The organism is Morganella sp. Je.2.23 (assembly GCF_051129855.1).
In the GTDB taxonomy this organism is placed as follows: Bacteria; Pseudomonadota; Gammaproteobacteria; order Enterobacterales; family Enterobacteriaceae; genus Morganella; species Morganella sibonii.
In genome coordinates this window covers 692,060-805,375 of the sequence record NZ_JBCPSQ010000001.1, presented here as the reverse complement: position 1 = coordinate 805,375, position 113,316 = coordinate 692,060, and the positions used below count along the sequence as shown (strand labels likewise).

The 113,316-nt window shown below is 46.8% G+C and carries 129 protein-coding genes and 4 tRNA genes (1 of these 133 running past the window's edge); 50 read left to right on the top strand and 83 right to left on the bottom strand.

Annotated elements, in window-relative coordinates; translation table 11 throughout:
- Nucleotides 1-128, bottom strand: the 5' end (the start) of a protein-coding gene (locus tag AAZR23_RS03870; RefSeq protein WP_434690625.1) for a DUF924 family protein. It extends 409 nt beyond the left edge of the window; the window shows 128 of its 537 coding nt (coding positions 1-128); the start codon lies at nt 126-128; its stop codon lies off the left edge, out of view.
- Nucleotides 129-255: 127 nt separating this feature from the next.
- Between AAZR23_RS03870 and yddG the strand changes: the two genes are divergently transcribed.
- The 3 genes from yddG (at nt 256) to AAZR23_RS03855 (ending at nt 2,640) form a co-directional block, all read left to right on the top strand.
- Nucleotides 256-1,149, top strand: a complete 894-nt coding sequence (yddG, locus tag AAZR23_RS03865; protein WP_273745853.1) for an aromatic amino acid DMT transporter YddG — start codon at nt 256-258, stop codon at nt 1,147-1,149.
- An 82-nt stretch (nt 1,150-1,231) separates the two neighbouring features.
- On the top strand, nt 1,232-2,359 hold the full coding sequence (locus tag AAZR23_RS03860; protein ID WP_349416416.1) for a glycosyltransferase family 9 protein: 1,128 nt from the start codon (nt 1,232-1,234) through the stop codon (nt 2,357-2,359).
- 80 nt (nt 2,360-2,439) lie between these two features.
- The gene (locus AAZR23_RS03855; RefSeq protein WP_046892349.1) at nt 2,440-2,640 is read left to right on the top strand and encodes a hypothetical protein; all 201 of its coding nucleotides are present in this window, start codon (nt 2,440-2,442) and stop codon (nt 2,638-2,640) included.
- 51 nt (nt 2,641-2,691) lie between these two features.
- Here AAZR23_RS03855 and AAZR23_RS03850 read toward each other — a convergent pair whose 3' ends face one another.
- Nucleotides 2,692-2,970, bottom strand: a complete 279-nt coding sequence (locus tag AAZR23_RS03850) for a DUF6694 family lipoprotein (protein ID WP_046892350.1) — start codon at nt 2,968-2,970, stop codon at nt 2,692-2,694.
- A 211-nt stretch (nt 2,971-3,181) separates the two neighbouring features.
- On the opposite strand from AAZR23_RS03850, the gene AAZR23_RS03845 reads away from it, so the two are divergent.
- Nucleotides 3,182-4,081: a helix-turn-helix domain-containing protein gene (locus AAZR23_RS03845; protein ID WP_218428136.1), complete on the top strand. Its 900-nt coding sequence runs from the start codon at nt 3,182-3,184 to the stop codon at nt 4,079-4,081.
- Here the strand turns inward: AAZR23_RS03845 and AAZR23_RS03840 are convergent.
- Entirely contained in the window at nt 4,045-4,299 is a 255-nt protein-coding gene (locus AAZR23_RS03840; protein ID WP_218428134.1) for a hypothetical protein, read from the bottom strand. The two genes, AAZR23_RS03845 and AAZR23_RS03840, sit on opposite strands and share 37 nt — an antisense overlap.
- Nucleotides 4,300-4,474: 175 nt before the next feature.
- Between AAZR23_RS03840 and AAZR23_RS03835 the strand changes: the two genes are divergently transcribed.
- Together AAZR23_RS03835 and osmB are read left to right on the top strand one after the other, a co-directional pair.
- Complete coding sequence (locus tag AAZR23_RS03835) at nt 4,475-4,831, top strand: hypothetical protein (protein ID WP_243846769.1); 357 nt, start codon at nt 4,475-4,477, stop codon at nt 4,829-4,831.
- A 111-nt stretch (nt 4,832-4,942) separates the two neighbouring features.
- Nucleotides 4,943-5,161, top strand: coding sequence for an osmotically-inducible lipoprotein OsmB (osmB, locus tag AAZR23_RS03830; protein ID WP_166708957.1), 219 nt, complete (start codon nt 4,943-4,945; stop codon nt 5,159-5,161).
- A gap of 106 nt (nt 5,162-5,267) precedes the next feature.
- Here osmB and AAZR23_RS03825 read toward each other — a convergent pair whose 3' ends face one another.
- From AAZR23_RS03825 to AAZR23_RS03815, 3 genes are all read right to left on the bottom strand, one after another.
- A complete protein-coding gene (locus AAZR23_RS03825) occupies nt 5,268-5,855 on the bottom strand; it encodes a DUF1287 domain-containing protein (RefSeq protein ID WP_218428132.1) in 588 nt (195 codons plus the stop codon).
- 17 nt (nt 5,856-5,872) lie between these two features.
- Nucleotides 5,873-6,310: a hypothetical protein gene (locus AAZR23_RS03820; protein WP_218428130.1), complete on the bottom strand. Its 438-nt coding sequence runs from the start codon at nt 6,308-6,310 to the stop codon at nt 5,873-5,875.
- A 258-nt stretch (nt 6,311-6,568) separates the two neighbouring features.
- Nucleotides 6,569-6,865 carry a hypothetical protein gene (locus AAZR23_RS03815; RefSeq protein WP_052926070.1) on the bottom strand — a complete coding sequence of 99 codons (297 nt, stop codon included), beginning with the start codon at nt 6,863-6,865 and terminating at the stop codon, nt 6,569-6,571.
- 454 nt (nt 6,866-7,319) lie between these two features.
- Between AAZR23_RS03815 and AAZR23_RS03810 the strand changes: the two genes are divergently transcribed.
- The gene (locus AAZR23_RS03810; RefSeq protein WP_434690619.1) at nt 7,320-7,826 is read left to right on the top strand and encodes a DapH/DapD/GlmU-related protein; all 507 of its coding nucleotides are present in this window, start codon (nt 7,320-7,322) and stop codon (nt 7,824-7,826) included.
- A gap of 270 nt (nt 7,827-8,096) precedes the next feature.
- Here AAZR23_RS03810 and AAZR23_RS03805 read toward each other — a convergent pair whose 3' ends face one another.
- From AAZR23_RS03805 to AAZR23_RS03725, 17 genes are all read right to left on the bottom strand, one after another.
- Nucleotides 8,097-8,825: a hypothetical protein gene (locus AAZR23_RS03805; protein ID WP_434690617.1), complete on the bottom strand. Its 729-nt coding sequence runs from the start codon at nt 8,823-8,825 to the stop codon at nt 8,097-8,099.
- A gap of 1,189 nt (nt 8,826-10,014) precedes the next feature.
- Entirely contained in the window at nt 10,015-10,116 is a 102-nt protein-coding gene (locus AAZR23_RS03800) for a DUF4113 domain-containing protein (protein ID WP_279799851.1), read from the bottom strand.
- Between the two features lie 53 nt (nt 10,117-10,169).
- On the bottom strand, nt 10,170-10,589 hold the full coding sequence (gene arsC / locus AAZR23_RS03795) for an arsenate reductase (glutaredoxin) (protein WP_434690614.1): 420 nt from the start codon (nt 10,587-10,589) through the stop codon (nt 10,170-10,172).
- 10 nt (nt 10,590-10,599) lie between these two features.
- Nucleotides 10,600-11,889 (bottom strand): arsenic transporter, encoded by a 1,290-nt coding sequence (locus AAZR23_RS03790; protein ID WP_218455454.1) that lies wholly within the window; start codon nt 11,887-11,889, stop codon nt 10,600-10,602.
- 50 nt (nt 11,890-11,939) lie between these two features.
- The gene (gene arsA / locus AAZR23_RS03785) at nt 11,940-13,691 is read right to left on the bottom strand and encodes an arsenical pump-driving ATPase (RefSeq protein WP_218455453.1); all 1,752 of its coding nucleotides are present in this window, start codon (nt 13,689-13,691) and stop codon (nt 11,940-11,942) included.
- Between the two features lie 10 nt (nt 13,692-13,701).
- A complete protein-coding gene (gene arsD, locus AAZR23_RS03780) occupies nt 13,702-14,067 on the bottom strand; it encodes an arsenite efflux transporter metallochaperone ArsD (RefSeq protein WP_218455452.1) in 366 nt (121 codons plus the stop codon).
- A gap of 47 nt (nt 14,068-14,114) precedes the next feature.
- Nucleotides 14,115-14,450, bottom strand: coding sequence for a metalloregulator ArsR/SmtB family transcription factor (locus AAZR23_RS03775; protein WP_186749070.1), 336 nt, complete (start codon nt 14,448-14,450; stop codon nt 14,115-14,117).
- 371 nt (nt 14,451-14,821) lie between these two features.
- Nucleotides 14,822-19,363 (bottom strand): TipJ family phage tail tip protein, encoded by a 4,542-nt coding sequence (gpJ, locus tag AAZR23_RS03770; protein WP_434690611.1) that lies wholly within the window; start codon nt 19,361-19,363, stop codon nt 14,822-14,824.
- Nucleotides 19,364-19,945, bottom strand: a complete 582-nt coding sequence (locus AAZR23_RS03765; RefSeq protein WP_220458854.1) for a tail assembly protein — start codon at nt 19,943-19,945, stop codon at nt 19,364-19,366.
- Complete coding sequence (locus tag AAZR23_RS03760) at nt 19,873-20,586, bottom strand: C40 family peptidase (RefSeq protein WP_036414553.1); 714 nt, start codon at nt 20,584-20,586, stop codon at nt 19,873-19,875. Before AAZR23_RS03760 ends, AAZR23_RS03765 begins: the two co-directional genes overlap by 73 nt.
- Before the next feature lie 3 nt (nt 20,587-20,589).
- The gene (locus tag AAZR23_RS03755; RefSeq protein WP_166707618.1) at nt 20,590-21,288 is read right to left on the bottom strand and encodes a phage minor tail protein L; all 699 of its coding nucleotides are present in this window, start codon (nt 21,286-21,288) and stop codon (nt 20,590-20,592) included.
- Nucleotides 21,285-21,614: a phage tail protein gene (locus AAZR23_RS03750; RefSeq protein ID WP_048822323.1), complete on the bottom strand. Its 330-nt coding sequence runs from the start codon at nt 21,612-21,614 to the stop codon at nt 21,285-21,287. The genes AAZR23_RS03755 and AAZR23_RS03750 overlap by 4 nt, the downstream gene beginning before the upstream one ends.
- Nucleotides 21,615-21,653: 39 nt before the next feature.
- The gene (locus AAZR23_RS03745; RefSeq protein ID WP_434690605.1) at nt 21,654-24,977 is read right to left on the bottom strand and encodes a tape measure protein; all 3,324 of its coding nucleotides are present in this window, start codon (nt 24,975-24,977) and stop codon (nt 21,654-21,656) included.
- A 64-nt stretch (nt 24,978-25,041) separates the two neighbouring features.
- Nucleotides 25,042-25,527, bottom strand: a complete 486-nt coding sequence (locus AAZR23_RS03740; RefSeq protein ID WP_247717451.1) for a type VI secretion protein — start codon at nt 25,525-25,527, stop codon at nt 25,042-25,044.
- Between the two features lie 84 nt (nt 25,528-25,611).
- Complete coding sequence (locus tag AAZR23_RS03735; RefSeq protein ID WP_434690602.1) at nt 25,612-26,013, bottom strand: hypothetical protein; 402 nt, start codon at nt 26,011-26,013, stop codon at nt 25,612-25,614.
- Between the two features lie 217 nt (nt 26,014-26,230).
- On the bottom strand, nt 26,231-27,118 hold the full coding sequence (locus AAZR23_RS03730) for a phage antirepressor N-terminal domain-containing protein (RefSeq protein ID WP_434690599.1): 888 nt from the start codon (nt 27,116-27,118) through the stop codon (nt 26,231-26,233).
- Nucleotides 27,119-27,184: 66 nt separating this feature from the next.
- Nucleotides 27,185-27,349, bottom strand: coding sequence for an Arc family DNA-binding protein (locus tag AAZR23_RS03725; protein WP_214182888.1), 165 nt, complete (start codon nt 27,347-27,349; stop codon nt 27,185-27,187).
- A gap of 84 nt (nt 27,350-27,433) precedes the next feature.
- Here AAZR23_RS03725 and AAZR23_RS03720 point away from each other — a divergent pair, with 84 nt between their 5' ends.
- Together AAZR23_RS03720 and AAZR23_RS03715 are read left to right on the top strand one after the other, a co-directional pair.
- The gene (locus AAZR23_RS03720) at nt 27,434-27,685 is read left to right on the top strand and encodes an Arc family DNA-binding protein (RefSeq protein WP_220730923.1); all 252 of its coding nucleotides are present in this window, start codon (nt 27,434-27,436) and stop codon (nt 27,683-27,685) included.
- Nucleotides 27,682-28,215, top strand: coding sequence for a hypothetical protein (locus AAZR23_RS03715; RefSeq protein WP_220730922.1), 534 nt, complete (start codon nt 27,682-27,684; stop codon nt 28,213-28,215). The genes AAZR23_RS03720 and AAZR23_RS03715 overlap by 4 nt, the downstream gene beginning before the upstream one ends.
- Here AAZR23_RS03715 and AAZR23_RS03710 read toward each other — a convergent pair.
- Nucleotides 28,206-28,472, bottom strand: coding sequence for a hypothetical protein (locus tag AAZR23_RS03710; RefSeq protein WP_220730921.1), 267 nt, complete (start codon nt 28,470-28,472; stop codon nt 28,206-28,208). The genes AAZR23_RS03715 and AAZR23_RS03710 overlap by 10 nt on opposite strands.
- A gap of 42 nt (nt 28,473-28,514) precedes the next feature.
- Between AAZR23_RS03710 and AAZR23_RS03705 the strand changes: the two genes are divergently transcribed.
- Nucleotides 28,515-29,213, top strand: coding sequence for a DUF4145 domain-containing protein (locus AAZR23_RS03705; RefSeq protein ID WP_220730920.1), 699 nt, complete (start codon nt 28,515-28,517; stop codon nt 29,211-29,213).
- Between the two features lie 2 nt (nt 29,214-29,215).
- On the opposite strand, the gene AAZR23_RS03700 is transcribed toward AAZR23_RS03705, so the two are convergent.
- The 27 genes from AAZR23_RS03700 to AAZR23_RS03570 all read right to left on the bottom strand — a co-directional run bounded on the left by AAZR23_RS03700 (nt 29,216) and on the right by AAZR23_RS03570 (nt 47,138).
- Complete coding sequence (locus AAZR23_RS03700; protein ID WP_434690594.1) at nt 29,216-29,914, bottom strand: DUF6246 family protein; 699 nt, start codon at nt 29,912-29,914, stop codon at nt 29,216-29,218.
- 50 nt (nt 29,915-29,964) lie between these two features.
- Nucleotides 29,965-30,720, bottom strand: a complete 756-nt coding sequence (locus AAZR23_RS03695) for an Ig-like domain-containing protein (RefSeq protein WP_434690591.1) — start codon at nt 30,718-30,720, stop codon at nt 29,965-29,967.
- 64 nt (nt 30,721-30,784) lie between these two features.
- The gene (locus AAZR23_RS03690) at nt 30,785-31,156 is read right to left on the bottom strand and encodes a phage tail termination protein (RefSeq protein WP_434690588.1); all 372 of its coding nucleotides are present in this window, start codon (nt 31,154-31,156) and stop codon (nt 30,785-30,787) included.
- Nucleotides 31,153-31,521, bottom strand: a complete 369-nt coding sequence (locus tag AAZR23_RS03685; protein ID WP_218455445.1) for an HK97 gp10 family phage protein — start codon at nt 31,519-31,521, stop codon at nt 31,153-31,155. The genes AAZR23_RS03690 and AAZR23_RS03685 overlap by 4 nt, the downstream gene beginning before the upstream one ends.
- Before the next feature lies 1 nt (nt 31,522).
- Complete coding sequence (locus AAZR23_RS03680) at nt 31,523-31,864, bottom strand: hypothetical protein (RefSeq protein WP_062772597.1); 342 nt, start codon at nt 31,862-31,864, stop codon at nt 31,523-31,525.
- Between the two features lies 1 nt (nt 31,865).
- Complete coding sequence (locus AAZR23_RS03675) at nt 31,866-32,243, bottom strand: DUF7370 family protein (RefSeq protein WP_004242363.1); 378 nt, start codon at nt 32,241-32,243, stop codon at nt 31,866-31,868.
- Nucleotides 32,244-32,267: 24 nt separating this feature from the next.
- Nucleotides 32,268-33,248 (bottom strand): major capsid protein, encoded by a 981-nt coding sequence (locus AAZR23_RS03670; RefSeq protein WP_218455444.1) that lies wholly within the window; start codon nt 33,246-33,248, stop codon nt 32,268-32,270.
- A 5-nt stretch (nt 33,249-33,253) separates the two neighbouring features.
- Entirely contained in the window at nt 33,254-33,940 is a 687-nt protein-coding gene (locus AAZR23_RS03665; protein WP_218455443.1) for a hypothetical protein, read from the bottom strand.
- 65 nt (nt 33,941-34,005) lie between these two features.
- A complete protein-coding gene (locus AAZR23_RS03660; RefSeq protein ID WP_434690583.1) occupies nt 34,006-35,067 on the bottom strand; it encodes a phage head morphogenesis protein in 1,062 nt (353 codons plus the stop codon).
- Nucleotides 35,068-35,070: 3 nt separating this feature from the next.
- Entirely contained in the window at nt 35,071-36,450 is a 1,380-nt protein-coding gene (locus AAZR23_RS03655; RefSeq protein ID WP_434690582.1) for a DUF4055 domain-containing protein, read from the bottom strand.
- A 1-nt stretch (nt 36,451) separates the two neighbouring features.
- A complete protein-coding gene (locus AAZR23_RS03650) occupies nt 36,452-37,936 on the bottom strand; it encodes a terminase (protein WP_126323755.1) in 1,485 nt (494 codons plus the stop codon).
- A gap of 1 nt (nt 37,937) precedes the next feature.
- On the bottom strand, nt 37,938-38,465 hold the full coding sequence (locus tag AAZR23_RS03645; protein WP_036414524.1) for a terminase small subunit: 528 nt from the start codon (nt 38,463-38,465) through the stop codon (nt 37,938-37,940).
- A 2-nt stretch (nt 38,466-38,467) separates the two neighbouring features.
- On the bottom strand, nt 38,468-38,665 hold the full coding sequence (locus AAZR23_RS03640) for a hypothetical protein (RefSeq protein WP_111759702.1): 198 nt from the start codon (nt 38,663-38,665) through the stop codon (nt 38,468-38,470).
- Between the two features lie 269 nt (nt 38,666-38,934).
- Nucleotides 38,935-39,450: a lipocalin family protein gene (locus AAZR23_RS03635; RefSeq protein ID WP_434692379.1), complete on the bottom strand. Its 516-nt coding sequence runs from the start codon at nt 39,448-39,450 to the stop codon at nt 38,935-38,937.
- Nucleotides 39,451-39,829: 379 nt separating this feature from the next.
- Nucleotides 39,830-40,102, bottom strand: a complete 273-nt coding sequence (locus tag AAZR23_RS03630) for a helix-turn-helix domain-containing protein (protein WP_024473808.1) — start codon at nt 40,100-40,102, stop codon at nt 39,830-39,832.
- Nucleotides 40,103-40,406: 304 nt separating this feature from the next.
- On the bottom strand, nt 40,407-40,631 hold the full coding sequence (gene lysC, locus AAZR23_RS03625) for an Rz1-like lysis system protein LysC (protein ID WP_434690577.1): 225 nt from the start codon (nt 40,629-40,631) through the stop codon (nt 40,407-40,409).
- Nucleotides 40,549-40,926 (bottom strand): hypothetical protein, encoded by a 378-nt coding sequence (locus AAZR23_RS03620; protein ID WP_317419153.1) that lies wholly within the window; start codon nt 40,924-40,926, stop codon nt 40,549-40,551. Before AAZR23_RS03620 ends, lysC begins: the two co-directional genes overlap by 83 nt.
- Nucleotides 40,927-41,062: 136 nt before the next feature.
- The gene (locus AAZR23_RS03615; RefSeq protein WP_166707602.1) at nt 41,063-41,539 is read right to left on the bottom strand and encodes a lysozyme; all 477 of its coding nucleotides are present in this window, start codon (nt 41,537-41,539) and stop codon (nt 41,063-41,065) included.
- Complete coding sequence (locus AAZR23_RS03610) at nt 41,532-41,723, bottom strand: phage holin family protein (protein ID WP_004238694.1); 192 nt, start codon at nt 41,721-41,723, stop codon at nt 41,532-41,534. The genes AAZR23_RS03615 and AAZR23_RS03610 overlap by 8 nt, the downstream gene beginning before the upstream one ends.
- 480 nt (nt 41,724-42,203) lie before the next feature.
- A complete protein-coding gene (locus AAZR23_RS03605; protein WP_166707601.1) occupies nt 42,204-42,410 on the bottom strand; it encodes a hypothetical protein in 207 nt (68 codons plus the stop codon).
- A 168-nt stretch (nt 42,411-42,578) separates the two neighbouring features.
- Nucleotides 42,579-42,731 carry an MbeCy gene (locus AAZR23_RS03600; protein WP_166707600.1) on the bottom strand — a complete coding sequence of 51 codons (153 nt, stop codon included), beginning with the start codon at nt 42,729-42,731 and terminating at the stop codon, nt 42,579-42,581.
- Nucleotides 42,732-43,336: 605 nt separating this feature from the next.
- Entirely contained in the window at nt 43,337-43,771 is a 435-nt protein-coding gene (gene psiE / locus AAZR23_RS03595) for a phosphate-starvation-inducible protein PsiE (protein WP_317419150.1), read from the bottom strand.
- 268 nt (nt 43,772-44,039) lie between these two features.
- Nucleotides 44,040-44,969, bottom strand: coding sequence for an LpxL/LpxP family Kdo(2)-lipid IV(A) lauroyl/palmitoleoyl acyltransferase (gene lpxL, locus AAZR23_RS03590; protein WP_218455438.1), 930 nt, complete (start codon nt 44,967-44,969; stop codon nt 44,040-44,042).
- A gap of 75 nt (nt 44,970-45,044) precedes the next feature.
- Entirely contained in the window at nt 45,045-45,185 is a 141-nt protein-coding gene (gene ymcF, locus AAZR23_RS03585; RefSeq protein ID WP_223302381.1) for a cold shock small protein YmcF, read from the bottom strand.
- Between the two features lie 9 nt (nt 45,186-45,194).
- Nucleotides 45,195-45,407, bottom strand: coding sequence for a transcription antiterminator/RNA stability regulator CspE (gene cspE / locus AAZR23_RS03580; protein ID WP_004242341.1), 213 nt, complete (start codon nt 45,405-45,407; stop codon nt 45,195-45,197).
- A 374-nt stretch (nt 45,408-45,781) separates the two neighbouring features.
- Complete coding sequence (locus AAZR23_RS03575) at nt 45,782-46,219, bottom strand: antiterminator Q family protein (RefSeq protein ID WP_046024441.1); 438 nt, start codon at nt 46,217-46,219, stop codon at nt 45,782-45,784.
- Nucleotides 46,220-46,508: 289 nt separating this feature from the next.
- On the bottom strand, nt 46,509-47,138 hold the full coding sequence (locus AAZR23_RS03570) for a recombination protein NinG (RefSeq protein ID WP_096747285.1): 630 nt from the start codon (nt 47,136-47,138) through the stop codon (nt 46,509-46,511).
- A gap of 109 nt (nt 47,139-47,247) precedes the next feature.
- Here AAZR23_RS03570 and AAZR23_RS03565 point away from each other — a divergent pair, with 109 nt between their 5' ends.
- Nucleotides 47,248-47,691 (top strand): universal stress protein, encoded by a 444-nt coding sequence (locus AAZR23_RS03565; protein WP_434690568.1) that lies wholly within the window; start codon nt 47,248-47,250, stop codon nt 47,689-47,691.
- A gap of 27 nt (nt 47,692-47,718) precedes the next feature.
- On the opposite strand, the gene AAZR23_RS03560 is transcribed toward AAZR23_RS03565, so the two are convergent.
- Together AAZR23_RS03560 and AAZR23_RS03555 are read right to left on the bottom strand one after the other, a co-directional pair.
- On the bottom strand, nt 47,719-48,123 hold the full coding sequence (locus AAZR23_RS03560) for a hypothetical protein (RefSeq protein ID WP_434690565.1): 405 nt from the start codon (nt 48,121-48,123) through the stop codon (nt 47,719-47,721).
- 205 nt (nt 48,124-48,328) lie between these two features.
- A complete protein-coding gene (locus AAZR23_RS03555; RefSeq protein ID WP_046024444.1) occupies nt 48,329-48,772 on the bottom strand; it encodes a recombination protein NinB in 444 nt (147 codons plus the stop codon).
- Between the two features lie 59 nt (nt 48,773-48,831).
- Here AAZR23_RS03555 and AAZR23_RS03550 point away from each other — a divergent pair.
- Both AAZR23_RS03550 and AAZR23_RS03545 read left to right on the top strand, forming a co-directional pair.
- A tRNA-Lys gene (locus AAZR23_RS03550) sits at nt 48,832-48,907 on the top strand.
- A 2-nt stretch (nt 48,908-48,909) separates the two neighbouring features.
- Nucleotides 48,910-48,984 (top strand) — tRNA-Gly (locus AAZR23_RS03545).
- 36 nt (nt 48,985-49,020) lie between these two features.
- Here AAZR23_RS03545 and AAZR23_RS03540 read toward each other — a convergent pair.
- From AAZR23_RS03540 to AAZR23_RS03525, 4 genes are all read right to left on the bottom strand, one after another.
- A complete protein-coding gene (locus AAZR23_RS03540; protein WP_126324390.1) occupies nt 49,021-49,749 on the bottom strand; it encodes an ATP-binding protein in 729 nt (242 codons plus the stop codon).
- On the bottom strand, nt 49,749-50,540 hold the full coding sequence (locus AAZR23_RS03535) for a replication protein (protein ID WP_096747802.1): 792 nt from the start codon (nt 50,538-50,540) through the stop codon (nt 49,749-49,751). Before AAZR23_RS03535 ends, AAZR23_RS03540 begins: the two co-directional genes overlap by 1 nt.
- Before the next feature lie 141 nt (nt 50,541-50,681).
- Entirely contained in the window at nt 50,682-51,008 is a 327-nt protein-coding gene (locus AAZR23_RS03530) for a hypothetical protein (protein WP_036414494.1), read from the bottom strand.
- A gap of 130 nt (nt 51,009-51,138) precedes the next feature.
- The gene (locus tag AAZR23_RS03525) at nt 51,139-51,348 is read right to left on the bottom strand and encodes a helix-turn-helix domain-containing protein (protein WP_036414492.1); all 210 of its coding nucleotides are present in this window, start codon (nt 51,346-51,348) and stop codon (nt 51,139-51,141) included.
- Between the two features lie 99 nt (nt 51,349-51,447).
- Here AAZR23_RS03525 and AAZR23_RS03520 point away from each other — a divergent pair, with 99 nt between their 5' ends.
- The 4 genes from AAZR23_RS03520 (at nt 51,448) to AAZR23_RS03505 (ending at nt 53,868) form a co-directional block, all read left to right on the top strand.
- Nucleotides 51,448-52,095: an XRE family transcriptional regulator gene (locus AAZR23_RS03520; protein WP_182095606.1), complete on the top strand. Its 648-nt coding sequence runs from the start codon at nt 51,448-51,450 to the stop codon at nt 52,093-52,095.
- Between the two features lie 38 nt (nt 52,096-52,133).
- Nucleotides 52,134-52,475: a DUF3024 domain-containing protein gene (locus tag AAZR23_RS03515; RefSeq protein WP_214191308.1), complete on the top strand. Its 342-nt coding sequence runs from the start codon at nt 52,134-52,136 to the stop codon at nt 52,473-52,475.
- Nucleotides 52,476-52,609: 134 nt separating this feature from the next.
- Nucleotides 52,610-53,317: a hypothetical protein gene (locus AAZR23_RS03510; RefSeq protein ID WP_214191307.1), complete on the top strand. Its 708-nt coding sequence runs from the start codon at nt 52,610-52,612 to the stop codon at nt 53,315-53,317.
- Nucleotides 53,314-53,868, top strand: a complete 555-nt coding sequence (locus AAZR23_RS03505; RefSeq protein ID WP_250211972.1) for a type II toxin-antitoxin system VapC family toxin — start codon at nt 53,314-53,316, stop codon at nt 53,866-53,868. Before AAZR23_RS03510 ends, AAZR23_RS03505 begins: the two co-directional genes overlap by 4 nt.
- Before the next feature lie 31 nt (nt 53,869-53,899).
- Here the strand turns inward: AAZR23_RS03505 and AAZR23_RS03500 are convergent, their stop codons facing one another.
- Complete coding sequence (locus tag AAZR23_RS03500; protein ID WP_036414486.1) at nt 53,900-54,097, bottom strand: DUF2767 family protein; 198 nt, start codon at nt 54,095-54,097, stop codon at nt 53,900-53,902.
- Between the two features lie 249 nt (nt 54,098-54,346).
- On the opposite strand from AAZR23_RS03500, the gene AAZR23_RS03495 reads away from it, so the two are divergent.
- Nucleotides 54,347-54,802 carry a hypothetical protein gene (locus AAZR23_RS03495; protein ID WP_223302380.1) on the top strand — a complete coding sequence of 152 codons (456 nt, stop codon included), beginning with the start codon at nt 54,347-54,349 and terminating at the stop codon, nt 54,800-54,802.
- Between the two features lie 28 nt (nt 54,803-54,830).
- On the opposite strand, the gene AAZR23_RS03490 is transcribed toward AAZR23_RS03495, so the two are convergent.
- Both AAZR23_RS03490 and AAZR23_RS03485 read right to left on the bottom strand, forming a co-directional pair.
- Nucleotides 54,831-55,040: a hypothetical protein gene (locus AAZR23_RS03490; protein ID WP_004240099.1), complete on the bottom strand. Its 210-nt coding sequence runs from the start codon at nt 55,038-55,040 to the stop codon at nt 54,831-54,833.
- A 354-nt stretch (nt 55,041-55,394) separates the two neighbouring features.
- Nucleotides 55,395-55,676, bottom strand: coding sequence for a hypothetical protein (locus AAZR23_RS03485; protein WP_049240425.1), 282 nt, complete (start codon nt 55,674-55,676; stop codon nt 55,395-55,397).
- Nucleotides 55,677-55,803: 127 nt separating this feature from the next.
- Here AAZR23_RS03485 and AAZR23_RS03480 point away from each other — a divergent pair, with 127 nt between their 5' ends.
- From AAZR23_RS03480 to AAZR23_RS03445, 8 genes are all read left to right on the top strand, one after another.
- A complete protein-coding gene (locus tag AAZR23_RS03480; RefSeq protein ID WP_036414483.1) occupies nt 55,804-55,998 on the top strand; it encodes a hypothetical protein in 195 nt (64 codons plus the stop codon).
- A complete protein-coding gene (locus tag AAZR23_RS03475) occupies nt 55,998-56,351 on the top strand; it encodes a hypothetical protein (RefSeq protein ID WP_036414482.1) in 354 nt (117 codons plus the stop codon). Before AAZR23_RS03480 ends, AAZR23_RS03475 begins: the two co-directional genes overlap by 1 nt.
- A 206-nt stretch (nt 56,352-56,557) precedes the next feature.
- Nucleotides 56,558-56,734 carry a hypothetical protein gene (locus AAZR23_RS03470; RefSeq protein ID WP_004240098.1) on the top strand — a complete coding sequence of 59 codons (177 nt, stop codon included), beginning with the start codon at nt 56,558-56,560 and terminating at the stop codon, nt 56,732-56,734.
- Nucleotides 56,731-56,895, top strand: coding sequence for a hypothetical protein (locus AAZR23_RS03465; protein WP_004236757.1), 165 nt, complete (start codon nt 56,731-56,733; stop codon nt 56,893-56,895). Before AAZR23_RS03470 ends, AAZR23_RS03465 begins: the two co-directional genes overlap by 4 nt.
- Nucleotides 56,892-57,254: a hypothetical protein gene (locus AAZR23_RS03460; protein WP_036414479.1), complete on the top strand. Its 363-nt coding sequence runs from the start codon at nt 56,892-56,894 to the stop codon at nt 57,252-57,254. Before AAZR23_RS03465 ends, AAZR23_RS03460 begins: the two co-directional genes overlap by 4 nt.
- Nucleotides 57,255-57,256: 2 nt before the next feature.
- On the top strand, nt 57,257-57,871 hold the full coding sequence (locus AAZR23_RS03455) for an ERF family protein (RefSeq protein ID WP_070579734.1): 615 nt from the start codon (nt 57,257-57,259) through the stop codon (nt 57,869-57,871).
- Nucleotides 57,872-58,267: a single-stranded DNA-binding protein gene (locus AAZR23_RS03450; RefSeq protein WP_036414477.1), complete on the top strand. Its 396-nt coding sequence runs from the start codon at nt 57,872-57,874 to the stop codon at nt 58,265-58,267.
- A gap of 537 nt (nt 58,268-58,804) precedes the next feature.
- Nucleotides 58,805-59,968, top strand: coding sequence for a tyrosine-type recombinase/integrase (locus tag AAZR23_RS03445; RefSeq protein WP_434690553.1), 1,164 nt, complete (start codon nt 58,805-58,807; stop codon nt 59,966-59,968).
- A 26-nt stretch (nt 59,969-59,994) separates the two neighbouring features.
- Here AAZR23_RS03445 and AAZR23_RS03440 read toward each other — a convergent pair.
- Nucleotides 59,995-60,070, bottom strand: a tRNA-Thr gene (locus AAZR23_RS03440).
- 5 nt (nt 60,071-60,075) lie between these two features.
- Nucleotides 60,076-60,163, bottom strand: a tRNA-Ser gene (locus AAZR23_RS03435).
- Nucleotides 60,164-60,370: 207 nt separating this feature from the next.
- On the opposite strand from AAZR23_RS03435, the gene rcsD reads away from it, so the two are divergent.
- Both rcsD and rcsB read left to right on the top strand, forming a co-directional pair.
- A complete protein-coding gene (gene rcsD, locus AAZR23_RS03430; RefSeq protein ID WP_218428117.1) occupies nt 60,371-63,085 on the top strand; it encodes a phosphotransferase RcsD in 2,715 nt (904 codons plus the stop codon).
- On the top strand, nt 63,078-63,728 hold the full coding sequence (gene rcsB, locus AAZR23_RS03425) for a response regulator transcription factor RcsB (protein ID WP_046892372.1): 651 nt from the start codon (nt 63,078-63,080) through the stop codon (nt 63,726-63,728). The genes rcsD and rcsB overlap by 8 nt, the downstream gene beginning before the upstream one ends.
- A 78-nt stretch (nt 63,729-63,806) precedes the next feature.
- On the opposite strand, the gene rcsC is transcribed toward rcsB, so the two are convergent.
- Nucleotides 63,807-66,653: a two-component system sensor histidine kinase RcsC gene (rcsC, locus tag AAZR23_RS03420; protein WP_434690549.1), complete on the bottom strand. Its 2,847-nt coding sequence runs from the start codon at nt 66,651-66,653 to the stop codon at nt 63,807-63,809.
- 173 nt (nt 66,654-66,826) lie between these two features.
- Nucleotides 66,827-69,442 carry a DNA topoisomerase (ATP-hydrolyzing) subunit A gene (gyrA, locus tag AAZR23_RS03415; protein ID WP_166708949.1) on the bottom strand — a complete coding sequence of 872 codons (2,616 nt, stop codon included), beginning with the start codon at nt 69,440-69,442 and terminating at the stop codon, nt 66,827-66,829.
- Nucleotides 69,443-69,632: 190 nt separating this feature from the next.
- Here gyrA and ubiG point away from each other — a divergent pair, with 190 nt between their 5' ends.
- The 5 genes from ubiG (at nt 69,633) to tyrP (ending at nt 75,791) form a co-directional block, all read left to right on the top strand.
- On the top strand, nt 69,633-70,358 hold the full coding sequence (gene ubiG / locus AAZR23_RS03410; RefSeq protein ID WP_052927406.1) for a bifunctional 2-polyprenyl-6-hydroxyphenol methylase/3-demethylubiquinol 3-O-methyltransferase UbiG: 726 nt from the start codon (nt 69,633-69,635) through the stop codon (nt 70,356-70,358).
- 376 nt (nt 70,359-70,734) lie between these two features.
- The gene (nrdA, locus tag AAZR23_RS03405; protein WP_107679369.1) at nt 70,735-73,029 is read left to right on the top strand and encodes a class 1a ribonucleoside-diphosphate reductase subunit alpha; all 2,295 of its coding nucleotides are present in this window, start codon (nt 70,735-70,737) and stop codon (nt 73,027-73,029) included.
- 10 nt (nt 73,030-73,039) lie between these two features.
- On the top strand, nt 73,040-74,170 hold the full coding sequence (nrdB, locus tag AAZR23_RS03400; RefSeq protein WP_434690546.1) for a class Ia ribonucleoside-diphosphate reductase subunit beta: 1,131 nt from the start codon (nt 73,040-73,042) through the stop codon (nt 74,168-74,170).
- Entirely contained in the window at nt 74,170-74,436 is a 267-nt protein-coding gene (gene yfaE / locus AAZR23_RS03395) for a class I ribonucleotide reductase maintenance protein YfaE (protein WP_046892376.1), read from the top strand. The genes nrdB and yfaE overlap by 1 nt, the downstream gene beginning before the upstream one ends.
- Before the next feature lie 209 nt (nt 74,437-74,645).
- The gene (gene tyrP / locus AAZR23_RS03390) at nt 74,646-75,791 is read left to right on the top strand and encodes a tyrosine transporter TyrP (protein ID WP_243847005.1); all 1,146 of its coding nucleotides are present in this window, start codon (nt 74,646-74,648) and stop codon (nt 75,789-75,791) included.
- A 52-nt stretch (nt 75,792-75,843) separates the two neighbouring features.
- Here the strand turns inward: tyrP and metC are convergent, their stop codons facing one another.
- A complete protein-coding gene (gene metC, locus AAZR23_RS03385; RefSeq protein ID WP_107679371.1) occupies nt 75,844-77,025 on the bottom strand; it encodes a cystathionine beta-lyase in 1,182 nt (393 codons plus the stop codon).
- A gap of 217 nt (nt 77,026-77,242) precedes the next feature.
- On the opposite strand from metC, the gene AAZR23_RS03380 reads away from it, so the two are divergent.
- The 3 genes from AAZR23_RS03380 to AAZR23_RS03370 are packed head-to-tail and all read left to right on the top strand — an operon-like array spanning nt 77,243 to nt 79,501.
- Nucleotides 77,243-77,911, top strand: coding sequence for a CDP-alcohol phosphatidyltransferase family protein (locus AAZR23_RS03380; RefSeq protein ID WP_046892379.1), 669 nt, complete (start codon nt 77,243-77,245; stop codon nt 77,909-77,911).
- Complete coding sequence (locus tag AAZR23_RS03375; protein ID WP_112550436.1) at nt 77,908-78,585, top strand: lysophospholipid acyltransferase family protein; 678 nt, start codon at nt 77,908-77,910, stop codon at nt 78,583-78,585. The genes AAZR23_RS03380 and AAZR23_RS03375 overlap by 4 nt, the downstream gene beginning before the upstream one ends.
- The gene (locus AAZR23_RS03370; RefSeq protein WP_046892381.1) at nt 78,575-79,501 is read left to right on the top strand and encodes a phosphatidate cytidylyltransferase; all 927 of its coding nucleotides are present in this window, start codon (nt 78,575-78,577) and stop codon (nt 79,499-79,501) included. Before AAZR23_RS03375 ends, AAZR23_RS03370 begins: the two co-directional genes overlap by 11 nt.
- Before the next feature lie 43 nt (nt 79,502-79,544).
- Here the strand turns inward: AAZR23_RS03370 and aac(3) are convergent, their stop codons facing one another.
- Nucleotides 79,545-80,384 (bottom strand): aminoglycoside 3-N-acetyltransferase, encoded by an 840-nt coding sequence (aac(3), locus tag AAZR23_RS03365; protein ID WP_434690541.1) that lies wholly within the window; start codon nt 80,382-80,384, stop codon nt 79,545-79,547.
- A 66-nt stretch (nt 80,385-80,450) separates the two neighbouring features.
- On the opposite strand from aac(3), the gene AAZR23_RS03360 reads away from it, so the two are divergent.
- From AAZR23_RS03360 to AAZR23_RS03345, 4 genes are all read left to right on the top strand, one after another.
- Entirely contained in the window at nt 80,451-81,035 is a 585-nt protein-coding gene (locus AAZR23_RS03360; protein ID WP_434690538.1) for a hypothetical protein, read from the top strand.
- Nucleotides 81,036-81,289: 254 nt separating this feature from the next.
- Nucleotides 81,290-82,057, top strand: a complete 768-nt coding sequence (locus tag AAZR23_RS03355; protein ID WP_218428110.1) for a basic amino acid ABC transporter substrate-binding protein — start codon at nt 81,290-81,292, stop codon at nt 82,055-82,057.
- A 68-nt stretch (nt 82,058-82,125) separates the two neighbouring features.
- Nucleotides 82,126-82,890 (top strand): amino acid ABC transporter permease, encoded by a 765-nt coding sequence (locus tag AAZR23_RS03350; protein ID WP_046892384.1) that lies wholly within the window; start codon nt 82,126-82,128, stop codon nt 82,888-82,890.
- The gene (locus tag AAZR23_RS03345; RefSeq protein ID WP_230058914.1) at nt 82,877-83,599 is read left to right on the top strand and encodes an amino acid ABC transporter ATP-binding protein; all 723 of its coding nucleotides are present in this window, start codon (nt 82,877-82,879) and stop codon (nt 83,597-83,599) included. The genes AAZR23_RS03350 and AAZR23_RS03345 overlap by 14 nt, the downstream gene beginning before the upstream one ends.
- 41 nt (nt 83,600-83,640) lie before the next feature.
- Here AAZR23_RS03345 and adeD read toward each other — a convergent pair whose 3' ends face one another.
- Complete coding sequence (adeD, locus tag AAZR23_RS03340) at nt 83,641-85,407, bottom strand: adenine deaminase (RefSeq protein WP_434690537.1); 1,767 nt, start codon at nt 85,405-85,407, stop codon at nt 83,641-83,643.
- A gap of 221 nt (nt 85,408-85,628) precedes the next feature.
- On the opposite strand from adeD, the gene AAZR23_RS03335 reads away from it, so the two are divergent.
- The gene (locus tag AAZR23_RS03335) at nt 85,629-86,963 is read left to right on the top strand and encodes an NCS2 family permease (RefSeq protein ID WP_218428104.1); all 1,335 of its coding nucleotides are present in this window, start codon (nt 85,629-85,631) and stop codon (nt 86,961-86,963) included.
- A gap of 39 nt (nt 86,964-87,002) precedes the next feature.
- On the opposite strand, the gene AAZR23_RS03330 is transcribed toward AAZR23_RS03335, so the two are convergent.
- Entirely contained in the window at nt 87,003-87,416 is a 414-nt protein-coding gene (locus tag AAZR23_RS03330) for a hypothetical protein (protein ID WP_434690535.1), read from the bottom strand.
- A 1,025-nt stretch (nt 87,417-88,441) separates the two neighbouring features.
- Here AAZR23_RS03330 and AAZR23_RS03325 point away from each other — a divergent pair.
- Nucleotides 88,442-88,987: a hypothetical protein gene (locus AAZR23_RS03325; protein ID WP_054426042.1), complete on the top strand. Its 546-nt coding sequence runs from the start codon at nt 88,442-88,444 to the stop codon at nt 88,985-88,987.
- 88 nt (nt 88,988-89,075) lie between these two features.
- Nucleotides 89,076-89,369 (top strand): DUF1883 domain-containing protein, encoded by a 294-nt coding sequence (locus AAZR23_RS03320; protein ID WP_046892391.1) that lies wholly within the window; start codon nt 89,076-89,078, stop codon nt 89,367-89,369.
- 52 nt (nt 89,370-89,421) lie between these two features.
- Here AAZR23_RS03320 and AAZR23_RS03315 read toward each other — a convergent pair whose 3' ends face one another.
- Complete coding sequence (locus tag AAZR23_RS03315; protein WP_434690532.1) at nt 89,422-90,048, bottom strand: hypothetical protein; 627 nt, start codon at nt 90,046-90,048, stop codon at nt 89,422-89,424.
- A gap of 348 nt (nt 90,049-90,396) precedes the next feature.
- Here AAZR23_RS03315 and cycA point away from each other — a divergent pair, with 348 nt between their 5' ends.
- The gene (cycA, locus tag AAZR23_RS03310) at nt 90,397-91,794 is read left to right on the top strand and encodes a D-serine/D-alanine/glycine transporter (RefSeq protein WP_218428095.1); all 1,398 of its coding nucleotides are present in this window, start codon (nt 90,397-90,399) and stop codon (nt 91,792-91,794) included.
- Between the two features lie 47 nt (nt 91,795-91,841).
- Here the strand turns inward: cycA and putP are convergent, their stop codons facing one another.
- Nucleotides 91,842-93,329: a sodium/proline symporter PutP gene (putP, locus tag AAZR23_RS03305; RefSeq protein WP_181257615.1), complete on the bottom strand. Its 1,488-nt coding sequence runs from the start codon at nt 93,327-93,329 to the stop codon at nt 91,842-91,844.
- A 525-nt stretch (nt 93,330-93,854) separates the two neighbouring features.
- Between putP and putA the strand changes: the two genes are divergently transcribed.
- The gene (gene putA / locus AAZR23_RS03300; RefSeq protein WP_434690530.1) at nt 93,855-97,829 is read left to right on the top strand and encodes a trifunctional transcriptional regulator/proline dehydrogenase/L-glutamate gamma-semialdehyde dehydrogenase; all 3,975 of its coding nucleotides are present in this window, start codon (nt 93,855-93,857) and stop codon (nt 97,827-97,829) included.
- 86 nt (nt 97,830-97,915) lie between these two features.
- Here putA and fliZ read toward each other — a convergent pair whose 3' ends face one another.
- The 6 genes from fliZ to AAZR23_RS03270 all read right to left on the bottom strand — a co-directional run bounded on the left by fliZ (nt 97,916) and on the right by AAZR23_RS03270 (nt 104,787).
- Nucleotides 97,916-98,428: a flagella biosynthesis regulatory protein FliZ gene (gene fliZ, locus AAZR23_RS03295; protein ID WP_004236794.1), complete on the bottom strand. Its 513-nt coding sequence runs from the start codon at nt 98,426-98,428 to the stop codon at nt 97,916-97,918.
- Nucleotides 98,429-98,484: 56 nt separating this feature from the next.
- Nucleotides 98,485-99,207 carry an RNA polymerase sigma factor FliA gene (locus tag AAZR23_RS03290; RefSeq protein WP_046892681.1) on the bottom strand — a complete coding sequence of 241 codons (723 nt, stop codon included), beginning with the start codon at nt 99,205-99,207 and terminating at the stop codon, nt 98,485-98,487.
- Between the two features lie 323 nt (nt 99,208-99,530).
- Entirely contained in the window at nt 99,531-100,667 is a 1,137-nt protein-coding gene (locus AAZR23_RS03285; protein WP_434690526.1) for a FliC/FljB family flagellin, read from the bottom strand.
- A gap of 229 nt (nt 100,668-100,896) precedes the next feature.
- Complete coding sequence (locus AAZR23_RS03280; protein WP_434690524.1) at nt 100,897-102,036, bottom strand: FliC/FljB family flagellin; 1,140 nt, start codon at nt 102,034-102,036, stop codon at nt 100,897-100,899.
- 228 nt (nt 102,037-102,264) lie between these two features.
- Nucleotides 102,265-103,419 carry a FliC/FljB family flagellin gene (locus AAZR23_RS03275; RefSeq protein WP_434690522.1) on the bottom strand — a complete coding sequence of 385 codons (1,155 nt, stop codon included), beginning with the start codon at nt 103,417-103,419 and terminating at the stop codon, nt 102,265-102,267.
- Between the two features lie 228 nt (nt 103,420-103,647).
- Nucleotides 103,648-104,787: a FliC/FljB family flagellin gene (locus tag AAZR23_RS03270; RefSeq protein WP_434690519.1), complete on the bottom strand. Its 1,140-nt coding sequence runs from the start codon at nt 104,785-104,787 to the stop codon at nt 103,648-103,650.
- Between the two features lie 329 nt (nt 104,788-105,116).
- On the opposite strand from AAZR23_RS03270, the gene fliD reads away from it, so the two are divergent.
- From fliD to fliT, 3 genes are read left to right on the top strand one after another with little or no spacing between them, the layout of a single operon-like run.
- Nucleotides 105,117-106,538 (top strand): flagellar filament capping protein FliD, encoded by a 1,422-nt coding sequence (fliD, locus tag AAZR23_RS03265; protein ID WP_434690517.1) that lies wholly within the window; start codon nt 105,117-105,119, stop codon nt 106,536-106,538.
- 5 nt (nt 106,539-106,543) lie between these two features.
- Nucleotides 106,544-106,942, top strand: a complete 399-nt coding sequence (fliS, locus tag AAZR23_RS03260) for a flagellar export chaperone FliS (protein ID WP_218428081.1) — start codon at nt 106,544-106,546, stop codon at nt 106,940-106,942.
- Nucleotides 106,932-107,321: a flagellar protein FliT gene (gene fliT, locus AAZR23_RS03255; protein ID WP_218428079.1), complete on the top strand. Its 390-nt coding sequence runs from the start codon at nt 106,932-106,934 to the stop codon at nt 107,319-107,321. The genes fliS and fliT overlap by 11 nt, the downstream gene beginning before the upstream one ends.
- A gap of 94 nt (nt 107,322-107,415) precedes the next feature.
- On the opposite strand, the gene AAZR23_RS03250 is transcribed toward fliT, so the two are convergent.
- The 3 genes from AAZR23_RS03250 to AAZR23_RS03240 form a co-directional block, all read right to left on the bottom strand.
- Complete coding sequence (locus AAZR23_RS03250) at nt 107,416-107,814, bottom strand: CrcB family protein (protein ID WP_434690513.1); 399 nt, start codon at nt 107,812-107,814, stop codon at nt 107,416-107,418.
- Nucleotides 107,815-107,824: 10 nt separating this feature from the next.
- A complete protein-coding gene (crcB, locus tag AAZR23_RS03245; RefSeq protein ID WP_046892402.1) occupies nt 107,825-108,205 on the bottom strand; it encodes a fluoride efflux transporter CrcB in 381 nt (126 codons plus the stop codon).
- A gap of 162 nt (nt 108,206-108,367) precedes the next feature.
- Nucleotides 108,368-108,721 (bottom strand): hypothetical protein, encoded by a 354-nt coding sequence (locus AAZR23_RS03240; protein ID WP_434690510.1) that lies wholly within the window; start codon nt 108,719-108,721, stop codon nt 108,368-108,370.
- Between the two features lie 110 nt (nt 108,722-108,831).
- Here AAZR23_RS03240 and AAZR23_RS03235 point away from each other — a divergent pair, with 110 nt between their 5' ends.
- Nucleotides 108,832-109,335, top strand: a complete 504-nt coding sequence (locus AAZR23_RS03235) for a DUF4377 domain-containing protein (RefSeq protein WP_434690507.1) — start codon at nt 108,832-108,834, stop codon at nt 109,333-109,335.
- A 72-nt stretch (nt 109,336-109,407) separates the two neighbouring features.
- Here the strand turns inward: AAZR23_RS03235 and AAZR23_RS03230 are convergent, their stop codons facing one another.
- Nucleotides 109,408-109,740 (bottom strand): MliC family protein, encoded by a 333-nt coding sequence (locus AAZR23_RS03230; RefSeq protein WP_107679389.1) that lies wholly within the window; start codon nt 109,738-109,740, stop codon nt 109,408-109,410.
- Between the two features lie 346 nt (nt 109,741-110,086).
- Between AAZR23_RS03230 and AAZR23_RS03225 the strand changes: the two genes are divergently transcribed.
- Complete coding sequence (locus tag AAZR23_RS03225; protein ID WP_218428075.1) at nt 110,087-110,782, top strand: hypothetical protein; 696 nt, start codon at nt 110,087-110,089, stop codon at nt 110,780-110,782.
- 41 nt (nt 110,783-110,823) lie between these two features.
- Here AAZR23_RS03225 and AAZR23_RS03220 read toward each other — a convergent pair whose 3' ends face one another.
- The 3 genes from AAZR23_RS03220 to fliE all read right to left on the bottom strand — a co-directional run bounded on the left by AAZR23_RS03220 (nt 110,824) and on the right by fliE (nt 113,047).
- Entirely contained in the window at nt 110,824-111,513 is a 690-nt protein-coding gene (locus AAZR23_RS03220; RefSeq protein WP_046892406.1) for a DUF7424 family protein, read from the bottom strand.
- Nucleotides 111,514-111,765: 252 nt separating this feature from the next.
- A complete protein-coding gene (locus tag AAZR23_RS03215) occupies nt 111,766-112,122 on the bottom strand; it encodes a hypothetical protein (RefSeq protein ID WP_434690503.1) in 357 nt (118 codons plus the stop codon).
- A gap of 613 nt (nt 112,123-112,735) precedes the next feature.
- Nucleotides 112,736-113,047, bottom strand: coding sequence for a flagellar hook-basal body complex protein FliE (fliE, locus tag AAZR23_RS03210; RefSeq protein WP_218428069.1), 312 nt, complete (start codon nt 113,045-113,047; stop codon nt 112,736-112,738).
- Nucleotides 113,048-113,316 lie beyond the last annotated feature (269 nt).

The window sequence follows — 113,316 nt, the reverse complement described above, 5'->3', positions numbered from 1 at the left end:
GCTGCCGCCTGTTCCCATATTTTAAGAAAACGACGACGGATCAGGTCATCAAACTGTGTGTCCTTCTTAAACCACTGCTCCGGTGTTGCTTCATTAAACCAGAAATTCAGTATCTGCTGTGCTTCCATTGTCAGGCTCCTTATCAGTCCGGTATGAGGATCTCTCCCTTTGCCCGGCGGTCATATCACGGTATGCTTGGGGATCATTATTAGTTTAACGCATATATTGTCAATTATTTATCACAGGCTGATCTCCATGGGAAAACTGTCCGCACACACTGCCACCGTTTACGGCATCCTGTCTATTTTGTTCTGGAGCACCATTGTCGGATTAATCAAACGGGTCAGTGAGGATTTCGGACCGGCTTTCGGGGCAGCTCTGATATACACCCTCGGATCCGTCATGTTACTGATGGTGACCGGATTCCCTGCCATCCGCCGCTGGCCGCGCCGGTATCTGATCTGGGGGACCGCGCTGTTTGTCAGCTATGAGGTCTGCTTTATTCTGGCTCTGGGTTTTTCGCAAAACCGCCAGCAGGCGATTGAACTGGGTATGGTGAACTATCTCTGGCCATCCCTGACGGTCGGACTGGCCGTGATCATGGGCGGACAGCGTTTGCGCCTGATGCTGATAGCAGGTCTGGTACTGGCCGTTCTCGGTATCAGCCGGGTGATCGGCGGGGAGGACGGGTTATCATTTTCCTCCATCGCCGCCAACGTCGCCCTTAATCCGCTGAGTTATGGCCTTGCATTTGCCGGCGCGGTGATCTGGGCATTCTACAGTAATTTATCGCGCAGACTGGCTGACGGAAATAACGGAATTACGCTGTTTTTTATCATCACGGCCCTGATGCTGTGGGTGGTGACCGCCGTTGACGGCATAACTCTGCCTGCTGAGTTTTCCGTTTCCACGATAGGTTTCCTGATTGCTGCTGCCGCACTTTCCTGTGCCGCGAATGCCCTCTGGACCATCGCGGTACTGCGCGGGAATGTTGCACTGATAGGTACACTGTCTTATTTTACCCCGGTACTCTCCACCGCGTTCTCCTCATTATTACTCAGTACCGCCCTCTCCTTTGCATTCTGGCAGGGAGTGCTGATGGTCACCGGCGGTTCATTATTATGCTGGCTCGCCACCCGCCGGAAATAACCCGGAAATGAATCCGCGGATTTGCGGCAGAATATGCTAAATTAGCGCCAATGTTATTGTTTGTTGCCTGTCAGGAAATACGATGTCCAAAAAACTTAAACATAAACTGGTTAATTTATTCTTACAGCTTTATACACGCCGCCGTGATTTTTCTCACTCAGTCACGGCCTTTAAACAGCTGGAGACAATCGACTTCCGTAATATTGTCATTTATTCGACAACCGCACTCGGGGATTTTCTGATGAATACCCCCGCGATTCATGAAGTCAGAAAACGTTTTCCTGATGCCCGGATTACCGTTGTTTCCGGCAATAAAATGGCCCCCTATATTCGTACCGGTATTGGTAAAGACTGGGATGATGTAGTGTGCTGGAACAGTAAAGTTAATACTGTTACCAAACTGGTCAGAGATTTAAAAGCGCACGGAACACCGGATCTGATTCTGATTATGCACTCGCATAACCCGTATGATTACCTGAGTGCCATCATGACCGGCGCGCCGTTTGTTTTCCGCTGTAATCATCCTGACAGCCTGCGTTCACTGATGGAGCCATGGCTGACCAACTATAATGGCAGCAGCAATTGTCATACCATCCAATCCCGCCTGAATCTGATAGCACCGCTGGGATGCCGGTTTACCGGCAGCAGTATAGAGATGCATGTTCCCTGTGATGTCACTAAGGAACCGTCTGCGTGGCATAACGTCGGTTTTCAGATGGGGGCATCCAGTGAAGAAAGGTGCTGGCCGGTACCTTACTTTGTACAGCTTGCCACAGCGCTGATGTCAGCAGATGATAAAATCCGCATAGTTTTGTTCGGCTCCCCGGGAGAGATGCATCTTTCTGAGCAGTTTATTGCGCTGCTGCCTGCGGAATTTCATCACCGTACCGAATCGCTGACCGGTAAAACATCCATGACGGAACTGACTCAGGCGGTGAATAATGTTGATGTTCTGGTTACCGGAGATACCGGAACCATGCACATTGCAATTGCCCTGAAAGTCAGAACTGTCGGCCTATTTGTCAGTGCCGCGGCTCATGCCACAGGACCTTATCAGGACCCGCATCTTCACCGCGTGATCACCGGTTTTACCAGCCCGTTGTCAATCCCGCCCGGTAACCATGAGATGACAGCGATTAGTCCTGACCGGGTAATCACGGCTGTGCAGGATGCACTGACTGATGTTTATCCGGATACACACGGGCTTTGACCGGGCCTGATTACTTACGTAAAAGCACAGTCTCACACCCGGCTGAAAAATGCAGTAGACTGACAAAAAAAGGAGGATTTATGTCAGAGAGTATGAAAAAACCGCGTATGACACAGGAAGAAGAGGATGAAATAGAGACCCTGACGAAAGGTCTTGTCATGCGGGATAAGATGAAACTGCCGAAGATTGACAAAGAAACTGAACTGCAGCGCCCTGAACGTTTGCGCGCGTGGTTCCGGGCACGTCTTAAATTTCACCGTGACGCAGCCGGAAACAGTTAACCGTATAACAGTACTGCCGGTGATGTATCAGCACCGGCAGTCTGATAATACTTATTTTGCCATCTCAATAATTTCTTTTGCTGTTTTACCCTGTAATTTCTCTTTCAGCGCTGCCATCATTTTTTCTTCATCACCACCACTGGCAAATGCCACCTGGAAGCTGATTTTAGTAATCGCGCTTTTCAGCTCACGGGATTGCTCCGGGCTCAGATCTTTTTCCATTTTTGCAATGGATTCCTGTGCTGTTTGCTGTGATGACATATCCAGTGTTGCATCACCGCAAGCGGTAAGTGCGAAAGAGAGCGCGATAACTGCCAGTAATTTTTTCATTATTCCACCTCGTTAATTATATCCGCGGTATTTTACATTGCCGGACAGATAAAACCATGTTTATTACAGTCAAAATTAACCGTTTATTTATACAGTTATAATCCCCGCGGTCTGCTGCAAAAACCAGACATTTATTTGTTATTGTAAATCAGCTGTTTTTCAGTACCTGTGCCGATATAATACTTCCGTCTGAGAAATACACGGAAAAGCTATGTTTAACGAATGTGTTGTTGATGAAATTTTAAACTGGATAGAAAACAATCTGGAGTCTGATCTTTCATTAGAAGCCGTTGCCGGAAAAGCAGGATATTCCAAATGGCATTTTCAGCGTATTTTTAAACAGCAGACCGGTTACACCCTGGCAAATTATGTCCGCGCCCGGCGTTTATCCTGTGCGGCCATCGCGTTACGTCTGTTACCGCTCAACCTGATGCATTTATCCATGAAGTACCGTTTTGATTCACAACAGACATTTTGCCGGGCCTTCAAACAGCATTTTGGCATCACCCCCTCTGCTTACCGTAAACAAAACGGCTGGCAGCCGGGCGGATTTGTTCTGCCGAAACGCTATGCCGGAAAACTGCACTCATCGGTTGAAATGACAACCCTGCCGGAAAAAGTTCTGACCGGAACCACTCATATTTATCAGGCCGCATCCGACACCTGGAATATGTGCCTGCCACAGTTGCGGAAATATTACTGGCAGCCTTTTTTACAGCGGCTCACTGTTTTACCGGATTCGGTTTATGCTATACACGGCGTCAGTAAATCTGCAGGTGATACCTTCTCAATGTATTACGCCACACTGGCTGAGACACATTATCTTAAAAGCACCACACCACAAGATATTATTTACACACCGGACCATGCTCATTATTTGAAGATCATTTTTACCGGTGACTTTTCAGATATTGATTTTCAGGATATTACCTACGATATCTATAATAATTTACTGCCGGAGCTGAACATCATCCGCAATCCTGATCACCCGGATACGGAAGAATACGTATTTCACGATAATCTGACAGAATTAAACCCGGAAAATCCGAAATCCGCAGTCCGGACGATTAATTATTACATTCCGGTGCTGACGGATAACGCCGGTTTGTGATCATTATCTGCCATCATCATGCTATGACGGTCCTTTTGTTCTTCTGCCAGCCGGGCAATATTATTTTTCTGTCCGGCGTCATAAAAGCCAAGAATAACAGTAAATAATACAAAACCATATACTACTTTTTGTTTTGACGGTACCTGTCTGCTGACGACAGTATAAATAATCAAAGCCGTCGCAATAACGACCACTGATATATATACGTAGTTTTCCATAACAGTCACTCCCCTGATTATGTTCCGACCATAATTTACCTTATCCGGCGGGATATTATTCTGATACTCCTCCTGAAATAGAAAAATTAGGAATTAACCGTTGTATATTTCCTGTTTTTTACAGATTAACCGGTTATTATAAATACGAGTATCTTCTGATTTGCGGAGGTAACCCATGTCATCATATACAGAACGTATTACCACAGCACACATTCAGTGTGATGCAGAAGAAGAACTGCTGCCGCTGTTAAAAGAACTGACCGATAAGCAGATGCTGGGCGGCTGGCGGTTACGCAAACATGAAACAACGCCTGCCGGCACACCTTCTCCCTGGTATCTGCTGAAAGATAATGCACAGATTGCCCTGCTGCCGACACATCCTTACGCCGCTGTTTCCGTTGCGGATGCCGGTATCGCGGAGGCGGAGGAAATCACGGAACATAACGGCCGGATTGAACACCTCAGTAATGCCATAAATTCCACTTACGGTATTTTATATTGTCACCTGTCATTTAAAACGCTGACGGTGTAAGACATGTCAGATAATGTACCGGGACTGTTACGTATTTCCCGATTATTCTGATACAGGTGATTCCCGAACAGGTCTATGTTGTAACACGCCAATTGTTCAGGAGTTTACATGATGAAAATGAATATGAAGAGAGTAAGTGCAGTGACTTTATCTGCAGTCCTGCTGCTTGCTGTGGCCGGTTGCTCTAATATGTCAAAACGTGACCGGAATACTGCTATCGGGGCCGGTGTCGGCGCTGTCGGTGGTGCAATCCTGACCGACGGCAGTGCACTGGGAACCGTCGGCGGTGCGGCAATCGGCGGTCTTATCGGAAATCAGGTTAAAAAATAATTTCCGGAGCCGGCGTTCTGCCGGCTCTTTCATCGCGATTACCGTTATTTATGACTCTTTATTTATAACTCTTTATTTATAACTCTTTATTTATAACTCTTTTTAACTACCCTGCTTTATACCGGTAATGTCCGGTAATTTTCCAGCTGAACAGGACATCCTCGCTGACCTGCCCGCCGCCGATATTATGCATTATCAGCCGGTTTCCGCTGTGCGGGGCTATTTCATCTGTCACAATACCGATATGCGGACGGCCGTTATCCAGTTGCCAGGTCACAATATCACCGGCCACATAATCCGCCGCATTTTGTGTTATCGGTTTGCTTTCCCCTTTCCGGCTGAAAAAGACCATCAGATTAGGTACCCGCCGGTGATCAATGTTGGTATCCGGCCGCGTTTGTCCCCACAATTTACGCCCCGGATAACGGGAAAATGCCGTTTTAATATCTTCATGAACTTCTTTTTGCAAATCGATTCCGATTTTCCGGTAACTGCGGATCACCACATCAGAACATACCCCTTTCCGGGGAGAAACATCCCCGCCCGGATAGCTGATTTTTTCATAAGACGGGTCATACAGAACCAGACGATCAAGCTGCTGAGCAGCCTGACTCAGCGAATCCGCACTGTGACCGGCAGGTACTATTCCGGCAAACAGCAAAACAATCCCCGGCCAGGTAATATAACGACGCATTATTCCTCCGCAATGGCTCAGAATATCCCGTCGTTGCTCCAGATATACCGTAATACCCCGGCAGCATCCTGCGGACTGAGCTGTAATATACTCTGATACAACGCTGATTTTATTTCACAGGCCAGTATGGCATCTTTTTCCAGCGTTCCGGCTTCCTCTTTATCCAGTAAATCGCCATAGGTATGGCGTAACCGGAGAAAGACACTGATGTATAATGCGTCAATTTCTGCCTGAGATAAACCCGGCTCTGTCTTTTTTGCGGGTAAAAACTTAACCGTTGTTCCGTTATCCTGCCCGGCCGGATAAATAAAACCAAAGCACAGTCCCCCGGAAGGATCTTTATCCATCGCATTATTAAATAATGCCAAACGATTTTCTGCATATTGCAGAATAATTTCATCCGGTGTTTGTTGCAGTAATACTTTCCGCTCTGTCGTATTACTGAGGTAAACCATGCGGTAAAAATTCTGTAGTTTGAGGCCGGATAACAGGTAACTCCGTCCGGATATCTTGTTGTATTCCGTTTCAGCTGTTACGGCTTTCGGTAACAGAGAAAAAATCAGAAGTAAAAAGATAAAGAAAGCAGATAAATACGCTGTAATACGTAACCGGGGTATTACAGTAAACAGCAGATCAGTCCCCGGCACCGGAGCAGAATTTACGGATACAGCACCCGTCTGCATCTGCACTGTCATATCAGCAGATTACCGGAATCATTCCAGTACCAGTTTATCCTGCCCGGCCCGTTCAGCCCAGACATTATATTCTCTGACCAGCGTCATCACTTCATTGTTGGAATCTTTCATTTCCCGCATATGTGCCTGGAGTTTTTTCAGATCACCGGGAAATTCACGCTGAATCTCCTCTGTTTTTTTCCGTAAGCGCTGCATTTCTTTATTTCGTTTTTCCAGTGCCGCCACCAGCATATCCCTGATTTGATTACACTGCGCAATAGCTTCGGCTTCAGGAGAAAATTCCGGATACTCCCGCATATCATCATTATCAGTCATAAACGTATTATCCTTGTCTGCAATATACCGGACATTGATTATAACGTTTTACTGCCGTTATTGTCTCAGCACCTTACCCGCCGGGAAAAATATTACAGTCTGTTTATCCGGCATTATATTTTCACCGGCAGAGATATTCACTTATTACTCATTCGGTGATAAAACAGATTAAGTATAATTATGTGTATATTCGTAATAATCAGTTACATCAGGCTATCAGTGCTGACATTGTTCGCTCAAAGTATAATTGATTATAAAACTCAGCACACTGATTAATATTACTTGCGGCTATTTATATCTGATAAATTAAATGAAGATATTTTATATATCCGAGAATATTGCAATGAGAACACTATATGCTATAAAATTTTTAAAAAAAACAACACTACGGGGAGATATATGCTATAATAACACAGGCTAATAATTGCTTTATACGTATACAAAAGAGTCACTTATGATTAAATATTTCTGGTATTCTTTAAAGAAAAAAATCCTCCCCCGCCAAGCCGTTATTTTTTTCAACACGTCAACGTTATCCGGAAAAAAAAGATGTAAAATACTTTTAAAATCAGGCATTATCGCTGATCAATCTGTATCAATTACATCTCCGGTATATTTTGAATTCGGAAACATTAAGTTAATTGGTGATGTCTTTATTAATGCAAATTGTAATTTTCTGGATAATGCACTAATTACTATTGACCATAGTACAATGATTGGCCCTAATGTCACTATCAGCACCGTCAGTCATCCTGTATCTCCGGAAAAAAGACATAGCGACAATATCATATTGCCTGTTAATATCGGAAAAAATGTCTGGATTGGTGCAGGGGCAGTTATTCTGCCCGGCATAACAATCGGGGATAACAGTATTATTGCCGCGAACAGCGTAGTCAACCATGACATCCCCGCTGATTCTCTTTATGCTGGTACCCCCGCACGCTTTATTAAAACAGTATAATTATTTGGTTCTGTACCAGCCCATTAATGTGATATAGGCATTGACGACTGAAGTTAATGAACCACTGCCTGTATTTCCGGTTGTGCCGGAAAAACTATGGCTATGTGCACCAATTGCAACAGTATGGTTATATACAATACTCTTACACATGCAGTTAATGTGCTCCGGACTGTATTTTATGCTGAGCAACAAGCACATTGACCTGATATATTTCACTCATTAAAGTGCTCCGTTATTTAACGGAGCACTTTAATAATATAAAATTTATTATCAACTACCAGCCTGATCGCGGGACACCTGTTGTTGTCTGTGTTGGTGAAGAGGAAGAATCACTGATTTAGTACTTAGTTCACTAATATCAATAGATACCAGAGCGTTATTGTATTTTTTCATATCACTTTCCTTATGAATTTTCCCGTGATTGTTTAGTGCTAAAATCTCAAAATAGCCAATAAGTATAAGAGATAATAAGTTGCGAAAATCAAATATACTATCAACCTTAAGGTACATAACCAGAAAAATAGAAAACACTATAGTTAAAACCATTAACGACGCCCATAGAATAGCATTTAAAATATATTTCTTTCTATTTTTTCTATACTTAACAAAATCAATATAAAATACATCACCAATTAATATATATTGCATGATATTTCTCAGGACGATATCACCATACTCCCACTTATCAATACGGGAAGTAATATAAATAAACATTATTCTTTCTTTATAGTTAGCTATCCTTGATGTCCTTTTACTTATCATTTCATCAATTTTAGCGTCGAAATATTCAACCAGCATCGTATCTTTAGCTTTATCTCTGTAACCACAAAATTCATTCAGCCGTTTATTTTTTGCTCTGTAATAAACTCCGACAAAAAAATCATATTTATATCCAATAACAATAATTAGTGAAAATATTACAAGGTATCTTTTTTCCGGATCGAGAATAAAATTAATCCCCATATCAATAGAATCCATTATATCTTTAAACGCAGACATTCTACCCCCTATAAAAAAATATACTCTGGTTCTACCCCGGCACATTCAGTGAAAAGCCAACTAAATACGGTATGTATTCCTGTACGGAAACTATGAAAATTATGCTTTCTGCGCGAGTGATAAACAACAGTTTTATTAATGTATGTAGTATTACAGACAAATCTCCTGTACCTGCCTCACCGGAGCGGACTCAGACAGATCCGGATACCCTGATTTCTGCACATAACAGTTATTTTAACCCGGCAATACTGATCCCCTGAATAATAACAACATTTTATTATCCGGAATCTGATACTGCAGCCACGTGGAAGTACATTAACGCTTACCTGTATGCAATCACACAAATGAGGATTATCTGCCGGCTATTTCATCAGCGGCTTAATCAGCACTTCAAATTTAGTATCTTTCTGTTCCGTAGTATTTTCCCGTAAAAAAGCCCCGTTATTTAACGAGGCGTGATTATTATGACTTTATGCATTAATGACCAAACGGATATTACCGGCACTGGTTCTGTTATTGACGCTCTGTGGTTTACGGCAATATTTCCGGTAATGCCGGACGTTTAACATCGGGAGATACCACAACAAAAGAAACAGCAGAAGCCCGCATAGCGATTATGCAAAGGTAAACGCGACTAATACCATCAGTGGCGGGATAGCCCCCACACCTATTGGTGACGCGGCGATAAGAGACAAAACATATATGGTGAGCATAATCACAATCCACGGTTAGTTAAATTCGTCGCTGTAAACTATATCACCCTGTCCCGTCACGGGATATCCGCAACACCGAATCATCTTGCTGAACACGTGCGGAGAATTGAGCAGACCATGACTATTGATGGCACAAATATGTCCCATACACTAATAAAAGCAGTTTAGTTATATTATTCAGAAAAGAAAAAACCCGTTAACTGGTTGAGAGTTAACGGGTCTTTATATGGTGCCGGCTACCGGAGTCGAACTGGTGACCTACTGATTACAAGTCAGTAGTTTTGTTTTTTAATCAATTAGATACCGCATTAAATCACGCTTTCACGTCCCAACAATTAAAAAGATTGAAAAGGTATAAAGCACATCTAAAACCATTTGTGTCCCAAATATGTCCCACCACTCCTACCAACAGCTATACACCCATCTTTTAAACAAACTGCATATTTGCAACAACTCTTTATCTCACTGGTGCCACATTAACTTTTCACCACCGGTAACTGACTAAAATTTGTTGTGTATGCCGGTGATAGTATTTCGCTCTTCATCTTATACCCGCTGCCAACACCTTTCCGGCAAATATACAGAGTTGTATAATTACTAAATTTATAAAGTATCAGATAATTAAGTTACCTTACTTTTTTACTGTACTGATAGTAATCATTTCTCCATCCTCTTTCACAAATTCACTCTGTAATTTACTCGGTAAAATATCCAACACTAATTCAGATGGACGACAGAGCTTTACACCCAATGGAGTGACAACTATTGGTCTGTTAATCAGAAGAGGATACTTCAGCATGAAATAGATAAGCTGTGTATCTGTGAATCGACCACTATCAAGTTCCAGTTTTTTGTAAGGTTCAACATTTTTACGCAGCAGTTCTCTTACTGTAATCTTCATTTTTGCAATGAGTTTTATCAAAACATCTCTGTCTGGTGGTGTATCCAAATAATGGATAATATTAGGTTCAATACCGCTACTTCGGATCATAGCAAGTGTATTCCGGGATGTTCCGCAATCCGGATTATGATAAATCGTTATATTGCTCATGTAGTCACCATTAATTGAGATACGAAAGCCTTATGACTAAAGTGATTAGAGTAATGGTTAAGACCGGAACAGTCATAATAATGCCTGTTTTAAAGTAATACCACCATGTGATAGTCATATTTTTCTGAGATAAGACATGAAGCCATAATAATGTTGCAAGGCTTCCGATAGGCGTAATTTTCGGACCTAAATCTGCACCGATAACATTGGCATAGACCATGGTTTCCTGAATAAGACCGGTTGCATTGCTACCATCAATCGATAATGCCCCGACAAGGACGGTTGGCATGTTATTCATAACAGAAGATAAAAAAGCAATGATATAGCCTGTTCCCAGTGTTGCTGCCCATATTCCCTTGTCAGCGAGGTAATTAAGTATTTCTGACAGGTAATTTGTGAGCCCGGCATTTCTCAGACCATAGACGACAAGATACATACCCAGTGAGAAAATAACAATCTGCCACGGAGCACCACGTAACACTTTCCGTGTATTAATTATTTTGCCATGTGACGCAACAAGCCATAAAACAGATGCACCCACTGCCGCAATAGCACTGACCGGAATACCCAGCGGTTCGAGAACAAAGAAACCAATGAGCAGTAAAATCAGGACAAACCATCCCGCCTTAAATGTTTTCAGATCTTTGATAGCCGATGCCGGAATAACCAGCTTTGACGTATCGTAGTACTTTGGAATATCCCTGCGGAAAAACCAGTGCAGCATAAAAAGTGTTGCAATAATAGCAACAATATCTACCGGCACCATGACAGAAGCATATTCTGTAAATCCGATATTAAAGAAATCAGCAGAGACAATATTTACCAGGTTTGAGACTATCAGCGGCAAACTGGCTGTATCGGCGATGAATCCTGCGGCCATAACAAACGCCAATGTTGTCCCTTTACTGAATCCCAGTGCCAGTAACATTGCAATAACGATAGGTGTTAATATGAGTGCTGCACCATCATTGGCAAATAAGGCGGCCACACTCGCGCCCAGCAAGATAATATAACTGAATAATAGTTTCCCTTTTCCGCCCCCCCATTTTGCTACGTGGAGTGCAGCCCATTCAAAAAAACCACTCTCATCCAGAATAAGGCTGATGATAATAACGGCGACAAAAGTCCCTGTCGCATTCCAGACGATATCCCAGACAACAGGGATATCCTGAACAGTAATTACTCCGGATAAGAGTGCAGCTAACGCACCCAGGGTCGCGCTCCAGCCTATACTCAGCCCTTTGGGCTGCCAGATAACAAAGGTAATGGTCAGAACAAATATTAATGCAGCAACAAGCATAGCAACCTCTTTCAGAAGGTGCAGGAAGCACCTTCTGCTAATGATAAAACTCAGTCAGCCAACCGGCTCAGTGCCACGATACCAACAGGCTCGTTTTCAAGCAGCGGTACGATTGCTGTTCGTTTTGCCAGCGATGATGTCACTTTTTTGATCTGCGGAATTTCATGCTCTGCTCTGGAAAGTAATAACGGAGATGTTGTTTCAGTGACAGAAAGGCTGTTATTAATGACCCAGGCCCACGGATGAATACCAGCTCTCATAAGATCACTCTGTAAGTTTTCGGCTTCAAGTACCGGGGTTGTTTCTGCCAGGGTCGTAATGATGACCTTGGTTCTTTCCGGATCCTGCAGTTGCATCATAGGTGTCAGGAAATGGCCTTTTTCGCCCATTTTTTTTGCGATTTCTTTGTGATAGGCACCGGTAGCATCGAGCAGAAGCAGAGTATGCCCGGTTGGTGCTGTATCCATAATAACAAAACGATTCCCGGCTTCACGGATGATGCGTGAGAATGCCTGGAATACAGCAATTTCCTCTGTACATGGAGAACGCAAATCTTCCTCAAGCAATGCCCGGCCTTCCGTATCCAGAGATTTTCCTTTTGTCTCCAGTACATAGTTGCGGTAGCGTTCGGTTTCTGCAACAGGATCAATCCTGCTGACCTGCAGATTAGGCAGACTCCCGTTTAATGTATTTTCCAGGTGTGCAGCCGGATCTGAGGTAGTCAGGTGAACATCAGCGCCCTGTTCTGCGAGTTTTACTGCAATTGATGCAGCAATTGTGGTTTTCCCGACACCGCCTTTACCCATCAGCATTACCAGTCCGTGCTTCTGGACTGCAATCTCGTCAACAAGAGACGATAACGGCAGCAACGACATGTCGGGCTTAGTATTGTGAATAGCCGGCAATGTTTGTTCTTTGTCAGATAATAATTCTTTCAGTGCATCAATCCCGACCATATTACGGACACGTAACATCAGCGTGTCTGCCGGCAGACTGCGGAGTATATCCGGCATATTCTGTATTGCAGTCTGTTCACGGTTACGGAGTGCCTGCGATAATTTGTCTCCGGCTGTTACCGCTGATTCAGGGAACACACCATTAATTATCAGCTGCTGATTTTTTACACCTAATGCTGAAAGCTCGTCATAAGTACGGGCAACTTCACGCAATGCGGCTGACTGAGGGCGGGAAACCAGCATTAAGCGGGTTAATTGTTTATTGCTCAGTGCGTCAACTGCCATGCTGTATTGTTCACGTTGCTTTTCAAGTCCGGACATCGGGCCGAGACAGGAAGCACCGTCCGGATTATCACTGATGAAATCACTCCAGGCACCCGGTAACTGTAATAACCGGATAGTATGACCGGTCGGTGCCGTATCAAAAATAATGTGGTCAAACTGGTTTGTGATTTTTGCATCTGTCAGTAAGCCGGTAAATTCATCAAATGCAGCAATTTCGGTTGTACAGGCACCGGAAAGTTGCTCGGTGATACTCTGAATTACGGCTGCCGGTAAACTGTCTTTTATCGGATCTATGATTTTTTTCCGGTATTCTTCCGCAGCGGCCTGCGGGTCTATCTCGATGGCGGACAGATTAGGTACGGCAGAAATCAGTGTAATCGTATTACCAATAGTTTGTGAAAATACCTGTCCGACATTGGACGCCGGATCTGTGCTGACTAACAGAACTTTTTTCCCGTTTTCCGCCAGTTTAATCGCAGTTGCGCATGAAATTGATGTTTTACCTACACCGCCCTTACCAGTAAAAAATAAGTAATCAGGTGCGTTATCCAGAAATTTCATTTTTATCTCCTCAACAGCATGTCTTATTGTTTCCGCAGCAAGCGGCTGACGGGGCTGATTTTTCATCAGAAATGCTAATACCAAACCAGCGGGCTAATTCATGCCGTTTCGGGTAACGTCCTGTCAGAACAACCTCACCATCAAGAAGCAGTAATGGCAATGCATCTGCACCGGCAGTTTCGAGAAATACTTTAGCTTTTGCGTTATTTACAAATTCCATCGGCTCTTGTCCCAGATTAAAACGGCGGACATTTGCACCCTGTTTTTTCAGCCAATCAAAATCAGTGGCAAAATCCACTAACGCCTGATCGACATCTGTTCCGCAGACGCCGGTACTGCAACATAAGGCAGGATCAAACACTTCCAGCTTCTTCATATTCACACCTCACATATGATTAATCGAATATGTTAATTTAAAAAATTTTATGCCGGACAGTTACCTGCTGTATTTTTGTTGTTTATGGCAGCGAGTAACTGTGAAACTCTGTTTTTCTCGGTGGAATATGTCACCTCGATGATATTTTTAATCCATGGTAACAATGCCGGAGACAACCTGTAATGAACCCATTTCCCGTGTTTAGAATCCAGAAGCAGTCCAGACTCTCTGAGCATTGCGAGGTGTCTTGATGTTTTTGGTTGTGACAAATTTAGTGCCGTATAAATATCACAGACACACAATTCACCTGATGCTTTAAGCAGTAATATGATATCCAGTCGTGTCTGATCACTTAATATTTTAAATAGCTGTAAGGATTCCATATCTGCTCCTATATGATTATTGAGGCTTAATCTACTCCGGTATAACACATTCGTCAAATCGAATATGTTATTCAGCATAATAAATCAGGAATACCCGCGCATGATATCCATCAGCGCGGCTTTGTTTTATTCCTCTGAGTCTCCGGCCTGCTCTGCTGCTTCCTGCGCTTCACGCTCTGCCTGCTCACGTTCCATTTGTTCGGCCAGTTCACGCTATTTCACATTCCACACAGAGCCCTGCGGCATTTCCACACGCACATCGAGTCGGGTGGATTCCGGCAGATCACATAGCGCAACATCCTGACAGAATACAGTCACGGACCACGCCGGTAACCACCGGCGCAGTTTACCCTGAGCTTTCTCCGGTTCCGCTATCTGAATGATGCGGAACTGCGTTTGAAGGCCATCACAACCCCTTCCCTCAGAACCACATGTGCCCTGCCTTTATGCCTGACTCCCACTTCAATTTCTATTTTCACATTCTTTCGTCCACGAGGAATAACCGCATGAGCTGATCCCATAACACTCAGTCCTGACCACTGAGAAGTTGCCTGCTGACCAACTCCATCCACACGTATACTGAATCGCAGTTCTCCCGATACCGGACGCGGATTGCGGCCGAAATTATCTTCAATAATGGCAGTTATCGAAGGAAGTACTAACGTCATATCATAAAGCATTCCCCCTGCGTAAGTAATTACAGACGTTGCCGTAGTCCAGCCTCCCCCGCCACCATGTGTATTTTGTGCGGATGCCTGCGGGTACGAAGCGGCAACCGCAACATCCCCGACCAGTCTCTCCGCATATATCGTCCCCGTAAAACGACCGTCCACACCGTCCAGGGTCCCTCTGAACACTCCATTGTTAAATTCTGCATTTCCGGTCTGCGCATTCAGAAAATACCCGTTCCGGCCTGTTTCATAATTCACTGATCTGATGTGGTTACCGACCAGTAACTTATCAATCGTTGCCTGGCTGATTAGCGCATCGTTAAAAAATGCCTGCCCGTTCTGAATGACAAAAGGGGTTACTACTTTCCCGTTCAGTGACGATATCACTGCAAAATTTTGAGCATTAACAAGAAACTGACTGTTTCCCTGAGCATTAAACCCCAGTCCGATACCTGTAATGACCTTATTCCCTTTGCTGTCCTGCTGGACTTTCATTGTCCACGATGCAGAAATCCTGCCGTTTAAGTCAGTAAGAACCTTTGACGTTTGTTCAATTTTTGCCGAATCCGCCCCGACCTGACTTTCCAGACGTGTCACCTGCTGAGCAGTTGATGTGACCCTTCCTGAAACCTCTGTCACACTCGTTTCAAGCCGGTTCACCGCGTTTGCTGTGGCATTAAACCGCTGTTCACCGGACACCGGTATTTCACCGGCAACAAAACCTTTTGGTGTAACAGATTGCCCGTTACCTGTGTAAGTATCAGTGACAATCCGGTGACTGACACTTTTATGCCTGGTCAGCTGATATTTTGCGCCTCCGCGTAAATACACATATTCCACTGAGCTGTGAGTCAACTGCGCAGGGCCCATGACAGGAGACTGATTTGTCCATCGCCAGTCAACATTATCAATAATACGGTTTTCAGACTGAGTCCCCCATCCTGAACCGCTCACCTGCCACTCAACAATCATGGCAAAGCCCCCGGAGCCGTGAGTTGCATAACCGGGTTTGTTATCTCCGTATTGCCCCAGCGTACGAAATACCCTGAAGTGATAGCGACGGGAGGTAGTCAGAGGGAGAATAACCGGGTAATAAGTACTTTCATCTAATGCTGACAGATCCAGATCAACAACAACTGACTCTGATAAATCGGCCTTTACTTTGTCTAATTTGCTGGATAACGTTTGCACCCGAGAAGTTGCTGACGTCACTTTGCCATCAATATCAGATACGCGCGTATTTAATTCATTTACCGAGTTACTATCCGCTTTCCCTTTAAGATTTGAATTGAGGATTGAAAGCTCTTGCGTTTGCGCCTGCTGTTTTGACGTGAGCGCTTCTAATGATTTATTAATTACTGAAACATTCCCATTCATCCGGGTTTCCAGTGATTGCCTGGCTTTTGCCTCCGCTTGGTCACCCGTAATACGAGCTTGCTTCTCTGCTGAGATGAGACCAGCAGTTAATTGGGATAAATCATTACCGGTATAATCACCACGAAGTTGTATGGCTAAAGATTGTCGTTGTTGCGCCTCGGTTTTATCCCCCTCAATACGTGATTGTTCCTCTTGTTTAATAGCAGCCACTTGTGCTTCCGTCGCGGTTGAAACCTGATTAAGCCGTTCGGATAATAACTTACCCGTTTCATCCAGTTTCCTTTCACTTTGTTCAATCGCCGTACCTCGTTCTATTTTCTCCGCTAAAATTGCATCGTGGTTAGCTTTAATTTGATTATTTAACGCCATAACAGCTGATTGTTCAGCTTTACTGTTAATCTCACCCAATAAGTCTTGAGCTAATTGGTCTCGCCCAATCTGCCCTGATAATTCATCGAGGATGGCTTCGGTATTATCATCAGCTTGTCCTTTAGCTTCTACAAAATGAGATTTGCCGTACTCATTAAGACTTCTCACATAGAACCAGTAATCATGACCAGGCTTTAGCTGTCCCTTAGTCCATAACTTAGCCCTACCTAAAAACTCAGCCTTTAGCTCTATTTCACTGATATTTTCTATTCTGCTTTCACCGGAAAACCAAAATTCAAACTCAGTATTCAGTGTGTGCGGGGCGCTGATATGTGGTATCAATTTCACCTCAAAGAAGCCTGACTCAACTCTGATAAACGAAGGGGCCGCTGGTGCACCAATAACCATCAGCGCTTTCGACTCGCTTCCCAGCATTCCATTTTTATCTTTGCCGCGTACGCCAACCAGATATTCCCCAGCGGCCAATCCGTTGAAATAATATTCAAGATCAGACGTTTCACCAGTAAAGACAACCTTGTCATCTTTATAAACAGAAACAACGTAAGAAATATTGCGGTTAGCGGTTGCCGTGGCCCACATAACTCTGGCCTGAACCTGAGAGCTGTCATTGATATAAGCTACGGAAAGGCGTTCAATGTTAGGGATTCGAACCGTATTTTGTGCAGTCGGATTACCGGTGAAATTAACACCATCATCAACAATGGGCTCCTTTTTTGGTTCATGGAGAATACAGTTAAACTGATAGTTCCCGTCTTTATCTTCAGTAATAGTCAGTACCCGGAACATTCGCGTAATCAGCGTGTTTTTCGATACAGAAAACACACCGAATTTTTGCAGTCCGGCTGGTTCGCTCTTCAGGATAACAATGTCGCCATCTACTGATGATATTTCTGTTCTGATGAACTTCCCGCTGCCGCCGAGGTAAGCAAAATATCCCTTATCACCAGAAGACCATTTTATAGGTGCATCTGTTTTTACTCTGCTGCCAACAACGTCTAAAACCCGGCCACCGACTTTTGAACCCGCAAATGAATCATCCGCTATTTCAATGATGTCACCCGGAAGACAATTAATACCCTCCCTGAAAGTCGTGAATGTTACACTTTCAGTCTCAAGCTTCTCTGTTTCCAGAATCCATTTACCAACACGATAAGCCTGCCCCCTGCTGGTGCAACCGAAAGCCGTTACTTTCTTAACATTCAGTCCGCCAAATCTTATGATCTGCCCATCATCCTGTATAAACTCCCTCTCTTCCTTCCAGCCGTTATCCGGGTTAATCCATGAAACTTCAACTGCATTATGCCTTGCACTTTTAGCTGTTGATGTATAATTGAATTTCCCGCCGATAACATTTGAGTTTGTGTATGTCCATTCCGGGTCTGCGGGCCTGTCCTGAAAGCAGGTTAACTGCACTCCATCCCATAAAGGCATTCCGCGAAATACGGATGCCAAATCATCAATAACGTCTTTCGCTTTCCGCTGTGAGGTAATATAGGCATTGAAAGTAAATCGTGGCTCTTTGCCGCCAAACCCATCCGAAACCATTTCATCGCAATACCTGGCTATCGCATACAAAGCAAACCGGTCACAACCAAAACGCCCCATCACGGAACCAATCCCGTAACGCTCATTGGTCACCAGATCGTAAAAAATCCATGCGGGATTGTCTGTCCATGCAGGCTTAAACCTCCCCGTCCATATACCGTTATAGCTGCGGGTTTCCGGGTCATAATTATCCGGGACCTGAACAATCAGCCCTTTGATATGATATGTACGTTTAGGCGTGTCACCATACTGAGATTTATCAATGCGCATACCAACCACAGCGGAGTTTGGGTATGAAAATTTAGCATCCGTAATTTCTGTATAGCTGGCCCACACCGTCCCGTTTTTAAGAAGGTCACTTTTACTGTCATCAGTGAGGCGCGATACTCTTATCTGAAACGGCTTTTGCTTTGGCGCGTTAATAATATGTGATTCAAGGTACTGACCACTTATTTTCCCGGGACCTATTGTGATTGTTTTTTCTGTCACCCATCCGCTGCCAGCATTAATCTCGACAAGCATCTGAACAGAAGTGTTTTCCTGGTTGCCTTTGTTGTCCTGTTTTACCAGCGCCGAAACACCTAATGTAAAGCGAATGCGATCGACTTCCTGATCAGATACCGTACGCAATATAGGTGTTTCTTTTTTCACTTCCACGTTTACAGGTATTTCTTTCTCAACAAACGGGAAACCATCGAGCGGAGACTGAGACTGCGTACCCGATCTCCACTGAACTTCGACCCCGCGAATATTCGGATTACCTTGTTTATCGACTATAGGCGTTCCGTTCAGCAGGAATCCCTGCATTCCGCCAACCGGTCCTTCAATAGGACCTTCTGACACCAAATCAATAATGTTCAGAAACTGCTTATTTTTCAGGTTGTCATCAACCAGACTCGGCGTGCTTCCGCCACCACCACCTTTGCCCATTTATACTGTCTCCAACCCCTGTGAAATCACATTTGAGCCAACCACCATCTCTCCATAACAAAGCGGAACGGGATATCCTTGCCCGATTCTGTTGGAAAGTGAGCTGAAATACTGGTTACTTTCTGAATTGCCTTCACTGAAATTTGGTGCGCCCGGTGTTCTTGTCAGCATCGTTGCCACCCCTGCTGCCGCTATCCCGACACCGGCAGCAAACATAGCCGTCGATGTCATCGTTGCCAGAAAACCGCCCGGAATAAAGAATGCCCCGGCAATTAGCGCTGCGCCGCCGATAATGCCAAGGAAGCCACCTGATTTTGCGCCACCTATAACCGGCACTATCGTGATAACATCATTATCATTAAGTGGGGTGTTTAATCCTGCCACTATGCAGTCCTCAGTCATATCATGACCGGCAACGCGTACCCTGAACTGCCCATGGTTTATTTCCCGTTTTAATCCGTCAATCTGATAACACAGACATCTTAACGCCTCACCTGCGCTGCTGACCTCTAATTCAAACCGGCGTCCATATCGGCGTAAATAGCCAGCAAACTGTAGTCTGACCACTGTTTGTGCCTCCATATGCTGTGTGTGAATTTAAACCAGTAGCCACCGTAAACATCCCGCTTACTCAAACGATCAGGGCGATGATGAAGAATCTCCTGATTACCGATATATAGCGCCGCATGACAAGGTTTTGATGTACCCAGGCAGATAAGAATAACGTCGCCATCCTGTACTTCATCAACCTGATAAAAACCCTGTCCGGAAATGTTATCCAGATACAGATTGTCACCGGTGTACCACCAATTATCATGTCGCTCAAAGTTATCAAGACTGATGCCGCACAAATGGTAAGCATCCCGGATAATGCTGTAGCAGTCCTGCACACCGTGATTAAACTCACGCCCCAGCAATCGCGGAACAGGATTAAATTTCAGTAACCGGTCATCACAAACGAGCCACCACGGTAATCCGGTTTTAACCTGCATATCCCTGTCGCCCGCGCTTAAAAATGGCAGTCCAGCCGGATGACTGTGCACGACAGCTTCCACTTCTGCATGACTCTCAGCTCTCAGCCATTCCTCTGAGCTGATTTCAAAATAATTTTCCGGGTCAGGGTGAATATTGGTACACGGGAAATAAATTCCTCCTGAAACCAGCCCACACGACTCCCTCACACCTTCCGTTGTTGCATGTGCGATAATGTTACTTTCAATCATGGGTTAACCTAGTTTGTTGGAGCCGAGAAACCCACCGAACGGCAATACTGAGGAGTGGCGAAGTTTGCAGCCACGGTACTTATGAGAGCACTGATCTTTTGTCGGGTCATTGGTCGGCTGATCCTTTTCGTCTGCGACAGGAGGCCCGTCATACCCGCAATCCTGTCCACGATATCGCCACGGGCATATATCAGCCTGAATAACCCGAGCGGGAATTTGTGCATTATCTGTTTCTGTCGGCAGCGCCAGCACATATGTAACGAAATCTGAGTCTGAATTTTCACGTTGCTCAATGACAAATTTCTGTACAGCCTCACGGGACGGATCTGCCTGATTGTTTCCATCCGGAAAATTTACCGCATCAAGATATTGCTCCATAATCTGCCGTCTGGTAACAATCGCCCCCAGTGCGTCGTCATAATCGTTATTGATTGCAGTCAGCAACCCATCAATGTTGGCGAATGTCATCTTCGGCCTTGCTGACGCTCCCTGCGCTGTCATGCTGAGTCCGGTTACCTGAACCGGATACGGATCATATCGGTTACCCTGCCAAATCACCGGTTTCAACAGGCCGTTCATTCCGTCATGAAAGCGGTATACATTCCCGCCGAAGCGACTTAAATCCACCTCATACAAATCAAGCATTGCTGATTGTTCAATCTGAGTAACCGCAATCCGCATATCTGCCGGAATATCTCTCACGCAACCACCTCCTCAAATACACAATCAATCTGCCAGACAGACTGTTTCCTCGTTACCTGCCAGCTACGGCACACGAATGTCCGCAGGGTTTTGTCATCCCCTGTCAGCCACAGGAATGATTCCACTGCCCCACGCTGACTGAGAAAATTATCTATTTCACGTCCGACAGAAACCGGTTTGATGAATGCCAGGTTATATGTTTTAAGGTGATTATTGATTCCGTCTTTGGCTCTCTGCTCGTAGCCATTGCCGAATTTTGCAACCCTGACCTTCGGTTCATTATTAATTTGGCAAGCATCCTCAGGACGCCATTTAAATTCATCCATTTATCGGTTCCATTAAAAAAGCCACCGTACTGGTGGCTGTTAATAGCGCTGATTACCTTGTATTGCACCGCTTCTGATTTCTGTCATCAGAACGTCATATACAGTACCTTTAACCATCCTGGTTATCATTGTTGCTTCCTTTTCTGTCATGCCATTGGGAGCCTGAACCTGAAAATTGAAGTACATATCCCCCATGCTGACACCACCATCGCCACCCATCTGCCGGTTACTGATTACTTTTCCGCTGTCACCGGGGATCATGTACTGATGACCGTTCGATGCCTTGAATATTTCAGGCTGCCCGTTCTCACCAACGCGATACATTTTGTTAGCGTCAACGGGGCCACCGTTATAACGGGCACCGGCGACAGCCATTGTTTTACTTGCCGCCATGGCTGACATGTAAGACGCTGAACCGGCTGTAACCGCCGCTCCCATCGTTGCAATAGCAGCACTCATTGCCGCTGGAGCCCATGCTGACTGTGCTGCCACGGCCTGAGCAACAGTAGATGCCTGCGCTGCTGTTGACATGGCCTCACCAACAACCATATTTTTAATCTGCTGCATCCCCATCTGAACTAACGCCCCTACAGCCTCATCAACAATGGTTGACGCTACATTACGGAATGCATCATTAAGACTCTGTGCGCCGGTAATAAGCCCTGTCAGTACGTTGGATGAGCGCTGACCGAGAGCATCAAGACCATCTGCGAGAAACTGATTGGCCTGACTCTGATTACGCCAGATTTCCCACTGAGCATTCAGTCTTGCTTCCTCATACTCAGTGTTTGCTGCATTTATCAGCGCAAGACTTTGCTGTGCCGTAATAACTTTCTGATTTTCAAAATTTTTAATCAGTGCCAACTTCTGAGCGTGCTCATTAGCCAGCGCCTGAACAGGATCAACCTGAGCCGCCATTTCCTGGACAGGAGTGACGGCTGATTTCGCATTTATCTCCGCCGTTTTTCTGGCGTGTTCCGCTTTTAACTCAATGCTGCGTTTCTGATACTGCTCCTCGGTGATGAGGTTACCTTTCAGTTGCCGTTCGAGTTGCTCTCCGGCCAGTTTCATATCCTGATCAACTTTTGCCTGAGGGTTTTGCTCAAATGCCTCTTTGCGGTCTTTTATCTTCTGAGTGAGGTCGTATTCCTTACCGGCAAGTTCAGTTATTTCTGCTATCTGTGCTGCATTAGCCTTTGACCCAAGCTTCTGCACTGCCTCAAGGATTGCCGCCTCTCTGGATAGGCCTTTTGTTTCCAACTCTGTAACCTTCGTCGCATTAGCCAGGTCAGTTATCTTCTGTTTGAGTTTTTTCGCTTCTGTTGCTTCTTTTTTTGCTTCGGATACCGCCTCCCTTGATATTTTAATACCGGTTTTTTTGGCTTCGCTTGCCTCGCCAGCTTTAGCAGCTAATTCAGCAAGTTTTTCAGCTTCCTGCTCTGATATCCCTTTATCTTCAACATAATACTTGACCTGTAATTGACGTCTTACTACGTCATCCTTCGCTCCAGCCATTTCAATTTCACGTTCAAGCGTCTTTTTCATGTCAGCGCCAGCATCTGACCATTCAACTTTCAGGCTTGCTGAATTGAACTTTTGTTTTGCTTTTGTGGCTCCGTCAAGGTCAAGTCCGTAAGCGCGAAGTGCTGCTCCGGCATTAGGTAGCAAAGTACTCGCCTCTCGCTTTAGCAGCTCCTCGCCCTGCAACAATTCCCCGTTTAGCTTCGCTTGCGCTGCACTGATAAAATTCACAGTCTTGCTTCTGTCATTTTGCACGCGCTCAAGATTGGCTTCTGCTTTTGCTAATTTTCTGGATATTATTTCGAGGTTCTCCTGGGTACTGCCAAAGTGTAATACCCCATCAGAATATGCTTTGTATGCTGTTTTGAGATTTTTAACCTCCTGCTCTGCAGAGCGCTGAGCATCCGTCAGAACTTCGAGCTCGTCCCTGGCATCTGCTATTTTTGCTGCCAGTTCGGTGCGAGACATTTTATCCATGCTGGCACGCAATTCATTTAGTGAATCAGCAAACTCTTGTGCTGATCTTTTTGCTTCTTCAGCTTTTTGGAAAAAATAATACACAGCGGCTCCGGCCAACATCGCAGCACCAACCGGTCCACCAATCAAGGATAGAGCTTTGCTTGCCAACCCACTTGCAACGTTAAGTCTGTTCTGTGCCGCAGCGAGACTATTTGTGGCCGCGGTTTCCTGCTGTGTTAATCCTGTTATTACTGCTGAGTTTACTGCCAATTCACGGCGAATTCTGGTTCTCTGCGCTTCAGTAGTGGCTGCCGCCAACTGCGCACCCAGCGACTGCTGAACTGTCACAGCCAAAGTCTTCTCAGCTGCAATTCTGTTGATTGTTGCCGTGGCGGCTTCGATCTCAACTCTGACCGCTTGTTTTGTCGCCGCCATACCGGCAAGTGTCTCTTTAACTTTCTTTGCCTGAGCGGTAGCTGATAGCGTAAGAGCTCCAACATATCTAGACCCCATGACACCGGCTGCAATAAGCAATACGTTAGCCAGTGATTCCAGATTGTTGCTGGCAGATACGGTAGCGTCGTTGAAGATGTTTATAAATGTCTTAACAGTGGTGTTTTCGCCAAAAAATTTAGTAATATTATTGCTGGCGATCTGAAGAGACTGCGACATTGTTTGTGTTGTATTCGCAAACTCCTTCTCAATAGCTGGTCCCATTTCACGGAATGCTTTTAACAGTACATCCGTGGTTAATTTGCCTTCTGCGGCCATCGCTCTCAGCTTGCCGATGCTGACACCCAGTGAATCCGCAAGTCCTTTCATCAGTGCCGGAGCCTGTTCACTCATTGAGTTAAATTCCTGCCCGCGCAGTACACCAGATGCCAGTGCCTGTGATAACTGGACAAGTGCACCTTCTGATTCTGCTGCTGTGGCACCTGAAACGGTCATTGCCTTTGAGATAGTGGTGGTTATCTGCCCTAACTCTTCGCCGCTGAGCCCGGCACTGCGCATCGCTCTTTCCAGTCGTGAATACAGCGTTGCGATACCGTCAAGGCTTGAACGACTGTTCTGAGCAATATCAAACACGCGCTGATTCACCACCGCCAGCGTCTCTCCGGTCTTTATGGAGTTGACGAGTTTGTTATTCAGCACCGTCCAAGCTTCCGCGTAGCTGGTAACGGCTGACACAGACAAGTAAGCAGTCAGAGATGCGGCAACCCGTGACAAGGCAGCCATTGACCGCTCTGTACCATTGACGGAGGTCGTTGTGCGGTTAAATCCGCCCTCCATATTTCTCAGTCGCTGATCCAGTTGACGCTGTGATGTCAGCAACTGAGCAACATCCATCTGCACCTGATATACGATTTCGCCTACTTGTGCCATTTACCGGCTCCTTAAAATGAAAAACCCCGCCGGTTGGCAGGGTTTGCGTCATAACTTAGTAAATCTACATTTTCCAGCCGCAAGCGACTGATATCTCACTCGCAACCTTATCGATTCCATTTAAATTAAACTCAGCGATCACTTGTGATTTTCCGTATGGACTATAGCCAATTATCAATTCTTTCTTGCCGCTAATGCTTTTAATGAAAGCCAATGATTTTGGCGCAAAGGCTGCATCGCCACCCTCGCCCATACTCCAAGAGGATTTGATAGGTTTACCACCATCGATTCTTGTCGTTATTGGTGTGCCATAACCGCTTCCAAGATAATTATCTACAGACAAAAAAGCCTCTGTTTTGTTATTCGCGCACCTTAAAAATAAGGTTCCACTACCACTTGATGGGCTAAGCATGGCATAAACATCTGTTTTATCAGTCAGTTTGTTAGTTTCTTTTTTTATAAACCAGTTTCCTTCATCGCGGTAATCGCCTTCCGCAACTGCGACCAATGGCACAGTACTCAGTAAAATACTGATCAATAGCTTCTTCACATCCCCACCCTCAATAATCAATTATAATTCAACATGCAAGCATGCGGTGGAGACAAAAAATAAGCCCCTTCCGGGGCTTTATGATTATTCCTGCTGAAAAGAGAACTCCCGACTCCAACCCAATTCTTTTACTATTTGAGTTATAACTAAAGTACTTGTTAGCAACAGATCAACATCTCTCTGCTCGTCATATTCTACCCCACCTGGGATATTACCTAACTCCTTCCCCCCATGAAACAGGTTATTTCTTACTGCTTTTATGGCAAATATTACCTGCTCCAAGTAGTCACTGCCGTCCTCATTAACTGTATAACCACCATGACTCCAGCTTATGATTTTTTTACCATCAACAACTGAAATAACTTGTTTTCCTGGGGATAAATTTAAAAGATCCGCACCGGATGGAACCGCTTTCTCATTCAATCTTTCTTTATTTTTTTTAATAAATTTTTTCCATGAAGATCCTGCGTTACCATAGCTATCCAATTTGCAATAAAACTTGTGCTTTTTCAGTAAAAACTCAAGTCTTGAAAATGCATAAAAAAAATCAAAAATAATATTTTTTTGTCTGTCATTATATGTTCAGTAAGCACGCCTACCCTCTTTGTCGTTTTCCGTTGTGTCAGTAGAGTATACATGTATAACTGCCTCAATTAAGAGGCGGCGTGTGATCTGAATTACAAGGCCGTCCATGGCCTGTGGGTTATGCAGTGAATGTTTTACTGATTCGATCTCTCATCTGAACAAATCCACCGATACTATCAATCGCCCATGATAATTCGGAAACAAAGTGCCTCAGCGAGGCAATTTCAGCCTCTGCTGCCGTAACATCATAACCACTGGCTTTCAGTTTGCTGAAAATTTCTCGACTCGGGCTTCTGGTTTCAACCAGCACCGAACTGGTTATTCTCAGTTGCCCTTGTTTGTAAAAGCACATATCAACATACGGGAAATTATCCGGATACCAGGTAAGTGGATAATTGATATCCAGCTTCGGCTCAAGCTGCGCCTTCTGCTGCGAAAGATACTCACCTTCCAGCGCGTCCAAATACGAGATCGCTAGCGGAATTTGCTCAGGCAGCAATTCGTTAATGTGCTGTACACCGAACTCAGCGTGAACGTGCTTCCAGATGTCAGGGTAGATATTACCAACACCGTGAGCGATAAGCCGCTCGGCTGTCTGGCGTAACGGGATGAGTTCTTTCGCAGTGGACTGGCGGAAGTTTGGTTTTTTCTTCACCTCGCCGGTAGTCCAGTACTCATACAGAACATCGTCGCACTCTTCCTGATAGCGGATTACTTTGTCACGGATTTCAGGTTTAACTTTGTTTGGGCTGATGGTGTGTAACCAACCAGCAAGTTTGCGCAGAGCCAAGCAGAGCATATTGCGCTCTTTACCGTCTGCGGCAACTATCACGATTTCCGTGATGGTTGATTTGAACCGCTGTTTTACCTTCTCAAACTGCGATTGCCATGTTAATCCCATACCTTCAACGATTGGCTTCATTGGCACATACGGCTGACCGTTGTAATTGACGACATACAGATTGTCGCCGTGGAAAGGTACGTTGATTGTTGATATACTTGTCATGCTAGTTACCTCGAAGTTTCTGGCAAACCAAAGGCTCTTACTGTTCACGCAGTGGAGCCTTTACCTTTATTTGGCATCTACAAAACCTTCCTTCTTTAAAAAATCCATCACAATTCTGTGAACTTCATTATTTAAAGACCTTCCGTTTTTCTCAGCCCATTGCTTAACTGCGTTGACGTCCTTTTCAGGCCATCTGAAATTAAGCTGTGGTAGTTTTCTTGCTCCTTTCATTCTCACCTCACAATGAACCACCGTGGTTCACTTGAGAATGTACTATCACCGTTATAGACTGTCAAGAAAAATTAAGGTGATTAAATGAGCAGAGAATACCCGCAGTTTAAACTGAGGATGCCGCCAGAAATGCGGGATAAGCTAAAGCAACGTGCAGCCATAAATGGACGCTCTGTTAACTCTGAGCTTCTGCAAATCATTGAGGATGCATTGAGTCAACCATCTCCAGTATCAGGTTACCGAAATGACGCTGAGCGTATGGCAGACCAACAGGCGGAAGCGCTGAAAAGATCAGTGTTCGACACGTTGGTTAAGCTGTATGGGGATAAAAAATGACTTACGACCGATTCAATCCTGAATGGCAGCAAAGCATTCTACTGGCGTTTTATCACCTTAAAAACGGGCATGTCACCAGCGAAGAGTGGCAAGAACTGTGCGCCCCATACAATACGTACAAAGATTTCTATGACAACATTATCTACCTGTCCAGAAGCGACCTGTTGGATATATCCGAATGCCCGAGGTCTAATGCCGCAGATTCGCACGCTATGAATATGCCAATAGTGTTAGAACCAAGCTGGATAAGCATTACAAACAAAGGGATTGATTTCTTACGTGCAGACGGTGGACTTGGTGCGATTCTAAACGTCAATGTCATAAAGCTTCACGATGACACTCTGGAAGCATTAACTTCCTATATTGACAGGCTTAACGTCAGTGATGCAGAAAAAAGCGTATTAAAAACAGAACTGAAAAAATTGCCAGTAGATGGCCTGCGTCATGTAATGACAAAAGCCATAGATACTGCGCTTACGAATCCCGGCGAGATACTGAGAGTAATATCTGCCGCTCTTGGTCAGGGCTGATCTCCAATCGCTGATGCGTAAATGTGAATCGCCAGTGACGGGTAAAACGAATCACTGCTGCTGTATGGCTGCGTGTTATTTAGCACCGGCTGTTCACCTGATTTCTGTGTGTAATGCCTCACTTCACCATTGCAGAACTCTGTTATCAGGAATGAGCCATGAACAACCTCGTCAATGTATACAAGCTTAAAACGTTGCTTTTTCTGATGATGGTCTTTCACATCATCCTGTTTCAAATAGATATCTAATTGGTTCATAATTCACCAGAATACCGGTTAACTTAATGATAAGGATGTGAGATGTCTGAATATGTAGCACCAACATTTAAAGGTGAGGCGTATCATTGCCCGCACTGTAATGCGTATTCACATATGTTATGGGGAGACTTAACCAGTAACAGAGCAAAAGGCTATCCAAAAGTGATTAGTTACATATGCGCTACTTGCTCGCACTGCAACAAAGAAAACATCTGGCGTGTAACGCAAGCAGTGTCATCGTCAGACTCTGCTCGTTCATTTTTAAGCAGAAGCCAAGATGGATATATGATATATCCTGACACAACGATTGCACCAGCCCCATCTGACGATATGCCAGATGATATTAAAAAAGACTATCTTGAGGCCGCAAGCATCTACCAAAAGTCTCCGCGTGGCGCTGTAGCCCTTCTCCGCTTAGGGTTACAGAAACTTTGCGTGCATCTCGGTGGAGAAGGTAAAAATATCAATGCTGATTTAGCTAAATTAGCTGAAGATGAACTGGTATCGAAAAAACTAATCAGATCCGCCGATATCATTCGTATTGTTGGCAACAATGCGGTTCATCCAGGTACTATTAGTGATGATGATTTTGAGGATGTATCTTTTAAGCTTTTCGCACTCATCAACATGATTGTCCAGCAAGGTATCACCGAACCGAAAGAAATTGACAATATGTTCTGGTCGATGCCAGAAGGCCCACGGCAGGCAGCAGAAAACAGAGATAAGCCGAAACAGAAATAATATTACTCTCGTGCCATCCTTCTGCTCACCAACCGACGCGTACCCTTAATCAGATCATCATTACGGGCATCATCGGCCTTGGTGATAGCCTCATACTCATCTGCTGTGAAGCCTTTCTCATCCGGATATTTCGCTTTCAGCATCATCACAAACTCAGTCATCGTGAGTTGCTCCGCTTCATTGCGGGTGATGTTGAAATGCACACGGGCGGCACTGATGTAATCGACGGCGCGGAACTCGTCGGAGTATTCGTCTTTACCTTCGTTGCGCTGGAGTTTGCGCACCTTAGCTTTACCGATAATGCCGTGGGTCATCAGCTCGCGCGCCAGCAGGATGATATCGCGATAATGCATAGCTCCGCGCCGGTACACCATGCCGGATTTGCCAACCCGCCATTCACCGATAACCTCAGAACAGTCATCGTTACAACATGCCTGCATCACGTCCATTGCTGTCGATAAAATGCTGCGCCCGTAAACCGGTTTATTTAACAGTGCAATCAGCCATTCAGGAACCACTCCGTAAGCGTCTACAGCAGACGCTATAATTTGTTGTACCTCTGCGCCATTTAATTGCGTAAACGCACCCACAATCTCTTTAGGCTCACCGATTCGCGTCATGGCATCCAGCGACGGGCGGAACAGGTAATCATTTTCGGCAGTGGATATCACCATCTCGCCGTATTCTAAACGCGGTGTCATATATCCTCCTGAACATTATCAAGGGCACCCGGAGATACCCTTTGTAATATTTAGGCCGCAGTGACTGTAACGACACATTTCGCCGTCTTACTGCCATCTTCCGATGTGACTGTAATATTCGCGGTACCAGCCGCGACACCGGTGACAGTGACAACATTCAGTAGCTTACTGACGGTAGCGAAGTTAGGCTTATCGCTGACCACTTCGTAATTTTTGTTTGTCGCGTCAACCGGATTAAATCCGACCGTGAATGTTGCAGTTTCACCGGCTTTCACAGTCAGTGTCGCGGGGCTGGCTGCGATACTCTGAACCACGATTTCTTCCTGCAGCCATTCAAAGCTGTCAGCGTCTGCGACTTTCAGTTCACCGGAATACGTGGAGATTTCTTTGGTCGGGAACTCCATAGACCATGATGTGAAGTTCATGTAACCCTGAATCACATCACTACCATCGCCTTTCATGTCGAGCTGCACCCAATATGACGGCTGACGGCTGGCCTTGACTTCAGCAAGGATTTCTTTGGCGATATCAAAAGCAGTCGTGGAACCATCAGCACCTTTGCGCTTCAGTTCACCATCAAACTTAATGGTTAAATCCAGACCGGTCACGATGGCCTCAGTCAGGCCTTTCGTGTCATCAGCCTTGGATGTAACTGTTTCAGTTCCGTAATCCACGCTTTTGCTGGTCAGTGCGCCGAGACGCAGAAACGCGGACTGTTCAGGAGCCGTACCGGGGCAACCGGGCGCGATGCGGAGAATTCCCGCATTACCCATCACCAGGCCTTTATCATCAGGGCATTGTGCCATGTTGTAACCTCTTTATTTGCAAATAAAAAAGGCCGCCGAAGCGACCTGTTTGAAGTGTGTTTGTTTATGATGTGCAGCGGAAGGTCAGGGGAATCCAATACCTCCCCTCTGCCGTCTGAACCGGATTCACGAACCCGGATGTATTGATGATGAAATTAAGACCATGAGACTGAGCATGGCACCTGACATAATCAAGTATTGCATAGGCTCTCTGAGCGACGAATTCAACCCAGCCCTTGCCAGAAATTAACGACACTGTGAAAAAATCGTCACCACCAAGATCATTGATTCTTCCGGTTCCATCCCGCTGCTGAAAAACCATGTACGCATCCAGGTCGTGCCCACCGGATTCTGACCATTCATAGTCCTGAATGATAAAACCGTCAGACAGCCCTGACTCAGAAAAATAACGCTTAACCTGCTCAATGGTGGTCATATGCGCATTTCCTCCGTGACAGCCTGGTCAATCATCTGCTGTGTTTCCTCAAAGCCTTTAGTGAGGAATTCTTTCTTCGCTGTCGGTCTGCGGAAGCTCTGCTTCACATTCGGGTCGTGAACAAAAACGGCATAGGATGCTGAGTAACCTACATGCCCGGTAAACAACGTTCCTTTCACCTCCACATCACGGAACTGAGAGTTGATCAGTGTCTTTGTATCAATCGGTGTGTATACCGCAGCCTGTCTGCCGCCGATATCCAGCGCACGATGCATGGCCCTGCTGACTTTCTTTGACGTGATATTACCGACCAGCGCATTAAGGTCAGCAACAGCACGGTTAATACCGATTACTTTTGCTCCCATGTCACACCGCCGTTGTTAGAGTGTAGTCATCTTTGCCGCCGTTAATATCGCGGTCACGGTCAACAGCTTTGATTCTGCTGGCTCCGGCCACGAACGGATCTTGTCCGTCATGCTTGCCGATAGCGATGTAATCATCCTGTGTGGCTTCGCTGTATTCCGTCCAGATGACATTTTTGATGACAATTTCAGTGCCTACCGTTTTTGTTCCGTCACTCATCCTGCTTCCGTAGTCACACCGGATATGAATGGGCTCTGAAAATTTCGGCTTGCCGTAACTGTCTTTGCCTTCAATCTTCCAGATAGTTGCCCATCCCTTGCAGAACCGGCGAAGGATTTTACCCATATCACCCCCGGTTCACGTCAAACTGAATAATGCTGACCGGCCGGTCAATAGGCAGGTTATCTGTGCATCCGGCGGTATCCAGTGCGGATAACAATTTCAGCAACGATTTTCTGCCGTCAGCAAAATACTGGTACGAAACTGAAGCACCGGACGGTGCATGTTCTGATGCAATTTTACGGACATCAGCCGCAGACAGGATGAGGATGACGGAATACACCTTGATAAGCGTCATCACCGCATCCGTATACCCTGCCTTATCAAGGCATCCGTCAATGCTGTCCACTACAGATAATGCGGCGGCAACCGCAAAATCAGGAGCCTCAAACCCCATCATTTCCAGTTGCTCACCTATCTGCTCCGGACTGATTTGTACTGCCATATCACCTCCGGATTATTACTGCGATTACTTCGCAGATTTAGCAGCCTTACCGCCTGCATCAGCATCTTTACCGAATGTCACCATAACCCCGGCAGTGTCTTTGATGCTTGCAGCAATTTGTTTCCAGTTATCAGTTGCGGCTACCTGTTCGTTAGTCGGTGACTTGATACTGTCCTTCGCCCACTGATAACCACGCAAACCGATGGTGAAATCATATTCCCCCTGCATCAGAGCCTTAATGTTTTCCTGTCCGAGAACGTCCTGCGCTTTCATGATCAGCGGTGAGGTCTGTACAGCCGCCGCACCGGTAACCAGACCGAGTGAATGCTGCTTATTACCTTCAGACAGAGACGGAATATCAGAAATTACAAAACGACGTCCGAATCCGTCCTGCTTTATGGCCACGTTACCAATCTGGAACAGGTTACTGGAGTTGGTTAGTGTTTCGTCCATAAAGTCATTGAACGTTGCACCGTCCATCAGCCAGGCGATAATACGGGAATACGCATCACCAAACGGGCGGGTGCCTTTGTTTAGCCCGCGCAGTGATGGTGCGCTTCCTGTTGCTGTCAGGTCAGTAACTGCCGCTGCGTTGCCGGAGATTGCCGCTTTCAGTGCCGCACCGGCAGTGTTCAGATAATCCTGAAGCATCGCTTCTGCAGCCTGCGCAGATACTACCGCTGCCGCTTCTGCTACGTCTTTACCCAGGCGCTTCATCATCGTCGGAGTGACAGATACCGGCCCGATACGACCATCGACCTTAATCATCCGGTCGAGAATTTGCCCTAACTCCTGCGGTGTAAGATTACCTGATCCGTATGCATTACGACGCTGTGCCAGACCACCAAGTAACTGCCATGATGTCTGCTCAATGTAATCACCAATATGGTCACCATCACCGAAAACCAGCGCACCGCCGGATGCTTCATTAAACTGCTGTACTGCCTGAGCCACCAGCTCTGTCGCTGCCAGAGATACCTGGTGCTGAAAAATATGCAATGTCATAAATCTTATGCCTCTGTATTTTTTGCAATGATTTCACGTGCGCGATCCACCAATGGATTCACACTTTTGGGTTTATCACTGCCTCCGGCAGGTGATTTGTCTTTGCCTCCGTCACCCCTGGTTCCGGTTGCCTTACTGCCGATAATGACCGGCGCAAATAACTGATTATTTCTGAATTCTTTTTCCAGCTCATCGATAGTCAGAGCTGATAGTTGCCCAGTTGCGTCCACCACGCGGGTTTTACCATCTTCAACGGCAAGGCGTGATTTGATATGCGGCACAATCAGCGCGGCACTGTCACCCGCAAGTTTTGTCGCCAGCGACTGCGCGACGTTATCAACCAAAAGTTTTTGCAGGCTGGCATCTTTTTCCTGTAACTGTGTCAGTAACTCTTTTTCGCGGATGTTGAGTTTTTCAGCCCAGCTCTTTTCCAGTGATTCGATATCACCGTTTTTACGGGCCTGTTCTTCTGCAGCTTTCTTTGCGGCTTCTTCAGCCTGACGGCGCTTTTCCTGTTCTGATTTCTTCTCAGATAACAGTTCATCGACTTTCTTCTGAAGACCGGACACATCCGGGATGTCAGGCATGCCGTCAATCTGGACTTGGTATCCGTCACCGGCTTCTTTGTACATGGCCTTATGCTCTTCAGTCAGCACGTCAAATTCTTCTTTGGTTAATTTCCACTTAAACATCGTCAACCTCTGGTTTTGATGGTGTAGTCACTGACTACAGGTAATAAAAAACCCGCCGGAGCGGGTCATTTGAGTTCGATATCGGCCTTTCTGAAGGCATCGGGTATGATTTTCTGAAGTTCCTTCAGTGTTATTGGTTTGAAGTATTTATCGAGTTGTAATTTTGCGAATCGTTCCGGTGATAACCCGCCCTCACGGAATAACTGTGCCCTGGTCTTACCAAGCACAATGTTCTGCCTGTTCGCTGGCTGGCGGTAAAGCCACTCGTAATAAGTTTCTTCGCCCCATTCAGAATTACCGACCGGCTCTGTGACAAACAAGTCTGCATATTTTTCATCAAGCACCGGGAGCAAGCGACTACGGCAGTTAGGGTGAAGCGGAGGCCTCGGTCCTTTACCAAGCGGATAACGGCGGCCGGACAGAGAACGGCACACTGCCGATGTTTTGTTATCCAGTATTGCACTGAATTCCTCATACTTAATCAGGTCAGAATTCTCTTTATAGAAATCCGTCGCCGCCACACTGTGAGCATGTTGTAATGTCGTTCCGGCAACAGTCTGAAATCCCCTGACCACCCTGCCAACCACTGCCGCTGCGATTATCAGCGGTTCCGCTGAAGTTCCGTTAATCGCTGATTGCAGGTCAGCCACACTCCCGCCTGACGACAACGATATCACCACCTGATTCTCTATCTGCTGCATGGCTGTATCGGCCCACGACTCAATGAATTTGGCGAGAAACAGGGAGCGGTTCCATCCCGTCAGAGAGAGCGGTATGTTTTGCACATCTCTGCGCACCTTGTCAGTATCAGCCGGATTAACGTTTTTTACCAGTGAGTTAAACCCGTGATATTCAGCGTCTGCCATCACAACAGCGGCGTTGATAATGTCATCAAGTAACCTGTCAGAATAACCGGAAAGAACTGGCTTCAGCGTTTTTCTCAGCGCCAGCGCAATTGATTTCGCTCTGCTGACTGAGGAAACACTACCGGAATATCCGGATAATGCAGATGCTACAGCAGCGCGAATATCTGACACCAGTTCACGTGTGTCAGCAGTTGATGATTTGAGCCTTTCCAGCATAATCTGAATCATCAGTGCATTATCAAAAATGAGACCCGGCCGCATATTTTATACTCCCAGCATATTTGTACCTCTGATCAACTCCAGCTCTTCAGCTACATCCTCCGGTTTCTCATCCTGCGGGACAAGGTTCGCCCCCTGCATGTACCGGATAAAATCTACAATCCGCATATTGCCGGACTGCACAGATGCCAGAAGTGCAGTAATTGCTGCCGAATCAAACTGCGCAATCTCGTATGTCTTATTGAGTTCAACAGAAGCTTCTCCAGCTCCGGCAAACTGAATACAGAAAGCCAGCGCACGATTAAAAGCCTGCTCAACATTACCGGCGCTCAACGATAAAACAGAGTTATCCGTCTGTGCTTCATCCAGTGCCTGTGTTGCTGTTCTCGCCGATGAACCTCGCTCAACCAGCTTTGCTCCCAGCATTGCCATCTGCTTTTCCCGGCGCTCTGCCACAATAATCTGCATGGTGCGTTCTTCCGGCTGTGCAAACTTCATATCGCCGCCCTGAGGCAACAACACTCCTTTGCGGGAACCGACTGTGAACCCGCCTGACATGTGGTTTTTCACCCAGTCATCTGTCAGGCCTGACAGCGCAACCATCGGCTGACCGATAGTGTGTGCTGACTCTGCAATATCTGCCTCAATCTGGTAATGCTTTATATTCATATAAGCTATGTCCGCCAGTGGTGGCGCATCAGGAGTATGGTCATTGTTTTTTGACCCAATCCACGACCATGGCAACTCAGAAAGCGGCTTTCCCTGCGCATCAGTGAATTTTATCCACTCGCCAGAGCTGATTTCACTGTCCTTCCGCCACCGCCTTGAGTGTGCCAACCCGTCGATCAGACGTAACTCAATCCAGCGGTCCTGCATTTGCAGTTCAAAATCATCAGACTCAACCGGTTCCTGATATTTCACAACAACTAGTGATGTTTTCCCGCCGGTGACCCGCCAGTTGATAATCTCCTTCGCCGTAAACAACCGGACGTATGGTCTGCCTTTGTCTGCCTCAGTCTGGATACCTGCCCCACTGAAATCACTGAGCAGTCCGGCACGGCCACGCTGCAATACCTGAGACAATGCATCGCGGATCATCTGAGTCAATGGTTGCCCCTGACCATCAATATCAGCTTCAAGACTCTTTGTTCCACCCGATATACTGATTTTTACCGGCTTACTGAATGCAATACCGAGTAATCCGCTTAATGTTCGTCCGGTTGCATTCAGAAACGAAGCACGGAGAAGATATTTTTTGTATCGCTCACCATCATCGTCATCCCGCTTTTTATCTGCGGGGTGCGGCAGGTACTTTTCACCGCGGCTTTTCACTACGCGCTCACCGTCAACGCAGTCCCCGATCATATTCCATTCCGGTAAAAATTCGGTGTATGCCGGATGTTTGTAATCCACGTTTGTATTCATGTCAGTTCCAGTTGAATGTCAGAGACTTTGTCAGACGTTTGACGTTGCGGCGACTGACCGCAAAATAACGGAATCCGTCAGCATCGTGTGATGTGTAGTCGTGAAGTGGTTTATCTTTCCAGCACCCGCGTTTGTCATCCCATTCTTTCCGGTACGCCTCAAGGTGGGTAATGCCTTCGCCACACTTGTTCTCATCGAATACACAGAGCGGCAGGATTTCGCGCACTGCCTCAATACCCTCATCAACGGATAGCTTCGGCACCACCTCAAAGCGGATGGAGTAGGTTTGCCCGTCAATTTCGTACCCTTCCTGCGCCAGTTCCCGGCGTGATTTCGCGTCTGAACCGAACTCGCGGTTGTCGATATCATGCGGCCCGTTGTGGCTGGCATATTCATAGCCTTTGTCTTTCAGTACTTTCATGTAGTGCCGCAGACCTTCGCCACTGTTTGAGTAGTGATCGATGATGTGAAATTCTTCACCGACTTCACGCACAAACCAGATTGACGTTGAGTCACCCACACCGATATCCCAGTACGTATGCACCGGCAGATGTGAGTTATCAGGGATTTCGCCAATGCGTTTATTCTCGTACAGCCAGCGGAATTGCTTGGCGTAATACGCACCATCCACAGACTGCTGAAATGCCTCTGACGGTATCGACGGGTATTCCCTCTTCATATCGTCGCCGAGTGATTTTTCTTTGGCGTAGTACCAGGCTTTCTGCCGGTCGTTGAGCGTAATTCCGTACTTGCCGGATAGCTCATCAAAATAGTCAGTCAGGCGTTGCGGAAGTTGCTCAACAGGGTCGATTGCGTACTGCGGATTCTTCCACCAGGAGAAGAAGAAAAACTTCCAGTCCAGCGGAGATAATAATTTGCCCTGCATCTGCGCTTTTTCAGCCAGTTGGCAATAATCGAAGAAATAACCAGCCCGACCCTCTGCCGTGCTTTCAATCGTAGTGAAACATTCCGTTGATACTGCCTCAAACGCCCCTGTGACAATCTCACGGGCCTTTTCCGGCTGCCTGGCGCATATATTTCCGAACTCCGATACATGCAGGTAACGCAGCGTGCCGCCACGAAACGATACCGACACGGTCACCGAGCCACCTTTGCTGAATACCAGCTCACCGGCAGAGTCATTGCTCGCAGGATTGGCCGCTTTGATTTCATCCGGAAGTCGCTCGTAGGCGTACTTTATCTTCTCCCTGAACAGGCGTTTTGCGTCCGGTAAGGTGTGCGCTATCAGTGCGCACTTAGCTGATTCAAATATGGCCGCGTCAAGCTGGATAATGCAGACCTCAGTCGTGAATCCAAGCTGACGGGCTTTCAGAATGATATTGCGGTTGTGGATGCCTTCGAAATATTCTGTTTGCTCAGGCGTCATTTTGAAGCGAACCGGATGACCTTCTTTATCGGTGATCCAGTACAGATTATTCAGACGCCATTGCTTATTACGCAGTAACGCTAAATGCTCTGGCTTCATATTATTTGCCCGATAGTTCGTCCATCAGGTCAGAGAGAGTGCCGACAACATCATGCTCGCTTTTAATCTGGTCCCGGAATGCCTGGACAGATATGTGCTTACCGAGCAATTCAAGGTTCTTGACCTTGTCAGGCCATTTTATTTTCTTCAGGATGCCGATCATTTCCCGATTTTCACCACGTCCTTCAAACATATCAGCAAGGTCGAAGCCGCTCAGGTAGCGTCGCCATGATGCAGGCCAGTCGGAGACCGGCCTTATGCTCATGTCATCGGTCATAATGTCGAGAACATCCATCTGGTCTATTTCAACCAGGCGCCTCAGCACATATTCAGCATCAACTTTAAGTTGCTCACTGCGGCTGCTCATTAATTCCTGAATCCGTTTTTCGATGTCAGGTTTTGTCAGGTTTTCATTCCCGACACTTCGCGCAGTTTTATCACTGTACCCCGCACGAATAGCCGCCTGTGTAGCGTTCAAATCTACGAGGTACTCACGACAAAACATTTCCTGTTTATCTGTGAGTGCCATAATTATTCCTTGCTCTTTTCCTCAACCACCGGAATGTATCTGATGTCGCTGATTTCATCCGGTGCGGTATATGTCCATGAGCCATCCAGACCAGAAATACCAATCAGTCCGTTAGTAATGCGGGGCTCTTTCGTTGTCGTCAGTCCGTGATATGTCGTACCGTCCTTTTTGGTTGCTGTGACTTCGTATTTTTCAGTCATGTCCACCTCAGTTGATTGATGTTCACCATTTCTTCCACCACGGCAGGTGTCGCCGCATATGAGGGTGTCTTTATCCCGGTGTTACCGATTATTCTGGATGTCCACACGCTCGCTGTGAGGAGTGGCACTGGTCATGGCTAATGTGGCAGAGGAGATCGGCAGCTCGCAGGTAATAAAAAACCCGCCGGAGCGGGTTGTTGTGTTTTATTTGCTGAAATATTTAATATTCAGTCCATTCAGTATCCCGGGGAATAAACCGGAATATAATCTTATTGAAATATAAGTATTCTTTCTCTGTCAAAACCATGTTCACCGGCAAAGCTGAGATACTCATTTAACAGCTCTGTCGGCATAGCTGGCGTACGTGATAACACCCACAGGTAATCTTTATCGGGGCCAACAACCAGTGAGTACTGATAGTCATCATCAAGCTTAATAATATTGTAACCTCCATAGAAAGGTCCGAAGAAAGATACCTTTAACGCCCCTGTATCAGTTGAGTTAACAAAATAGGCCTTTCCGGTACTCTCTTTCCATTTATTGTTACTCGCATCCCAACCCCTGTTGATAACCTTCACACCACCATCATCACGAAGAGAATAGTTAGCTGTAACTTTGCTTAAGCCTTTTTCAAAACGATTATCTATCCTGGCAATTTCATACCAGTCACCTAAGTAATGAGATAAATCAAAAGGTTTAACCGGGGTTATATCTTTGGGCACTTTGACACTGCATCCATTAAGCAGAAACATACCCAAAAACATAAAAACTGACTTTATCTGCATCATAACCTCATCAAGTTATTAACCAATGAGATACTTTCGCATAAAAAATGTGTTTGTACGATCTATTCACTGTTCCACAACAGCCATTACTGTCATCTCAATATCGGTGATACATCAGAGGAACAGCAGGAAATTTCCGGCAGATAAAACAATGCCTTTCCCGCCTGATATTACAGCGTCAACCATGGCACTGCGATATACCCTGTTTTTATGCAGTTATATTTTCGTACAGACTGAAACACCGGGTAATATCTTTATACAAACTAAAACCAGCTCACAATATTAAGCTGGCTTTATGGTGTATTCCCATGCTTCAATAAAAATAATATTCATTATTTTTTAGTAATGAATATCATTTATGATTATATTTTTGGTATAATTAGATTGCTAAAGGCTCCATATATACAAAGGAGCTTTTTACTGATTCTGTATAATCATTCTGAGTTTCAGGAAACAGATATTCATAAGACACATGAAATATATTTATTATCTTAAATACAACACTGACATCTATTTTATTAACACCCCGTTCATACCTTGACAACTGTTGCTGTGACACTCCCAGCATTCTGGCTAACATCTTTGTTGTCAAGCCATTACGGTGTCTTAAATCGCGGATGTTCTGGCCTACAATAAAATTAATATCTTTCATTCTGAACCTCCTAACAAACATATATTAAGAGTAAAGCATAATATGCTGACTGACAAACCAAGTCATCAACAAAAAAAAGACTATTCAGAATGATTACCCAACAAAGAAAGATATCTCGCGCAAAAAAACCAAAAATATAATTTAATGACTATCAAAAAGATTAATTAACCTCGTTAACCTTAATTATTAACCTCACACCAAGTAATTATACTTGTTTATGTTTTGTTTAACTTTTAGCAGGTATATTCGATTGCAGGAGTCGTAAGTATACCTTCTATTAATCATTTGCCCGGCAATAGCCGGGCTATTTTTTTATCCTCTCCGCTTCAATCTCCCGTATTGCCTGCTTATCGTGATTACAGTTAGCAATATATTTCATGGCATCAGCCAGCAGCTCAACTGCACCACCGAACGTCAGATCATCCGGTATATCTATCTGCTCACAATCAGCGGTCAGTTGCGGCGGAAGCGGCACCACCGGCGCGGGTATTAATTCCGGCCGCGTATCTGCGCAACTCACTGACAGCATCAGCGGGAACAGGAGCAGCAGCGCATTCACTGCCCTTAAATACTGTTTTGATAACCGTCTTAACGTTGACATGCTCTGTGTCCTCAACCTGTTTGGCTTTGATGTTGTCGAGTGCCACGCGGTGTCTGATGGCAACAGCTGCAAGCGTGGTGGTATTTATCGCCTGCTGTGCTGATAACTGGCCTGAGAGTACTGTGTTACTCACTTTCAGCTGTTGGTTATCCCGGTAGGTGTCATATACCCACCAGGCGGCAGCAATAAACAACGCGGCAATTACCGCTTCTTTCCGGTTCATAACGCTTCACACTTATAATGGATCACACCGTCCAGCAGGTTACCCGGCAGAGGCTTACAGTGATTCGGGAGTGAATACAGATAACAACCCGCCAACAAAGCAGTAGTCAGCAGGATGATAGCAATGATGATCAACGTTAAGGGGTTCCGTGGCATACCGCGTTCTCCGTATCCCGCCGGTTAATCAGTCCGTGCCACTGCTTGCCACCGGCAAATGTCCAGCGTTTCATTTCGTCACACGCACCGGCGATATCACCTGCATTGAGTTTGCGCAGCATAGTGGAGCGCGAGAACGCACCGGTTCCGGTGTTATATGCAAATGAATAGATGGCCGCCCGGGTATTGTCATCAATCGGCACTTTGATCATAGGATCAACCGCGCGCCGGACTTTCGTCAGGTCGTCGTGCAACAGGGCCTTGCATTCAGCGTCCGTGTACAGCTTGCCGGGCTGAATATCACTGCCGGTATGGCCATAACATACTGTGAGCACTCCGGCCACATCACGATAAGGCGTATACTCAACACCTTCATATGCGGGGATCAGCACCAGCGCACCGGCAATTGCTCCGGCAGCACAAGCGGCCATGACCTTTTTAACCAATCGCTTATTCATGATGTTCTCCGGCTTTCAACTGGAATTCCTTCCGTTTGTAATACCAGTTAACCAGGAACGTACCGACGGTACAGATGATCCCGGCAACAATGGCCCACTGATCCAGAGATAAAATGCCAAAGGCAGAGGTTATAAGCCCCCAGGCGTATGCTGTAGGGCTGGAATATTTGTCGGACATGCGCATATCCACCCCTTGCGGAGTGTTCCGTATGTTGAGTGATAGGGAAATCCCGCAACCGGGTTATATGTTTTAAACAGGTTAAAGTGAGGTGGCTGCGGCATTATTCAGAATCCCACCAGCGGCGGGAAAGCAATAAAAAGAGCACTGTGTCCGAATACGGATTAGGTAATGAGCCTGTCGTATTCCAGTGCTCTTATTATTGCCATGGATAAAAACCGCGTACAGCTCTTATGTTAAGTGATAATAAGGTAATTGATGCTGTGGCAATATAAACGAAAAAGGCCGCAAAAGGCGACCTTTGGAATTTAAATAAATATTATACAACCTTTCTTAATCTAAATGACGCACTACAATTGTAAACAATGCATCTTAGTTATGTTGTTGGTATACACTTATACTTTCCCCGGTTGCTGTTTGCGGTTTTTTTGTACACAACTAATGCTCTATCCGGTGATTCAACAGAATTGAATATGTGAGCTATCATTATGGTTTTTTATCATCCTGACTCAGGCATAGCGAACATAAAACAACAGGCCCTTTTGCTATAACAACAGCCTGTTGAATAGCTGCATGCACTCCCCAGAAATATCCGACATACGCTGTACTTTTAGACTGCTGTAACTTTTGACATGTAATTTTATGTAAAACAAAACTACTATCACTCTCAGTTAACGTTAAATAATAATCCATATACCCCGCCTGTTATTCTTTATACTTATAAAAACAGGAATAACATATTAACAGGGATTTTAAAAATTAAAAAATCTACTGATTCCCTGTCATAAGAATCCAGCCAGACAACTGATCCTGCCACACCATGGATCTGGTACATCTTTTTTTAAACAAAAAAACAGAATATTATGCATTACAGCCCTCTTGTTTATTCAATTCAGCAAGCGCTAATTCTCTCATCCAATCTGAAAGCAGTGGTTTAGTTTTTACCGCATCCATGAGCGCTCTCTCTTTTTTGGTCAGGCGAACAACAATTACTTCTGTTTTCATATTAGGCACAATAATTTCCCTCTGTTAAGAAATAATATTGGCACAAAATAAAAACAGAGATGTCGACTTTACACGTATTTACATAATAAAAAGCCCCACCATAACTGATGAGGCTGAAAAGACTCTGGTGGAGCACCTAGTCTCCCCGTCTTCATCTTTTACTCTTTAAGTATAGCAGATAAAATCAATACGACCCCCAAAAAACAAGATAATCAAATTTTAATTTAAAAATATAATGGCCGTTTTATGGATGGTGATGTTTTGTATCAATTTATTCCTGACATTTACATAACACAAGTAATCTGTGGATAGTTTTACACATACTTCAAATGTGATTTATGCAAAGTAAACAACCATCAACACAATGGCTAACACCAGCAAAGCAGAAACTGATAACCATTGAAATAAACGGAACACTGTATCAAATTGAAACGGGTTAAACATAGATACTCCTCTGGAACATAGTCCCGTGAGTGCCGCTCATTTCTCTGATTCACCGGTAAAGAAGATAACCTTACGGTTGTAAAGTCAGCTCCCAGACTGAGCCAACGGCACGGTATTGACAACACTACTATACCACATCGTCTTGGCACGGATTTTTTATTTACCTGATATTACTCAGCTTCGCAGTTTACCTTTTTTCTTTTAAGAATTGGTTTTTCAGTATTAGCTACATAAAGAGCAAATACTAATATCAGAATTGTAATTGAATATACGATTAATAATGATGGTTGTTTATGTTCGACTACTACCAGCCTGATAACCGCTGTTATTGCTATATATAAAAAATAATGCAGCGGAAAATGATAGTTTGATTGAAAGTACTTGATTATTAATGCAATAAATTCAAAATATAAAAAATATATAATTATCCCATCAACTAATGAATACAGCGACACCAGGTCATTTTTTTTAAATAACAAAGCAGCAAGGATAATTGTTTCTTTTATCAAAAAAACAATCAATATAATTGCCAAAAGTAACAGTGCCGCACTGCTGATCCACTGAAGCAACCGACTTATTAACTTTGATTGGCTCAACCCTGACATGATGGCTCCTGAGGTTTCCCTCGTCAATATCACATCTATTTTTTATAGAATACAAAAATAAAGAACCGAAGGTACGGAACTTGCTAAACGTCAGCTGATATGAAATGTGTTTATACAGTTTACCACATTCTATTTCTTTAACTGTCTTACTTACACGTGATTACAATAAATAATCAACTTCATCAACATGAGTATAAAAACCCGCAATACGAAGTTTTTATTTATAAGCAATGTGATACAGAGATCATTCAATGACAATCTTTGTAACTTATTTGTACAGAGAATTTTCTCCCGGAGGTCTGGTCTTAAACCTTCTGTGTGCCCACAAGTATTGGTCCGGAGCATGCATGATTTCTGCCTCAATAATCTGATTTAGTTTCTCAGCATCTGCCAGGTCATCTCCACACGGAAAATCAGCAATTTCTTTACCAATTATTAATTCATAAGGCCTCTTACCACTTTCATTATTTCTTATCATCGTTGCAGTAAGTATCGGTGACTTCGATAATTTGGCTATAGCTGCCACTCCTTTTGATGTAGAAGCATTAGCTACCGAAAAAAAAGGGGCGAAGATAGTACCTTTAGTTCCAAAGTCCTGATCCGGAGCAAACCAAATAGCCTGCCCGCGTTTGAGTTCCGATACCATAAACTTCAGATTCTTACGGTCGATCATTCCGCTTCCGGAGCGGCTTCGGCACCTTGTCTGTATATACTCCATTGCTTTATTGTTGTGGGGACGATACATAGCATTTACAGGAAAACACAGCCCCATAACTCTGCCCCCAAGTTCCAGCGACATGGAATGAATACCAATAATTAAAACACCATTATTTTTGTCATATACATCATTAAAGTTATCACAACCCGTTACTCTAAATATTTCATTAATTTTTTTGTCATTCCAGAACCAGGCAATACCGGTTTCAAATAATGCAATCCCTAAAGATGACAGGTTGCTTGCAACCATACTCTCTATCTGGATTTTATTTCTGTCAGGAAAACATAATTCTAAATTTTTTTTAATTATGGATACCCGCCTTTTCAGGAACAAACCAGAAAAACGACCTAACTTATCGCCTAAAAACACAAGCCATGGATAAGGCATCTGAACAAAACAGAAAAGCAACAGGATACCAATCCAGGTTAAAATGTACCTTGGGTGAAGAAGCCTGATAGAAAATTTATTCAGAGAATACATTTTTTCCTGATAAGTAATAATTACTGCATAATAAAAAGGCCTGATAATATTATCAGGCCTTGGAATTTAGTTTTTCTATTGCCTGGACAACAGCATCACCGTTTTACAAAAAATGCATTTTGCACCATGCGGATTTGATGCAGAAACATCAAAGTGCGAAGTCCGGTATTGTGTTCCACTGCAACAGGGGCACTGAAAAAACAGTGCTATTATCATTGGTGCGCCTTAGAGACCCACCACATTTGATGCAGACGGACCTTTTGCCCCGTCTTCAATATTGAAGGTAACATTCTGACCTTCAAATAATGTCTTGAAGCTGTCGCTCTGGATCGCAGAGAAGTGAACAAACACATCTTTGCTGCCGTCAGCCGGAGTGATGAAGCCAAAACCTTTCGATTCGTTAAACCATTTTACTGAACCAGTCATTGTATTAGACATAGAATTTCCTTTAATTTTTTGATTGCCATAAGGCATATGAGGTTTGTTTTTTATTTTTACTTATGGGAATTAATTAGAAGGAATTCGCAATGAAGTGGTATCGAGGATAACGCTAAATGGTGAACAACTTTAAACTGACTAGCATAAATAGGCCTGTACTTCCAAACCAGTGACGCCATTAAGCCACAGATGATCACAAATAGCAAACTTTATTATTTTATCCCTCAGATGTTACGTATCACTACACGTAAATCACGACTGATTTTAACCAATTATCTTATCTGTTTATCAACATAAAAAAACCCCGTAAAAACGGGGTTTCAGTTTGTAATCAATACGACACAGAAATAACTCTGATCACAATAGCGTCTTTTTTACGATCGTAAAGCATTAATTTTTAAATCATGTAATTTGTTCATAAATGTCCGCATACCTCCATGATGTGATGTACCGTCCATTTCCAGTTTTACATCTCCCATTATGAGCATTCCTTCCACCAGCCCTTCTGCCTTCTGGAGTTTTTTCCCTATGTGAGTGTCTGAGCACCCGTATTTCTTGGCCAACTGAATAAACGTCTTACCGAAAACATAGTAATCAAAAAGCAGATCATGCATATCGCTGTTGCGGATGTTCAGTTTTGCCATAATGCCGGATATCACCAGTGCATCATTATCAGTACATTGCTGACGACTCTTAACTTTTTCAGGGATCAGCCCTTTAAACCCGGCAGCAATTGGTGACCAATATACTGATTCCTGATTATCAACAACCCAAGCCCCCCACCGTTCTAACACCTGGCGAATATCACGCATACATTACCTCGTTATTTTGCAGGCTATGAGGTTTAATATCTTCCGATAAAACAGAAATGGCGCTTCCCGTATAGTTGCCCTGAAGAGTAGTGTTGCTCCAATGTTTCTCTCTCATTGTTCTCACTCCTGTATGCCTTTCATCTCGAACTCGGTCATAAGCACACCGATGTAGATTATGTACGCTTCGCACCAGGTATCCCGGTGAAACGTCCTGACTGTGTACCGGTTTATTTTCAACTCAGTCGCCAGTGTCGCCTGATTACCGTAGTGTTCAGGTATCGGTGTAATTTCAGGTCTTACGCTTTAACTCCCTCACTTTCGCACGGTACTCATCGCGTATACGGATATAGTCTTCCCGCTTCCAGTGCGGTATCTCATGCGGACCGCGTAACCAGTCAACTAACTCCTGTCCAAATTTTTCAATCAGCCGTAACTCGTATTTCTGCGTTACAGTGTTATTTTTGTGTGAGAATTTACCGGCCCCCGCATTGCATGATTTACATTGCTTATAGGCATTTCGCTCCTCAAACCGCAGCTCAGGATGTGACCCGACAGACAGAAAATGACCGCAGTCCCACTGCCCACCATGTAAATCAGGCGGATTAGGTTCACCACAACTGATGCATGGTTCATCGCGGTCTCTGAGTCTGATGAATTGGTTAAACGCTGTTTGTGCTTGCTGCCGGAAATATGAGGTAGGTTTTACTGCTAACTTGCGGATTTTTAATTTATCTTTTGCTTCACGTTCTTTTTGCTGCTGCTCCTTTCTTAATTTGGCTTCAGCCTTTTCCCTTTCCCTGCTTCGTCGCTTTATTGCCAACTCAGCACCATGCTCCGGACAGCACCACCATTCGTTACTAAACTTCGGGTGAAACCAGTCGCGGCATATCAGGCATTTTCGCCTTGGCCACTTCATCATACCCCTCCTTCAGTTCGATAAATATATGATTGCAAAAAACTTCGATTAACGGCGATAAAGTGTTCTACTATTAATGATGAGATGTTAATTCTTCATAAAGGAGTTGGTTATGCATAAAGTTATTCTTGTACCTATAGACCTAAATCATAACTATTTGACCGACAAGGTCATTTCTGAAATCAATGAATTCTCAGTAAATAAAAATACACATTTTTATTTCTTGACTGTCATTTCCCCCGCCGAAAAATATAATGAGTATGGTGTTGGATACACGATGATCACTGAAGATACTAAATTCGAAGATGAAACATCTAAGACCATTGAAAAAGAACTAAAAGAAGTTGTAAGTAAATTCGGCATCCCCGATAACCAGGTATCCCTGCTCGTTAAGATTGGTAGTGCTGCCGACATCATAATCGACGTATCCCAACAGATTAAAGCTGACCTTATTATTATTGGCTCCCGCAATCCAAGCTTTAAAACACATATCCTTGGTTCAACTGCTTCATCGTTAGCACATTACGCAAAAACATCCGTATTTATAGTAAGATAACGCATGTTATGCTGCGGGAAACTGTCTTTATAAACAGCGCACTTCCCGCAGCATTGCGTCCATTCTGGTTATAATCGACTGTCCGAAACCCGGCTCAATGTATGCTTTGCTGACCACCTTTCCGCAAAATTCGATTCGTTTTCTCTCACTCTGCTCACCACCCGGCACTAACTCACCACGTGAATCACAAACGTAACGATACAGCCTGGTGACAGCATCCGGCGATATAGCAAATAACGGACTCTCATGGCGGTTATGCCTCGTTGTACCAACCTTTCGCAAACATCCGATATACAGCATTTTGTTGGTAAACCACTTAATGAACTCTGTCGAGTTTCCTGTGCGCAGTCCGGCCTCGTGATTGGTGAACGAATCCAGATCGCGACATGCCCTGATTATGTCAACGCATACTTTGAATTGTTCGTCATTCATCGCCACATCCTGTTAATCATTGCCCGTGGTGTTGGTTTCAGATATCTGACTACCGGCAGATACACGGTGACGTCGAAATACTGAGGATTGATATTCAGTGACTTCACCGGGTTATACCCCTTACGCCTGTAGTAAATGCAGAGATTATCGGCTTCGTCATTGGTGAGAAGTCGGTGTATGTGCGGTTCTTTCATACGTCCTGCTCCTATTCCTGATGTCCGTAATGATTAAACCTGTATCGCGCGGCGCGGGGTTTTATACCTTCACCTATAGCCCACGCCTGCGAATATTCGATTAAGCTTGTCATGCGCTTCTTACTCATGTTTGCGGTACTTTCTCTTGCCAGCGGTACAATCTCTCCCTCAAGTCCCGGAATAAGCGTACCGTCACGGCCTGTCGCCTTTGCATGTCCGGATACGAAAATACATTTCCAGTCCTGCAATCCCCACGTATTGCCAGCCCATACAATGCCCTGCTCTGCTACATTGCCGCACAGCGCATGAAACATGTCATTTTGGGGAAGGGTTCGCTTCGGATCGGATATTTTTACTTCGAGGGGGAATTCTTCGTTAAGCGGGAGATTGTCGAGCTCTGCCTTGAGATTTCTGAGTATCTGTATATTCCTGAGAAGGAATGTCTGTTTTTGCATTCAACCTCCTGAGGTTATCGGTTGCCGTTAGTTTCTTACGGGTGTATTTTAATTTCTTCGGGTCGTTAGCTCAGCCGGTAGAGCAGTTGACTCTTAATCAATTGGTCGGGAGTTCGAGCCTCCCACGACCCACCATTGCGGTCATCGTATAATGGCTATTACCTCAGCCTTCCAAGCTGATGATGCGGGTTCGATTCCCGCTGGCCGCTCCAATCATTTCAAAAAGTCTTCTGTCCTGGGTTATGACGCTACTTAACCTGCCTGCGGAAGCTTTCCCATGTGAAATTGATAACGGTCGGCGAACCCATTCTCAGGCGGTCAATAACCCGATCACCCAATGCTTTTGCCAGTTCGTCAAAATTGAGATTGGTCAGCACACCTACCGGTTTTTTATTCGATAACCGGCGGTCTACCACCTGAAAAATAATCAGTTCTTCGTTCAGGTTATTACGCTGTACGCCGACATCATCCAGCACCAGTAAATCCACTTCGCACAGGTCGCTGATCAGCTGCGACTCCGTAGTTTTCGCCCCCTTCTGGTATGTTTCACGGACACGCATCATCAGGTCTGGCAGAGTGGCAATCAGAATGCTTTTCCCGTTCCGGATTATCTGGTTGCCGATGGCCGCTGCCAGATGGTTTTTACCGGTGCCGGGATTACCGCTGAAAATAAATCCACCAAATGATTTACCAAACTCAGATGCGTACTGCTGTGATTTACTGAGTGCCCGCTGTTGCTCAGGCGTTGTCGCCAGATAGTTCTCAAACGTGCATTCCTGGTGTAACGGTCTGATACCGGAACGCCCCATGATTTTATGCAGTCGAGCCACACGGTTTTCGTCAGCAATCCGTTTCGCATCGATGGCGCCCTGCTCACGCTGCCACGCCATCAGCTCAGCAGCATTCGTGAATTTTGGCTTGATGTGCTCCGGCTTCATGCGGTTAAACCTCGCCAGAGTCTGTGCTGCTGTTGCCATCAGAAGTCCTCCGGTATGAATTGCTGAACACGCTTAGGCCGGACAATGCGCGACCGTGTTGGTGGTGATTTCGGCATAAACAAGCCAGTCCAGCCGTTTGATATCGATTCGTCGATTACGCTCTCAGGTGTATACCCTGCCTCGTAAAATTTAGTCAGCCTGGATATCAGCCCGTTTAGTGTCTGTTTTGTCCTGATCGGTTTTTTCAGGTCTTTCCGGTAGGTAACCCAGTTCACCCAGGTATCACGGCTCAACCAGTCAGGCAGCGGGTGTGCATTTGCATCAAAGGGTTCTGGCTTTGCCGGTTTTTCAGGTTTAGGGGATATAGGGGTATATATATTTTCTTTTTTCTTTAAAGTATTTCTTTTGTGTGTCTCCAAACCAGAGACATCATTTGTCTCTAACTTAGAGACTTTTTTTGTCTCCAGATTAGAGACAGTGTCTCTAAGTTGATTTTTCCACGCCGAAACCTCCTTGTTAACCCCAATCTTATTGCCATCTTTCACGATGTAATTCATTGAAATTAATTCGTTCTTTGCCTTGTTAACGTTCTGACGGGACAGGCCGGTAATTTCTGACAGCTGAGAATCTGCTATCCGGTCATTTTTCTTCCCGAACCCGTATGTTTTTCTGATCAGTGCCAACATTACCCGGAACTGTCTGGCTGTCAGATTGCAGCATGAAAGAGACTCCAGCAGTTCGTTGGCGAGTTTAGTGTAACCATCGTCCAGGTCTGCCACTCGTGGTTGCTCCTGCTTAACAGGGAATTCATACACTTCCGCTGTATTCATAGCGACCTCCATATCTTTGTTTTGTAATTACTTTCATGTATAATTACTCCGTTAATTGCTGTATCAAAAGAGGGAAACTTTATGTTTCCCTCTTTTCAACAACACTGGCTATTGATACAGTATAAATATTAAGTGCTTTTCTTAATGCGCCTCTGCTGCTCCAACAGTCGGGGCGTTTTCTTTGATTCTCATCTGAGAGAGTTCACCAATCTGCTTCCACAGAAACCGATACTCCTCCTCACTGATTTTTCTTTCGCCAGGCAAAACAAAATCCCTGATACCGGCTGCGGCCAATGTCTCGCATATCTCCGGTAACTTTTCTGTTCTGCGCAGGATTGTTGAATCGTGAACACCGAGTAGTTTTGCAACGACCGTCTGTGTGGTGTTTCTGATTGCCTGATGAGCGGTTGTCATCAGATGATTTGACACAAACCGGTTGAACGATTTGCGTGGATTTGCATTTTCCATAATGTAAATTCCTTTTGGTATAGATAGTCCGTAGCTCACATCCTGTGAGGTAGTTTTATATGTAAATCGTCACTTTATCAGTGACTCCGTAGCAGCTAACAGCTCTGCGATTGTTAAAGAACCAGGGTAACTACATATACCTCTGCGGATACAAAATCTGCATTTCAGTGATTTTTTTTTCGTAAAATTTCACCAATTTTTCAGCAATCTCAAGTGATGCCGTCTGAGCGCCACGCTCCAAACGACTGAGGTTCCCGACATCGTAGTTAATTGCGGCCGCCACCTCTGCAATTGTTAATTGCTTTTCCAAACGAATTTTCCTTAAAGGCGTTATTTGCATATCTCACTCCACCTTGAATGCGCCATACGCATATTACCATATACTTTGATATGCGCAATACGCTTTGTGTGAGACGCATAAATAAAGTTGAATGATAATATGAAAATAGGAACAAAAATTAGAGCTCTCAGAAAACAGAAGGGATTAACAATCCTGCAATTAGCCACTGCTATTGATAGCGACGTGGGGAATATCTCTCGCCTTGAAAGGAATATCCAAGGCTACTCCGAGAGCACATTAACAAAAATTGCGGCTGCTCTTGGTGTCACGGTAGCCGACCTATTCTCCGATACCACTACACAGCAACAAGATGATAATGTTGAGTTTGTTGGATTCGTCCCCAATGGCATGGTTAAAGTAGTTGGGGAAGCATTCCTGGGGATTGATGGCGCAGTGGATATGATAGAGGCCCTTGAGGGATGGATTCAAATTTACAGCGATGATAAGGACGCTTATGCCCTCAAAGTTAAGGGTGACAGTATGTGGCCCAGGATTCAGTCAGGTGAGTATGTGGTTGTTGAGCCCAACACAGTAGTCAGATCCGGCGATGAGGTCTTTGTGCGCACTGTTGAAGGTAAGAACATGGTAAAAATACTGAATAAAACCAGAGATGGTAGTTACCAATTCACCAGCGTCAACAATACTCACCCGCCAATCACAGTTGATCCACGTGAAGTGGAAAAAATGCATTATGTGGCAGCGATTGTAAAGCCGACTAAGTTTATCGATAAGTGCGAGCAATCATAAGCCAGTACTGATAATCAAACGTGTTCTAAGGACAAACTATGGCATTCAGTGACACTGAAGTCGTACAAATTAAACAATGTATGAACTATTTCATGGAAAAGCGTCGCCCACCAAAACATATCCGGGATGAACATGACCTTCAGTATCGTATTGAAGATGATAGTGTAATCATTTTCGAGGTTAGACAACTGTCTTGGAGTACCGGACGTGCAGAAGAAATGCTGGCCAAAATAACAAACAACAGAAACAGCAACTCGTGGTCTCTGTTCTGGTCTACTGAGAATAATGAATGGCGACACTATGATGGCCGAATGATAGGCAGTTTTTCTGACGCAATAAAAATTATTGATGAAGATGCAGATCATCGATTCTTCGGCTAACAGTGGCCTGACGACACGTTTTAGCCTGTAGTGGTAAGCCGTCAGATAATATTAAAAGTAGAGATATCGTCATCACTGTAATAAACTCACAACATCACAGGGGTACCGATACAAAGCAGAAAATCGGATTAATTATGAGCAAAATTCACAAGATAAAACTTAAACTTGGCGGGACAAAGCCAGATGAGTTACCACAAGCAAAGCTTGTTCAATATCTTGCTGCACTTACAAAAATGTGCGGTGAAAGTGATGTTCATTTTTCATCCGTAGAAGAAGGCTCGGCTGAGTTAATTTCATACACGAAAAGCCAGGGTACTTATGGTTCGGTAATAGCAAACATAAACGCAAGTATTGCTAGTGAATCGAAAGATTATCGAGATATAGCTAAATACCTTGCCAGAGACAATTATACGGCACAAATACTATCTGAAGATAATATAGTTATCGGCAGCATAACTCCTCACATAGAACCAAAACCAATTGCCATTACGAAAAAAACAAAAGTGCAAGGTCAGTTATATAACATAGGAGGTCGAGATGAGACTATTCCAGTCAAGTTACTCGGTGCCAATAATGAAATTTTAAATTGCGAAGCAAATCAACAAACCGCTACTCAGCTGGCAAAATATCTGTTCAAAAAAATCAGAGTTCATGGTGTTGGAGACTGGGAAAGCATCAACGGCATATGGAAACTAAAAAAACTTAAAATTGAAAAATTTGAATTACTTAAAGATATTTCAATAAAACAAGCACTATCCATTTTAAAAGAAGATGAAAATAACAAGTGGGATGAAATGGAAGACCGCGAAGACATTCTACACAAGGTTAGGAGCATCAATTGAAAGTTATCATTGATACCAACATCTTAATTTGCATGATGCTAGATGTAGAACCTCAGGGATCGTGGATAAACCCTCGAGATAACACAAAGGTTGATAATGTACACTTAAGGGCTAAAGCCCTGAAAGATTACATTGAACAAATTGGCGGTGTAATTATTGTACCTACGCCAGTTTTAGCTGAATACCTTGTTGGCATCGATAAAGAGAAGCATATTGATCATGTTAACCTTATATCATCAATGTCATGCTTTGAGTTGGTTTCATTTGATGAAATTGCAGCTATAGAATGTGCTAAATTACCGACACTTCAAGAAATTAGGCAATTGGCAAGTTCCGCAGAAAACACCTCTAGTAAAATAAAATTTGACCGCCAAATCATATCAATTGCTAAAGCGAATAACGTGAATGAAGTATGGAGCCATGATAAAAATGTTTTTAAGAAGTGCACTGATTTAGGGATTTCAATAAAATCTTTAGCCGATATAGCCCCACCCCCAGAGCAATTTCCGCTTTATCCAGATGATGAAACAGGCACTCACATAACGCATTGACCCCAGCCCTCCCCGCGAGGGCTTTTTTATATCAGTTATCGCTCATCAGGTCGATAGCAACCTCATAAACCTCATTCATAAATCTGTCTATTTCTTGTTCTTTATGGGAGTACAGCAATTGCCTGATATTTCCTTTCGTTATCATCTGCCGTGAATCCAGTAACATAATAGCCGCTCTGCCTGTTACTCTGCATACTTCACTGTAAATCAGTTCTCGTTCGTCACTCATTCATCACCTCTGTATATTTATTCAACAATAACATCCACAGCAGCGCTTGGACAGAAAATAATTGTATATTTTTTGTTCCACCTCATGTGATCTACGCCAGATTTTGACGATTTTAAAAAAGATAAATCATTAATAAAATCAACAATATAAATATATTAAATCTTATCTAACATTACCCAAGCCTAAATATGCGCTTGACGCATTTGCGTCAAATGCATATTATCATATCCATCAACGGAACACAGCACGTTGGCGCTCTTTAAAAACGATGATAGCGAGCTGTGCATTGGCTGTCAGAACGGTGACGCTGATAAAGCGTCAACCTTCTCAGAAGGTTTCGGGATTGAAGCAAAGCATGATTGTACCAATCACCAAAGCCGACTGTTTGGAGGAAATATGGCAATAATCATAGTGAAAAAATCACGCAAGCCTGAATTTTTACGTGGCAACTCAGCAAACAGGCGTCACGCCAGGAGAAAGGCTGAAGCGATTGCCACCAAAAATGTAAAAATGAAGTTGGAGGAAATATTCAGAACTGAACCGGACAAAAGCCCAATGAGCCGAGTAGAAAAAGCCACATCAGCATGCAGTACACCGATTTACGATTCACCGGATAACTGCTGCTTAAACACTACTGCCCTGTATTCAACTAAGCGATATAATTCAAAACCAAAAACAGAATTTGGCATCACGGCCAGAGCATAGCCCATCCTATGAATGGGCTGACCAAGTATTACTTAAGGTAGAGCAAGTCCAGTGCTGCTTTCTCTGCATCTTCTGGCTCATCAAATGACTCCAGAATGTGCGGGTACCTTGCTGCCTGACTCAAACTTTTAATATTTTTCTCAATTTCGGATTTTTGCTCGGTAGTCAGCGCGTCAAAAATTGATTTCAGCAAAATATGCTGCGCGTCCAGACGCTTTGCAATCACTTCATTATTCATCTTATTTATCTCATTTTATAGGGTTAAAAGCATCTTAACGGATTTCTATCTGTAACACACGGCACCTCATCTGATATGGTTAAAAGCAGACACTTCACCCCATCACATTTACGGTGGATGTTAGGTTAAATAAAACAGGAGATGGATATGACGTGTAGCAATAAGTACTGCATCGACTGAATTGAGCTCATCACATGTTGCTCAGGCAGAGGCGTATGCCGGAAGCTGCTGCAAAGAGTGCAACAATGAGAACATAGAGCCAACAGATAAAAGCATTTTTGATTACCTGAAATATATCGAGTGTCTTGGCGTCTGACAGCCCAGGAGACGAGCACCCAGTCAGTAATCTGAAATTTATATTTTCTGCTTCAGAATAGAATAGTAACAGTCTGATATCTTAATTAGATTAACTCCGGGGCGGACGCTGGATTCAACAACTTCCAAAACATCTTTATCAATCAAACGCTTTGCTGCTTTTTTATAAATTCTGATTTTCCTTTTTTTGTATTTTCCATTAAGAAAATATATCAGTAATGCGCGTTCTTCATCATCGAAATTTTTTATTACTTTGGGAGCTTTTATGAATCGAAAAATTACTTTTTTTATTAGCTCACTCATTATTTCTCCATAATCCATTGAACATCCGAATAATATTCTAGCATAAATTAACATATGATTTTACTGAAATTTTAACTTTTCTCTCAATGCTGGGATAACTATTCGGACATCACGTAGCACAGGGAAGTGTATAGGAGGAAGTAACATGCCGATGTTTAAAGTAACGTGTAAATGGAACGGAAAGCCATGGGAAAAGGATATCGAGGCCGAGGATGAGGCTGACTGTACAGAACACATGTGTCTGTTCGGTGTACTGGTTGGCAAAGTCGATATTCAAGACTCGCAATTAACTGAGATAAAGGAAAAAAAACAATGTCAGGGCACCCACATGCAGACCTGATGGCTAAGGCCGCAGAGATAGCGAAGACGGATAAAGAGTGGTATTCACAATTTCAGCGCTTGATTGGCGGTAAATGGCAGTCCCCTATCGCCGAGTTTGTATTTCTACCTGAAATAGAATACCGCATGAAGCCGCGCTATATCGACATTAATGGATATCAGGTTCCAGAACCGGTGCAGGAGTCACTGGAGTACGGAACGGGTTACTGTGTTGTGGGTCTCGATGGTATTGATTATCAACGCTGGTGCGATGATGAAGACGATGAAAATCTACTTAAACAAGGGCGCATTCACCTAACCAGAGAAGCGGCAGAAGCCCACCGTTCCGCCCTGATCTCTTTCACACAGAAGTAATCCCCCTATCCCACCTCGGGATATCAGCAGGTAAACAACATGAAAACTAAACCTTGTCGCGCTGCGTGCGGTTCTGACGTGGCGTGCATCTCTATGCCATTTTTACGCCTTGCCCGATGTGCGGCAAGGGTAGCGATATCCACCGGAAAGTCCCGTATTTGGGATCTGGCCAACCAATTACAGATGAGAGCTTACGGGAGAAAGATATGTCGCTGATGACCGCAAAACAAAAACACACCAAGGAACAGGTTATTGAGTTGTTCAATCAGGCTGACATGGATGAAAAGCAGATTGAGCAGATTGTGTCGGAGTGGCGTTGGCGCAGGGAGAACGCTAAAACAAGCCGCATTCTCCATCAATGCAGAATGAGGCTACCGGCATGAACACATACACAATACAGGATGCTCAGGTAGAACGGCAACGGATTGCCGAACAGCGCAGAAAACGAGAGCAGAAAGAAAAGGATGATTACTGGTTTCGTGAAAGTGTCGGATTGCCAAACGGACGGGTACCGGCAGAATTTTTAAGCGGAGAATTCACATGATGGAATATCCACGCCGCATAGGGAAACGTTCAGGCTCCGGCGGGACGTATGATGAAAATTATCAACGCGCCCTGAAATCAGCAATTGAGCAAATGGATTTGCAACGGCGGGGAAAGCCAACCGGGGAACCATCACTGTCAGAGCAACGGATTGCCGAGACACTTCACAACATCTGCCGCATCACCGCCCTTCGCTACCCTCCACTACCTGAGCATATCAAAGCAGCACGGAAAGCAGCTGAAGCTAAGGTGTGGAGAGAATGGAAAACTAAACATGGAAAAACTACCGGTGTCGGTGGTGTCGATTATTACGGCGGCGGGCGTACGGAATCACGCCCCGGCCAGAGATTGGGAGATTAATCATGTCTGAAGTCTATAAGGCAATAAGTGCCGTAGCCAAGGAATTGGCTGAGACAGGCATCAAAAAAGGGAGCAGGAATTCACAACAGGGGTTTATGTTCAGGGGTATCGACGCTGTATACAACGCCCTTGCCCCAGCGCTGGTTAAGCATGGCCTGATTATCCTTCCTCGCATTATGGAGCGTTCTGTCACGGAGCGACAGACACAAAAAGGCGGCACCTTATTTTATGTCGTGGTGAAGGCTGAGTTTGATTTCATTGCCACGGAAGACGGCAGCAAACACACAGTGACCACCTTTGGCGAAGCTATGGATAGCGGGGACAAGGCAACCAACAAAGCAATGTCTATCGCCTATAAATACGCAGCTTTCCAGGCATTTTGTATTCCCACCGAAGAAACTGCGATTGATGCTGACGCAGAGGTTCACGATGTTGTTCCACGTAATCCAGAGCAGATTTTGGGTGACTATACCGAATTTCTTAATGTCACAAGTGACACAAAGACGATTGAGGCTGAATACCGGAAAGTATGGCGAATGCTGAACGGCAGCGACAAGCAGGATGAGTGTAAACGACTCACCGGCATCAGGATCAACGAACTTAAGCAGGCGGCATAAATGGCAATTAACGTAATTACAGTCAGCGGCAATCTCGGAAAGGATTGTGAGCAACGATGGACTCCGGCAGGGAAAGCCGTTGCATCGTTCAGCCTACCGGTGAAACAGGGATATGGCGAGCACGAAAAGACATCGTGGGTTACCTGTAAAATGTTCGGCGCGAAAGCTGAGAAATTGCCAGAACACCTGAAAAAAGGAATGAAGGTGACGGTTACTGGCGAGTTCATCATGGAGGAATGGACAGGTCAGGATGGCAATAAACGATCAGCGCCGGTGATTATCGTGAACCAGTTGGATTTCAGCAACAATCAGGCAGGAAGCCAGAAGCCGCAGACGCAGCAAGCTCCAGCACGGAATGAGCCACCGATGGATTTTGACTATGATGTTCCGTTTTAGGATGAAGCGTAATGCAGGGATGAGCAGGTAGACAAAAGCGTTAAGTTATAACACCACAGAAAGCAGAGAACGGACACAGCCGAATAGCAAGGGATTGCCTGACGGAATTAATGCAGCACACATCAGACGAACAACACACCGCAATACTCGACAAATACACACCGAAATTCAAACCACTTAATCACCCGTGCTTTCCTGAGAGGAAAGTGCCCGGGTATTACGTGCGTACGATACAGCAGGAGAATGAAGTATGGGGGTTGCAACTAAACCCACTTTAACCAGAGGCAGAGTCCTAACTTTATATTGGCCGACGGTAGACGCCTACCCGATGGATAGCCGTGAAGCCTGTGCCTTCATGGGAATATCTTACCCTACCCTGAAAAAATGGATTGATTCCGGCAGGCTGTCCGGCTCGAGAAAAGATCCGCTTAAGCCCAAATCGCCGTGGCAGTTTACCCGTGCAAATTGCATTGCAGCCATCAACTACAAAATGCACAATACGCCGGAAAGCGTGATTAGTGCGGAAGAGGAAAGGATATGTCAATCTTCCGGAGGGGCGAGATATGGTACGCCAGTTACTCGCACAATGGTAAAAGAATTAAGGAGTCGCTTGGTACAACGGACAAAAAACAAGCGCAGGAGTTGCATGATAAACGAAAGGCCGAGCTGTGGCGCGTAAGCTCACTGGGTGAAACTCCGAAGGTTACTTTTGAGGTTGCCTGTACGCGGTGGCTCGAGGAAAAATCAGGCAAAAAATCTCTTGATGATGATAAAACCAAAATACTGTTTTGGCTCGATCACTTTGAAGGGATGCACCTGGCAGATATTGATGAGATTAAAATCTATGATGCTGTCAGTAAGCTGAAAAATCAGAAGCTGAAAGAAAATTGGGAAAAGCATATTTCCGGCAGGAAGCGGCGCGCAGTCAGTAAAAAATCAGAGCCGGTTTCTGTAGCAACCAAATCTGCTTACCTGGCTTTCATCAAGTCACTGCTCCGCGCCGCTGAACGCGACTGGAAGTATCTCGATAAAGCCCCGAATATCCGGGTGCCAAAACCGAAGAATAACCGGGTCCGATGGCTCGAGCCACGGGAAGCGAAACGCCTGATCGATGAATGCAGTGAACCTCTTAAATCTGTTGTGACATTTGCTCTGGCTACCGGCCTGCGGCGCTCCAATATTATTAACCTGGAATGGTCACAAATAGATATGCCGAGAAAAGTAGCGTGGATTCCCCCGGATCAGACCAAATCAGGGAAAGCATTGGGTGTTGCTCTTAACGACACTGCGTGCCGCGTCCTGCGTGAGCAGATAGGCAATCACACAAAGTATGTTTTTGTGCATACGAAGGCAAAAAACAGATCTGACGGCTCAATGACTCCGGTTGTCAGAAAAATGCGCGTTGACGGTAATACTGCGTTCAGGACTGCACTTAAACGTGCCGGGATAGAAAACTTCCGTTTTCACGACCTTCGCCACACATGGGCGAGCTGGTTAATTCAGGCAGGAGTACCGCTGTCCGTATTGCAGGAAATGGGGGGATGGGAATCAATAGAAATGGTACGCCGGTATGCTCACCTGGCACCGGGTCATCTGAGCCAGCATGCGCAGCAAATCGATGCTGTTTTTGGTGAGGATGTCCCAAATATGTCCCACCCGACCCTGAGTGTGGTTGGTGAGCACAAAAGAAAAACCCGCTAACTGGTTGAGAGTTAACGGGTTTAATATGGTGCCGGCTACCGGAGTCGAACTGGTGACCTACTGATTACAAGTCAGTTGCTCTACCAACTGAGCTAAGCCGGCTAATTTGGCGGAAGGATAGAGATTCGAACTCTAGGACGGTCTCCCGTCGGCGGTTTTCAAGACCGCTGCCTTAAGCCACTCGGCCATCCTTCCATGGGGCGCGATTATGCTGAAAAATGAGGAACCTGTCTACCCCTGTGAGCAAAAAAATCCGATTTTTTTGTTTGTCTGCTCAACATTCACGCACCGGACAGGTCTGAAGGCTGAATACTGCTGTTATTGTGGCGGGAATTAGTATGATAGAATTACTTCCCGGTGAATTTACAGTCAAGTACTTACAATAAGGTCACAACGGAACATATGTACAGACAGTCACATTCCAAGCCTTATGCGATACCCGGCTTTTATGCATCATTTGTTTCGTTATTAGTCTTATCTCTCTTTTTATACGGATATAACTATTACGATGCCTGGCTGGGAAGCAAAAAAGGCGCATTATACAGTTTCAGCAACCGGATAGAACATCAGGTTGAAACGTACCGTTATCAGTCCGCTGAGCTGTTCAGGCTCGCCAATACCGCGGATACCGAGAAACGTCCGGAGCTCGTCCCCCCGCACAAGATCCTCAATGATATTTACTGGATTGACAGCCGGGTGCCGGTTGTGGATGCCATTCTGTTCGGTCAGACTAATGATGATACCTACGCCATCGCGCGGCGCTTTTCTGATTATCTGACGATTCTGTGGGGCGGCGAAAATCAGTTTAACTCCATGTATTACCTTAATGGTCTGGATAACAGTCTGCTGCTGGTCACATCCCATTCAGCCCTGCGTCCGGAACTGCGCTACCGTGAAAGCCCGCTGACGCTGGGCGCCGATGAAAAACGGGCGGAAATGCTGGCGGATTCCACCGCACTGGATGAACGGGAGACACTCTCCTCCTTTACCAAGATGCCGTCAGAATCCACGTATTACTATACCTACCGCGCAATGTTTAATAATCCCGGTCAGCTGACCAGCGTGGTGGCATTTGATTTGCCGGTGAATAACCTGGTGCCTGATAATCTGGATTTGTCCAACCTGTCTCTGATTCCGGCCGCCTCTCATAACCTCAGTAACCGCCAGAATGCGGTGCAAATCAGTATTAACGGCCTGTCACTGAAACTCAGTTACCGCCTGCGTGAAATGCCGTATCAGGTGGTTTACCAGCTCTCGCTGCTGTCACTGGCCGAAGAGATGCTGGCCGCCAATATCTGGCTGTTAATTTCTGTTTTCCTGTTCAGTATGCTCTCGGTGGGCGGACTTATTTATATCCGCAAGCGATTCATCTCCCCGCTCAATGCATTAGTCCGTCAGGCCAGAAACAGTGAGGCGATAACCAATGAAATTGTGGCACAGGTGCCTGTCGGGCTGGCGATTTATGATTTTTCTGCCAATAAACGACTGGTCAGCAATACGATCGCCAGCCAGTTACTGAATCTCAGCGACCTGAACAAAACCCGCGATATGGCACGGGAACACCAGGGTCGCATCCAGACAACTATTGATAATGTGGTGTATGAAGTCAGTATAAATCCGGTCCGTAATATGAATGATACGTATCTGATTCTGTTCCGTGATGTGGATCAGGAAGCACTGACCGCCCGCCGCCTGCAATTATCTGACCGTGAATATAAGAAAAGTATCAAGGCCCGTCAGTCTGTATTATCGAATATCCGTTCGGAGCTGGTCGTCCCGGTCAAAAAACTCGGTAATGACCTGCATACGCTGGTTCCGTATATCACCGACCCGGCCGGCAGCCGTCTGGCAGAGAGAGTCGTGACGGAGTCCGGTTACCTCAGTGAGTGGATCGAAAATATTATTTTGCTGGCTGATCTGGAAACAGATGACTGGAAACCAACCAATGATGAATTCCTGTTATCACAGATGGCTGAGGATATTGTTAAACAATTTTCACATCAGATAAATGACAAAGGTATTCCGCTTTATTTTCATAACGCGATTAACAAGCAGCTGAATTATATTGGTGATGGCCCTATTATCAGTAAAATCTTTTTATTACTGCTGAATTATGCTGTCAGTAATTTAAAATACGGAAAATTGGTTATTCGTCTTAAGAATATATTTAAAGATGAACATAATAATATCAAGTTAGAAATAATCGCCAGCGGCTCCGGTTTACCGCAATCGGATCTCACTAATCTGCATGATCCGTTTATGTATCCGGTTGCGGATACCGCAGGTCGTCCTAATTCCGGTCTGGCATTCTATTTGTGTGATTTATTATGTAAGAAGCTGAAAGGTGAGCTGAAAATAGACAGCAAACCGGATATCGGCACCCACTATACTGTCGAGCTGCCGCTGCCTGCCACGGAGATGATTGGTGAACCGTCAGGGGTGCTGGAAGATACGCTGTTTAAGATAAATATCATTAACCCGAGCATTCGGGAAATAATTAACACAATTATAATTGAAAACAGCGGAATTTTATTTGATAAAAATCGCGCATTATTGCAAGATGAATATGACATCCTGATAACTGACTTTGATAAGAAAGCGAGAAAGCCAATACTCTTTTTACGAAATGACATTATTGAACACCGAATGATTACACCTTCCCTTGTGGAGTGTAATTATAATTTCAATGATGAAATTCTGAATGCTATTACGCTGCTTATCGAACAAAGCTTAACTTCGGATGAGTTTGATGATAGATTCTTACCCGGGAATCCGGGTATTAATACAGCAGCGCTTTCCGTCAGGGAAGTTGTTGCATTATATAAAAATCAGCTGGCGCAAAGTACGTATAAAGATTTGTTTGCCACCACAGTACCTCCTGATATAAGTAAGATGTACACGGAAGCAGAATTAAGTGAATTGCAGCCACTGGCGCTGACAGTACATCGGGTCAAAGGGGTCTTTGCTGTGCTCGACTTTGATTATCTGAAATCACGCTGTGAAGATATAGAACGCTATATCGCTGACAAAAACAAAATAAAGGTGGATGAAGGTATCCGGGAAATTGATGCCATTGTCACTGAATTGCTGCAGCAAGGTAACCAAGAGTATGAATAACCTGAATGTTATTATCGCCGATGATCATCCTATTGTTCTGTTCGGGATAAAGAAGTCTCTGGAACAACTGGAAACGGTTAATGTTGTTGGTGAATTTGAAGACTCTACTTCTCTTATCAACAGCTTAGCACGCCTGGATGCGGATGTTTTGATCACTGACCTCTCCATGCCGGGAGATAAGTACGGTGATGGTATTACACTGATTAAGTATATCAAACGCCATTATCCTGACCTGGCGATTATTGTGCTGACGATGAACAATAATCCGGCGATCCTCAGCGCTGTACTGGAGCTGGATATCGAAGGGATCGTACTGAAGCAGGGTGCACCGGCTGATTTGCCGAAAGCACTGGCTTCTTTACAGAAAGGGAAAAAATTCACTCCTGACAGTGTTTCCAAGCTGCTGGAAAAAGTGAATGCCAACGGATACGGTGATAAACGTCTTTCTCCGAAAGAGAGTGAAGTCCTGCGTCTGTTTGCTGAAGGGCATCTGGTTACTGAGATTGCGCGGAAACTGAACCGCAGTATCAAAACCATCAGCAGCCAGAAAAAATCGGCTATGCTGAAACTGGGTGTGGATAACGATATCGCGCTGCTGAATTATCTTTCCTCTGTAACTATCGACAGTCACAGAGACGAGTAATCCGGAAGCGTATTACCGTACCGATGCAAAAACGCCATTCAGATGAATGGCGTTTTTTTATCCGGCTGTCTGTGATTCTCATTCCGGCCCGGGGGGAGTAACCTGCGGGATGTAGCGCTGCATCATGGTTCTCAGCGCCTGCATAGATACCGGTTTGGAGAGGCAATCATTCATACCGGAAACCAGGCAGCGCTCCCGCTCCTCCGCCATGGCGTTAGCTGTGATCCCGATAACCGGCAGTGTCATACCCTTCTCCCTCAGCGTGCGAGTCAGGTCATAGCCGTTCATATTCGGCATGTTGACATCCGACAGAATAATATCCACTTCATGAGTTTCGAGGAAATTAAGCGCATCCAGCCCGTCATCTGCGGTTGCCGTATGGAAGCCGAACAGATGCAGCTGGTCAGACAACAGGTGACGGTTAATCGGGTGGTCATCCACAATCAGTATCCGCACATGCTGTGCCTGCTGGTTATCCGGCAGCAACGGCGGCGGCAGCTCATCCGCTTCCTGACGACGGTTATTCAGGCAGTCCGAAACAAAATCAGACAACCCGTCAAGCTGATGGGTATTATGCCGCCAGCGATTACCGCCCTGCGGCACCGGTTTATCGGTATAACCGGCATCCAGCTCAATCAGCAGCCGTGCCTGTTTCATCGCCGGGGTCACCACATCCGTTATCACCACCGCACCGGAAATATCACTGCATTCTGACAGCGAAACCGGTACCGGAGCAATATCCTGCCAGTAACGCCGCATGTAATCCGCCAGAACCCCGTTACGGAATTCAAAGACCAGCGGCACTGTCAGCGGTACTATATCCGTATGAGAACCGGGCGTATACGCGGTATAGCACGGGAAACGTATCCCGAACAGACTGCCGACCTCTTTCTGCGATTCGACCATCATATCGCCGTCCATCAGAGAGATCAGTTTTTCACAAATAGGCAGGCCCAGCCCGGTCCCTTGTGACGGACTGTCTGTATTCGGGATTATCTGATAGAACGGATCGAATAATTGCCGCAGTTCATCCCCGCTGATACCACCGCCGGTATCCTGAATATCCACATGCAGATATTCACCGCAGACATAGACATGAATGCACACCATCCCGACGTGAGTATATTTAATCGCGTTATTAAACAGGTTGGCGATAACCTGCTGCATCCTCACCGGATCATTACAGACCAGTTCCGGTACGTCCCTTTCAATAAAGCAGTACAGAGAAAGGTGTTTTTTCGCCACCAGCGGCAGGTAGTTTGCCACCACAAAATGAATATGTTCGCGGAAGTTAAACTCTCGCGGCTCAATTTTCAGCTGTTTGGATTCAATTTTAGAGAAATCGAGAATATCACTGATAATCTTCAGTAATAATGAAGAGGAGTTATTCATGGTGCCAAGCAGACGCTGTGCATCCTGTGAATGCGCCATGGACTGTAACAGCTCCAGGTTACCGATAATACCGTACAGAGGGGTCCGCAGTTCATGACTGACCGTGGCAAGGAACATGGATTTCGACTGGTTAGCCTGTTCTGCCGCCTGTGCCGCATCCTGTAACGAGCTTTCCAGCTGAACGCGGGCGCTGATATCCACCAGCACGCAAATCGCCACTTCTTCGTTCTGGTAACGCGAATGGACAAAGCTGACCTGCAGATGCCCGCCGTTACGGGTCACCATATCCTCCATCCCCTGCCGTTTATCTTTTATCAGCAGACCGATGCGGTTACGATCCTCAAATGAAAGCATACGCCAGTAATTATGAGCCAGTTCATTACTCAGCAGCGCTGTACCGTCAAGGGTGCGCAGGATACAGATCCCGACCGGCGCGGAGGCCACAATTTTATGGTTAAACTGCTCGTGCTCTTCCAGACGTATTGCGCTGTTCTCCGCCGGCATAAATATCCGCCGTTCCAGCAGCCAGGTAAACAGCCCGATAATAATGGCGGAAATCAGGTTAAGAATCGCGCCGTAGAGGATCTGGAATTTCAGTTTTTCATAGATCGAATTCAGCGGCGTGGTATACACCACACTCAGCATCGACGGCGCCAGTCTGCGTTTGAAGACCAGTTGAGTAAATCCGTCGTCATAACCGAAATAGTTATCGTCCACCAGATAACGGTCTTTATTTTTCTGGGTGTTAATTTCTTCCGGATAGGAGAGCACGACATCGTCCTGCTCATTAATAATCACCATATTGGCCGGAAAGTCGCGCAGACGGTTAAAGTTTTCCAGTTGCAGGTTACGTTCGATTCCCATCAGCGCGAGGAAACGACCGTCATAATACAGCGGCATCATCACAAACAGACTGGCCATCCCCTGATTGCCGCCGGGTGCAGCCCAGTAAATCGTGCGTTCTTTGCCCTGACTTTTCAGCCGGAAATAGTTCTGAGAATAATCATTCACCATTCTGCGCAGCGTTTCGCTGCTGGTGGAGAGGTTACGGATCGGAAATGAGACCATACATAAACTTTTCGAGCCGACCAGAAAAACCTGATTCAGCCCCGTCGGAGCAGCAATGTTATTTTGCCAGTAGGTCAGGAGATCTTTAAACGCGATAATATAAGGGCCGCTGCCGGTACGGAAAGCCGCGCAGTCCCCCTTGGTATTCAGTGCCCGGTAATCAATAAAAAAGCCGTCAGTGGTACGGTCAGCCGGCTCTCCCGGACGCACTTCTTTATTTTCGACAAACCGTTCATTCATATAACGGATATCGCGGGTAATATCGGTGGATTGCCGGAAATAGGCTAATAAGGCATCGTAATCAGAATAATATTGCTGGCGGATGTCATTGCGCATTCCGTTATAGATATTCAGTAAATAGAATACCGTCACCAGCGCACCCAGCCCCCATAACATCACACCGACGATCCGGAACAGGTAACGCGAAATTTTCAGTGATGTCTGGAAAGATGAAAAGTATCTCAAGGGGGCTCCGCCAATAATGAATCTGATATATTCATGAGGTTTCAGACTGTTATGTCTAGGATATACCACTGTGCGATGTTTACAAAATCCCCGGGGTAAATAAAAAGCAGGAACAATATTATTGTTCCTGCTTTATCGGTTTTTCTGATTTATATTACCGGAAACCGGTGATATTAATCATTATTCTCTTCTGTATTATCATCAGATGCTGCATCTGTTTCTTCGCCGTCGTCAGAAAAATCAGTTTCATCTTCCTCCGGCTCAGCAACACGCTGCAAACCAACCACTTTCTCTTCTTCTCCGGTACGGATCAGCGTCACACCCTGGGTATTACGGCCCACGATACTGACTTCAGAGACGCGGGTACGAACCAGCGTTCCGGCATCGGTGATCATCATAATCTGATCATCCGCATCCACCTGGATAGCGCCCACAACTTTCCCGTTACGCTCACTCACTTTAATGGAGATAACCCCCTGAGTGGCGCGGGATTTGGTCGGATATTCAGCTTCTGCTGTCCGCTTGCCGTAGCCGTTTTCGGTGACGGTCAGAATTTCACCTTCGCCGCGCGGAATAATCAGTGATACCACCACATCATCGTCACTCAGACGGATACCGCGGACACCGGTTGCAGTACGGCCCATGGCACGGACAGCATCTTCCGCAAAGCGGACAACTTTACCTTCAGCAGAGAACAGCATTACTTCATTGCTGCCGTCAGTCAGATCAACACCAATCAGCTCATCGCCCTCGTTGAGGTTAACGGCAATAATACCGGCGTTACGCGGACGGCTGAAGTCCTGAAGGGAGGTTTTCTTCACGGTACCGCTGGCAGTTGCCATAAAGACAAACTTACCTTCCTCATATTCACGGACAGGCAGGATAGCGGTAATACGCTCGTTCTGTTCCTGATCCAGCGGTAATATGTTGATAATCGGACGGCCACGGGCACCACGGCTGGCTTCCGGTAACTGATACACTTTCAGCCAGTACAGCTTCCCTTTATTAGAGAAGCAGAGAATGGTGTCGTGCGTGTTCGCCACCAGCAGACGTTCGATAAAGTCTTCTTCTTTGATGCGGGCGGCAGACTTGCCCTTCCCGCCGCGGCGCTGAGCTTCATAGTCCGTCAGTGGCTGGTACTTCACATAGCCCTGATGGGACAGTGTCACCACGACATCTTCCTGACTGATCAGATCTTCAATGTTGATATCAGCAGTGTTTTCTGTGATATCAGTACGGCGCGCATCATTGAACTGATCTTTTGCTGCCTGCAGCTCTTCACGGATAACTTCCATCAGGCGCTCAGGACTTTGCAGGATATGCAGCAGACCGGCGATCAGTTCCAGTAACTCACGGTATTCATCGAGCAGTTTTTCATGCTCCAGGCCGGTCAGTTTCTGCAGACGCAGATCCAGAATTGCCTGAGCCTGAACTTCGGTCAGATGATACAGACCGTCGCGGATACCAAACTGCTCATCCAGGCCTTCCGGACGCGCGGCATCATCACCGGCACCGGCCAGCATTGCTGCAACGGTACCCAGTTCCCATGCCTGTGCCAATAAACCGGCTTTTGCTTCCGCAGGCGTTGGTGCACGACGGATAAGCTCGATAATCGGGTCGATATTGGCCAGTGCAATCGCCAGACCTTCGAGGATATGGGCACGTTCACGGGCTTTGCGTAATTCGTAAATTGTCCGGCGGGTCACCACTTCACGGCGGTGGCGCACGAACGCACTGATAATCTCTTTGAGATTGAGGATCTTCGGCTGTCCCTGATGCAGGGCAACCATATTGATACCAAACGTGGTCTGCATCTGTGTCAGCAGATACAGGTTGTTCAGTACCACTTCGCCGACCGCATCGCGTTTGATTTCAATCACAATGCGCATACCGTCTTTATCGGATTCATCACGCAGTGCGCTGATGCCTTCCAGACGTTTCTCTTTAACCAGCTCGGCGATTTTCTCAATCAGGCGGGCTTTGTTCACCTGATACGGAATTTCATTAACGATAATGGTTTCGCGGCCGGATTTTTCATCCGTTTCCACTTCGGCGCGGGCACGGATATGAATTTTACCGCGGCCGGTGCGGTAAGCATCGAGGATACCGCGGCGGCCGTTGATAATAGCAGCAGTCGGGAAATCAGGCCCCGGGATGTGCTCCATCAGGCCTTCGATGCTGATATCTTCATCATTAATATAGGCCAGACAGCCGTCGATGACTTCACCCAGGTTATGCGGCGGAATATTGGTTGCCATCCCGACAGCAATACCGGATGAACCATTAACCAGCAGGTTCGGGATGCGGGTCGGCATCACTTCCGGGATCATTTCGGTACCGTCATAGTTCGGCACAAAATCCACGGTTTCTTTATCAATGTCGGCTAACAGTTCATGGGCAATTTTCGCCATACGGACTTCCGTATAACGCATTGCGGCTGCAGAGTCACCGTCGATTGAACCAAAGTTACCCTGGCCATCCACCAGCATATAGCGCATTGAGAACGGCTGAGCCAGACGGACAATCGTTTCATACACAGCACTGTCACCATGAGGGTGATATTTACCGATCACGTCCCCGACCACACGGGCAGACTTTTTATAGGCTTTATTCCAGTCGTTACCCAGTTCTTTCATCGCGAATAACACGCGGCGGTGAACCGGTTTCAGACCATCCCTGACATCGGGGAGTGCGCGTCCGACAATAACGGACATGGCGTAATCCAGATATGAGCTTTTCAGCTCTTCTTCGATGTTAACGGGCAAGATTTCTTTGGCATTGTCGCTCATGGAGCCAGTATCCCTCATTCACTCCGGATTCAAAGGTGTGGAACTATACCACAAATCGCCAATGTTTAAAAAAAGAGATAGAGAAATCGGGAGAGTATTTTATTTCTGACGCATCCGCGTCCGGCATTGTATACTGACGCCATCGCGTATTCCGGCAGGTTCTGCCGCAGCAAGAGAGAGAATAAAGACCATGAATGATACCGCTTCCCCGCTGACAGCCAACGTCGATCCTGCCGAAATTAAAAAATTTGAGGATGTTGCCTCACGCTGGTGGGATCTTGAGGGTGAATTTAAACCGCTGCACCGGATCAATCCGCTGCGTCTGGCCTATATTCAGCAGCGGGTTAACGGTGTATTCGGAAAGAAAGTGCTGGATGTCGGCTGCGGCGGCGGAATTCTGGCAGAAAGTATGGCGCGGGAAGGTGCGGACGTCACCGGACTGGACATGGGCACCGAGCCGCTTCAGGTTGCACGCCTGCATGCCCTGGAAAGCGGTACGGATATCACCTATGTTCAGGAGACTGTTGAACAGCACGCTGAACAGCATGCACAGCAGTATGATGTGGTGACCTGTATGGAGATGCTGGAGCACGTACCCGACCCTGCCTCCGTGGTACGGGCCTGTGCCCGCCTGGTGAAGCCGGGGGGCGATGTGGTGTTCTCCACCATTAACCGCAACAAAAAAGCCTGGTTTATGGCCGTTATCGCAGCAGAATATATCCTGAAGATGGTACCGCCCGGCACACACGACGCGAAAAAATTTATCCGCCCGGCAGAACTGATTGACTGGCTGAATAACACCGGCCTGCGTGAGCAGCATATGACCGGCTTACATTACAATCCGTTAAGCGATAAATTCTGGCTGGCACCTAATGTGGATGTAAATTATATGTTGCATACGCGTTTTATTTTATAGTGTCAAGTTAATTGCTCCGCCGATTAATAAAACGCCAAACAAATCGCATTTTTCTAAAATTATCGCTTTGCGTAATAAGGTAAGCACAGTTTCATTTTGTCAGTGATCTCGGTGCTTACCACTCTGTCAGCGGGTGACTATCCTCAAGTTATCCACAAAAGATCCTGATTTTATGCACTTGATCCGGAGCGCATTTATCATTATCTTGTTACCCATCTTTTACAGACACACTACATCTTGTGTTTAAATCGCTCAGCGCCCGCTATTGACTTTCCCGGAATATTTGTTCCGGGGATCGTTTTTTATCGGGCGGATACACGTTATCAGCGCGTTAATCACAATAAGGTGTCATTTTCAAAACAGGGTATATCAACTGATGAACCAGAATCTGCTTGTTACCAAACGTGATGGTCACAAAGAACGTATCGATTTAGACAAAATCCACCGCGTCATTACCTGGGCGGCTGAAGGCCTGAATAATGTCTCTGTCTCTCAGGTCGAGTTACGTTCCCAGATTCAGTTCTACGACGGGATCCGTACCGCAGATATTCATGAAACCATGATTAAGGCCGCAGCCGACCTGATCTCCGCTGAAACACCGGATTATCAGTATCTGTCCGCACGCCTGGCTATTTTTAACCTGCGTAAAAAAGCCTACGGCCAGTTTGAGCCGCCTGCGTTATATGCGCATGTGCAGAAAATGGTTGCCGCCGGTAAATATGACGAAAATCTGTTAACCGATTATACCGAAGCTGAATTTGACCAGATGAATGAGTTCATCGATCACTGGCGTGACATGAATTTCTCCTACGCCGCGGTCAAACAGCTGGAAGGGAAGTATCTGGTTCAGAACCGTGTTACCGGTGAAGTGTATGAAAGTGCACAGTTCCTGTATATCCTGGTTGCGGCCTGTCTGTTCTCGCATTACCCGAAAGAGACCCGTCTGGATTATATCCGCCGGTTCTATGACGCCACGTCAACCTTTAAAATTTCTCTGCCGACACCGATCATGGCCGGTGTCCGCACCCCGACCCGCCAGTTCAGCTCCTGTGTGCTGATCGAGTGCGGTGACAGCCTGGATTCCATCAACGCGACCTCCGGTGCGATTGTCAAATACGTGTCCCAGCGTGCCGGTATCGGTATCAACGCGGGCCGTATCCGTGCACTCGGCAGCCCGATCCGCGGCGGTGAAGCATTCCATACCGGCTGTATCCCGTTCTACAAACACTTCCAGACCGCAGTGAAATCCTGCTCTCAGGGCGGTGTGCGTGGTGGTGCGGCAACGCTGTTCTACCCGATATGGCATCTGGAAGTGGAAAGCCTGCTGGTGCTGAAAAACAACCGTGGTGTTGAGGGCAACCGTGTCCGCCACCTCGACTACGGCGTCCAGATCAACAAACTGATGTATGAACGCCTGATCAAAGGCCAGGATATCACCCTGTTCAGCCCGTCGGATGTACCGGGGTTATATGACGCGTTCTTCGCCGATCAGGATGCGTTCGAGCGTCTTTATGCGCAGTACGAGAAAGATCCGTCAATCCGCAAACAGACGCTGAAAGCGGTGGAACTGTTCTCCCTGATGATGCAGGAACGTGCCTCTACCGGCCGTATCTATATTCAGAACGTGGATCACTGTAACACCCACAGCCCGTTTGACCCGTTTATCGCGCCGGTGCGCCAGTCCAACCTGTGTCTGGAAATCGCCCTGCCGACCAAACCGCTCAACGACATGAATGACCCGAACGGGGAAATCGCACTGTGTACGCTGTCTGCGTTCAACCTGGGTGCTATTGAGAACCTCGATGAGCTGGAAGAGCTGGCTATCCTGGCGGTACGCGCCCTGGATGCCCTGCTCGATTACCAGGATTATCCGATTGAAGCGGCACGCAAAGGCTCAATGGGACGCCGTACCCTGGGTATCGGTGTGATTAACTTTGCTTATTATCTGGCGAAGCACGGCGTGCGTTATTCCGACGGCAGCGCAAACAACCTGACTCACCGCACCTTTGAAGCTATTCAGTATTACCTGCTGAAAGCCTCCAATGAGCTGGCGAAAGAGTACGGTGCATGCCCGTGGTTTAACGAAACCACCTATTCACAGGGTATTCTGCCGATCGACACGTACAAGAAAACCCTGGATCAGCTGACTAACGAACCACTGCATTATGACTGGGAAGGCCTGCGCGAAGAGATCAAAAAACACGGTCTGCGTAACTCCACCCTGTCCGCCCTGATGCCGTCAGAGACATCATCGCAGATTTCCAATGCCACCAACGGTATTGAGCCGCCACGCGGCTATATCAGCGTAAAAGCCTCGAAAGACGGTATTCTGCGTCAGGTGGTGCCGGAGTATGAGCGCCTGAAATCCGCCTATGAGCTGTTATGGCAGATGCCGGGTAACGAGGGCTATCTCCAGCTGGTGGGAATTATGCAGAAATTTGTCGACCAGGCAATTTCGTCCAACACCAACTATGACCCGACCCGGTTCCCGAGCGGCAAAGTGCCGATGAACCAGTTACTGAAAGATTTGCTGCTGGCTTATAAATACGGTGTAAAAACACTTTATTACCACAATACCCGCGATGGCGCGGAAGATACCCAGGAAGATCTCCCTGAGGAAGTGGTTATTGCCGACGATGATGGCTGTGAAGGCGGCGCGTGTAAAATTTAAGGTAAACAGAATGGCTTATACAACATTTTCACAGGTACATAATGATCAGCTCAAAGAACCGATGTTCTTCGGGCAGCCGGTAAACGTTGCCCGTTATGATCAGCAGAAGTACCCGATTTTTGAATCACTGATTGAAAAACAGCTCTCCTTCTTCTGGCGTCCGGAAGAAGTAGACGTGTCCCGCGACCGCATTGACTACAATGCCCTGCCGGATCATGAAAAACACATTTTCATCAGTAACCTGAAATACCAGACCCTGCTGGATTCCATCCAGGGCCGCAGCCCGAATGTGGCGCTGCTGCCGCTGATCTCCATTCCGGAGCTGGAAACCTGGGTCGAAACCTGGTCTTTCTCGGAAACCATTCACTCCCGTTCTTACACGCATATTATCCGTAATATCGTGAATGACCCGGCGGTGGTGTTCGATGATATCGTGGCAAACGAAGAGATCATCAAGCGTGCGGAAGATATTTCCGGCTATTATGATGACCTGATCCGGATGACCAATGAATATCATATGTTTGGTGAAGGTACGCACACGGCAAACGGCAAAACCTTTACGGTTACCCTGCGTGCCCTGAAACGTCAGCTTTATCTGTGTCTGATGAGTGTCAACGCACTGGAAGCGATTCGTTTCTATGTCAGTTTCGCCTGCTCCTTTGCTTTTGCAGAGCGCGAACTGATGGAAGGTAACGCCAAAATCATCAAACTGATCGCCCGTGATGAAGCCCTGCACCTGACCGGCACCCAGCATATGCTTAACCTGCTGCGCAGCGGCCAGGATGACCCGGAAATGGCGGAAATCGCCAAAGAGTGCGAGCAGGATTGCTATGACCTGTTTGTCCGCGCAGCGGAACAGGAAAAAGAGTGGGCAGATTACCTGTTCTGCAACGGCTCCATGATCGGTCTGAACAAAGATATCCTGTGTCAGTATGTGGAATATATCACCAATATCCGCATGCAGGCGGTGGGTCTGCCGCTGCCGTTCAGCGTCCGTTCGAATCCGATTCCGTGGATCAACGCATGGCTGGTATCGGATAACGTCCAGGTGGCACCACAGGAAGTGGAAGTCAGCTCCTATCTGGTCGGTCAGATTGACTCTGAAGTTAATACCGACGAACTGAGTAGTTTCGAGCTCTGATGTCCCGCTACAAAGTCACCCTGCATGGCAACATGCAGGGTATTCATCTGCATTATGTCAGTGAAGAACACAACAACCTGCTCAATACACTCGAACAATCCGTCCCGGTGGAATACCAGTGTCGTGAAGGCTATTGCGGTGCCTGCCGTGTCCGTCTGAAGCGCGGAAAAGTCGGTTACCGGCAGCGGCCGGTGGCGTTTATTAATGATGGTGAAATTCTGCCCTGCAGTTGTTACCCGCTGAGTGATATTGAAATCGAACTCTGAATGATAATGTGACCGGATCAGCAATCCGGTTTTTTTACGCCCGCAATGTAACGATATCTTTACGATATACGTAATTTAAATTTGACACCTTTCCGGTTTTTCATTACGCTTTGCTCACATATTATTGATTGAAATATCATGAGGTTTTGGTGAAAAATCGTACACTCGGCAGTGTTCTGATTGTTGCGGGAACAACGATCGGTGCCGGTATGCTGGCAATGCCCCTGGCGGCTGCGGGGATCGGTTTTCCGGTCATTGCGGTTATTCTGATCGGCCTGTGGGCTATCATGAGTTATACCGCATTACTGATGGTTGAAGTTTATCAGTACAGTTCACCGGATACCGGCTTAGGCAGTGTCGCCCGTCAATACCTCGGATTACCGGGTCAGCTCCTGACCGGTTTCAGTATGTTATTACTGATGTATGCGCTGACTACCGCGTATATCGGCGGCGCAGGGGAAATGATCTCCGCCAGCCTGCAGAACTGGTGGCAATTATCCGTTACACCGGGTACGGCTACTATCATCTTCACCCTGGTAGGCGGCCTTGTGGTGTGTGTCGGGACTCACTCCGTTGATTTTATCAACCGTATCCTGTTCACCGGCAAAATTATCTTTCTGATCATCATGCTCGCCGTCATGATGCCGCATGTGAATATGACTAACCTTGTCAGCATGCCGATCCAGAACGGCCTGGTGCTTTCCGCTATCCCGCTGGTATTTACCTCTTTTGGTTTCCACGGCAGTGTGCCGAGCCTGGTCAATTACATGAACGGCGACAGCAAAAAGCTGCGCTTTATTTTCCTGACCGGCAGTGCCATTCCGCTGGTGGCGTATCTGCTGTGGCAGGTTGCGACCCTCGGCGCGATCCCGTCTGATACCTTCTTCGGTATTCTGGCGCAGAAATCCGGCCTCGACGGGTTACTGACCGCACTCAGCGAAACCGTTGCCAATAAATATGTGGATATCGCAGTCAGTCTGTTTATGGATCTGGCACTGGCCACTTCGTTCCTGGGCGTGGCGCTGGGGTTATTCGATTACCTGGCCGATCTGTTCAGACGCAAAAACTCCGCATTCGGCCGTACTCAGACCGGGATTCTGACGTTCGCTCTGCCGCTGATCTGTGCCCTGTATTACAAAAGCTTCACCGGTGCACTGGCGTATGCCGCGATGGCGCTTTCCTTCCTGGCGCTGATCCTGCCATCATTATTAGCGTGGAAAGTACGGCAGAACCCGAAAGCCGGTGCTTACCGTGTTGCAGGCGGTAATGGTGTGCTGCTCTTTATCTTCCTGTTCGGCCTGCTGGTGATCTCTATTGAGTTCATCAAAAGCGCCGGTTATCTGCCGAATATTTGATATTACCTTTCTGAAAATCAGCCCGGTCACGCCGGGCTGATTCTTTTCTGTCTCAGTGCACTGCGTTCAGCCGTTCAAATCCGGCGGTTAAATCCGCGATCAGGTCATCCGTATCTTCCAGACCGATTTGCAGGCGCAGTGTCAGCCCGCCCGGCTGCCAGCGGGTAACGGTCCGGTAACGGCTGCAGTCAAACGGGATAATCAGGCTCTCAAAGCCGCCCCAGGAATACCCCATAGCAAAAATATCCAGCCCGTCGAGCATTCCGGCCAGATCACCCGGGGTATATTTTTCATCCAGTACCACAGAGAACAGACCGGACGACCCGGTGAAATCCCGCTTCCAGATCTCATGTCCAGGGCATTCCGGAAATGCCGGATGCAGCACTTTGCTGACTTCCGGACGGGACTGTAACCACTCCGCGACTTTCAGTGCCCGGTTCTGCGCCTCCTTCAGCCGGATATGCAGTGTGCGCAGCCCGCGCAGTACCAGGAAACAATCTTCGGCTCCCGGCAGCATCGCCATCTGATCGTAGGTTTTGCGCAGTTCCGGCCACCACTGTTCATTGGCGGAAATCAGTCCCATCAGCACATCGGAATGGCCGCCGGGATATTTGGTTCCGGCTTCAAGGGAGATATCACAGCCGTGTTCATGGGCACGGAAAAAGAGCGGGGTCGCCCAGGTATTATCAATAACAGTCGTAATATGATGACGTTTAGCCACCGCCGTAATCGCCGGAACATCCTGCACCTCAAAGGTCTGGGAGCCGGGGGATTCAAGGAAAATCACGGTTGTTTCCGGACGGATAAGGGATTCAATCCCCGCTCCGATCAGCGGGTCATAATAGGTGGTGGTGACTCCCATCTTCGCCAGCAGACCGCCGCATAACTGCCGGGTCGGATGATAGACAGAATCGGTCATCAGCAGATGATCGCCGCTCTTCAGTGTAGTCAGCAGTGCCAGCGTCACGGCACCGAGTCCCGACGGGGATAAAACTGTGCCTGCGGCACCGGTCAGCTCACTCCAGGCATTTTCCAGTGCCGCAATCGTCGGTGTACCGTCCGTGCCGTAATGGAATTCCGCGCGACGGTTGATCAGTGCATCATACGACGGAAACACAACCGTGGAGCCGCGGTATACCGGGGTATTCACAAATCCGTGCTGCGCTGCCGGGTTACGGCCGCTTTGCGTCAGCCGGGTTTCTCTCCGCAAAGAACGGCGGGATTGTTCTGACATAATCACCTCAATAATAGTCTGCCTGGTTACACCGTTATCCTGCCATAAGGGCGGCAGCTTTCCTTAGTCGCTTTTCAGCTAAGATATGCCGTTATCCGCACTGCCCGTACAATCGGCTGTATAACAAAATATTTAACGATTTTGCCGCATCACTATTATTAATAAGCCACGAAACCTTATATTATCAACAGATTAATTTTCACATGACGGAAAGGATATGGAATCAGAAATCAGGGACAGACGTCCGATAAAGGCCCGGCAGACCCGCTGGGCGACCGCTGCCGCCCGCCTGCTGCAACGGCGCGGCGCAACACCGAATGGTATCTCTGTTGCCGGTTCTGTCTGTGCATTGTTCGCCGCAGCCGCCTTATATGGTGCACTGAACAGTGAACTCACTGTGCTGCGTATCGTCCTGTTTCTGCTGGCGGCGCTGATGATTCAGGGGCGGCTTATCTGCAATCTGCTGGACGGAATGGTCGCGGTGGAAGGCGGACTGCGCAGCCCTGCCGGTGCCGTCTTTAATGATTTGCCGGATCGTATTTCAGACAGTCTTATTCTCGTTATTGCCGGTTACGGGCTGGCCGGTTTTGTGGCCTATGCCCCGCAACTGGGCTGGGCGGCCGCACTGATGGCGATGATGACTGCCTATGTCCGCGTACTCGGCGGCAGTTGTGAGCAACCGCAGAAATTTTCCGGTCCGATGGCAAAGCAGCACCGGATGGCGCTGCTGACGGCCGGTACCGTTGCCGCCTGTTTTATCCCGCTGTATCAGGCTCAGTGGCTGTTTCTTATCATCCTGTGGGTGATCGCCCTTGGCGCATTCTGGACTGCTGTGCGCCGTACCCGCATACTGATAGCGGATTTACATAAGGATAATAAAGGATGACCCGTAAAACGTTTTCGCCGGATCAAAAAATTGTCTCGGCGCTGCTGGTGTCGGTATGCCGGTTTCTGACCGGCATCCGTGCAAAGCAGAACGCTCCGCTGCCGGAAGGCAAACCCTGTATTTATTACGCCAACCACTCCAGTCATCTCGACGGGCTGGTGATCTGGTCCTGCCTGAGCAACGCGGCACGCAAACATGTTCATCCGGTCGCCGCTCAGGATTACTGGGATAAAACCCGGTTCCGCCGTTATATTGCCAAACGCATATTCGGTGCGGTGCTGATCGCCCGCGGTAAAAAAATTGAACCGGCCGCTGACAATGAGCAGCAGAATGCCACCCCGGCTGAAAATCCGCTGGACGTGATGCAAAACGTCCTCAACAGCGGGGATTCCCTGATTTTGTTCCCCGAGGGCACGCGCGGCGACGGTGAAAAAATTCAGGATTTCAAAGCCGGACTCTGGCATTTATCACGTAATAATCCGGACGCCGTACTGGTGCCGGTGTATCTGGAAAATCTCAACCGTGTACTGCCGAAAGGCTCACGGCTGGTTGTGCCGGTGATCTGCACTGCCACATTCGGTGCCCCGGCTGAACCGGCCGGAGAAGAAGAGAGCAAAGCGGACTTTTTAGTACGGACCCGCCTGGCGTTAGAGGCAATACATCATGAAAGATAATGAATTATTCTGGATCTTCAGCGGACTGTTCGGGTTCCTGGCAGTGGCAACGGTTATCGGTCTGATCCTGAAACAGATTAAGGGAAATACCTCCGTTATCAGCAACCTCAATGCCCGCATCCGTGCCTGGTGGCTGATGTGTATCATTGCGGCAGTCGCTATCAGTATCGGGCCAATCGGCTCGGTGGTGCTGTTTGCCTTTATGTCACTGCTGGCACTGCGTGAGCTTATCACACTGACCCCGACACACCGCGCCGACCACGGTGCGCTGTTCTGGTGCTTCTTTATCATACTGCCGGTGCAGTATGTGCTGGTCGGTATCCAGTGGTATAACCTGCTGGCGGTCTTTATCCCGGTATATGCTTTCCTGTTTATCCCGACCCGGATGGTGCTTTCCGGCGATACCCGCCATTTCCTGGAGCGGATGGCAAAAATCCAGTGGAGTGTGATGATTGCAGTTTACTGCCTCAGTTATGCCCCTGCACTGCTGGTTCTGCCGATCCCGGGTTTCACGGATAATATCAATCTGCTGCTGTTTCTGATGATCGTGGTTCAGATTTCCGATGTGCTGCAATACGTGTTCGGCAAGCTGTTCGGCAAGCACCCGATTGTGCCGAAACTGAGCCCGAATAAAACCGTTGAGGGCTTTATCGGCGGGATCGTCAGTGCCAGCCTGGTCGGGATGGCGTTGTGGTGGGCCACGCCGTTCAGCCCGTGGGCCGCCTTCCTGCTGTCACTGATGATTTGCCTGGCCGGTTTTGCGGGCGGATTATGCATGTCCGCTATCAAGCGGGACAGCGGGATCAAAGATTTCGGTGCGATGATTGAGGGACACGGCGGCATGATGGACAGACTGGACTCCCTTTGCTTTGCTGCCCCGGTCTTCTTCCATGTGCTGAAATATTTTTATACCTGATAACAGAAAACCGGTGCGGTGATCCGCCGCACCGGTTCACCGGTTACCCCGCATTATGCTGATACGCCATCATCCAGCTGACCGCAAAATCCCGCATCTCCCGCGCACTGACCAGCAATGCCGCCGCACTACCAACATTTCCCTGCCGCACGTTGTTATTCTGCTGACAAAAATCCGCGACAATCTGTGCAAAATAGCCTTCCGGAAAACAGTCACACACCGGGTCCGCTGTATCAAACTCCTCACTCATCACCCAGTCCGTACTGCCGTCAGCCCGGCGCAGCGGTAACTCTTTGCGGCGGATGCGTTTATTCCTCAGCGGTGCAATGCTTTCCGCATGATGCAGCAGACTCATGGTATCCGCCGGCGCCCCCGGCATCAAAACCTTACCGTCCTCAGCCACCAGCCGTGCAAACGGTGAATTCTCCCCATACCCGTAACACAGCGGGTGATTTTCCGTAAAATATGCCGCTTTTGCACCGATTGCCGCGACAGAGGCCCCCGGATTAGCACTGCGCAGCGCGCCCGGCCGGGTACGGAAACATTCGGCAAACACACCATGATCCGGATTTGCCCGGGAAGTCCGCACATCAAACGGCGTAATCAGCGGTTTCAGTGCCGCCGGGACACATCCGTCATCTCCGGTACTGTCTTCATAATTTTCCAGCCAGTTGACATAACACAGCAGTGTGCCGTTCTCACCGGTAGACTGTAAAAGTGCATCAATAAGATCATCCGCGCCGTTGAGACATGGCCCGGCGGCACGCAGAGAAACATGTACCATCACTGCATCTCCAGGCTGTAAACCGAGTACCCGCAGTTGTTCTGCCAGCACCGGCTGTGACCAGTAATATTCATCACCAACGGCAATCATTTTTTGCATTTCAGCACCTTGTATTTATATTATTGATTCGGGTAATCCGCTGTTTTTATTATTTAAGGGAATAACATGACTCAGGAAATCCTGCTGATCCGTCACGGGGAACCGTTACCGGATAAGAAAACGCCGCTGGCACTGCGTGATCTGCATACCTGGCTGGCAGAATATGATGCGGGGGGCATTATTCCGCCATCCTCCCCGCCTTTATCCTTGTCCGCAGAGGAATTATCCCGTTATTTCCCGGTGGCCAGCCCGCTGTTCCGTACCACTGCATCACTGGCCGCACTCGGGATCACCCCCTGCGCCATTGTTGACGAACTGCATGAGGCCGTACTTCCGCTGTTCTCACCTGCGCTGCTGATGCCGGTAAAACTGCCGCCGATGTGGTGGGTGACGGCATTCCGCCTGTTGTGGCTGGCCGGTGGCGGGAAATCCGTTCCCTCCGTGGCACAGGTGCGTGAACGGGCGCAAAACGCCGCCGGCATCCTGGCCGGTTATGCACAGGAACACGGTGCTGTGCTGGTCATGGCGCACCGGATTATCAATCATGCACTTCGTCCAGCACTGGAACAATCCGGCTGGCAGCTGACAGAAAAAACACACAACAGTTATTGGGGGATGATGCGGTTCACCCGTACCGCATCACACCGCTGACATCAGCCGGTGTATTCTGATCCGGATCTGCCTGCCGGATATTAAGGTGGTATTAATCTGTATAAATTGTCACGTCCCGCCGCACGTTCCGCCACATCCGCTCTGTTTTTCTTAATTTCCCGTATAAGACTCTGCCTGCGCTGTCCCGCAGGCTGATCATCTGCTGCCTCCTTGCTTATTTTTAAATAGTTATTGCCATTAAATGAATATTTATGTATTTTTAATTAAAAATCACGCATAAAAATGAGGTTGTCATGTTTAAGAAATTGGTCTTTGCAGGCTGTTTATCACTATTAGCATTCACCGGGGTAAGTCAGGCCAAAGAAACTTATGTGGTTGGTGCCGGCGGCACTTATCGCCCGTTTGAATTTGAGAACAGTGAAAAACAACTCGAAGGATTTGATATCGATATTATTAAAGCGGTCGCCGCCGCCGAAGATTTTGATGTCAAATTAATCAACACGCCGTGGGAAGGTATTTTCGCCACACTGTCCGCCGGGGATCGCGATATTTTAATTTCCGGTATTACCATCACCGATAAACGCAGGCAGATGGTGGATTTCTCCGCCCCGTATTTCCCGGCAGAACAGGCTATTGTGGTGAATGAAAACTCACCGATAAGCGCATTATCTGAACTGAGCAAATATAACGTCGGTGTGGTGAACTCCAGCACCGGAGATATTGTGGTTTCTGATGTGCTCGGTAAAAACAGTACTGCTATCAAACGGTTCGATAATACCCCGCTGCTGTTACAGGAATTATATGAAGACGGTGTGGATGCAGCTGTCGGCGATGTCGGGGTAGTGAAGTTTTATATCAAAACCCACCCGGATAAGAAATTTAAACTGATTTACGACAATCATTTTGAAAAACAGTATTTCGGGATTGCCGTCGCCAAAGGTAATACCGAATTACAGGAAAAAATTAACCGGGGTCTGGCAAAAATCATTGCTGACGGAACTTACGCCAAAATCTATCAGAAATGGTTCGATAACGACGTACCTTCCCTGCCCGCGCAGTAATTTATTATTTATCTGATGAGAAACCCGCTCCTGCGGCGGGTTTGAACTGTTTTTTCAGGATGGATGTTATGTCAGCTTTCCGCTGGGAAATTATAGAAGAATACGCCCCGTTATTTATGGAAGGGGCACTGATGACGATTAAATGTACTATTATCTGCGTCATCTTAGGGACCCTGTGGGGACTGACACTCGGCCTCGGCCGGACAGCCCGCGCAGAGCGCGGTCCGGCGAAATGGCTGTTGTTGTTCTTTGTACAGTATCCGGTACGGTTTTATGTCAGTGCATTCCGCGGTACGCCGCTGTTTGTACAGATCATGGTAGTACACTTTGCACTGGTGCCGCTGTTTATTAATCCGCGTGACGGGCTGATGGTCACCGGCGGGATTATCTCTTCAGATACCGCCAGAATGCTGCGTTCAGACTATGGCGCATTTCTCTCCTGTATTGTTGCTATCACACTCAATGCCGGGGCGTATGTTTCCGAGATTTTCCGGGCCGGGATACAGTCCGTTGACCGCGGACAGACAGAAGCCTCCCGTGCACTGGGCATGAGCTGGGGAAAAACCATGCGCAAGGTGATCCTGCCGCAGGCTTTCCGCCGTATTCTGCCCCCGCTGGGAAACAATGCCATCGCCATTGTCAAAGATTCCTCCCTGGCCTCCGCTATCGGCCTTGCCGACCTGGCCTATGCGGCACGGACAGTGTCCGGTGCATATGCAACTTACTGGGAACCGTACCTGGTCATCTCCGTTATTTACTGGATGCTGACATTCCTGCTGGCACAGCTGGTTCAATACACCGAAAGAAGGTTGAGCAGAAGTGATTCACGTTAAAAATTTACAGAAAAAGTTCGGCAACACGCATGTGCTGCGCGGTATCAGCTGTGATATCCGCCCGCAGGAAGTTGTCTGTGTGATAGGGCCGTCCGGCTCCGGGAAGAGTACCTTTCTGCGCTGCCTGAATGCCCTGGAGCGGGCGGACTCCGGTGAAATCGTGGTTAACGGCACCGATGTGTGTGACCCGAAAACCGACCTGAACCGGATGCGTGCACATGCCGGCATGGTATTCCAGCGCTTTAATCTGTTTCCGCATATGACCGTGCTGGATAATATCACGATGGCACCGCTGATGGTGTCCGGACTGAAAAAAGCCGATGCCCTGCTGAAAGCAGAACAATTACTGGAAAAAGTCGGTCTGCCGGACAAAATTGATGCCTGGCCGGAGAGTTTGTCAGGCGGACAACAGCAGCGGGTGGCCATCGCCCGTGCCCTCGCAATGGACCCGACCGTACTGCTGTTTGATGAACCCACTTCTGCCCTCGATCCCGAGCTGGTCGGCGAAGTGCTGAATGTGATGAAAAATCTGGCACATGAAGGCATGACCATGGTGATTGTGACCCATGAGATGAACTTTGCCCGCGAAGTGGCAGACCGCGTCTTTTTTATCGATCAGGGGGTCATTCAGGAGTCCGGTACGCCGGAGCAGATCTTTAATCACCCGCAAAACCCGCGTACTGCCGCATTTCTCAGCCGCGTGCTGTAGTTCATAAGGACAGAGACAGACCGTCTCTGTCCTTTTTCTGTTTATGCGGTTAACTCACTGTGTGTAAAAACAAATTTATTCACATCGTATAACCCGAGGCTGGTAAGTTTCAGCGTCGGGATCACCGGCAGTGACAGAAATGCCATCTGAATAAACGGCTCGTCCAGCATTACTCCGCAGTCGCGGCAGGCCGCTTTCAGGGATTCGATTTCAGCGGCGATCTCATCCGCCGTTTTATCACTCATCAGCCCGGCGATCGGCAATGTCGCATGACTCAGCACCCGCCCGTCAGCCACCACACACATCCCGCCGCCACCGGCAATCAGCTGATTCACCGCCAGCGCCATATCCATCGGATCAATACCGGCTACCACAATATTGTGGCTGTCGTGACTGACCGTTGATGCCAGTGCCCCTCGTATCAGGCCGAAATTATGCAGCAATGCGGTTGCCGGCGGTATCTGACGGCCATAACGTTCAATCACCGCAAGTGAGCAGATATTATCACAATCATAGCGGCGTCCGTCCCAGCTGACACGCTGTTCGCAGGTGATCAGTTCATTCGGGATCACACTGATGGCTCGATACTCACAGCCCGCTTCCGGTACAAAGGCCAGAGATTGTGCGGTTACCGCCTGACGGCGGACCGTATTTTGCATCGGCGGACGTGATGCCGCCTGTTTCGCCTCCCGCTCACGCAACAGTGCCGCCTTATCCACCCAGCGGCCACCGCACATAACAGCCTGAATATCAACCGTTTTCTCATCCCTCAGCAGCACCAGATCCGCCTGTTTCCCCGGTGCCACCAGCCCCAGATTTTTCAGTCCGAAATGCCGTGCGGCAGACCAGCTGGCGACCCGGTAAGCCACATGCACCGGAATCTGATGCTGATTGATCAGACGATACACCAGCGCATTAATATGCCCTTCATGAATGATTTCCCACGGGTTGCGGTCATCTGTGCATAACAGACACTGCGGGCTGCTCATCGCCGTGATCAGCGGTGCCAGTGCATCCAGGTTCCGTGCCGCGGAGCCTTCGCGGATCATCAGTGTCATTCCCAGTGCCAGTTTTTCTAATCCTTCCTCATAGCGGTGAGATTCATGGCAGTTTTCTATCCCTCCGGCAATATAACCGTTAAGATCTTTTCCGGTGACCACCGGACAGTGGCCATCCAGTGTCATATCGCGGAATGCATCCAGTTTATCCAGCGTTTCTGCCTCACCGGCAATCACCGCCGGGAAATTCATCATCTCCGCCAGCCCCAGCACATGCGGATGATCTTTATATTGCAGCATCTCCGTCAGCGGAAAATCCGCGCCGTTCACATCACTGCCCGGCAATGCAGGCACACAGGAGCTGACCTGAACAAACTGATTCTGCTGAGCCTGCTCCGCGCAGCGCAGAAACCACTCTATCCCCTCCTTCCCCATCACATTCACAATTTCATGCGGATCACACACTATCGACGTAACCCCCAGCGGCAGTGTGGCGCTTTCAAACGTAACCGGGGTCATCATGCCGGATTCAATGTGCAGGTGAGAGTCGATAAATCCGGGTACAACCACCGCATTTTTACCGTCAACCACCTGATGTGCGGGGGCATCTTTATACACCGGGCCGACACCGGCAATCACCCGCCCGCTTATCACTACCGGACCCGGAAATTCCCCGCCGTTAATCAGATCCAGTATCCGGACATTATCAATACGATAATCCGCAGGTGCCTCACTGCGGGCTACAGCAAGGAGTGTTGTCATTTCTTCACGGCTGCGCGTGCAGGTGTGCTTATTTTTCTCACTGTTCATCACTGTCCCCTGTTTTTCTCTCACATTGATAATGCGGATTCACGGTGGTCTCTCTGTCCTGTGAGACGTGCCGGAATAAAGGTGATCCCCGCCGCAACTGTTACAAATTATTGCGGCATAACCGGATGATTACGGTTTCTCACGGAAAGTCATTACGATGCTGGCATTGATTATGCATTTATCAGACCAGTTATCTTTTCCCCGGGAGACAGGAGCATAAAATGGATAATCACACACCGGAAAACATCCGGGAAACGGGTGTGCTGGGACGTTTATTCCGTTTACAGGCACACGGTACGACTGCACGAACTGAAGTTATCGCCGGTATAACCACCTTTCTTACCATGGTGTATATCATTTTTGTTAACCCGCAAATTCTCGGCGCTGCCGGGATGGACACTCAGGCAGTCTTCGTTACCACCTGTCTGATTGCTGCATTCGGCTGTATTCTGATGGGCTGTCTGGCAAATCTGCCGGTTGCACTCGCACCGGCTATGGGCCTGAACGCCTTTTTCGCTTTCGGCGTGGTTTCTGCCATGGGCTACTCCTGGCAAATCGGGATGGGCGCTATCTTCTGGGGCGCGCTCGGTATGCTGCTGCTGACCCTGTTCCGCATCCGTTACTGGATGATTGCCAATATCCCGCTTGGTCTGCGGGTGGGGATCACCAGTGGTATCGGGCTGTTTATCGCGATGATGGGACTGAAGAATATCGGCCTGGTCGTTCCGAACCCGGACACACTGGTTTCCATGGGCGATCTGACCTCCCACTCCGTCTGGCTCGGTGCACTGGGCTTTTTTATTATCACGATTCTGGCATCACGCCGTATTCACGCAGCGGTGCTGATCTCTATCGTGGTCACCACACTGATTGGCTGGCTGCTGGGGGATGTCACCTACAACGGTATTTTCTCCATGCCGCCGGATGTCACCAGTGTGCTGGGCAAGGTGGATGTGGCCGGTGCCTTTAATATCGGTCTGTCGGGTATAATCTTCTCGTTTATGCTGGTTAACCTGTTTGACTCATCCGGTACTCTTATCGGGGTAACCGACAAAGCCGGACTGGCAGACAAGGACGGTAAGTTCCCGAATATGCAGAAAGCGTTGTATGTGGACAGTGTCAGCTCAGTGCTCGGCGGTTTTATCGGCACATCGTCGGTCACCGCCTATATTGAAAGTACCTCAGGGGTTTCTGTCGGCGGCCGGACGGGGCTGACAGCCGTAGTGGTCGGACTGCTGTTCCTGCTGGTGATTTTCCTCTCTCCGCTGGCCGGTATGGTACCTGCCTATGCGGTTGCCGGTGCGCTGGTTTATGTCGGGGTATTAATGACATCCAGCCTGGCGCGGGTAAACTGGGATGACCTGACAGATGCGGTTCCCGCCTTTATCACCGCAATTATGATGCCGTTCAGCTTCTCAATCACCGATGGTATTGCACTCGGTTTTATCTCTTACTGTGTGATGAAGCTGGGCACCGGACGCCTGAAAGAGCTGAATCCGTGTGTAATTCTGGTTGCTCTGCTGTTTGTGCTGAAATTTGTGTTTGTCGATCACTGATGTTCCTGCCGGATGGCGGATATTTCTCTCATCCGGCATTTACTTTATTTTCTTTTTCAGGCGATGGTGCAGCGCCTTAAACGGAATTGCCAGTCCGAGCGTCAGAAAGATAAGGAATACAAACCCCATATTGACATAATCTTCTTTGCTGTTTTCCGCTGCCGGCTCAGGAACTGCCTCAGCAAGCTCACCGTCCTCATCAATCCCGAAATCACCATGATGATAATCCGCCAGAATATCCTGCGCACGGGTTAACTCATCCTGATTAACCAGCAGTTTTACCCCACCGACAGCCTGTGCATACATCTGATTATTCCAGACAATATTTTCATCCAGCAGCATCACCTCAATCCCTTCCGATTGCAGTAAACCGGCCTCAATCCGGGCATCCAGGGGCGACAGATACTGAGCCAGCAATGTATAACGGCTGCGTGTCGGGTGTATGTTCCACATAATACCTCCTTCAGCGGGCTGTATTTCCCTGACTGAAAAGCCAGGATTCAAATGTGTGGTGTGCGGCGGATTTTTGGATTCCGGCCGGTGTCAGTGTGTAATAACAGAAAGGATCGGCGATAACTTCAGGGAAAACAATCTGAATTTCCTCTTTTTGCAGGCTGTACTGCAACATATTGCAGGGACCTGCAGCGAACTCCGGGTCAGCTTTTATCGCCTCTTTCGGTGGTAAACACATTGTCCCGGCTTTACCGGCAGTGCTTTATTCCCGCATTCTGGATAGTGTTTTGATTGTGGCGGGAGGCAGTTTAATAATCCGCGCAGTAATAACATATTAAATCAACATAAGTCATGAAGGTGAGATTAAAAATATCACTCATTTCTGTTTATGACACCGGAAATGCAAATCTCCGGCCATCATAATAACATCAACAATTATGAGTTACCTGGTAAATACATTTATTTATAAACGTGATTTTACTGCACCTAACCTGGCCATGTTAGTCTTATTTTCATACATGCTGATTCTGCCAAACAGTAAAAGTCGTTTTCAGTCATCACAGAAGGTATCATCATCCTGATACTTCCCCCTGAAATAACCTGCCTTTCTGAATTACCGGATATTTATCAAACCGGGAGATAATTTATCTCTGAACTAAATAATATCTGCGTCATTTTAATTTATAATTACTCCGTTCCCTTTCAGACCTATATTGATGAAAATAAATAATTCGTTACGTTTCATTTTACATTCAGGAAGATATCTGTTCTCTGCCCGCTGTCATTTTATGTTCATAATTTCGGAAAAATAATAGTTATAACACCCATTGATTCATAAGATTATTCTGTAAAATATCAGAATTAATGAAATTTTATTACTCACTCATCCTGACCGGCCGATTCATTGTATTTTTGTTTAACCATACCCGCGATACTCTCCCTGTTTTTCGTAAACATCCTAAATTTTCACTGTGACTCTTATGTTACAGTCAATACACGGTAAATATACAGGGAACCGTATTTCCATGAAGAATTGGATATTTTTAGCCTGGATGCTGAGTCTTCCGTTTACATCTTATGCTTATACTCATGAGCGCGCTCCGAAAGAGCAGGCCATGTCATACGTCATTAAATACTCGGGCAGTCAGACTGATGAGGGGAAAGAAAAAGCGCTTAATCAGTTTGATACACTGATCCGCCAGTACCCGGATGATATTGCACTGCGTCAGCTCTACAGCGATTTACTGATTGTGGATAACCGCTATGAAAAGGCGATCACTCAACTGAAAATTGTATATCAGAATACCGGAATTCCGTCACTGAAACTGATGGAGTGCATGTTAACCGAGCGCATTAAATTGCCTCATAATGTCTGTTACCGGGAAGTGATTTCTGTATTTGAACAGAGTGATATCCGTGATTTTGATTATCTTCTGGCGTTGTATCTGAGTGAATCTCCGGATTTCGAGCGGTATAAAGATCGCTGGCTGGAAACACATACATTATCGGAAGAACAGAAAAAAGTGATTGCATTACAGCCGCGTATGCTGGTTAATGCCTATTACCCTTAATATTATTTCTGCCGGATTATATTGCGTGATAATACGTAATTATCAGTAATCATTATTCTGCCGGAGCAATAAAAACAGGAGTGTTATCATGCCGTTTTTACATAAAAGAATGCACCTGACAGCAGGTGATACTGTAGTGGTGGATTGCGGTCGTTCATGCAATGTTTTAATGATGACCAAAATGAATTTTAATCAGTTCCGGAAAGGAATGCCGTTCCGTACCCATGGCGGCAGCGGTTTTTTTCATGAGCTTCCTGCCAGAATGGTGGTACCTTTTGATGCCGACTGGAATATTACGCTGGATATTGAAGATGGTGCGATGACTGTCGAACACGCCATTACCATCGAGCCGCACGCCGATAAAGCCATTGCCAAAAAATAACCGGGTGATACAGCAGTATTCCCCGCAGAGAATATGTGCTGCGGGGCGGTGTTTATAACGCCAGTAATTTATCCAGCCCTGCCGTTTTTTCTGAATGGCGGGAAACAAAACAGAGCTGATACCAGAGAGAACCACTTTCTGACTGTAATTTTTCCGTGTAAAACGCATTGGCGGATAATTCACGGATAAGCTGCCCGGTTTTGTAAAGTGTCACAACCATAACAAATGCAGATAATGCCCCGGCCAGCGTGGTCAGGCTGAATACGTCTGCTTCTGTCCGGACATACTGAACCAGCAGCAACACAATAAAGCCGGCCTGTGTAATACCTTTCACTATCAGCAGGCGGAAAAAAAAGTCTTTCATATTTTGCTCAAGTGCAAAACACGGATTTTTTAAAATCGCCCGCTCTTCTTTCACCGGTATACTATAAACATACACTATCCAATGGCTGATATCATGACTGCGGGATACCAGCCCCTTCTCTTTTAAAGTATGTAAACGAAGGGATACCACCAGCTGCCAGACAATACCGTAAAATAACAACCAGAGCAGAAAAGCATTCATGCCCGAAAAACCGGTAAGTACAGCGAGTAATATAAAAAAGGCGGCTCTTCCTGAATAGAGCCAGTAAGGAACAACCTGGTAATTCATCGTCGTTCCCCGGTTTTTTTTGTCCATAAATACGATCCCTCAATAAAAAATACTCCTGTGATATATCGCCAGTATAACCGGAAAGCCCCCAAAATATACTATTCTGACCCGCAACCACAGATTTCCGTTTTCTTCTTAATGTTCCTGAAAAAAATGCCGTTTCTCTCCGCTATGTATACAGACACAATACTATTTTCACCCATAAAAAAACTAATGCGAAACAATAGCTGACAACCTATATTTACTATCAACCCCATGAATTTAACGGAAAATTCCGCGTTACTCATTCTGAGAAATGTGTCACACTATTCGCTGATAACACCATTTTTGAATGAATAAAAATAATGGTTATTTTTTAGCTTAACGGATTTGTTTATGGACGAAAAAACGCCTGCCACGCCGCCGCGCGGCGAACTCAAACGCAGTTTAACCAACCGGCATATCCAGCTGATTTCAATCAGCGGGGCAATCGGCACCGGGTTATTTATGGGCTCCGGTAAAACTATTTCGCTGGCAGGCCCTTCTGTATTATTTGTTTATATGATAATCGGGTTTGTGCTGTTCTTTGTTATGCGGGCAATGGGCGAGATCCTGCTGTCAAACCTGAATTATAAATCGTTCAGTGATTTTGCCGGTGATCTGATCGGCCCGTGGGCCGGTTTTTTTGTCGGCTGGACTTACTGGTTCTGCTGGGTTATCACCGGTATTGCCGATGTGGTGGCCATTACCGGATATATCATGCACTGGGCACCTGATTTTCCGCGCTGGGTCAGTTCACTGCTCTGTATTCTGCTGCTGTTGTCTCTCAACCTGGCGACCGTTAAATTATTCGGCGAGATGGAATTCTGGTTCTCCATGATAAAAATCGTCGCGATTGTGGGGCTGATTGTCATCGGCGGTATCCTGATCGGCACACACTTTGTCTCACCGGAGGGGCATCAGGCAGCATTATCCAATATCTGGTCTGACGGCGGTATGTTCCCGAAAGGGATAATCGGGTTCTTTGCCGGATTCCAGATAGCGATCTTTGCCTTTGTCGGTATCGAGCTGGTGGGTACGGCCGCAGCGGAAACCCGCGACCCGGTAAAATCACTGCCGCGTGCCATTAATGCGATTCCGTTCCGTATCATTGCATTCTATGTACTGGCTTTGATCATTATTATGTCTGTCACACCGTGGCGTTCAATCCCTGCGGATAAAAGCCCGTTTGTGGAACTGTTTATTATGATCGGGGTACCGGCGGCAGCCAGTCTGGTGAACTTTGTGGTGCTGACGGCTGCGGCATCCTCCGCAAACAGCGGTGTGTTTTCCACCAGCCGGATGCTGTTCGGATTAGCCAAACAAGGCAGTGCACCAAAACAGTTCTGCCGTCTGTCCAAACAGTCTGTACCGGCAACAGGGCTGATTTTTACCTGCATCTGTTTGTCTGTCGGGGTCATTCTGCTCTATTTTATTCCTGATGTGATGCATGTCTTTACCCTGGTAACGACGGTATCAGCGATCCTGTTTATGTTTATCTGGAGCATGATCCTGTACAGCTACATTATGTTCCGCCGCCGTCGTCCGGAGCTGCATGCCGCATCCGTCTATAAAGTACCGTTCGGCAGTTGGATCCCGTGGGTTTGTCTGTCTTTCTTTGCTTTTGTGATTGTTCTTCTGACACTGGAAACTGATACCCGCCAGGCACTGATTGCCACACCGCTATGGTTTATCCTGCTGGCATTCGGTTACCGGAAAGTCAAAAAACACCGCCTTGCGGAAGCACAAAAATAATAAACAAAAAAATCCCGGCAACGCCGGGATTTTGTTTTCAGACTATGTTATTCCGTCCGTCCGAGGTAACGATCTTCTGCCTCAGAGAAACGCCCCTGAACAGATTTATCCGGCTCACGGCCTGCGAGGCTGACCACCACAATGGCAATACCTGCCAGAATAAAGCCCGGAATAATTTCATATAAATTAAACCACTTATATTCAATCCAGATAAGGACAGTAACCGCACCGGTGAACATTCCCGCCAGTGCGCCGTTACGGGTCATCCGCTTCCAGATAACAGAGAACAGGATCACCGGCCCGAATGCCGCACCGAACCCGGCCCATGCGTTACTGACCAGCCCCAGCACTTTGTTGTTTTTATCCATCGCAATGTAGATAGCAATCGCCGCAATCACCAGCACCATAATACGCCCGACCAGCACCATCTCTTTTTGTGAGGCGTTTTTGCGGAAAAACGGCTTGTAGATATCTTCCGTCAGGGCACTGGCACTGACCAGCAACTGACAGCTCAGGGTACTCATAACCGCTGCCAAAATGGCAGAAAGCAAAATACCGGCAATCCACGGATTAAATAAAATGGATGTCAGGCTCATAAAAATCCGCTCGCGGTTTTCAGTAACCGATCCCGCCAGTTCCGGATTCTGCTGGAAGAAAGCAATGCCGAAGAAACCGACACAGATTGTCCCCGCGAGGCAGAGCACCATCCAGGTCATACTGATACGGCGTGCACTGCGGATGGTGTGATGAGAATCCGCTGCCATAAAGCGCGCCAGGATATGCGGCTGCCCGAAATAACCCAGTCCCCAGCCCAGCAGAGAGATAATCGCGACAATATCCAGCCCGCGGAACATATCCACATACGCCGGGCTTTTCGCCTCAATAATCGCCAGCGCAGTATCAAACCCGCCGACAGACGTAATCACCATAACAGGTGTCAGGATCAGGGCGAAAATCATCAGGGTGGCCTGTACGGTATCTGTCCAGCTTACCGCGAGGAACCCGCCGAGGAAGGTATACGCAATGGTTGCCCCTGCCCCGAGCCACATGGCTTTTTCATAACTGATGCCGAATGTGCTTTCAAACAGCAGCCCGCCGGCCACGATGCCGGACGCACAGTAAATGGTAAAGAAAATCAGGATCACGGCCGCAGAGACAATCCGCAGGATGCGGCTTTTGTCCTCAAAACGCTGCGTGAAGTAATCCGGCAGCGTCAGCGCATTATTGACTTCCGTCTGAAGACGCAGGCGTCCGGCAACAATCCGCCAGTTAAGCCAGGCGCCGATACACAGACCGATGGCAATCCAGGATTCGGAAATGCCGGAGAAAAAAACCACTCCGGGTAATCCCATCAGCAGCCAGCCGCTCATATCAGAGGCACCGGCGGATAATGCCGTCACAAAACTGCCCATCCGGCGGCCGCCGAGAATATAGTCGTCGAAGTTATTGGTGGAGCGGTAGGCCATATAGCCGATGAACAGCATCCCGGCGATATAGACAATAAATGTCACAATCAGCGGTGTGGTCAGCGTCATTGTCATAATTAAGTTCCTGTACTGAATTTATAGTCCGTCATGTATCAGCATTGCGTGTACCAATCGCTGTACAGGATGTGCGCGCACCAGTGTCACAGTGTTGCACACCGCCTCAGCCATCCCTGGTCTGCACAGACAATGCCCCGTTAATTATCATTATTTGTTAAATCTGTGATGAGTTGTGTTCAGCCAGATAGTAACGCAACAACAATAAAACAACAATTAATTAACGATATTAAAGTGAAAATTTGTGATTTTTATCACGGGATGTATTATCGGAAAGTGATGCAGTTAATCACTTGTTCTGATTATTATACGCCTTAAAATCGGTAATATACTATTGTTATATAATGGTTTTATTTTAACCAGTACGGTTTATTAATTAATCATTTTCTCCGATCAGTATAAAACAGCGACATTATTCACACTTTATGCATCTCGTTATTTAACAATGTTGCACAAAGTTGCAACCTCATAGATATTAATGTGCAACGCATGACCTGTTGCCGTTTATGAGGAGTGAACATGGTGAGTACCACAATGGGCGTCAGACTGGATGAGGAAACCCGTGAGCGGATCAAAGCTGCGGCACAAAAAATCGATCGCACGCCACACTGGCTGATCAGACAGGCTATTTTTGATTATCTGACTCAGCTCGACTCTTTACCGGACGGCATACTGCCCGCTGCCGGTGTTTCTTCCGCACCGGAAGATGAAACCGCGCCGGCTGAGCCGCCGGTCAGCCGCCAGCCGTTTCTGGCATTTGCCGGTGACATTCTGCCGCAATCTGTTACCCGTGCGGCTATCACATCCGCATACCGTATTCCGGAACCGGAAGCCGTGGCCATGCTGCTGCCGCAGGCACAACTCTCCCCGGAGGCTGCGCAGGCAACCCACAAGCTGGCTTACGGGCTGGCAGAAAAACTGCGTAATCAGAAAAACAGCAGCGGACGTGCCGGGCTGGTCCAGGGGCTGCTTCAGGAATTTTCCCTCTCCTCTCAGGAGGGGATCGCACTGATGTGTCTGGCGGAAGCGCTGCTGCGTATTCCGGATAAAGCCACCCGCGATGTGCTGATCCGCGATAAAATCAGCCACGGTGACTGGAATTCCCACCTCGGCCAGAGCAAATCCATGTTTGTCAATGCGGCCACATGGGGCCTGCTGTTCACCGGTAAACTGGTTTCCACCCATAATGAAGCAGGACTGAGCCGCTCACTGAACCGTATCCTGGGCAAAAGTGGTGAGCCGCTGGTGCGTAAAGGTGTGGATATGGCGATGCGACTGATGGGTGAACAGTTTGTCACCGGTGAAACCATCGCCCGCGCACTGGCAAATGCCCGCAAAAATGAAGCCAAAGGTTTCCGTTATTCCTACGATATGCTGGGGGAAGCAGCACTGACAGAGGCCGATGCGCAGGCTTATCTGGTTTCTTATCAGCAGGCGATTCACGCCATCGGCAAAGCTTCCGCCGGACGCGGTATTTATGAAGGGCCGGGAATTTCCATCAAACTGTCCGCCCTGCATCCGCGCTACAGCCGTGCGCAATATGATCGTGTCATGTCTGAACTTTATCCGATCCTGCGTGACCTGGTGGTGATGGCGCGTCAGTACGACATCGGCATTAATATTGATGCGGAAGAAGCTGACCGCCTGGAAATCTCCCTCGATTTACTGGAAAAACTCTGTTTTGACCCGCAACTTGCAGGCTGGAACGGTATCGGTTTTGTGATCCAGGCCTACCAGAAACGCTGCCCGGTGGTGGTGGATTACCTGATAGATCTGGCGTCGCGCAGCCACCGCCGCCTGATGATCAGGCTGGTAAAAGGCGCTTACTGGGACAGCGAAGTCAAACGCGCCCAGGTGGACGGGCTGGAAGGCTATCCGGTTTATACACGCAAAGTTTATACGGATATCTCCTACCTCGCCTGTGCCCGTAAGCTGTTGTCAGTACCGAATCTGATTTATCCGCAGTTTGCCACCCACAACGCCCACACGTTATCGGCCATTTATCAGCTGGCGGGCAATAACTATTATCCCGGCCAGTATGAATTTCAGTGCCTGCACGGTATGGGCGAACCGCTGTACGAGCAGGTGGTCGGCAAAGTGGCGGACGGTAAACTGAACCGGCCGTGCCGTGTGTATGCGCCTGTCGGCACCCATGAAACACTGCTGGCCTATCTGGTACGCCGCCTGCTGGAAAACGGCGCAAATACCTCCTTTGTAAACCGGATCGCCGACGGCACTATTCCGCTGGAAATGCTGGTGGAAGACCCGGTTACCGCTGTTCAGGCGATGGCAGCCAAAGAAGGCGCGGTCGGTCTGCCGCATCCGAAAATTCCGCTGCCGCGTAATCTGTACGGCAGCTCACGGGTCAATGCCGCAGGTTTAGATCTGAGTAATGAACACCGCCTGGCGTCACTGTCGAGCGCCCTGCTCAGTCACGCCGGTGATAATCTGCTCTGTGAACCGCTGCTCGGCGGGACATTCACATCCGCCGCGCCGGCAGACACACAACCGGTCAGAAACCCGGCGGATCATCACGATATCGTCGGGCAGGTTCGTCCGGCGGCGGAAGATGAAGTGAATCATGCACTTGCCACAGCATCTGATGCCGCAGAGATCTGGTTTGCCACACCGCCGCAGGATCGGGCAGAGATCCTTATCCGTGCCGCACAACTGATGGAAGCACAGTTACAGCCGTTGCTCGGGCTCCTGGTGCGTGAGGCCGGTAAAACATTTGCCAATGCTATTGCCGAAGTCCGTGAAGCCGTTGATTTCCTGAATTATTATGCCGCACAGGTGAAAACGCATTTTGCCGGTGATACGCATCGTCCGCTGGGGCCGGTGGTCTGTATCAGCCCGTGGAACTTCCCGCTGGCGATATTTACCGGCCAGGTTGCCGCTGCCCTCGCCGCCGGAAACCCGGTACTGGCAAAACCGGCGGAACAAACCCCGCTGGTGGCATCCGTCGCCGTTTCACTGCTGCATGATGCCGGTGTACCACGTGATGTCCTGCAGCTGCTGCCGGGAGACGGCGAAACCGTTGGTAACCAGCTGGTGTGTGATCCGCGTGTTCAGGGCGTGATGTTTACCGGCTCCACGGCGGTCGCAAAAATTTTACAGCGTAATCTCGCCGCCCGTCTGAGCAGCGAAGGCCGGGTTATTCCGCTGATCGCCGAAACCGGTGGTCTGAATGCGATGGTGGTGGATTCCTCCGCCCTGACAGAACAGGTGGTGACGGATGTGGTCAGTTCGGCCTTTGACAGTGCGGGACAACGCTGTTCGGCGCTGCGCCTGCTCTGTATTCAGGAGGATGTGGCAGATCGCACTATTGAAATGCTGAAAGGCGCGATGGCAGAATGCCGCCTCGGCAACCCGGATGTGCTGGCAACCGATGTCGGCCCGGTGATTGATGAAGAGGCCCATAACGGTATCCGTCAGCATATTCAGCAGATGCGCGGCAAAGGCAGACCGGTGTATCAGTCTGCTTTCGGTATGGATGCCGGTGCGCCGGAACTCCTGAACGGCACCTTTATCCCGCCGACACTGATTGAGCTGGATGATGTCTCTGAACTGACACGGGAAATTTTCGGCCCGGTGCTGCATGTGGTCCGTTACCCGCGCGATACCCTGCCGGAACTGGCGGACAAAATTAACGCCGCCGGTTACGGGCTGACATTCGGTATCCACACCCGTATCGACGAAACCATTGCACAACTGACGCAACAGGTTGAAGCCGGTAATATTTATGTTAACCGCAACATTGTCGGCGCAGTGGTCGGGGTTCAGCCATTCGGCGGCGAAGGGCTTTCCGGCACCGGTCCGAAAGCCGGCGGACCGCTTTATCTCCATCGTCTGCTGGCGGAACAGCCTGATGATTCAGTGGTGACGCTCCTGGCAGAGCAGGATGATCGCAATCCGCCGGATGTGATAGTGCGGACTCAGTTGCTGGCGCCGTTTAATACATTCGTTGCCTGGCTGGAGGCACAGCGCCGCCACGATGTGCTGACCGCGGTCAGCCGTTACGGTGAATTATCACAGGCCGGAACCTGCCGTCTGCTGCGGGGACCGACCGGGGAGCGCAACAGTTACTATCTGCTGCCGCGCGGAACCATTCTCGGCCTGAATGATTCAGAACAGGATGCCCTGCTGCAACTGGGTGCCACGCTGGCATCAGGTTGTCGTCAGCTCTGGCCGGCGGCGGAACACACCCGTTCACTGTATAACGCACTGCCGGACAGCGTCCGTGCGCAGATCACCCTGACGGAAGACTGGTCAGCGGAGACGGTGGTCTTTAACGGTGTGATTTTCCACGGTGACAGCGACCACTTACAGGCGCTGAACCATACTGTTGCCTTACGCAGCGGGGAAATCGTGCCGGTCGCGGGCCTCAGTCACGGTGACACAAACATTCCGCTGATGCTGTTACTGCATGAGCGTGCTGTCAGTGTGAATACGGCTGCGGCGGGCGGAAATGCCAGCCTGATGACTATCGGCTGATAATCACCGGGTCTTAAAACGGAAAAAGGGAACGAAAGTTCCCTTTGTTTTATCAGTAAATGATAAAAGGTGGTCTGACAGAAAAATCAGTGCTTGCCCTGCCAGTCAAGATACTGTTCGTACTTGCGCAGTGCAATATTGTAGTTGCTCAGTGCTGAGTCCGATAAATCTTCACTCAGCTGTGCCTGGATAATTTCAGTGGAAAATTCCGTGGTCGCAGGGAAAGCTTTGGAGGACAGCAGCTCATCGAGACGGCGCAGACGGACAACATATTCACGCACGGTGCTGTGGCTCATTTCTGTTTCTTCAAACAGATACTGTTTGAATGCCATGATATCGAAATAATCGGTTGCACTGTTGCAGTAGATCTCGCTGCAAAAACGGCAGAGTGCCACAAATTTGTCCTGTAAGCCCATCCAGGTGGTGTCATCGATCATATCTGTCATTTCAGAAATAGCTTCTTTATTGATCAGCTGACCGTTGAAAACCAGAGAGATGCGATCGAGGGTTTTGTGGCAATGACTGCAGTGAGTCTGACTGTGTTTGAAATCTTTAATGTAACGGCTTACGGGCCGTTTCTTTTGTTTTGAAACAGACATATTCTGGCGCCTTGTGTAGTCTAGTCTAATAAAATAAATCAAAGATAAAGTCAAAGTTACTTCATGGATTTTAAGCGCGCCCGCAGCCTTTTGATTGCCTGGCTGTGTAACTGGCTGACGCGGGATTCCCCCACTTCCAGCACTGCGCCTATCTCCTTAAGGTTCAGCTCTTCCTGATAGTAAAGAGTCAGAACCAGTTTTTCACGTTCAGGCAGTTGTTTTATCGCCTCAACCACCTGGTGACGCAAACTCTCGTCTACCAACAAACCGAGCGGGTTGCCCCCGTCATCATCATCACGGACGGGTTCGCAGCTCTCACCGTGGATTTCATGCCACTCATCGTAAGAAAACAGCTGGCTGTTGTTGGTATCGGTCAACACCTGACGGTATTCCGCGATATCCATCTGTAACGAATCAGCGATTTCCTGCTCAGTGGCTGCGCGCCCCAGAGACTGCTCGAGCGCACGCACGGCTTTGGTTATTTCCCGCGCCTGACGGCGCACACTGCGGGGAGCCCAGTCTCTCCCCCGCAATTCATCCAGCATTGCCCCGCGGACCCGTTGTACCGCATAGGTTGCAAAGGTCGCCCCCTGCATGGCGTCAAAACGTTCAACCGCATGCAGCAAGCCGATACCCCCGGCCTGAATTAAGTCGTCAATATCAACGCTTGCCGGTAATCTTACCTGCAATTTCAGGGCTTCGTGCCGGATAAGGGGATAATAACGCTCCCACAGGCTATTTTTGTTGATAACACCTTCGGCGGTATACAAATCACTCACAACCTGAAACACCCTTCGAGATTCATGAAAGGCTTTTATTATCGTGCCCGAAAAAGATTTCAATCCGGTGAGTAGTGAGGTAAATCACGCCTTATTTGCCTTATCCTAAATCACCTCATTAACAAATAGCAATACTCTCTTTCATTTTTATCATATATTTTGCAAAATTCCGGTTATTTTATATGACAAAAAGAAAAATAGGCGTTCATTAATAGAATAAAAAAACAAATAGTTAGAATATTATTTGTTCTGTTATGGGTAACATCTATAAAAAAAGGTCAGAATATTCTGACCTTTTAAATACCTTAACGCAACTACGTAAATTAACGTAACAGGCTCAGAACACCCTGAGGAACCTGGTTTGCCTGTGCCAGAACAGCGGTACCCGCCTGCTGCAGGATCTGACCACGGCTCATGTTAGATACTTCTGTTGCGAAGTCAGCATCCTGGATACGGCTGCGTGCTGCACTCAGGTTGTTAACAGAGTTGTTCAGGTTGTTAATGGTAGACTGCATACGGTTCTGGATAGCACCCAGTGAAGAACGGAATGAGTCAACAGTTTTCAGTGCATCATCCAGTGCTGTTAATGGATTTTTGTTAGAGTCATCCATTGTGCGGCCGGTAGCAGCAGTAGTAGTTACATCAATTGTTGCTTTATCATTTACTGTCGCATCAGGTGTACCGCCTGACTGACCCTTTGTAACACTAGCTTCCAGATGTTTAACTGTACCATCTTTATCTGTAGTTTTAATGACCAGTTTGCTGGCATCAACTTTACCATCAGCATCTACTGCCTGCAGAACTTCATAAGAAGCAAAGTCGCCGGCCTTAACTTTTGCATCTAATGCACTGGTATCCAGTTGTTGTACAACATCAGCATTAGCAGTATTTTTTACAGTAACAGCGCTTGCTGAACTACCGAATTCTTTAACAGTCAGATCAAACTTGTCCAGACCTAATGTACCACGGTCAATTTTCTGCAGTTCGATATCAATTTTCTCACCATCATTAGCACCAACCTGAATAGTCATTTTGGTATTTTGGCTCAGAACTTTCACACCGTTAAACTGAGTTTGTTCAGAGATACGGTTGATCTCATCCATACGCATTTTAACTTCGTCCTGGATAGACTTGGTATCAGACTCTGAGTTAGAACCGGTTTTCGCCTGAACAGTCAGTTCACGGATACGCTGTAAGTTATCGTTGATTTCGTTAACAGCACCTTCAGCGGTCTGTGCGATAGAGATACCATCATTGGCATTACGTGCTGCCTGAGTAAGACCACGTACGTTAGCGGTGAAACGGTTAGCGATTGCCTGACCTGCAGCATCATCTTTTGCGCTGTTGATACGTGAACCTGAAGACAGGCGCTCGATGGCTGTACCCAGTACGCCCTGTGAACGGTTTAAGTTGTTCTGAGTAGTCAGAGACAGAATGTTAGTATTGATAACCTGTGCCATGATATATGTCCTTGTTATTGAAAATAATAAACAGCGTTTATCTGTTTGGCTTTCTGATTTTCGCCAGCAATAACACTATCGGCACCCTGAGAGGCCACTTTAGGTTTTTTAGTAAATAATTTTATAAAATCGTCGCCAAAATCATTTTCTCAGACATAAAAAAAGCCGGAACAGAGGTTCCGGCAACATCATAAAACAGAGGAATTTATTGATTTATAAAGTTATATTATCAGCCACGCAGCAGGCTCATCACATTGTTAGGGATGGCATTTGCCTGCGCCAGTACCGCTGTACCGGCCTGCTGCAGAATATTGCCGCGGCTCATATTGGATACCTCGGTCGCGAAATCTGCATCCTGGATACGGCTGCGGGCTGCACTCAGGTTATTCACGGAGTTGTTCAGGTTGTTAATGGTGGACTGCATACGGTTCTGGAACGCACCCAGCTGGCTGCGCTGTGTATCCACTTTCGATAATGCTTTATCTAAAGTTCCCAGCGGACTTCTGTCATCAAGCACTTTCTGGTCAGCGGCATCTAATGCTGCAATATTATTAAATTCCAGTTTTGCAGCTGTTGCACCTGTTGCCGCAGTCACCTTAACCTCCGCTTTTAACGTGACATCTTTACCGTCAACTTTACCCTGAATATAGACTTTGGTTTTGTCCACCGTACCATCAGCGGCCACCTGGTAAGAAACTTTCGCCCCTTTGACAGCTTTACCACCAAACTGAATACCCTTCAGTGCGTCTTCTGCAACCTTTTGTGCATCCTTTTCAGTACCGGTTCCTTGCAGGTCAGCCACAAAATCGCTTGCTGACAGCGTTGCCCCGAATTTAGACGCAGCGATATCCAGTGTATCCAGACCCAGCGCTTCACGATCCACTTTCTTCAGATCAATATCAATCGTTTCGCCGTCATTGGTGCCGACCTGGAATGTCATTTTATTATCGCCTGACAGCACTTTAATGCCGTTAAACTGTGTCTGTTCAGAAATACGGTCAATCTCTTTCATGCGCTGATCAACTTCTTCTTTAATAGAGCTGATATCGCTTTCCGAGTTGGTGCCGTTTTGTGCCTGTACGGTCAGTTCACGAATACGCTGGATATTGTCATTAATCTCATTAACTGCGCCCTCTGTTACCTGCGCCAGGGAAATACCGTCGCTGGCATTACGGGAAGCCTGGGTAAGACCTTTAACATTGGCGGTAAAACGGTTGGCGATCGCCTGACCGGCGGCATCATCTTTTGCGCTGTTGATACGGGAGCCGGAAGAGAGGCGCTCAATCGCCGTGCCTAACGCACCCTGTGAGCGGTTTAAATTATTCTGGGTAACCAGTGACAGAACATTAGTATTAATAACTTGTGCCATAATGATATTTCCTTTTTTTGTATAAAATAATGTGAATTATTTTTCTGCTGCCGCAGCGAGGTAATACTGTTAACGGGAAATAATTCACTTTATTTACAGACAAAAAGACGCCATCTTATTGATATCCAGCGTTTTATCCCGATAAATACCAAGCACAAAAAAACCGGAACACGGGGTTCCGGCCAAATCATAAAACAGAGGAATTTATTAATTTATAAACGGATATTATCAGCCGCGCAGCAGGCTCATCACATTGTTAGGGATGGCATTTGCCTGCGCCAGTACCGCTGTACCGGCCTGCTGCAGAATATTGCCGCGGCTCATATTGGATACCTCGGTTGCGAAATCTGCATCCTGGATACGGCTGCGGGCAGAACTCAGGTTATTCACGGAGTTGTTCAGGTTGTTAATGGTGGACTGCATACGGTTCTGGAACGCACCCAGCTGGCTGCGCTGTGTATCCACTTTCGATAATGCTTTATCCAGTGTGTCCAGCGGAGCTTTCGGTGCTTTGGTACCATTGGCAAGGACTTCTACCTCTTTATTGGTTGCTTTAAACTGTGCAGTGACGTCACTTCCCACTTTTTCAGTTTTATCCAGTGTCACTTCCAGTTTGACGTCTTTACCGTTAGCTGAGCCATCATCAACTTTACCGACAACATAATATTTACCCTGAACAACCTGACCATTCTCATCTTTCACTGCGTGTATATCACCAGCAGCGGGAGCCGTCCCTTTCCACTGCATCCCGGCAGGTGCTTCCACTGTGGCTTGTGCTGCCACTGTATCGGTGCTGTCCTTAAAATCATTGAGATCAATCGTACCACCATCCCACACATAATTCTTAGAGACCGCCGCGATATCCAGCCCATCCAGACCCAGCGCTTCACGATCCACTTTCTTCAGATCAATATCAATCGTTTCGCCGTCATTGGTGCCGACCTGGAATGTCATTTTATTATCGCCTGACAGCACTTTAATGCCGTTAAACTGTGTCTGTTCAGAAATTCGGTCAATCTCTTTCATGCGCTGATCAACTTCTTCTTTAATCGAGTTAATATCGCTTTCCGAGTTGGTACCGTTTTGTGCCTGTACTGTCAGCTCACGGATACGCTGGATATTATCATTGATTTCATTGACCGCGCCTTCGGTAACCTGCGCCAGGGAAATACCGTCGCTGGCATTACGGGAAGCCTGGGTCAGACCTTTGACATTGGCGGTAAAACGGTTGGCAATCGCCTGGCCTGCCGCATCATCTTTTGCGCTGTTGATACGGGAGCCGGAAGAGAGGCGTTCAATCGCTGTGCCTAACGCGCCCTGTGAGCGGTTTAAATTATTCTGGGTAACCAGTGACAGAACATTAGTATTAATAACTTGTGCCATAATGATATTTCCTTTTTTTGTTTAAAATAATGTGAATTATTTTTCTGCTGCTGCAGTGAGGTAATACTGTTAACGGGAAATAATTCACTTTATTTACAGACAAAAAGACGCCATCTTATTGATATACGGCGTTTTATTCCGATAAATACCAAGCACGAAAAAACCGGAACACGGGGTTCCGGCCAAATCATAAAACAGAGGAATTTATTAATTTATAAACGGATATTATCAGCCGCGCAGCAGACTCATCACATTGTTAGGAATGGCATTTGCCTGCGCCAGTACCGCTGTACCGGCCTGCTGCAGAATATTACCGCGACTCATATTAGACACTTCGACAGCAAAGTCTGCATCCTGGATACGGCTGCGGGCTGAACTCAGGTTATTGACGGAGTTGTTCAGGTTGTTAATGGTGGACTGCATACGGTTCTGGAACGCACCCAGCTGGCTGCGCTGTGTATCCACTTTCGATAATGCTTTGTCCAGTGTACTTAGCGGACCTTTATCATCAAGTGCTTTTTGGTCAGCAGCATCTAATGCTGCAATATTATTAAATTCCAGTTTTGCAGCTGTTGTACCTGCTGCCGCAGTCACCTTAACCTCCGCTTTTAACGTGACATCTTTACCATCGACCTGACCCCGGATATAGACGTTGGTTTTATCTACCGAACCATCTGCGTTAGTTTGGTAAGATACCCTGGCTCCTTTAACATCTTTACCACCAAACTGAATATTATTCAGTGCATCTTCTGCTGCTTTTTGTGCATCATCCTCAGTACCTGTACCTTTCAGGTCTGCCACAAAATCGCTTGCTGACAGCGTAGCCCCGAATTTAGACGCTGAGATATCCAGTTTATCCAGACCCAGCGCTTCACGATCCACTTTCTTCAGATCAATATCAATCGTTTCGCCGTCATTGGTGCCGACCTGGAATGTCATTTTATTATCGCCCGACAGCACTTTAATGCCGTTGAACTGTGTCTGTTCAGAAATTCGGTCAATCTCTTTCATGCGCTGATCAACTTCTTCTTTAATCGAGTTAATATCGCTCTCAGAGTTGGTGCCGTTTTGTGCCTGTACTGTCAGCTCACGGATACGCTGGATATTATCATTGATTTCATTGACCGCGCCTTCGGTGACCTGCGCCAGGGAAATACCGTCGCTGGCATTACGGGAAGCCTGGGTCAGACCTTTGACATTGGCGGTAAAACGGTTGGCGATCGCCTGACCGGCGGCATCATCTTTTGCGCTGTTGATACGGGAGCCGGAAGAGAGGCGTTCAATCGCTGTGCCTAACGCACCCTGTGAGCGATTTAAATTATTCTGGGTAACCAGTGACAGAACATTGGTATTAATAACTTGTGCCATAATGATATTTCCTTTTTTTGTATAAAATAATGTGAATTATTTTTCTGCTGCCGCAATGAGGTAACACTGTTAACGGTAAATAATTCGCCTTATTGACATACAAAAGGTCGTAATATTATCAAAATAAAGCATTTTGATTCAAAAAATCATTTTTGAACATTTAAGGGCTGTTTGTCATTATGCTGTCTCTTTTTGCTTCTTAACCTTAATGGTGACAATAACCGCTCTTTCTCTGCGTAACTCCACCCATCATTTTTTGTCGTTAACGCTAAAATTCTTCCGCTGCCAACCGATAACTATGTAAAACCAATTAAATTCAGGAGAAGTACATGGCAGGCATAGCAACGTTAGGAATCGGCGCGGGGATGGATCTCAATTCACAGCTGGATATGCTGGAGAAAGCAGAAATGCGCCGTCTGGAACCATTAACCGCCCAGAAAACAGCATGCGATGCTCAGATTAGTGCATTCGGAAAATTACAGGCAGCACTGGAAAAATTAAAATCGGCTGCAGAGGGTCTGAAGAAATACGACGATATCAGTACAACCAAAGTCAGCGGTGAATATAAAAGCTTTGATGTAACGACTGACGGTAAAGCGGTACCTGGTGTCTATGATGTAAAAGTGGATCAGTTAGCCAAATCCCAGACTATTGCCACAAAGGGTCAGGACAGTAATAAAACACCGCTGGGCGACGGAAGTTCTGAACGCACCATCACCATTACCCAGGGTGCCGGAGGTGATCCGAAAAAAACCTTTACTGTAAAACTATCCCAGGATCATACTTCATTAATTGAAATCGCCGATGCAATTAATAAAGCGGACAAAGGGGTAACAGCAGCAGTCATTAAAACCGCTGATGGCAAGTATGTACTGTCGATGTCATCAAAAACCGAAGGTACTGAAAGCCGGATTTCAGTCAGCGTACAGGGAGACGACAAATTAAACAATGTCCTGTGTATTAAATATGATAGTAACGGTAAATTAGACACCTCTCAAAGTGCAATGGTCGAGAAGGTCCCGCCGCAAAATTCAAAATTTTCCATTAATGGTTTTGATTTTGAAGAGCAAACCAACACAATTAAAGATAAATTTCCGGGTTTAACACTGACCCTGAAGAAAAAAAGTGAAAACGGAGAAGCCGAACATTTATCTGTTACTGCTGACAGCGAACCGGCAAAAAAGAAAATTAAAGAATGGGTGGATGCTTATAATGAATATCAGAAACTCTGTAAAGATCTGACCAAATATACCCAGACAGAAAAAGGCCAGGCTGCTGATAAAACAAACGGCCCGTTAATTGGTGATTCAACCATACGCGGTATTCAGAACACCATCCGTGCACAAATCAGAACACCAAATGGTAATGGCGATCCTAATACCATGAACAAAATGGGTATCAAACAAAAATCAGATGGTACCCTGGAAATTGATGACAAAGTTCTGGATAAGGCACTGAAAGAAAATGGCTCCAGTGTAAAAGAGTTCTTTGCCGGTGACGGAAAAGAAACCGGTTTTGCCACCGAAAACTTCAATTATCTGAAAAAGACATTAGACAGCCGCGAAGGTACGATTCATAACGCAACCGACGGTCTGGAGAAGAAGAAAAAAGGTATCGATAAACGTATTGAACAAACCACCAAGCAGATTGAAAACACCATGGATCTGTATCGCCGTCAGTTCCAGAATCTGGACAAAATGATGAACTCCCTGAGTGGCACCACACAAGCACTCGGCAGAATGTTAGGTTAAAAATAATGTATCAGCGCAAGGCAAATCAGGCTTATCAACAGGTTAATCTTGAAAGTGAAATTACCAATGCCTCGCCTTATCAGTTGATCCGGATTTTGTTTAACGGGGCGCTCAGCGCCCTTCGCCGCAGCGAAATCTTTATGGAGCAAAATGATATTGCCGCCAAGGGTAATGAGTTATCAAAGGCCATTAATATTATTGATAATGGTCTGAAACAGGTTCTGGATTATGACGCCGGCGGTGAGCTGGCTCATAATCTGGCCTCTCTGTATGACTATATGATTATGCGGTTACTCAACGCAAATATCGAAAATAACGTGGCCTACGTAAAAGAGGTCTATCAACTGCTCTCCGATCTCGCGGCAACATGGCAACAAATCGGGGCAAATGTGGATGAAAGATAATCAGGTGAGTATTCAAACAACCATCAATTTACACGATATATACCAACATGTACTGACACTGAGTGAAGAACTCGTTACCCTGGCTAAAAACAGTGAGTGGGATGATTTAATTTCCCGTGAAACTGATTATGTTTGCGCGGTTGAACACCTGACACAGTTATCTCATGAACTGGAAAAAGAACAACCGGTTACCGGCGAGCTGGTAGAAATACTGCAGGCTATTATTGAAAATGAACGGGTAACAAAAATCTATTTGCAGGATCACCTCAACTTTCTGAGTAAAGAAATAAAACAGCTTGACCAACAACGGGTGATTAATAAAAGTTACGGGCAATTCAGTGACCCGGATTATGCTATTCATGTTAAACCAGTGGAATAAGTTTTTTTGATCAGCGCAGTGTCTTAAAATAATGAAAAAAAAGCCTGATCTGTTCCTGCCGGACAGTCGTTCCCTGTCCGGCAGGAACTTTTTACTATCCTGCGGTATTTTTCACTCCGGGCTTCACACAGTTCCCCAAAAATAATCCCGCCATTACCGCAGCAAAACCACCGATCATACTGACCAGCAGATAGGTTATTCCGGTCCCTATCAGCGCCGGGGATGACATTATTTCAAATGTTCCGTACACAAAACTGCTGAACGTGGATAATCCGCCCATAATACCGGTTGCCACCAGCGCATTCACATACTGATTAATCCGGTTACGCTGTAATAATGCCGCCGTTATTCCCAGCAGGAATGATGCAATAATATTAGCCGCCAGGATATCCGCCGGAAAACCATCACTCAGGGACGGCACACCGAGCATCAGTAATTCGCGGCAGATTGCGCCGAATGCGCCGCCAATAAAAATAAGAATGACCATATTCATATTGCTGTCCTCATGCCGCCAGCCAGACACCCAGTGCAGCGGCTGCAAGACCCGCCACAACCGAGAGCAATAAATACACGAAAGCCAGCATCCGCTGTTTTGAATTCACCAGTTTTGCCGCATCCAGCTGCATACTGCTGAATGTGGTATAACCACCGAGAATACCGGTCAGAACAGCCGCATGCAGGAATGAACCAAAGCGGTCATGCCAGTCAATGACGAATAATGTGCTTAAAAAACCGATAATAAAAGCACCGGAGACATTAATAATAAAGGTGCCCAGCGGGAAGTGACCGTGATAACGCTCACCGGTCAGTTTGCCGACCCACCAGCGCAGTAATGATCCGCTGCCGCCGCCGATACCGACCCAGAAAATATCAATTGCTGTCATATAGCCTCACCTGTAAAGACCATCCTCAGGAGAAATACGTACAGCTGATAGTGTAGATCCTCTCTCTTTACTTCTCAATGACCTGAGTGAAACCGGCTGAATTTGTACAAAGATGCCTGAATTGTAATCCGGTTACAGGTTATACCCTGTAATATTCTGTGTTTATACGAAGAACGGATACCAATAATTGATAATCAGCAGAAAAATACTCCCCCCGCCTGCCAGCGCCGCGATTGCCGGATAACGCTGATGCCGTAGTGCGGCAATTACCGGCTCCCGCAGCATATTACGGTAAAAACGGATAAGATCAGCCAGGAATATCAGCGACAACACAACCAGAAAGAATGTACCTGCCAGATAAAGCGTATTCCAATATTCAGCGGAAACAGGTGGTACCCGCTGATCGTTATTTATCCATTTTGCCAGCATAATTCCGGTTACCGTATACAGCGCGGTTCTGAAATAAAAACCGGCCAGCATCATTATAATTTTTATCAATGACTTATATACTTTCATTCACACTCTTTATATGGATAAAAACACCAGCTATACGGAACTAATCCTGTTTTTACACTGTCGAAAATAAAGTGAAAGTACACTATTTTAACACACATTAAGGACAACTGATGAAATCAGCCTATGTTATTGCCCCTCTCTTCTTATTAATGGCAGGATGCAGTCAGAGTACCCTGACAGAGACAGCAGCAGATAATACCAAAACGCTCTATATTGATGCTGAACTGGCAGACTGTGTTGGTGTCGCGCCGATGAAATGCATGAAAGTGAAAGAATCACCGGACGCAGACTGGGAATTCTTCTATCAGAACATTGACAGTTTTACTTATGAACCGGGATATCAGTACCGTGTGTCCGTCAAAACCACCAATGTGCCGAATCCGCCTGCGGACGCACCCAATATCCGTTATCAGTTAATCTCTGTACTGAATAAAGATCCTGTACCGGCGAAAGACGCAAAAATTGGCATGGCAAACCCGGCATCAGTGTATTGTCAGCAATCCGGCGGTAAAACAGAAATCGTAAAAGCAGAATCGGGCTGGACCGGTTACTGTAATTTACCGGGCGGTGAGCGGGTTGAAGAATGGACTTATTACCGAAAAAATCATAAATAAGACGATCAAAAAGAGCGGGCTCTGAACTGACCCGCTCTCTTTATTTATCTGCGATAACAAAAATGCGCTTTGTTATTTCACTAATTTACAGGTACGGCCTTTATCTTCGGCAATACGCCCGTTCACTGTATCATCTTCTGAGATAGTGGCCAGGTTCAGTTCATTTTTTCCGTTTGCCCAAAGCTGGAAAGTCTCCCCGACATAGCGGGCACCGCTGGCAGCCACAGCCTCTTTCAGAACAATAATTTCATCGCTGTATACCATCACTGCCGTTTTGGGATCAGGGAAAGAAACTTTAATTTTTTGCCCTTCACAATTATAGGTATCTGTTTTTGCAGCAAACGCCTGGCCTGATAATAATGCGGAAACTAACGCGACAGCAGATACAGACAAAATTTTACGCATTGAATTCTCCTGAAAAACGAGTAATACAACCTTTCATATTGTTGCGTTATAATTATGCATCCGGTATCAGGAAGCAATATAGGATATCTCTGTAATCCGGCAGTCCTGTTTATTTTTTGCTGTTATGCAGTGATACTTAAATTACGTTATCCCGGACAGTACTGTTATTGGTGAAATTGCGTAGCCGTTATTTAACATTTATTCCGGCTGACTGGTTATCCGGCGCCGGATATTACTATTTTTATGACAGGATGTAATGGTGAAAAAATTATTATCTGCTTTACTTCTTTTATTCTCACTGACTGCTTATTCAGCTGAAAATCAGGATATTGAAGGAATTTGGGCTATGGTGCCGCTTAAAAACGGAATAGCCAATGTTGTACAGTATAATGCAGACGGCACATCTTCCCTGTATTCCTTTAATTGTGCCAAACCGGATATGAAAGAACCCCCTGAAACAGCATCCTACGCCGTGGATAAAAAAAATAATACGATTGTGCTGACTTCCGGCACTGCTATGGTCAGTCTGAAAATTACCGGTATTACGCAAAAAACCATGAAGCTGGAACAGAAAATTAATGATGATTTCAGTGTGTCATTGCTGTATCTGAAAGTCTCTGAAGTGGCGCCTCTTTGCAGTCTTTATACCGGTGAGGTTAATCCGCCGCCGAAAACCGCCTATCAGCCTGACGATTTTATACCTGCACCGGTGATCCCGCCGCACCCGGAACTCCGCCGTTTTGAAGGAAAGTGGCTGTATAATCATGTTGTTCAGATTGAAATCGCAAAAGACAACAAGGGTAATTTTATTCTGAAACTTGACAGTAATCAGAACTGGAATCATCTGTATAATCAGGTGCACTGGGTTGGCGATGAGCTGCATTTCAAATCATATGCGTATTCAGATAAAGAATCACTGTACGATCACCCGTATCATAAATCACTGTCAGCGACGATTCTCCGGCTGACATCGGATACCACCATGACTCATTCACATATTACCGGAAAAGAACGCTACGACACCGGACTGATAAAACAATAAGCCCCGCCGGGCTTATTGTTTCTGCCGGTTGACCGCAGCGGTTAGTCTTTTTTCAGATTCGCCACTAATTTCTCCAGCATTTCGGCTTTATAGAGTACCGGTGCAATATTACCGCTCTCAATTAACGCATTAGAAACGTCAGATAACCTAAAGCGGACCTCTTTAGCTTCAATACCGACACGGCCCGCAATCAGCGGTTTATTATTCGCTTCCGTACCGGTCATAAACACACTCATCGCCGCAATATTCGGGATCGGTAACTGACCTTTTTCCAGCACCAGTGTCATTTGCAGCTTAAGATCGCCGGGGGTGGATTCTTTAGCGGATTTCAGACGCTTAATCGCTTCCGGGGTAATCATAATACCGGCATAGAGTTCGTCATTTGATAAAATGTAAATCTCAGCATTCACCGCTTTCATATCTTCCGCGATAAACCCGACCCCGACAGGAACGGTAAAACTGGCATAGGAATTAAACCGCTCTTTATAACACTCTTTGTATTCCGCACCGGAGAATACCGCAGGCATTTTTTCTTTAATTCTGATCAGACTTTTTGATTCTTTCCGTGAATCTTCGAAATCATTACAGGCCGGTACTTCCACATTGATATTACCGGTGACCAGTTTATGCTCATGCGATACCAGATCATCCGTATTTACCTTTGTTTCAACATCGACTTTACACCCTGCCAGTAATGAAACAGAGATAAGTACGGGAAGTATTTTTTTCATTTTTTCACCAATATATGTTTCTGATTCATCTATTTAAACATACCGGCAATGAAATTAAATAAGTCAGGGGAGTTTTTGTGACATCAATACAGAGTGGCCGGGAAAAGGTTACTGCATGTGACTGCCGGGGCCTTGTGACACTCTGTTGCCGGCACTGAAATTAATACGATAGCGGCGGGATATTTGTGGCTTAATCCGGCAAAAAATAAGCCCCTTCCGGGGCTGATTTACTCTTACCGGCGTTTTCCCGGCTTACTTATAGGATGCATCAAACTGTGTCCCTTCAGCCTTGCCATCTTTAATCTCACAAATAACTTTTTGCGCCTTTAAGTTCATCCATACTGTTGATTCGTAAACTTCATTTTCAATATCCCGCTCAACGGTGATTGGATATTCTGAAAAATTAGCAGCACGGCTCAGTATCCTGTCCTTACATGATTTTATATCCGCAACATCACCACCGCCTGTTTCTTTGTATTCAGTAACAGCCGGATATTTTCCGGATTCAATCATTTTATGCAGTTGCTCTGATGAATATCCTTTTCCTTCTTCAGCATAGGCGCCAAAGGCAAACATAGCTGCAACTGATACTATCAATAACTTTTTCATAAGTACCACCGTTTAGTTTTAACGCCATGATACTAAGCGATACGTGCTCTGTTTGTAGTAAGAAAGAACCGAAACATTGCGGATACTGATGTTTTGTCACACCCTCTTCCTGCTTACCAACCGGCGCTTTCCTTCAGTCAGATCATCATGACCAGGCTGACGCGGCAATCAATAAAGCGATTGGTAAAAATCCGTAATACACATTATGCAGCAACAGCGAATGCAAACAGTACCGGCAGAATTCCTGCAATGAGCGGGGAACTAAAAGTATAAAACATGGCAAACATGGTAATCACAATTATCATCCTTAATTAGTTTTGTTCCAATTACTATACCACCCTATCCCGCCCCCGGGATATCAGCAGGTAAACAACATGAAAACCAAACCTTGTCGCACCGGATTGAATACTTAGTACTCGTAATTATCGCCGCCATAGCTGTTATCCCGGCGGCGATGTAAGGGGAATTTATTCAGATAACTTGCGGCCACTTCAGCGTTTCAGGAAGAAGCAGTAAGCTGTGTGCCCCGGCGCGGGAAGATATCGGCTTCTCCGCCAAGACAATCACAGACAAAAAAAGATATTTAACCATTCATATCAATATGTTAACACCATCACACCGGCATTGACATGATTTCCTGGTAAGCGGCCACCAGTTTATTACGTACCTGAATACCCATTTGCAGGCTCAGGCTTGCTTTCTGCATATCCACCATAACATCGTTAAGGGAGATATCCGCTTTACCCAACGTGAAATCTTCCACCTTTTTCGCTGAATTCACACGGGTGGTATTGATCTCATTAACCGCTGAGATCAGATGATCACCAAACCCCGGTGCATCAACGACCGGTTTCGTCTGGCTTGCTGCCTGTGCTGCTGTTACATTCAATTGGGAGATGACTCCCTCAATTGCCTGAATTGTCATGTTTTTTCTTCCGTTAACAGGGATGAATGCGTACAGCGGAAATCATTTCCGGCTGAAAAAGACATCTGTCACATTCTATTGCCTGCATACCCTAACACACCCTTTTTAACTTGAAGCCCATAAATAACACCAAAATCACGGGCTGATTCTGTCATTAGATTTGTGATTTGCAGGGAATAATAGCAGCGTAAAAAAGTGACGTTACAAAGAGGGAAATTACGTTGTTTCGCCAAAACTATTTTCACCCGTCAAATCTGCAAGGCAGGGAA

Coding starts and splice junctions, on each gene's coding strand:
- yddG (WP_273745853.1), top strand. CDS start 256: ATGGGAAAACTGTCCGCACACACTGCCACCGTTTACGGCATCCTGTCT.
- AAZR23_RS03860 (WP_349416416.1), top strand. CDS start 1,232: ATGTCCAAAAAACTTAAACATAAACTGGTTAATTTATTCTTACAGCTT.
- AAZR23_RS03855 (WP_046892349.1), top strand. CDS start 2,440: ATGTCAGAGAGTATGAAAAAACCGCGTATGACACAGGAAGAAGAGGAT.
- AAZR23_RS03850 (WP_046892350.1), bottom strand. CDS start 2,970: ATGAAAAAATTACTGGCAGTTATCGCGCTCTCTTTCGCACTTACCGCT.
- AAZR23_RS03845 (WP_218428136.1), top strand. CDS start 3,182: ATGTTTAACGAATGTGTTGTTGATGAAATTTTAAACTGGATAGAAAAC.
- AAZR23_RS03840 (WP_218428134.1), bottom strand. CDS start 4,299: ATGGAAAACTACGTATATATATCAGTGGTCGTTATTGCGACGGCTTTG.
- AAZR23_RS03835 (WP_243846769.1), top strand. CDS start 4,475: ATGTCATCATATACAGAACGTATTACCACAGCACACATTCAGTGTGAT.
- osmB (WP_166708957.1), top strand. CDS start 4,943: ATGAAAATGAATATGAAGAGAGTAAGTGCAGTGACTTTATCTGCAGTC.
- AAZR23_RS03825 (WP_218428132.1), bottom strand. CDS start 5,855: ATGCGTCGTTATATTACCTGGCCGGGGATTGTTTTGCTGTTTGCCGGA.
- AAZR23_RS03820 (WP_218428130.1), bottom strand. CDS start 6,310: ATGGTTTACCTCAGTAATACGACAGAGCGGAAAGTATTACTGCAACAA.
- AAZR23_RS03815 (WP_052926070.1), bottom strand. CDS start 6,865: ATGACTGATAATGATGATATGCGGGAGTATCCGGAATTTTCTCCTGAA.
- AAZR23_RS03810 (WP_434690619.1), top strand. CDS start 7,320: ATGATTAAATATTTCTGGTATTCTTTAAAGAAAAAAATCCTCCCCCGC.
- AAZR23_RS03805 (WP_434690617.1), bottom strand. CDS start 8,825: ATGTCTGCGTTTAAAGATATAATGGATTCTATTGATATGGGGATTAAT.
- arsC (WP_434690614.1), bottom strand. CDS start 10,589: ATGAGCAATATAACGATTTATCATAATCCGGATTGCGGAACATCCCGG.
- AAZR23_RS03790 (WP_218455454.1), bottom strand. CDS start 11,889: ATGCTTGTTGCTGCATTAATATTTGTTCTGACCATTACCTTTGTTATC.
- arsA (WP_218455453.1), bottom strand. CDS start 13,691: ATGAAATTTCTGGATAACGCACCTGATTACTTATTTTTTACTGGTAAG.
- arsD (WP_218455452.1), bottom strand. CDS start 14,067: ATGAAGAAGCTGGAAGTGTTTGATCCTGCCTTATGTTGCAGTACCGGC.
- AAZR23_RS03775 (WP_186749070.1), bottom strand. CDS start 14,450: ATGGAATCCTTACAGCTATTTAAAATATTAAGTGATCAGACACGACTG.
- gpJ (WP_434690611.1), bottom strand. CDS start 19,363: ATGGGCAAAGGTGGTGGTGGCGGAAGCACGCCGAGTCTGGTTGATGAC.
- AAZR23_RS03765 (WP_220458854.1), bottom strand. CDS start 19,945: ATGGAGGCACAAACAGTGGTCAGACTACAGTTTGCTGGCTATTTACGC.
- AAZR23_RS03760 (WP_036414553.1), bottom strand. CDS start 20,586: ATGATTGAAAGTAACATTATCGCACATGCAACAACGGAAGGTGTGAGG.
- AAZR23_RS03750 (WP_048822323.1), bottom strand. CDS start 21,614: ATGGATGAATTTAAATGGCGTCCTGAGGATGCTTGCCAAATTAATAAT.
- AAZR23_RS03745 (WP_434690605.1), bottom strand. CDS start 24,977: ATGGCACAAGTAGGCGAAATCGTATATCAGGTGCAGATGGATGTTGCT.
- AAZR23_RS03730 (WP_434690599.1), bottom strand. CDS start 27,118: ATGACAAGTATATCAACAATCAACGTACCTTTCCACGGCGACAATCTG.
- AAZR23_RS03725 (WP_214182888.1), bottom strand. CDS start 27,349: ATGAAAGGAGCAAGAAAACTACCACAGCTTAATTTCAGATGGCCTGAA.
- AAZR23_RS03720 (WP_220730923.1), top strand. CDS start 27,434: ATGAGCAGAGAATACCCGCAGTTTAAACTGAGGATGCCGCCAGAAATG.
- AAZR23_RS03715 (WP_220730922.1), top strand. CDS start 27,682: ATGACTTACGACCGATTCAATCCTGAATGGCAGCAAAGCATTCTACTG.
- AAZR23_RS03710 (WP_220730921.1), bottom strand. CDS start 28,472: ATGAACCAATTAGATATCTATTTGAAACAGGATGATGTGAAAGACCAT.
- AAZR23_RS03705 (WP_220730920.1), top strand. CDS start 28,515: ATGTCTGAATATGTAGCACCAACATTTAAAGGTGAGGCGTATCATTGC.
- AAZR23_RS03700 (WP_434690594.1), bottom strand. CDS start 29,914: ATGACACCGCGTTTAGAATACGGCGAGATGGTGATATCCACTGCCGAA.
- AAZR23_RS03695 (WP_434690591.1), bottom strand. CDS start 30,720: ATGGCACAATGCCCTGATGATAAAGGCCTGGTGATGGGTAATGCGGGA.
- AAZR23_RS03690 (WP_434690588.1), bottom strand. CDS start 31,156: ATGACCACCATTGAGCAGGTTAAGCGTTATTTTTCTGAGTCAGGGCTG.
- AAZR23_RS03685 (WP_218455445.1), bottom strand. CDS start 31,521: ATGGGAGCAAAAGTAATCGGTATTAACCGTGCTGTTGCTGACCTTAAT.
- AAZR23_RS03680 (WP_062772597.1), bottom strand. CDS start 31,864: ATGGGTAAAATCCTTCGCCGGTTCTGCAAGGGATGGGCAACTATCTGG.
- AAZR23_RS03675 (WP_004242363.1), bottom strand. CDS start 32,243: ATGGCAGTACAAATCAGTCCGGAGCAGATAGGTGAGCAACTGGAAATG.
- AAZR23_RS03670 (WP_218455444.1), bottom strand. CDS start 33,248: ATGACATTGCATATTTTTCAGCACCAGGTATCTCTGGCAGCGACAGAG.
- AAZR23_RS03665 (WP_218455443.1), bottom strand. CDS start 33,940: ATGTTTAAGTGGAAATTAACCAAAGAAGAATTTGACGTGCTGACTGAA.
- AAZR23_RS03660 (WP_434690583.1), bottom strand. CDS start 35,067: ATGCGGCCGGGTCTCATTTTTGATAATGCACTGATGATTCAGATTATG.
- AAZR23_RS03655 (WP_434690582.1), bottom strand. CDS start 36,450: ATGAATACAAACGTGGATTACAAACATCCGGCATACACCGAATTTTTA.
- AAZR23_RS03650 (WP_126323755.1), bottom strand. CDS start 37,936: ATGAAGCCAGAGCATTTAGCGTTACTGCGTAATAAGCAATGGCGTCTG.
- AAZR23_RS03645 (WP_036414524.1), bottom strand. CDS start 38,465: ATGGCACTCACAGATAAACAGGAAATGTTTTGTCGTGAGTACCTCGTA.
- AAZR23_RS03640 (WP_111759702.1), bottom strand. CDS start 38,665: ATGACTGAAAAATACGAAGTCACAGCAACCAAAAAGGACGGTACGACA.
- AAZR23_RS03635 (WP_434692379.1), bottom strand. CDS start 39,450: ATGCAGATAAAGTCAGTTTTTATGTTTTTGGGTATGTTTCTGCTTAAT.
- AAZR23_RS03630 (WP_024473808.1), bottom strand. CDS start 40,102: ATGAAAGATATTAATTTTATTGTAGGCCAGAACATCCGCGATTTAAGA.
- lysC (WP_434690577.1), bottom strand. CDS start 40,631: ATGCTGTCAGTGAGTTGCGCAGATACGCGGCCGGAATTAATACCCGCG.
- AAZR23_RS03620 (WP_317419153.1), bottom strand. CDS start 40,926: ATGAACCGGAAAGAAGCGGTAATTGCCGCGTTGTTTATTGCTGCCGCC.
- AAZR23_RS03615 (WP_166707602.1), bottom strand. CDS start 41,539: ATGAATAAGCGATTGGTTAAAAAGGTCATGGCCGCTTGTGCTGCCGGA.
- AAZR23_RS03610 (WP_004238694.1), bottom strand. CDS start 41,723: ATGCGCATGTCCGACAAATATTCCAGCCCTACAGCATACGCCTGGGGG.
- AAZR23_RS03605 (WP_166707601.1), bottom strand. CDS start 42,410: ATGGATTATTATTTAACGTTAACTGAGAGTGATAGTAGTTTTGTTTTA.
- psiE (WP_317419150.1), bottom strand. CDS start 43,771: ATGTCAGGGTTGAGCCAATCAAAGTTAATAAGTCGGTTGCTTCAGTGG.
- lpxL (WP_218455438.1), bottom strand. CDS start 44,969: ATGTATTCTCTGAATAAATTTTCTATCAGGCTTCTTCACCCAAGGTAC.
- ymcF (WP_223302381.1), bottom strand. CDS start 45,185: ATGATAATAGCACTGTTTTTTCAGTGCCCCTGTTGCAGTGGAACACAA.
- cspE (WP_004242341.1), bottom strand. CDS start 45,407: ATGTCTAATACAATGACTGGTTCAGTAAAATGGTTTAACGAATCGAAA.
- AAZR23_RS03575 (WP_046024441.1), bottom strand. CDS start 46,219: ATGCGTGATATTCGCCAGGTGTTAGAACGGTGGGGGGCTTGGGTTGTT.
- AAZR23_RS03570 (WP_096747285.1), bottom strand. CDS start 47,138: ATGATGAAGTGGCCAAGGCGAAAATGCCTGATATGCCGCGACTGGTTT.
- AAZR23_RS03565 (WP_434690568.1), top strand. CDS start 47,248: ATGCATAAAGTTATTCTTGTACCTATAGACCTAAATCATAACTATTTG.
- AAZR23_RS03560 (WP_434690565.1), bottom strand. CDS start 48,123: ATGAATGACGAACAATTCAAAGTATGCGTTGACATAATCAGGGCATGT.
- AAZR23_RS03555 (WP_046024444.1), bottom strand. CDS start 48,772: ATGCAAAAACAGACATTCCTTCTCAGGAATATACAGATACTCAGAAAT.
- AAZR23_RS03540 (WP_126324390.1), bottom strand. CDS start 49,749: ATGGCAACAGCAGCACAGACTCTGGCGAGGTTTAACCGCATGAAGCCG.
- AAZR23_RS03535 (WP_096747802.1), bottom strand. CDS start 50,540: ATGAATACAGCGGAAGTGTATGAATTCCCTGTTAAGCAGGAGCAACCA.
- AAZR23_RS03530 (WP_036414494.1), bottom strand. CDS start 51,008: ATGGAAAATGCAAATCCACGCAAATCGTTCAACCGGTTTGTGTCAAAT.
- AAZR23_RS03525 (WP_036414492.1), bottom strand. CDS start 51,348: ATGCAAATAACGCCTTTAAGGAAAATTCGTTTGGAAAAGCAATTAACA.
- AAZR23_RS03520 (WP_182095606.1), top strand. CDS start 51,448: ATGAAAATAGGAACAAAAATTAGAGCTCTCAGAAAACAGAAGGGATTA.
- AAZR23_RS03515 (WP_214191308.1), top strand. CDS start 52,134: ATGGCATTCAGTGACACTGAAGTCGTACAAATTAAACAATGTATGAAC.
- AAZR23_RS03510 (WP_214191307.1), top strand. CDS start 52,610: ATGAGCAAAATTCACAAGATAAAACTTAAACTTGGCGGGACAAAGCCA.
- AAZR23_RS03500 (WP_036414486.1), bottom strand. CDS start 54,097: ATGAGTGACGAACGAGAACTGATTTACAGTGAAGTATGCAGAGTAACA.
- AAZR23_RS03490 (WP_004240099.1), bottom strand. CDS start 55,040: ATGAATAATGAAGTGATTGCAAAGCGTCTGGACGCGCAGCATATTTTG.
- AAZR23_RS03485 (WP_049240425.1), bottom strand. CDS start 55,676: ATGGATTATGGAGAAATAATGAGTGAGCTAATAAAAAAAGTAATTTTT.
- AAZR23_RS03480 (WP_036414483.1), top strand. CDS start 55,804: ATGCCGATGTTTAAAGTAACGTGTAAATGGAACGGAAAGCCATGGGAA.
- AAZR23_RS03475 (WP_036414482.1), top strand. CDS start 55,998: ATGGCTAAGGCCGCAGAGATAGCGAAGACGGATAAAGAGTGGTATTCA.
- AAZR23_RS03470 (WP_004240098.1), top strand. CDS start 56,558: ATGTCGCTGATGACCGCAAAACAAAAACACACCAAGGAACAGGTTATT.
- AAZR23_RS03465 (WP_004236757.1), top strand. CDS start 56,731: ATGAACACATACACAATACAGGATGCTCAGGTAGAACGGCAACGGATT.
- AAZR23_RS03460 (WP_036414479.1), top strand. CDS start 56,892: ATGATGGAATATCCACGCCGCATAGGGAAACGTTCAGGCTCCGGCGGG.
- AAZR23_RS03455 (WP_070579734.1), top strand. CDS start 57,257: ATGTCTGAAGTCTATAAGGCAATAAGTGCCGTAGCCAAGGAATTGGCT.
- AAZR23_RS03450 (WP_036414477.1), top strand. CDS start 57,872: ATGGCAATTAACGTAATTACAGTCAGCGGCAATCTCGGAAAGGATTGT.
- AAZR23_RS03445 (WP_434690553.1), top strand. CDS start 58,805: ATGTCAATCTTCCGGAGGGGCGAGATATGGTACGCCAGTTACTCGCAC.
- rcsD (WP_218428117.1), top strand. CDS start 60,371: ATGTACAGACAGTCACATTCCAAGCCTTATGCGATACCCGGCTTTTAT.
- rcsB (WP_046892372.1), top strand. CDS start 63,078: ATGAATAACCTGAATGTTATTATCGCCGATGATCATCCTATTGTTCTG.
- gyrA (WP_166708949.1), bottom strand. CDS start 69,442: ATGAGCGACAATGCCAAAGAAATCTTGCCCGTTAACATCGAAGAAGAG.
- ubiG (WP_052927406.1), top strand. CDS start 69,633: ATGAATGATACCGCTTCCCCGCTGACAGCCAACGTCGATCCTGCCGAA.
- nrdA (WP_107679369.1), top strand. CDS start 70,735: ATGAACCAGAATCTGCTTGTTACCAAACGTGATGGTCACAAAGAACGT.
- nrdB (WP_434690546.1), top strand. CDS start 73,040: ATGGCTTATACAACATTTTCACAGGTACATAATGATCAGCTCAAAGAA.
- yfaE (WP_046892376.1), top strand. CDS start 74,170: ATGTCCCGCTACAAAGTCACCCTGCATGGCAACATGCAGGGTATTCAT.
- tyrP (WP_243847005.1), top strand. CDS start 74,646: ATGCTGGCAATGCCCCTGGCGGCTGCGGGGATCGGTTTTCCGGTCATT.
- metC (WP_107679371.1), bottom strand. CDS start 77,025: ATGTCAGAACAATCCCGCCGTTCTTTGCGGAGAGAAACCCGGCTGACG.
- AAZR23_RS03380 (WP_046892379.1), top strand. CDS start 77,243: ATGGAATCAGAAATCAGGGACAGACGTCCGATAAAGGCCCGGCAGACC.
- AAZR23_RS03375 (WP_112550436.1), top strand. CDS start 77,908: ATGACCCGTAAAACGTTTTCGCCGGATCAAAAAATTGTCTCGGCGCTG.
- AAZR23_RS03370 (WP_046892381.1), top strand. CDS start 78,575: ATGAAAGATAATGAATTATTCTGGATCTTCAGCGGACTGTTCGGGTTC.
- AAZR23_RS03360 (WP_434690538.1), top strand. CDS start 80,451: ATGACTCAGGAAATCCTGCTGATCCGTCACGGGGAACCGTTACCGGAT.
- AAZR23_RS03355 (WP_218428110.1), top strand. CDS start 81,290: ATGTTTAAGAAATTGGTCTTTGCAGGCTGTTTATCACTATTAGCATTC.
- AAZR23_RS03350 (WP_046892384.1), top strand. CDS start 82,126: ATGTCAGCTTTCCGCTGGGAAATTATAGAAGAATACGCCCCGTTATTT.
- adeD (WP_434690537.1), bottom strand. CDS start 85,407: ATGAACAGTGAGAAAAATAAGCACACCTGCACGCGCAGCCGTGAAGAA.
- AAZR23_RS03335 (WP_218428104.1), top strand. CDS start 85,629: ATGGATAATCACACACCGGAAAACATCCGGGAAACGGGTGTGCTGGGA.
- AAZR23_RS03330 (WP_434690535.1), bottom strand. CDS start 87,416: ATGTGGAACATACACCCGACACGCAGCCGTTATACATTGCTGGCTCAG.
- AAZR23_RS03325 (WP_054426042.1), top strand. CDS start 88,442: ATGAAGAATTGGATATTTTTAGCCTGGATGCTGAGTCTTCCGTTTACA.
- AAZR23_RS03320 (WP_046892391.1), top strand. CDS start 89,076: ATGCCGTTTTTACATAAAAGAATGCACCTGACAGCAGGTGATACTGTA.
- AAZR23_RS03315 (WP_434690532.1), bottom strand. CDS start 90,048: ATGGACAAAAAAAACCGGGGAACGACGATGAATTACCAGGTTGTTCCT.
- cycA (WP_218428095.1), top strand. CDS start 90,397: ATGGACGAAAAAACGCCTGCCACGCCGCCGCGCGGCGAACTCAAACGC.
- putP (WP_181257615.1), bottom strand. CDS start 93,329: ATGACGCTGACCACACCGCTGATTGTGACATTTATTGTCTATATCGCC.
- putA (WP_434690530.1), top strand. CDS start 93,855: ATGGTGAGTACCACAATGGGCGTCAGACTGGATGAGGAAACCCGTGAG.
- fliZ (WP_004236794.1), bottom strand. CDS start 98,428: ATGTCTGTTTCAAAACAAAAGAAACGGCCCGTAAGCCGTTACATTAAA.
- AAZR23_RS03285 (WP_434690526.1), bottom strand. CDS start 100,667: ATGGCACAGGTTATCAATACTAACATTCTGTCTCTGACTACTCAGAAC.
- AAZR23_RS03280 (WP_434690524.1), bottom strand. CDS start 102,036: ATGGCACAAGTTATTAATACTAATGTTCTGTCACTGGTTACCCAGAAT.
- AAZR23_RS03275 (WP_434690522.1), bottom strand. CDS start 103,419: ATGGCACAAGTTATTAATACTAATGTTCTGTCACTGGTTACCCAGAAT.
- AAZR23_RS03270 (WP_434690519.1), bottom strand. CDS start 104,787: ATGGCACAAGTTATTAATACCAATGTTCTGTCACTGGTTACCCAGAAT.
- fliD (WP_434690517.1), top strand. CDS start 105,117: ATGGCAGGCATAGCAACGTTAGGAATCGGCGCGGGGATGGATCTCAAT.
- fliS (WP_218428081.1), top strand. CDS start 106,544: ATGTATCAGCGCAAGGCAAATCAGGCTTATCAACAGGTTAATCTTGAA.
- fliT (WP_218428079.1), top strand. CDS start 106,932: ATGAAAGATAATCAGGTGAGTATTCAAACAACCATCAATTTACACGAT.
- AAZR23_RS03250 (WP_434690513.1), bottom strand. CDS start 107,814: ATGAATATGGTCATTCTTATTTTTATTGGCGGCGCATTCGGCGCAATC.
- crcB (WP_046892402.1), bottom strand. CDS start 108,205: ATGACAGCAATTGATATTTTCTGGGTCGGTATCGGCGGCGGCAGCGGA.
- AAZR23_RS03240 (WP_434690510.1), bottom strand. CDS start 108,721: ATGAAAGTATATAAGTCATTGATAAAAATTATAATGATGCTGGCCGGT.
- AAZR23_RS03235 (WP_434690507.1), top strand. CDS start 108,832: ATGAAATCAGCCTATGTTATTGCCCCTCTCTTCTTATTAATGGCAGGA.
- AAZR23_RS03230 (WP_107679389.1), bottom strand. CDS start 109,740: ATGCGTAAAATTTTGTCTGTATCTGCTGTCGCGTTAGTTTCCGCATTA.
- AAZR23_RS03225 (WP_218428075.1), top strand. CDS start 110,087: ATGGTGCCGCTTAAAAACGGAATAGCCAATGTTGTACAGTATAATGCA.
- AAZR23_RS03220 (WP_046892406.1), bottom strand. CDS start 111,513: ATGAAAAAAATACTTCCCGTACTTATCTCTGTTTCATTACTGGCAGGG.
- AAZR23_RS03215 (WP_434690503.1), bottom strand. CDS start 112,122: ATGAAAAAGTTATTGATAGTATCAGTTGCAGCTATGTTTGCCTTTGGC.
- fliE (WP_218428069.1), bottom strand. CDS start 113,047: ATGACAATTCAGGCAATTGAGGGAGTCATCTCCCAATTGAATGTAACA.